Here is a 115,343-nt window from a genome sequence, read left to right on the forward strand (position 1 = left end):
CTACAATCGATGTTGTAGCGGATGTAATCAACAATGCAAGCACAATTATAAACGATTCTAAGTTCGCAACAGAACTTACACAATTTGTAGGTTCAAACGAAACTTTAACATCACTTGCTTATGATGCTGCAGGAAAAAAATTAAGCTACCAAGCTGAAAGTGGTCTAGCAACAGTAATTAATCTTGTTGATATGGTAGGAGATGCGCAAACGTTGACGTCACTTGCAGTAAATGGTACAACTGGTAATTTGGATTATAAAGATGAAAATAATTTTGTAACATCAATTAATTTGAGTGCTGCTGTAAAAGAGCCTTGGTTTAGTGCAGCAACAAAAGCGGGAGCAACTACAAATACGGAGAATATTTATACACAAGGCTGGGTAGGTATCGGGTTTGATACGCCATCTGGTAAAGCAGGTGAAAAACTGAGAATAAACGGTTCTATTACAACGGTTAATAGTACATATGCCGATTACGTTTTTGAAGATTACTTCCAAGGATACTCTGATATTAAAGCAGATTATAAATTTAAGGGATTAGCAGAAATCGAGCAGTATATTAAAACGCATAAACACCTTCCAGGTATTACACCGATCAATGAATTGGAAAGAACTTCTGAAGGATATTCATTCAATATGTCTGAATTGTCAATCCAATTACTGGAAAAAACAGAAGAGATCTACTTGCATATAATCGAGCAAAATAATGCAATTATTGCAAAAGACAAAGAAATTGCAAAAATGAACGAGCGTTTAGAAAGATTAGAAAAACTGATCGAAGAAAACACAACTTCAAGCAATTCAGCTCCTGTGAGTTCAAACTAAAACAAAGAAAAAACACCTCTTTTATGAATAGAATAACTGAGGTGTTTTATATCGTTTTTAGTATAATTTGTCACATTTAAGATTAACACTTTAAATTAAAAAGGATGACCAAATTTATTTTAAAAATAGTTACTGCAACATTATTTTTTACTATTGGTAAACTTAGTGCACAAACCACAAACATAGGAGAAATAGCAATTTTGTCAGGAACTGACTTTGCTACGGTAGCTGATTTTGATAACAAGTCTACCGGAGATTTTATTAATGATGGACAATTTACTGTTTATTCAAATTATAATAATGATGGATTAGTAACTTTTAGTCCAAAAGAAGCTTCTGGGTTAACTTATTTTAAAGGTTTGGCTGGAGCTCAGACGATTTCAGGCAGCGAGTTAAGTGAATTCAATAATGTAAGGTTTGAAAATCGAATGGTTCAGCCTGCATTTTTATTGTCAACAGAAATTAGTATTCATGGTGTTTCTGATTTTTACAAAGGAGTAGTTTCTAATAAAGATTCTGGTGGGATAGTCATTTTTGAAGCAAATGCAGTTCATAAAAATACAAATGATGATAGTTATGTTGATGGTTATGTGGACTATATTGGGAAAAATGAATTTCAATTTCCTATAGGTGATGGCGGTTATTTCAGACCATCTGCTTTCAGTCAAAATAGCATTTCCAAAGACTTCTTTAAAAGTAAGTATGTTTTCGAAAATTCAAATGAATTGCGTCCCCGTATGCAAAAAGAGGAGTCGATAACTCTGATTAATCCCAATGAATATTGGAAGGTTGAAAGCAATCAAGCTGTTATAGATTTAGCTTTAACATTAAAATGGAACACTAATACAACGCCAGACGAATTAACTAGAGAAGATTCTGGATATACACTGGCTATTGTAAACTGGGATGAAGCACAAGCAAAATGGGTGCACTATACATCTGCTGTTGATAATCAAAATGAAACCATTACAGCAGCCATAAATAAAACGGGGATTTTTACAATTGGAAAAGTAAAAACCACCATCACTACTGATGTAATTGTTTATAATGCAATATCTCCTAATGGGGACGGAAAAAATGATTATTTCAACATTGAAGGACTGGAAAATTTCCCTGATAACTCTGTACAAATCTTTAATCGTTATGGAGTAAAAGTATTCGAAACTACAAATTATGGCGCCAATGGAAATTGGTTTAGAGGTATATCCGAAGGAAGAGTTACCACAGCTAAAAATGAAGGACTGCCAACAGGAACCTATTTCTATGTCCTAAAATATAAAACCAACAATGGTGACTACAAAGACAAAGCAGGATATTTATACATCAGTAATAATTAAACAGTGCTGAATTTTAATGCTTTAATAATCTAAATGCACTCCTTATTGATAATAAGGTTGTGTCTTTATGTATTGATTTTATGATTTTAGATGGCAGTTTCAAAAGATACAGCCGCTGTAAATTTGCCCGTATTTAAATCCTTAAATCAGTATAGGATTAAATACAATGAGCAAAGTATGAATTATTTAAATATTTTTATATGATACAAAATGCTAACAAAAGCAATGCAATTGGATTTTGTTTTTTTATACTCTTTACTCTTTTGTTATCGTTTCCTGCGAAGATTACAGCGCAGGAACAGCAAATGGCACGTATAACAAGTGATTTAACATTGCAGGCTGAAAACAGTGTATTTGTACCTCTAGTTGGAGGTACGAAAGTAGTTGCTGTTAATGCTGACGAAGGTGTGAGTACAGGATTACCTATAGGCTTTGCATTCAATACTGGTCGTGAGGATCATACAACCTTTTATGCTAGTTCAAACGGTCATATTACTTTTAAGGCTGGAGTTACGAAGGCATTTACCGTTGCACCAACAGGAAACGCACTTGTTTTAGCTCCCTTAACATCAGATTTAAGCGGGGTGGGGGGAAGTTTTTCCTATCAAACAAGTGGTGTTGCACCTAATCGAGTGCTTACGGCAGAATGGAAAAGCTGGAAATGGAATTATAATAGCAGTATTAATGTAATAAGCTTCCAGGTAAAGTTGTATGAAGGAAGTAATAATATAGAATATATCTATGATCAAGGTGTTTCTCTGCCTAATAATGGTGTTGCGGCTATTGGTCTTTATTTTGGTAAAGAAGATATATATGGCGAAACTGCGGCACAGTTATGGCTCACAGATCCGGGAACAAATCCAGGCACATCAGAAACTTTTGTAAAGCCTATAACTACGCGTCCGGCAAGCGGACAGTTGTATCGTTTTATAAATACTAGCACCATTACGGGGTATTTTGGACAAACAACGATCAATACACTTGGCGGGACAAATGCAAATGACGGAATTAGAATTGATCTTTCTGGAACAGGAAACATGCAGATCAAGAGAAAAAATATGCGTCAAATATATAGTAATCCTGTTTCGACTATAATTACTGCCGGTACAACAAGACCTTTTAATGTGCCAGGAACTACAAATGGTTTAGTACTCTCTATTGGAAGAGATGTTTTTGCAGGTGGAACCTTAATACCAACTGGAATTACAGCTAATAAGTTAACTCCTATTTCTAGTACACAGCAGTCTCTTATCGAATCGTCGCCTGGGCATTTTGAGAATACAATTAAAATGAAGGCAGAAAAAAATGGAATGACTTATTTATTGGATGTAAAATATACTTATAACTTTCCTGAGCCATTTTTTGTTATTGATTACAAGGTTACTATCCCACAAGGCAACACAGATAAAGTGCAGTTAGCACACGGATGGGATACGTATTTGAACGGAGGAGATAATGGACCAGGATTTGTTAAAGGAACCGCTCCAAACTATGTAATGGGAGTATTTAAGCAAGCTTTGCCTGCGTCTTCGTATGAAGCTTTTCAATACAGAAGCGGTGTGCCATGGTCGGGTTTTCATTCTGGAGAATATGGGATGCTTAATGGGCAACTAAATAGAGGATCAAATGTTTTCATGGCTTTTGGTAATTATATTAACTCTACTTCTACTACAGATAACGGTATTGGTATTTCGATGAATTTTGGTACAGAAGCTGGTACTTTTAATAGTGAAAACGCTCTGATATTTGCCTGCGAAGCGGGAGATGATGCACCAGTACTAAGCACTGCAACTGCTAAACCATGTTTAGGAACTACATTTGATTTAAATAGTTATTTAACTTCTGAGCCTCCTTTAGGAGCAATAATACAATGGAAAAACGCATCGGGAGTATTAGTTGCAGATCCTACAAATGTAAGTACGGCAGGAAAATATACAGTAACGTTTTACTCAGAGCTTTATGGTTGTTCTTCCCCAGGTACAGATCTTACAGTTTCGTTTGATGCAGCTTGCGCCGTTTGTTATAAACCTGCCGTTACTACAGGAACAGTATTGCCTATTAAGACAATTATATCAACATTGGATAGAGTTGATACACCTCGTAACTATGCCGATGCAAGAACAGGAAGTTTAATATTAGAATCAAAAGAAAAAGGTTTAGTATTAACGAGAATAGCCTCTCCAGAAACTGCAATTACTGCTCCTGTAGAAGGAATGATTGTTTACGATACCGTAAATAAAGTTATTAAACTATACAATGGCACATCTTGGAAAGCAATGTCGCAACAAGCTTGTCCAGATTAAAAAAGATTTTGATTCTTAAGAATAATAAACAAAAGTAATTATGAAAAAAATCAAGTTTATAATCGGTGCATTTTTGATCGGACTAACCGTAAATGCACAGGCAGTTATTGGAAAAACAACTCCGCAAGGTTCAGGAATTGTTGATTTCAATGTGGGCGATAAAGCAGGTATTGTCTTGCCATGGGTAACAACATTACCAACAGGTAAAGCTTTAACCGGAGGCGTAATGTTGTTTGATGCCAACCTAAAAAAAGTCGTTTATTATAATGATACAGCTTGGGTTGATTTATCAAGAAAAACAGGAGCTGTCGATTTGTCTATACAAGCATCAGTGCCTGAGGCAGCAACAAAAGGAACTGTTGTTGGAGCAGAAAGCAGCAGCGTTGACGGAGTTCTAGTTTTAGAATCGGCAGATAAAGCTTTGATTCTGCCAAGAGTAGTTTCGCCGCATCTTAATATAGTAAAACCTATGGCAGGTACTATTTGTTATGATACCGTAAAAAAGATGGTTTGCGTCTATAATGGAACAGAATGGACATTCTGGAAATAGAAAAGAATAAAATTATATAGAATTTGTTGTGTTTTTTGTAACATAGTTTGATCTATAAATATCAGTTTAGTTAGTATAAAATCCCCTAAGATTAGGGGATTTTTTTGTTATGTAATTTTTTCAACATACAAATGAAGATCAGTAATTTAATGAAGATTAAAGAGCGATCTTCTTTTTTGTTTTATTCAAAATATACTACGATTTTATTGTATTGTAAGACAATACTTTTCTTTTGAAAAAACACAACCCTTTTATATTTTCCATCTCTTCCCCAACTAACATTTAGAACATCAAATGTTAATACAATGTTTTATAATCAGGTTGTTTTATTAATATAACCGTAACCTTGTCGACCTACCCTCGTTTCTAATTTTACAGACATATTATAAAACAAAATACTGTAGTAAATGTCATTTTTAAAAATTGGAATACTTCCCCAAAAAACAATTCAGTTTAGCGTCTGTAGAAACCATTTTTATTTGGCTGATAATGCAAAAACAAATGGTTATGTATAAAAAGTTTACTGATGAAGAACTTGTTGATTTATTGAAACAAGGAAAAGACAAAGCGTTTGATGAATTGTATTTTCGATATCGCGATTTACTGGTTCGGTTTGTTTATATCAGAATGAAATCAATTCCTATCTCAGAAGAAATCGTTCAAGAAGTTTTTACCACCATTTGGGAACGCCGCAAAACCTTATTAATTCAAAAGAAATTTGCTGCTTATATCTACACTTCAGTTCGATACATGACTTTAGATTATATAAAATCGCATACCATAACAGATCAATATATAAAAGAAGTTGCAGACAGCAGTACCGTTTTGTACAACAGCACCAATACAACCGAAGATTCGATTTATTATGACGAATTGCAGCAAGCAGTAGATAAAGCCGCAGCACTGCTTCCAAAAAAATCCAAAGAAGTTTTTATTCTAAGCCGAATAAAACACTATTCCAACAAAGAAATTGCCGACGAACTCAACGTGTCAATTGATACCGTAAAATATCATATTACGTATGCACTGAAATTCATGCGTTCCTATTTAGGAGAGTTCAACTGAAGATTTTCTAACCATTAACAAACTTAGATTTTCTTAACAGAAGCGTAACCTAAAGCGCCTACCCGAAATTTCTATTTCAAAGACATACTATTAAAGAGACAAAGACATTATAATGCCTGAAAAATTACATCAAGATATAAAACAGTTTTTAAAAGGAAAGCCTTCTGTAAAGGGAGAGGAATTATGGAATAATTGGTACGACCATCCAGAACATTTATCTGAAGAAAATGAACTTATTGTATCAGATCGTTCTAAGTTAAAAAGAGAATTAAAACAAATTAAGAAAACACCAAAAGTAATTTCACTTCAAAATAGAAACTGGGCAATTGCTGCATCATTAACCTTATTAATGAGTATATCTAGTTTTTTTTATTACACCTCAAAATCAAACGGAGAGATCAAACAATATGCTACAAAGTTGGGTGAACGTGCTAAAATAACTTTGGCAGACGGAACTCAAATATGGCTGAATGCAGGAAGTCTTTTAAAATATCCAACAGAATTTAATGGAGACACACGCGAAGTGTACTTAACAGGCGAAGCTTTTTTTGATGTAGCAAAAGACAAAGAACATCCATTTATAATTCATACCAATAAAATGGATACAAAAGTACTCGGAACCAGTTTCAACGTTCAGGCATATCCCGATCACACAACACAAGAAGTTGCAGTTTTAACTGGAAGAGTAAATGTGAAGTCGACGATTACAGATGAAAATGTTTATGTAACTCCGGGACAAAAAGTGATTTTTAAATCCAAAAGCAACAAACTGCAAGCTTTTAAAGATGTGCCCGTAAATACGATTTCGTTATGGCGAAAAAATATAATGGTTTTTGAAGAAACCCCTTTATCAGAAGTTATTGCAACCATAAATAGGAATTATAATATTCCGATAGAAGTTAAAAACAAGAACCTAAATACACTTAAGATAAACGGTTATTTCAAAGAGCTGTCAGCAAATGAAGTAATGGCATTAGTATGCAATATTATAAATGCCGAATACAAAGTAGAATCAGGAGTATATAAGATTGAGTAAAAAGAAAATGTCTGACTTATAATCAGATTTAAAAATAAACTACGTAGAAACAAAAAATCCAAAAACAACTAAAACAACAAGTCATGAATGAAAAACGAATGCGATGCGTCGTAAAGTTTCAAAGTATTAAAAAAACCGCTTGGTTAAAAGCAATCCTGCTTATTGCCTTGTTTTTTGCAAGTTTTACAGCAAATGCAGACAATAACAATACAAATAAAAGAGTAACATTAAAGGTAGAAAATGAAAGCATAAAAAATGTTTTTCAAAAAATTGAAAATCAAATCGATGTACATTTTATGTACGAATCCAATCAAATTAATGCCAATCAAAAAATTAGTTTAAAACTATCGAATGTAACTTTAGAACAAGCATTAGATAAAATTTGCAGTAATTTTTTACTTCGATATGAAATTGTAAACAATAATATCGTTATCAAGAAAACACAAAAAGTAGCCGCTGCAGATCAAAATAAAATTATTGTTTCTGGAACAGTTTTCAGCGGAGATGACAATATGCCGCTGCCAGGTGTGGGAATTAAAGATAAAAATTCAAGTGCAGCAGCAACTACAGATTTTGATGGAACTTTTAAAATGGAAATTAATGCAGCTGAATCGTTATTAGTTTTTTCATATGTTGGTTACATCAATAAAGAAGTTAAAGTAACCAAAAGCGAAACCATTACAGTAAAATTAGCGGCTGATGTAAAACAACTTCAAGAAGTAGTTGTAATGGGATATGGAAGTGTTAAAAAGAAAGAAGTCCTTGGAGCAGTAGGTTCAGTTTCGATGAAAGAAACTTCAAGCAGAACGTACAATAATGCTGCTGAATTATTACAAGGAACTGTTGCCGGTGTTACCGTTATTAATGATGGAGGTGATCCAACTGCTTCGCCAACAATTAATATTCGTGGAATTGGTTCTTTGAACGCTGAAACTCCATTAATTGTTTTAGACGGAATTATTTACAGCGGATCATTAAATACTTTAAATCCAAATGATATTGCTTCGATCAGCGTTTTAAAAGATGCCGCTTCCGCAGCGATTTATGGAGCAAGAGCATCTGGAGGTGTAATCTTAATTACTTCTAAAAAAGGAATTTCAGATCGTATTAATGTGAATGTAAATTATCAGGGCGGTTTTCAAAATGTGGCTAAAAAACTAGACGTTTTAAATGCTGCTGAATATGCAGATGCTATGAATACTGCTAGAGATAATGCTGGTTTACCAAGAATTCCTGCTTTTGATCCTGCTTTTGAACCAACTGCAAGAACAACAAAAACAAACTGGATGGATGAAATTTTCCGCACAGGAGAAATTCAAGATTTGTCACTTTCTATCAATGGAAAAACAGAAAAATCAAATTTCTTTCTTTCTGGAAGTTATAGAAAAAATGAAGGTGTTTTACTAAATACATACGGAGAACGTTATACTGTTAGAGCAAATACATCTTTTAAACTCGCAGACAATTTTACAATTGGAGAAAATTTATCGTATTCATTAACAGATGGGCAAACAGCTAATACAGCAAATGCTTATACAGGAGCTATTTTGGCAGCAGTATTTTATCCGCCAAATGCAACTATTTATAGAGAAGACGGTTCTGGGCAATTTGGAGGAGTTCCAGAAAAATATATAGGTTCTTACGGAGACGTTATAAATCCTGTAGCTTATTTAAAAAGACTAGACAACAGAAATCCTGTTTCTACCATTTTGATAAATCCGTATGCAGAATGGGAAATTGTACCCGGTTTAAAAGTTAAATCGAATTGGGGTTATACTAGAATTCAAGACAACGCAACTGATTTTTCAACAAAAATTACAGAACCGGGAAAAATCTTTGACTTTAACCGTTTGACAAAAAAATCAGCGACGACTACTGATTTATTAAGTGAACAAACTGTTTCTTATGAAAAATCATTTGGAAAACACAATCTTAAAGCTTTAGCTGGATATACCTATCAAGAAACAAAAAGAGATTTTTATACCGTTGAAGGAACAGGTTTTGACAGCGAAGATGCTTCACAACGTTATTTGTTAAACGCAAAATTAATTCAACAAACAGGAGCAGGTTTATCTGATGAAATTATTTCATCTTATGTGGGAAGGATTAATTACGACTTCAATCAAAAATACTTAATCTCAGGAATCGTTCGTCGTGACGGAACTTCAAAACTATTATCAGAAAACCGTTGGAAAGTATATCCATCAGTTTCCGCAGGATGGTTAATTTCTGAAGAAGGATTTATGAAAGGTATCAGTTCAACTGTGAGCAACTTAAAATTACGTGCAAGCTGGGGGCAAATTGGAAATTTAGGAAACCTTGGACCATACCAGTTTAGTGTGCCTTTAACGCAGACTCAAGCTTTAATAGGAGCAACTCCAACTATTAATTACGGTTATGCAGAAAGCGAATTATCAAACCCAAATTTAAGATGGGAAAGCTCAGAGCAAACCAATTTAGGTTTAGATTTTACCATGTTCAATAATACCTTATTAGGATCTGTAGATGCTTATGTAAAAACAAACAAAGACATGTTAGTTCGCGATCAGCTGCCGGGCGTTTCAGGAACTCCGTTAGGAAGAATTGTAAACTCTGGAGATGTTGAAAACAAAGGTATCGAAGCAAGTTTAACCTATCAAAAAACAAAAGGAGAATTTAAATTTGATATTACAGCAAATGCAGCATTTTTAAGTAATAAAATTGTTTCTATTAAAGACGATTTAACTTCGCTGGAACCTTTAAACTTAAGCCGAGTTCGTAGTTTGCCTTTAGCGAATATTTATCAAGTAGGAAGTCCGGTTGGTGCATTTTACGGATATGCTACAGACGGATTATTTCAAAGTAATGCCGAAGCAAAAGCGTATGTAAACTCCAACAATGTTGCTTATCAGCCAAATGCTGTTGCCGGCGATATGAAATTTAAAGATGTAAACGGCGACGGAGTAATTAATAACAGCGATAGAGTAGTGCTTGGAAGCCCGTTTCCTAAAACCACTTTCAGTTTAAATACCAACTTTAGATATAAAGGTTTCGATATGAATATCTTTTTAAGCGGAGCTGCCGGAAATAGTGTTTTCAATGCTGTAAAACATACCGGTTTAAACGGTTCTTTTCCAGGTTACAATTTATTAGCCGAATCAAAAAATGCGTGGTCACCAACTAATACAGACACCAATATACCAGTATTGTCATCGACAGACAATAACAATAACTTCGGTCGTATTTCTGATTTTTATATTGAAGATGCTTCTTTCTTAAGACTAAGAAACCTTTCTATTGGTTATACAATCAAAGAAAATTGGTTAAACGGAAAAGCTAAACTAAGATTTTTTGTTTCAGGACAAAACCTATTTACAATTACAAACTATTCAGGAATGGATCCAGAAGTTGGTCTTAGAAATTTCGGAATGGACTTAGGGAAATATCCACTTTCTCGAATTTACATGACTGGTTTAAACGCTACTTTTTAAAAAAAATAAAAATAACAAAATGAAAAATTTAAGTCTTTTATTATTAAGTTTTGTGCTGTTAGTAAGCACTTCAGCTTGCGAAAGCGAACTTGATCTTGTACCACAAGGAGCACCGTCAAGCGGAAATTTTTGGAAAACTCCGGCAGATGCAAAAGCGGGTGTAAATGCCATTTATGATTTGTATTCTAATGATAATATGTACGGTCGTGGTTTTTTCTGGCTTAACAATGCCAGTGATGATATAGGAACAAAACCAAGACAAAACGCAGAACGTATTAAAAACTTTATTGTTGATGGAGCAGAGTCTGACACAAAAGACATTTGGAGACTGCATTATGAAGTTATGAAACGTTGTAACGATGTAATTCGTAATATTCCGAATATTCCTTTGGATGAGAAAACAAAAAACGGAATGTTGGGTGAAGCTTATTTCAATCATGCCGTAATGCATTTAGAAGTGGCTTATCATTACGGAGACGATCGTGCTGGAATACCAATTCAAGACAGAGAAAATCCAACTAATGTATATGTGCCGCGTGCTAAAAACGTAGCCGAAAACTACGCTTACATTGCAGCAGATCTTATTAAAGCAGCAGATTTATTGCCTTATTTTAATGAGTTAACACCAGATAATTATGGTCGTGCACACAAAACAGCAGCTTGGGGTTATTTAGTTCGTACGTATTTGTATGCAAAAGATTGGGATAACGCCATAAAATATGCCAATATGATTGTTGCAAGCGGTAAACACAAACTGCTTGATAATTTTGAAGATGTATTTAAAATTAAAAACAACTGGTCTACAGAATACATCTGGTCAGTAACTTCAAGTTCTGAAAATACTTCTTTAGGTTCTATTTTTCCAGGCGTTTGTTTGGAAGATAAAGGATGGGGAGTTTACAATGGATGGGGAAATTTTTATCCAACAAAAGAACTGTTTGATACTTATGTTCCAACAGATAAAAGACGCAGTGCCACTATTTTACAAAAAGGAGATAAATTCACTTATTTTGGAGAAGTAGTTACTTTTAATGAAGGAAAAAATATTGTAAGTTCTAGTAACAGAACTGGTTATCAGTTCAAGAAATATATGGAGCCGTTTAGTTATCCAAAAACAACATCAGGCGGGATTGATATTCGTTATGTAAATGCAAATGGAGACAAACCTTCAACGGCACTTAACGTTCCGCTTTTAAGATATGCAGATGTGCTTTTGATGCTTGCAGAAGCCAAATTAATGAAAGGTCAAAATGCAGATACAGAAATCAACTTGATTCGTCATCGTGCAGGACTTGGAGATATCGCTGGAGCTACAATGGTCGATTTAAAAAGAGAAAGACGTTGTGAATTAGCAGGTGAATGGACAGATCGTCATTTTGATTTAGTACGTTGGGGCGATGCAAAAGAAACTTATGCTAAACCACTGCATCATTATAACGGAAGTGTAATTTATCCTGCACGTAATTTTAATCCTGCGATACACCATGTTTGGCCAATACCGCCAGATGAAATCGCAGTAAGTAAAGGAGCATTGACCCAAAATCAAGGCTGGTAAGTAGTAGTTTCATTTTGTTTAGTTTTTTTTACACTGCAGGCTTGTTGTGTAGTCTGCAGTTTGTAAAAAAGTATAATCAAATTTTAAATAGTGTAAACCAGTCTTTTCCCAAAGAGACTGTTTTGTATTTAAGTAAAGCTTGTTATTTCCACCAGATAAAAATGCACTTTCAAATTAAAACAACTTAATTTCTAATAAAGTTACCTACAGCTTTAAAAGAATAAAAACATTTTCAATGAAAAAAATATTCACCCTTTTTTGCCTTTCCTTTTTCCTCTTTGCACAAGCACAAGAGTATAGTTCATCAAACATACATTCGCATAATGATTATGCCGGTGCGCTGCCATTTTATGGAGCGTATTCTAACGAAACCGGTGTTATTGAAGCGGATGTTTTTTTAGTAAACAATGAACTTTTTGTATCGCATACTTCAAAAGAAATTGCGACGCATAACACACTTAAAAGCTTATATCTAGAACCGTTATCTTCAAAACTGAAAAGTTTAGAAGGAAAAGTTTATCAAAGCGGTAAGCCATTAATTTTAATGATCGATATAAAATCTGATGCCGATTCGACTTTAAAATTAATCGTACAGCAATTAAAGGCTTACCCTGAAATCATTTCAAATAAAAATATAAAAGTCGTAATTTCAGGAAACAGACCGCTGCCATCACAATACGCCAATTATCCAGATTTTATTTATTTTGACGGAAGATTGAATGAAAATTATACTGCCGAACAATTGGCACGTGTAGAAATGATCAGTGAAGATTTGAAGGAGTTTACGGTTTGGAATGGAAAAGGTGTTTTGACACAGGATGATTTAGAAAAAATTCAGTCAACAATTAAAAAAGTACACAGCCAAAATAAAAAAATAAGATTCTGGGGAACGCAGGACAATGTAAATACTTGGATGACTTTAATGAATTTAAAAGTTGATTTTATTGGCACAGATAATGTTTCAGAATTGACGCATTTTATCAATAATATTAAATCGACATTTTATCAAAATACGGAATTTCACCAAGCTTACGTTCCTAAAAACACTTCGGCTTTTACTAAAAAGAAACCTAAAAACGTGATTCTTTTAATTGGTGACGGAATGGGTTTGACGCAAATTTATGCGGGTTATACAGCTAACAAAGGGCAGTTAAGTCTTTTTAATATTCCAACACAAGGATTTTCTATAACCAAAGCTTCAAATAGTTATATTACAGATTCGGCTGCAGGAGCAACTGCAATGGCAACGGGACATAAAACCAATAATAGATTTATAAGTGTTGATGAAAACGGTAAACCATTAGAATTAATCACACAGCAATTAGCAGCAAGAAATTATAAAACGGCTGTTATCTCTGCAGGAAATATTACAGATGCAACGCCGGCAGCATTTTATGCACATCAGCCAGAAAGAAGTTACAGCGAACCTATTGCAAATGACTTCTTATCAAATCCTTCAGATATTTTAATTGGAGGCGGAAAAAATGAATTTAAATCTAGAAAAGACGGAAAAGATTTATCTAAAATATTGACTGAAAGAGGATATACTTTTTTAGATAAATTCAATAGTTTAGATACAATTAAAAACAGCAAATTTATAGTTTTAGACGATGCTGCAGTAGTTTCTATGAAAGACGGACGAGGAGATTTCCTGACTAAATCTTTTGCAAAAGCCACAAACACTTTATTAAAATCAAAAAATCCATTTTTTATAATGGCAGAAGGCGCACAGATCGATTACGGAGGGCACAGAAATAATGTTGAATATGTAGTTCGCGAAATGCTTGATTTTGATAAAGTAGTAGGGCAGGCAATGGAATTTGTAGATAATAATCCCGAAACATTATTAATTGTAACAGCTGATCATGAAACGGGCGGACTTTCGTTAATCGACGGAAGTATTGAGAAAGGGTATGTGCACGGAAGCTTCAGTACAAATGATCATACAGCAGTTCCAGTTCCAGTTTTTGCATACGGTGCAGGAGCACAAAATTTTATGGGTGTTTATGAAAATACCGAAATCTACAGCCGAATAATAAAAGCACTAAGTATAAAATAGCGGTTATTAACTTCGTTTAGAATAGTGTAATAAAAGACAAAACCAGTAAATCTAACTTTACTGGTTTTTGTTTTTTTAGTGATAGAGGTAAGGTCAATTTGATCTTAAAATAAATTGAATGTTATCCTGTTTTTCTTCTCCTAAAATGTTTTCCAAATTACTATTCGAACTAAATAAACCATTTCGATCGTTGAGGTTTTGAAATTGAAATTCTTTCGCCTGCATTTTGGTTTTTATTGCTTCAATATTATTTGGCGCTTTTGTTTCTAATCGTATAAAAACAGATTGTGTTTCATAGCTGTCTTTTTGAACAAATTGAAAATGTGTAATTTCATCATCAGGACCAAGTATATCACTTATAAAATCTTTTAATACTTCATTTCGCTGTGGAGATTGAATCATAAAATAATGTACTAAACCGTCATATAATAAAGAACGTTCTTTTATTTCGGCCTCTTTTTCTATACTTTTTAAACCACCGTTTATTATACAAACCACGTTTTTTCCTTTTATCTTGTCAGCATAAAAATCCAGCGCAGCAATACTTAATACACCTTCATGTTCTATATTCGTATCTTTATTATTGGCTAATTTTAAAATAGTAGAACAGATTTTCCCTTCTGGAATTTTTATTACATCTGTTAGAGTTTCTGTACAGATGTTAGAAGTCAGATCGTCTTGCTTTTTAATAGAAGCAGTGTTTAAATTGGAGTTCTTATTATCAAAAGAAAGATCGCTTTCATTTGTAATTTCAAGCGAAGGATTTTCTTGAGTTGTGACTCCAATGATTTTAGTATTAGGACTTAACATTTTAAATGCAGAGGAAATTCCTGCAGCTAAACCATCTCCTTCTAAAGGAACAAAAACGTAATCAATAGGATTTTGATATTCCTCAAGAATTTCCAGTCCCGCCGTTGCTTGACCAGCGATTACTTTTAAGTCGTCAAAAGGATGTATAAAGGCTTTGCGGTGTATCGAAGCATCTCCCAAAGCAATCGAATAAGCTTCTTCAAAATAATCACCGGTTAGAACTATTTTGATGTACTCTTTTCCAAATTTCTGAATTTGTTCCAGTTTTTGTTTAGAGGTATTTTTGGGCAGATATATTTTTCCCATTATTTTTAACAACTCACAGCAATAGGCAACCCCTTGCGCATGATTTCCGTCGCTGGCACAAACAATTCCGCGCTCTTTCTCTGTAATAGATAAAGAATTAATTTTATTATAAACTCCTCTGATTTTAAAAGTATAACCAGCTTGATGGTCTTCACGTTTTAATAAAATAACGGCATTATATTGCTTCGAGAGACTCGAGTTTTCTAATAGAGGAGTAGGAACAATTAAAGCAGCTAATTGTTTCTGAGCGAGCTGTATTTCTTTAAATAAATTCATCTTAGTGTTGTGTTGTTTTTCGACTTATTAGTTTTCCATCTCCAATAATTCTTTAGCAAATCCTTCACTGTCTTTAATCAAAGCAATTTTTGAACTTTTTACAAATTCGACAAGTTCATATTGATTTAGAAGAGTCGTTAAATTATCTATTTCATTTTCCCGTGCCGTCACTTCAAATACAGTGTGTTTTTTTTCGATCGATAAAAAAGCGGCATTGTATTTTTTAAATAAAAGATCAAGACTTTCATTGTTTATCATCCTATCTGTTGGCAGCTTGTACAATGCTGTTTGTGTAGAAAAAACTTCCTCTGCAGTATTACAGTAACATCTAAAAACATCGATGATTTTTTCTATTTGATGCACCAAGTTTTGCACGATTTCTGAGGTTGCATTAATAACAATTGTAAACCGATGCATTTTATCAATTTCACATTCTGAGATATTCAGACTCACCAAATTAATTTTCTTTCTTAAAAACATTACGGCAATTCTATTGATTAGCTCTAGTTGATTTTCGGTATAAACTGTCAAAGTATATTTCTCTTCCATTTTGTTTGTGCTGCTGCTGTATTTAGTTGAATTTTTATTTAATAATTTTTATAAAAGCATTTTAGTTGTTTCTTTTTAGCGCAAAAAAAAACCTTTCTCGTTTGACGGAGAAAGGTTCGTATTACACAATATAATCCTAACTCGTCATGAGAGACAAATAATGATAATTGCGATAATAATGATAGCTGCTAAATTTTTCATGTTTGTTTTAAATAAAAAAAACCTCCCGGTTTAGGGAAGTTTTAAAATCGTATGATGTATACTTCTTTATATAAAATCCCTTTACTAATATCAAATGATAATAATAGAATTGATAATAATAAAGATGTTAATTTGCGTGTTCATTTTTTATTTGTAAAGCGCAAATGTAGTATAAAAAAATATACGGGTTTTACTTTTTTTATTTTTTTTTAAAATTACTAAAGACTAAAAAACAGTAAACGAAACAATTATAGAACTTTCTTTTCATTGTAAAATAGGAACTTTTGCAATTTTTGTTTTAACATGATTCGTTATTTTATTTGAAACAAGAAAGAAGATGCTAAATCAATTCTGGATTACTTCCATCGAAACTCTTCTGTTTTTAATTCTATTTTCTTCAGAAGTGTTAGGAACTAATGGATCTGTTTGCCCTTTCGATCTTAAATGTATACGACTGTTTTCAATTCCTTTTCCTTGAAGATAATCTGCAACAGATTTAGCTCTTAACATTCCTATTTCTTGATTTCTTTCATCGCTTCCAATGTTACAAGTGTAGCCTGTTACTTCTAATACAGCCGTTTTATCTTTTTTCAGAATTACTGCTATCTCATCAAGATGAGGAATTACAGCAGGAGACAAATCAGTATTTCCAACGGTGGTGAAACCTACAGGCTCTTCAATTAAAATTATATTTTCGGCAGTAATTACTTCCTTCTTTTCTGGAGCAGTTTCAACTACGACAGCTTCTGTTTTTTGTTCTACTTTTGGTTCTGCTGTAGTTTGTACGGCTGTCGGAGTACTTTCAGGCGCTGCAGGTAATTGTTTTTTCGTTTTAAGTGAAAAACCTAATTTAACCTGAATTCCTGCCGCTAAATAGTTGGTTTTTTGTACTACTTTTTCATTCTTAATTACACCATTCGGTTCAATCATATTTACATCCTTAGCACTATAAGTTACCAAATTAGAATCTGATTTACTTTTGGCTAGCTCGTTTAATCCGTAATCGAAGTAAACTCCAGTATAAAGATTTAAGTTCTCTTTTAATTTGAAGCTTAAGCCGCTCTCTGCACTCAATAAAATAGAGTTTGCAAGACTTGTACGAGTACTGCCTTCCCAGTTCGCTATTTTACCAAAACCGTGTGATGGTAAATTGTCTATAACAAGATCTAAATCTGGATAATAACCTGACATCTGAATCTCAGAAGCACTAGCGTTAGTTTTTAGTTTTCCTGGGAATAAAGCTTTTGCTCCAACTCCTAAATAGAATCCTGTTTTAGCCGATATATCTGTTCGATATTGCAAAAGGATAGGCACAACAATAGAGAAAAAACTTTGGTCTTCAGCATAATTCTTTGGACTTACGCGGTATTCAAAAGCTGATCCTTGATCATCTACTTCATATGAAGTAAACGTTGTTCCTTCGTTTAAATTAAAAGAATTCTGACTGTATTGTCCTTCTATTCCTGTTGTAATACCCCAATGCTTATTTAGGTAATACGTATAGCCTAAACCTATTCCAAATCCGGTTTTAAGTTTTGCATCACCCAAAGCACTGTCGTAAAGAATTCCAGATGGACCGCCATTAATTTTAATATTAAATTCTTGTCCTTTTACAGTACAACTAAATAAGGTTAAAAACAGTATTGTTAGTTTATATTGAATTTTCATTTTCTAAGTTTTTGATTTTTAACGTACCAATAAATTAATTGTTTTATGCTGACCGTTTGCCAATGACAATACCACCACATAAATTCCTGTTGATGAAGGTGCCGTAACGACCACCTTTGGACTAACATTATTTATCGTAGTTACTAATTTTCCGGATAAGTCAAAAATATTAATACGTGAGTCTTTTAATTCTTCTGCTGAATAGTCAGATTCAATTGTTAATTCGCTTAAGCTTCGAACTGGATTAGGATACAGTTTTATAGCTTTTGAAAAAGTTTGCCCATCAATTGTTATTGGACAGAATTTGATAACATTTCCATCTTTATCTTTGGCTTGTACTGAATAAGTACCTTTTAAAGGTTTCTCACTATAATACTGACTAGTTGCTCCCGGAATAAGCACTCCGTTTTTATACCATTGAAATGATGAGTAGTTTTTAGTTGAGTTATCAAATAACAAAGTATCCTCCCAGTATTGACTTATATTTCCAGACTGATTTACTTCGATCAATTTTGTAATTTGTACAGCTGGATTGTGGTTTTGATCTCCTTCTTGAGAAACTTTGATTGATGTTGTTCCAGCACGATTAATTTTTAAAACACCACCTTGAATAGCCGCAATTGATGAATTTTCTACTACATAAAATACTGGAAGTCCGCTATCTGAAGAGGCAGTAAGTTGTACTTGGTCTGTTGTGTTGCATCCAAAATCCAATTCTTGATTCCACTCAATTACCTGATTTGCTTTAGTAATTTTAAAATCAGAAGTTTTAAAATCAATTGTATAATTCGCCCCAGCACTTAAAGTTCCAAGTGTAATAGGATAAGATCCAGCATTCTCACCAGCAGTTCTAGAAAGTAAACCTGTAATAATTGAGTTGCTATCTCCATTAACAAATCCAGTTGCTTGGTAAGTTAGTTTTGGTTCTGCGTTTCCATATACTTTTGTTTGATCTGAAACTGCCACAACTTTTAAAATATTTTTTTGAGTAGTGAAGCTAATTTCATTTCCGTAGTTTACATAGCCAAATTTGCCAATAGAGTATGCTCGTACATAATATACTTTATTTCCTAACAAGCCTTCTACAGTTTTTGTAAATGTTCCTGGATTACTGCCTAGAACAATTTTAGAATCAGTGATTTTAGGATTAGCAACAGCAGCGAATACAAGTCCTATTTCTGAAGTACATTCTCCTAGATCACCATCAATTCCATTTTGACTGGCATTTACGTTTAAAGTAACACTAGAAGCAGTAAACTCAGTTGGAATAGAAGTAATTAAACCTATTGGACTTGAAGGCTGCGTAATAGTAAAATTCTGAGTCACACTGCAATTATTACTATCTGTTATAGTACAAACATAATCACCTTTTACAAGATTTTGTGCAGTTTGACTAGTACTGTCAGAGTTACTCCATTTATAAGAATACGGCGCAATTCCTCCTGAAATTGTAACAGCTGCCTCTCCGTTATCAGCGTTATAACAAGTAACATTTTTTTGAGTACTTGTAACTTTTAATACTGCAGGTTCAGTAATTGTAAATGTATGATTTACAATGCAATTGTTGCTGTCTGTTATGGTGCAGACATAATCACCTTTTACAAGATTTTGTGCAGTTGGACTAGTACTGTCAGAGTTACTCCATTTATAAGAATACGGAGCAATTCCTCCTGAAATCGTAACAGCTGCCTCTCCGTTATCAGCATTATAACAAGTAACATTTTTTTGAGTACTTGTAACTTTTAATGCTTCAGGTTCTATAATTGTAAAATTCTGATTTACACTACAATTATTGCTGTCCGTTATGGTGCAGACATAATCGCCTTTTACAAGATTTTGTGCAGTTGGACCAGTACTGTCAGAGTTACTCCATTTATAAGAATAGGGAGCAATTCCTCCTGAAATTGTAACAGTCGCTTCTCCGTTATTACCGTTATAACAAGTAACATTCTTTTGCGTACTTGTAACTTTTAATGCTGCAGGTTCTATAATTGTAAAGTTCTGTTTTATAATGCAATTATTACTATCTGTTATGGTGCAGACATAATCGCCTTTTACTAGATTTTTTGCAGTTGGACCAGTACTGTCAGAGTTACTCCATTTATAAGAATATGGCGCAATTCCTCCTGAAATTGTAACAGCTGCCTCTCCGTTATCACCGTTATAACAAGTAACATTTTTTTGAGTACTTGTAACTTTTAATGCTGCAGGTTCTCCAATTGTAAAACTTTGTTTTGCAGTGCAATTGTTTGCATCAGTTACAGTTGCTGTATAAGTTCCCGGACTAAGCCCTGTTGCAGTTGCAGCAGTGCCGCCAGATGGTGACCATGAGTATGTATAGGTGCCAAAACCTCCTGATACAGCTACAGTTGCCGTTCCGTTTTTAGATCCATTGCAAGACGCATCGGTTTGAGCTTCAATCGAAGCAACTAATACATTTGGTTCTGTTATTAATACACTTTCTGTTGTTGAGCAATTACTAGCATCAGTAACTTTTACAGTATAATTTCCTGGACTAAGTCCTGATGCAGTTGCCGCAGTGCCGCCAGATGGTGACCATGCATAAGTATAGGTACCAGTTCCTCCAATTACAGTTGCTGTTGCAGATCCGTTAGATTGGCCATTACAACTAACATTTTTAGAATTAATAGTTATCTTAATAGGGTCAGGTTCTGTAATTGTAAATGATTGTGAGGTTTTACATGAATTACGATCTGTAATAGTTACCGTATAGGTACCAGCGGTAAGTCCTGTTGCTGTCTTAGCAGAGCCTCCAGTAGGAGCCCATTGATATGTATAAGAACCAGTACCGCCTGTAACATTTACAGAGGCAGATCCTGTAGCTGCACCGTGGCATAATAAATTAGTTTGAGATGGTGTAACTGCTAAAGCAGAAGGTTCTGTAATAGTAAAGGTTTTTATAATAGAACAACCATTTGAAGAAGTTATTGTTACACTATAATTACCTGCTGTAAGGTTGCTTGCAGTATCTCTAGAACCACCATATGGCGCCCAAATGTAAGTAAATGGACCTGGTGCCCCAGCTGGAATTACCGAAGCAGAACCTGTTTTGGCACCATTACATAAAATATTAGTTTGAGATGTAGCAGCAACTAAAGTGTTGCTTGTATTCACAAGAAAGTTTCTAGTAAGTGTGCATCCGTTACCATCTGTAATTGTGCAAGTATAGCTTCCAGCATATAAACCTGTTACAATTTGTGTAGTGGCGCCATTTGACCATGCAAAAGAATAAGGAGTTGTACCGCCAACAACATTTACAGCTGCTTGGCCGCCTGTTGAACAGGTTGCATTTATTTGACTTGTTGTAGCCGATAAAGCTGCTGGCTCCGTGATATCAAAAGTTTTTGTAATAGAACAACCGTTACCATCTGTAATTAAACAGCTGTATTTTCCAATAGCAAGTCCAGTAGCTGTAGCGGCAGTTCCACCAGTTGGAGACCATATATAAGTATATGAGTTTGGTTTTCCTCCTGAAGCTGTTACTGTTGCTGTACCAGTTGCGCCTCCATTACAAAGAACATTAGTTTGTGATGTAGTTGCATCTAAAAGGCTTGGCTGATTTATTTCTACAGTAACAGGATAAACACATGTGTTTGCATCTTGGATAAGAACAGTGTAAGTTCCTGCTGCTAATCCAGTTGCCGTTTTGCCCGATCCGCCAGTTGACAACCAAGTATAAGAATATGGTTCAGTTGCTCCTGTGGCATTTATTGTTGCAGACCCATTAGTTCCTCCGTTGCACGAAACATCTGTTTTTGTATATGTTGCTGAGAATGCTGCAGGACTACTTATCGTAACAGTTTTAACTAATGTACAACGATTACCATCTGTAATTGTACACGTATAATCTCCGGCAGGCCTGCCCGAAATAGATGATGTTGAACCGCCTAGTGGTGCCCATGAATACGAGTATCCAAGGCTTCCTCCTGATACAGTTACACTTGCTGTACCATTGCTTCCGCCAAAACAGCTTACTCCAGTTGATGCTGTAGTGGCTGAAAGGGCAGACGGCTGTGTAATGGTAATACTTTCTTTGGTTTCACCACATGTGTTTCCATCGGTAACTGTTACAGTATAAGTTCCAGCAGCTAATCCAGATGCTGTAGCAGCAGTTCCTCCCGAAGGTGACCAAGAATAGGTATAGGATCCAGTTCCATTAGTGGCAGTTGCCGTTGCTTGTCCAGTTAAATCGCCATAACATTTTACGTCAACTTTTGTAAGTGCTACATTAATATGATTAACAGTTAATGCAGCAATATTAGAAGTAGCAGCGGGGGTGCATAATCCTGTTGCTACAGCTCTATAAATATATCCATTCATTGCGGCTGTTGCTCCAGTAATAGTTAGAGTAGCTGTAGTAGCACCAGAATAAGGTGCACCATTTGAGACGTTGGTAAACCCCGAACCAGTATTTACCTGCCATTGATATGCTGTTGCATTTGATGCAGCGACTGAAAAAGTAGTATTGGCACCTGCGCAAATTGTACTCAAGCTTGGTTGTCCTGTTATTGCAGGAGCAGAATTAAGATATAATGCAGCAGTATTAGAAGTAGCATTGGGGCTGCATAATCCTGTTGCCACAGCTCTATAAATATATCCATTTATTCCGGCTGTTGCGCCAGTAATAGTTAGAGTAGCTGTAGTAGCACCAGAATAAGGTGCGCCATTTGAGACGTTGGTAAACCCCGATCCATCATCTACCTGCCATTGATATGCTGTTGCATTTGATGCAGCGACTGAAAAAGTAGTATTGGCTCCTGTGCAAATTGTACTCAAGCTTGGTTGTGCCGTTATTGCAGGAGCAGAATTAACATGTAATGCAGCAGTATTAGAAGTAGCATTGGGGGTGCATAATCCTGTTGCCACAGCTCTATAAATATATCCATTCATTCCGGCTGTTGCGCCAATAATAGTTAGAGTAGCTGTAGTAGCACCAGAATAAGGTCCGCCATTTGAGATGTTGTTAAATCCAGCTCCTTGATCTACCTGCCATTGATATGCTGTTGCATTTGATGCAGCGACTGAAAAAGTAGTATTGGCTCCTGTGCAAATTGTACTCAAGCTTGGTTGTGCCGTTATTGCAGGAGCAGAATTAACATGTAATGCAGCAGTATTAGAAGTAGCATTGAGGGTGCATAATCCTGTTGCCACAGCTCTATAAATATATCCATTCATTTCGGCTGTTGCGCCAATAATAGTTAGAGTAGCTGTAGTAGCACCAGAATAAGGTCCGCCATTTGAGATGTTGTTAAATCCAGCTCCTTGATCTACTTGCCATTGATATGCTGCTGCATTTGATGCAGAGACTGAAAAAGTAGTATTGGCTCCTGTGCAAATTGTACTCAAGTTTGGTTGTGCCGTTATTGCAGGAGCAGAATAAAAAGTTAATGGAGCAGGATTAGAAGTAGCAGCGGGGCTGCATAATCCTGTTGCCACAACTCTATAAACATATCCATTCATTGCGGCTGTTGCGCCAGTAATAGTTAGAGTAGCCGTAGTAGCACCAGAATAAGGTGCACCATTTGAGACGTTGGTAAATCCAGCTCCTTGATCTACCTGCCATTGATATGCTGTTGCATTTGATGCAGAGACTGAAAAAGTAGTATTGGCTCCTGCGCAAATTGTACTCAAGCTTGGTTGTGCTGTTATTGCAGGAGCAGAATCAACATTTAAAGCTGCTGTACTCGATGTTGCACTTGGTCCGCATGATCCCGATGCAACCACCCGATATTGATATCCGTTCATTTCAGGAATTGCACCACTTATGGTAAGTGTTTGTGTTGCAGCACCAGAATAAGGTCCACCATTTGAGACGTTGGTAAATCCAGATCCCATATTTACCTGCCATTGATAGCTATCGGCATTACTTGCTGAAGCAGAAAAAGAGGCATTAGAGCCAGCACAAATTCTACTGTTAGAAGGCTGACTTGAAAAGGTCAAACATTGTAATATAATACCACTATCTTTTACCCAGGTAAAAGCATCAAGTGCAGCATAAGTATATGCTCCTCCAGTTGTAATTTGAAGCTCATCTATTACAATATTAGAATAATTTTGACCATTTAAATTGGTCAAATCTATTAAAGTATAGCCATTTGTAGTGCCAAGTGAAGTAGCAAAACCAGTGCTTTTAGCCTGAGTAAATTTAGTTATACCATTCAATTTTCCAGTAATAATTAGACTTCCTGAGACGTTTAAATCTAAGGAGGAATTTGACAGATAAATCCAAAATTTATTTACTTTAAATAGATTTAAAGTCGTTTTAATGCTAAAAGAGGAGTTTGGCCCCCCAGTTATAGTATTGTCTATGTATCGGTTGTCGTTTGCTGTTCCATTCCAGCCTGTATTAGGAAAATTTGCTTGTACGGCAAATTGTCCACTACGAGAAATAATGTTAAAAGTAACTCCATTATCTGTAAAGCTGGTAGAGTTATGCGATTCTGTTTCAAATGTTTCTGTTGATGTTTGTGCAAAAAGCAGCTTCGTAAATAATAATAAAAAGAGTAGGAAGTAATTTTTTTTCATATTATAACGGTGTTTGGGGTTTTCATGTTTTATTATTAAAATCAGTTTGTGTTAGTGATTAAAGATTTAGTTTAAATTAAAAATCAGGTTTAGTTTTAATGATAAGCTAAATTATTGTAAATAAATTCTTAATTATCAGGTAGTTCTACGTGTTTTTATTGTGGCAGTAAATTTTTATAATCAAAAAAATAGTAAGCTGAACAGAAATAAAAAGACTTTGCAACTCCATTTATATATTCTATAATAATCAAGAACCTTTATGGTTTTTATGACTATCATAAGATCACAAAACTAGTCTTAAATAGTTTTTTAAAGAAAAATAAAGGGGGGACAAATGAGGGACATTTTTAGGTGTAAATTTCTTTATATTAATGTTTTAGCATGAAATGGGATGCAAAAATAAAGAGATAAACAAAAAATGGAGGTAAAGTTTTTATACAGCGCTTGACAAAGAGAGCCTGCTTTTTTAGTTTTATCTCTCTTTTTAGTATTTTGTAAAAGTTCTATTATAGTATTGAAATCTAATACTCATAATATGGTTTTCGGGTAAAAAAATAAAAAGAAAGGATTTATTATTGCCTCACTAGTCAAGGCTATCATTTTTCAACTCTAAATTAATTGTAAGATAAATAGAGCGGTTTCATTCTAATCAATGTTAATCAATGTCTTCTCTTGATATGATTACGTTATTTAATTAGGAAAAATTAAATTAAATTTATTTAATTTGCCTAATTATAATCAATTATTGAAGAATAAGCATTGGTTACGGAAGAAAATAATACCAGCGAACTTTTTATTAGGAAAATATTTGATCAGTACTATAGATCACTTGTTCAGTTTGCAAATCGCTTTCTGAGCATTGATGAATGCGAAGATCTGGTTCAGGATATTTTTATAGGTATATGGGAAAAAGAGAATGCATTTCAAGACGAACTGCATCTGAAGGTTTTTCTATACAAGGCCATTCGCAATAAATGTTATAATGTTATTAAGCATAATCTGGTAAAAAATAAATATGCTGAAAATACTATTAAGTCTTTAGAAGATGATGATTTGTTCTTAAAACAGATTCTTGAAGAAGATATAGTATGCCAACTGTATAAGGCAATTGAGATTTTACCTGATAGAAAAAAAGAAATTATAAAACTAAGTCTTAAGGGACTTAAAAATGCTGATATAGCAGAAGAATTAGGAATACAACTTCAAACGGTCAAAACACTAAAAAGTCAATCGTATAAAATACTAAGAGATCAATTTAAAGATTTAGAATCAATAATTTATTTTTTATTGGTTTAATGTTTTTAAAACTACTTGTGTCAAAAGTTTTTTAGGGCTTAATTAGTTTACTAAAAGGGATTTAATCTCTTAATTAAAGGATACAAATGAATCAGAATATTAAATGAAAATTATTTTTTTTAAAATTTTTGAAAAAAAAGTAATTTTTCAATACTACCTTTTGGGATATCAGTTGTTCTATAATAAATCAACAATAGGATGATAGATATTTTTCAAATTTCCAAATTACTAATCAAACGAAAGTTAAAAGTCTTAACCAATTCTGAGAAAATAGAATTGAAAGATTTTGCTAAAAAAAACTCGTTTGTAAAGGAAATTAAAATTAAAAATTTAGTAGATAAAATTGACTCTTATTCAGAAATTGATACGGAAAAAGCGTGGGAAAAATTAGAAGCTAAGTATCAAGAGAAGAATAAGAAACCTGTTTTTAGATTAAGTAAAAAACCTTTGTTTAAATACGCTGCCGCCGCTATGGTGACAAGTTTGCTGGCTGTAACTTTTTTATACAAGGACAAAATATTCAGCACTTCAACTGAAATTCCTGTAGTGGTTGTAAAGAATGATATTGAGAATATTAAACCTGGAACTGATAAAGCAACTTTAACTTTAGGTGATGGTTCGAAGATAGCATTAGAAAAAGGAACTCCAATTAAAACTCAAAATGCACACATTAACGGCGGCGAGATTATTTACAAAGACAGTAAACAAAATCCATCAAAACTGGTTTATAATTATTTAACAATCCCTAGAGGCGGTCAATTTGTTATAAAACTATCAGATGGCACAAAAGTGTGGTTAAATTCTGCTTCTCAGTTAAAATTTCCTGTAGCATTTATCGAAGGAGCATCAAGAGATGTAGAATTAGTGTATGGTGAAGCCTATTTTGAGGTGTCAAAAAGTACGGAACATAAAGGAGCTCATTTTCAGGTTTATAATAAAAATCAGAAAGTTGAGGTTGTGGGTACTGAATTTAATATAAAAGCTTATAACGACGAATCAAATGTGTATACAACGCTGGTAAACGGAAAAGTGAATGTTGAAACAGGAAACAAGAAATTAAGATTATCTCCAAATCAGCAATTAAATCTAGATCTTAAAAATAACACTTCTATCATTAAAACGGTGAATGCCTATAACGAAATATCGTGGAAAGACGGCGTGTTTAGTTTTAAAGGAAAACCACTAAAAGAAATTATGAAAGTAATATCAAGATGGTACGATGTTGATGTGGTTTTTGTAAATAAAAAGCTTGAAAACGTACAGTTTAAAGGAAGTCTTGATAAAAAACAATCGCTTGAAGAGATTTTGTCAATTATGAAATCAACTACAATTGACAGTTATGAAATTAAAGATAAAACTTTAATGATAAAATAAACGCTTGAAATAGTAGTACTGATTCTCTAAAAGAAGTTTGTTTAAATAAAGAAGAAAATAAAATTACTAACTAATTATAACCAAAATAAAAATATCGCCTATGAAGTAAAAAAAGAAGGATAGAGTTTAACCGACCAAAGTACTAACTCTATCCCCTTATCAAATTATCAATTAATTAAATTTTTTAACTAAAAAATAATGACAAATTTATGAAAATTAATTTTAAGCATCCCCATTTTTACTTTAGAAAGGGGCTATTAATGAATATTATGCGAACATTCATCTTCTTATTTTGCACAACACTTTTTGCCCTGACTCCTGAAAATGTTTTGTCACAACAATCAAAAATTGAAGTGAAAGAAAATAAAAAAATGTCTATCGATGAAGTTTTCGACTTGATTATGGAGCAAACTGATTATAAGTTCTTTTATGAAGAAGGGATTTTTAAAGGACTTCCTATGGTAACTTTAAAAAAAGGAACTATAAAAACCAATGATCTTTTAAAACAAAGTCTTGCAAATGCTGACATTGATATTGTAATAGGTAAAAATAATACCGTAATTATTAAGGAAAAGCCTAAGAATGTTACTTCAGTTTTGCAAAAAATTAAAATAACAGGAACAGTTACAGATATTGCCGGAATACCTATACCCGGGGCTAATGTTACTGAAAAAGGAACTAAGAACAGTACGCAAACTGACTTTAATGGTAAATTTGTTATCGAAGTAGCAAATAATAATGCCATATTAGAATTTAGCTATATCGGAATGGTATCGCAAGAAAAACCAGCCAGCTCAGTAATTGTAAATGTGCAATTAAAGGAAAATACCACTCAGCTTGATAATATTGTGGTAACGGCATTAGGAATAAAGAGAGAGAAAAAAGCCTTAGGTTATGCTTCGCAAGAAGTTAAAGGAACCGATTTAACAGCTGGTATTGCAAGCGGGAACTTTCTTAATGATCTTTCTGGAAAAGCTGCCGGAGTATATATTAGAAAAAATACAAATTTTGGGGGTTCTACAAATGTAATCTCAAGAGGAGTAAAAAGCCTTACAGGAAATAATCAAATGCTTATTGTAATTGATGGTATTCCTATTAACAATTCAACGGTAAATTCAAGTACAGCTTCGCAAGGAGCAAGAAATACTTATGACTATGGTAATGCAGCGATGGATATTAATCCTGATGATATCGAGTCGATAAACGTTTTAAAAGGAGCAGCGGCTGCGGCTTTGTATGGATGGCAGGCGGGTAATGGTGTTATTATGATCAGCACTAAAAAAGGTAAAGCGACTAAAGGAATGGGAATAACTATTTCAAGTGAATTTAGCGTAGGCTCTGTCGATAAAAAAACTTTTCCTGTTTACCAAAACAAATACGGGCAAGGTTATGGTCCTAGTTATGATGCGGCAGGTAATCCAAAAGGAATACCAGTAGGACCAACAGGAGCCTTTTTTACGATAGATAAAAATGGTAATCAAGTGGTAACCACAACCGATGATGCTTCTTATGGTGTGGCTTTTGATCCAAATCTTTCTGTTTATACATGGGAATCATACAGCCCATATTCTTCAAAATACGGACAGAAATCACCATGGCAAGCTGCTAAAAATGGACCTATTACCTTTTTTCAAACCGCTACAACATTCAATAATTCAATATCACTTGAAGACGCTAATGATAAAACCAACTTTATTTTAAATTACAATAATTTTAAAGAGACTGGTATTTTACCCAATAGTGAATTAAAGAAAAACAATGCAAGTATCAAGTTAAATCACAAGTTTACAGATAAATTATCTACTAGTGTTTTTGCAAATTACATGACGCAAAGTACCGTTGGTAGAAATAGTTCTGGATATACAGGAGATAACATTACAGGTTGGTTTCGTCAATGGTGGGGTACCAATGCAGATCTTAAATCGCAAAAAGAGGTTTTTGAAAATTCAGGAGGACAAAATATATCTTGGCTAATGGGAGATCCTGCTAATGGAAACACCGCTCCTAAAACGATGGATAATCCATATTTTACTCGATATAAAAATTACCAATCCGATGAGAGAAACCGTTTTATTGGTTACGGTCAATTGGATTATAAATTTACAGATTGGTTATCAGCTTCTGGAAAAGCGAGTATCGATAGTTACTCAGAGTTACGTGAAGAAAGAAAAGCTACAGGATCTATTAATGGATCATTTGGTTTAAGCAGAGCAAATGTTCCTTCAGGATATCAAAAATATGTTGGTTCGTTTTCTGAGCAAAACTATCAGTTTATCCTAACTTTTAATAAAAAAATTGGAGAAGACTTTTCTGTTAATGCTTTAGCAGGGTTAAATACTTTAAGAACAAAAACAAATTCAACTCTTGCTTCAACAGATGGAGGACTTATAATTCCAGATATTTTTGCATTATCAAATTCAGTAAACCCATCTCCGTTTCCATTAGAAACAGAAAATAATTCAGCAGTAAATAGTTCTTACGCTTCAGTTTCTTTAGGATACAAAGATTTCTTATACTTAGAAGGAACTGTTCGAAATGATGCATTTTCTACTTTACCAAAAGGCAATAATTCATTAAATACATTCTCTACTTCGGCGAGTTATGTTTTTACAAATCATATCAACGCAGATTGGTTGTCTTTCGGAAAACTGAGAGCAAGTTATGCTGAAAATCCACAAGGAAATATTGATTTGTATTCGTTAAATGATGTTTACGATAAGTTTAATCCATTTGGTTCAAATCAAATTTATTCAATACCAAACAGAAGCAGTAATCCTGATTTACGACCTGTAAAAACGGCATCTGAAGAACTTGGTCTAGAAATGCAGTTTTTCCGCAAAAGAGTTGGATTTGATGTAAGTGTTTACAAAAGTTTGAGTAATGACCAAATATTTCCTGTAGATTATTCTACTGCAACTGGTAACTCTTCTAGATATGTAAACGCAGGATCAGTTGAAAATAAAGGGATTGAAGTACAATTTAATGTGACTCCAATACAAACAAAAGATTTTAGTTGGGATGTATTTTTAAATTGGTCTAAAAACGAGAATACACTTGTATCATTAGCACCTGGAATTGAAACGCTTTCAATAGGAGGATTTCAGGGAATAGGTATAGTTGCAAAAGTAGGTCATCCTTATGGAGATATAGTGGGTAAAGACTATGTGTATGCAGCAGATGGACAAAAAGTTACAGAGAATGGTCTTTATGTAATGACAACTACAACAAACAATGTAATTGGAAATATTACTCCTGATTGGATTGGTGGACTTCGTAATAAATTTACTTACAAACAAGTTTCGTTTGGTTTCTTAATCGATGTGCAGCACGGAGGTGATCTTTACTCTCTAGATCAAGCATACGGTCAGCATACAGGTTTATATGAATCGACGGCAGGATACAACGAATTAGGAAATCCTATTAGAAATACACTTGCAAATGGAGGCGGACTTATTCTTCCTGGAGTAAATAAAGATGGCACGCCAAATACAACCAGAACGCCTCGTCCAGAAGTTGCAGGAAGTATTTACGGGTATAAAGCCAATCCAGAAAAAGCGTATATATACGATGCAAGTTATGTTAAATTAAGAGAAGTAAGCCTTAGCTATACATTCCCATCACAGTTTGTATCTAAAATGAAATTGACTGATTTAAGAGTTTCATTAATTGGATCTAATTTATGGATAATCAGCAAAAATCTTCCTGATGCAGATCCAGAGAGTGGAGTTAGTGCAGGTAATTTATCTTCAGGTTATTCTGGAGGTTCACTTCCTTCAACTAGAAACATTGGTTTTAACCTTACTTTAAAATTTTAATGATGAAAAAAATACTTTTATTACTATCTATTGTAAGCATATCTTTTTCGTGCAGCTCAGATATTACAGATATGAATACTGATCCTAAAAAGCCAAGCAGTACACAACCAGAATATTTGTTTACTGGTGCTCAAAAAGCATTAGTTGATCAGATAGTTACAACTAGTCAGGTTTTTAGATTGTTTTCACAGCAATGGGCATCAACTACAATTCCTTCAACAAGTCAATATGTTATTCCAGATATTCCAGATGCGCGTTTCACAGTATTTTACAGAGATGTGCTAAGAGACTTTTCTGCTGCAAAAACAATGATTGAAAATACACCAACTTCAGCCGCAGCAGCTGATATTGCTGTAAAGCAGAATAAATTAGCACTTATTGATGTTTTAGAAGTTTACAGCTACAGTATGCTGGTAGATACTTTTGGAAATGTGCCTTATTCTCAGGCTCTTGATATTAAGAATTTTCCTTTACCAGCCTATGATGATGCTAAAACTATTTATAAAGATCTTATAGCAAGATTAATAGAAGATGCTGCCATACTGAAAGCAAATTCGGCTAATGCTAACTTTGGAAGTGCAGATATTGTTTATGGCGGAAATGCGGCAAGTACTGCAAAATGGGCAAAATTTGCTAATTCATTAATTATTAAATTAGCCGTAAATATTTCAGATGTTGATCCTGCTTTTGCTGCGACAACAGTTCAGTCAGCTCTTGCATCTGGTCCATTGGCAAGTAATGCAGATAATACCAAATTAAATTATTTAACCACTACCGGAAATCAAAATCCATTATACAATACATTAGTAACCAGTAATAGAAACGATTTTATTCCAGCTGAACCTTTTGTTGCTGCAATGGATGCTGTAGTTCCTGGAGGTGACCCAAGAATGACAAAGTATTTTGTAAATGCAACAGCACCAGCACCTGCGCTTCCGGCAGGACGTACTTTTATAGGCGGTACTTATGGCGAGGCCAATGTTTTTTCAACCTATTCACACATAACGGCAACGTTAAACAATCCAGTATTTCCAGGTACTTTATTTGATTATTCTGAATTGCAATTTTTATTGGCAGAAGCAGCTGAGAAAAATTTAATTCCAGGAGGCTCTGCGAAAGCTAAAACATATTACGATGCGGCAATAACCGCTTCAATGTTAGATTGGGGAGTAGCGGCGAACGCTATCACAACTTACCTTGCAAGTCCTAAAGTAGCGTATACAAATAGTCAAAGTGGAGCAACTTTTAAAGAAAAAATTGGTAATCAAGCTTGGTTTGCACTTTATAACAGAGGATTTGAAGCTTGGACATCGTATAGAAGATTAGATTTTCCAATTTTAAAATCACCTAAAGCAGCTGTAAATAGAGGTATTTTGACTGTTCCTGTACGTTATCTTTATCCAAGTGCGGAGCAGACAAAAAATGAAACCAATTATATCAAAGCAGCTAGTGATATTGGTGGTGACTTGATGAACACTAAAATATTTTGGGATAAATTTTAGTCCTGATAAGATTATGTTTTCTTAGTTAATTTGATAATCGAAGATTGAATACGAATTCAAATTGAGATTCTAAAAGACAAAAAGTTTGGTTTTTGTTTAAAAAAATAACCCCATTTATTTTTTGTAATTGGGGTTATTATTTTTTGCCGTATAAAACCATTTCTAGAAAACTATCCAAAAAAAAAAAATACTAATTCAAACCCGTTGGGTGTAATTGCAAAAAAATAATTCAACATATAGAAACATAGATTTTATACCTAAAAAAGGAGACAAAAAGAAACACGTTTCTTTCGCATAGCGCAGCTATGTGTGTTTTAAAAAAAGTGAAACGCCTAATTTTCGACTATAAAATCTATGTTTCTATGTGTTAGAAGTAATTGTACCCAACAGGTTAATTCAAATAAAACAATATGAAAAACATACTTTACACAGTTCTGTTTTTTATTATAGGATTCCAAATTACTAATTCGCAACAATTAAAATCTCCTAACGGAAATTTCATTTTGGAGTTTGCATTACAAAATGACGGAACCCCAACTTACAATTTAGCATACAAAGGGAAAACAGTTGTAAAGCCAAGTAAACTAGGGATTGAACTTAAAGAAGATAAAAACATCAAAAAATCATTATTGAATGATTTTACGATAATGGATAAAAAGACTTCTTCATTTGATGAAACTTGGCAGCCAGTTTGGGGAGAAGTATCATCAATCCGAAATCAATATAATGAACTTGCGGTAACATTAATTCAAAATGAAACGAGTAGACAAATAGTTATCCGTTTTCGATTGTTTAATGATGGTTTAGGTTTTCGTTATGAATTTCCATCCCAAAAAAATCTGACCTATTTTGTTATAAAAGAAGAAAGAACACAATTTGCAATGACTGGAGATCATACCGCTTTTTGGATGCCGGGCGATTACGATACTCAAGAATATGATTATACCACTTCTAAGTTATCTGAAATCAGAGGGCTTTTTCTAAAAGCAAAAAACAGAAATTTATCTCAGCCTCCTTTTTCTTTAACCGGAGTACAAACGTCGCTGATGCTAAAAACAAACGAAGGTTTGTATATCAATTTACACGAAGCTGCATTAATTAATTATTCTTGCATGCACTTGAATTTGGATGACAAAAATATGGTATTTGAATCTTGGTTAACTCCAGATGCAAATGGTGATAAAGGATATATGCAAGCCCCTGCAAATTCGCCTTGGCGTACCATTATTGTGAGTGATGATGCCAGAGAAATTTTAGCTTCAAAAATGACTTTGAATTTAAATGAACCTTGTAAAATAGAAGATACTTCCTGGATTAAACCTATTAAATATGTTGGTGTTTGGTGGGAAATGATTACTGGGAAAAGTTCATGGAGATATACAGATGAATTACCCTCTGTACAACTGGGTATTACAGATTATTCAAAAGTAAAACCAAACGGAAGACACGCTGCAAACAATGAGAATGTTAAGAAATATATTGATTTTGCTGCAACAAATGGTTTTGATGCCGTTTTAGTCGAAGGCTGGAATGAAGGCTGGGAAGACTGGTTGGGCCGCTCGAAAGATTACGTTTTTGATTTTGTAACTCCCTATCCTAATTTTGATGTAAAAGGAATACATGAATATGCAAAATCAAAAGGAATAAAAATGATGATGCATCATGAAACATCTGGATCTGTTCGTAACTATGAGCGTCATATGGACAAAGCCTATCAATTTATGAAAGATAATGGGTACGATGCTGTAAAGAGCGGTTATGTAGGCAGTATTCTTCCAAGAGGAGAAAACCATTATAATCAATGGATTGTAAATCATTATCAATATGCTGTAGAAAAAGCGGCAGAATACAAAATCATGGTTAATGCGCATGAAGCGGTGAGACCAACAGGTATTTGCAGAACTTATCCTAATTTAATTGGAAACGAATCGGCAAGAGGAGGAGAGTGTGAGGCTTTTGGCGGATCAAAACCAAATCATGTAACAATAATACCTTTTACCCGATTAATTGGCGGACCAATGGATTATACTCCAGGAATTTTTGAAATGGATATAAGTAAAATTAATCCGCGCAATAAATCGCACGCTAACTGTACACTCTCAAATCAACTCGCATTATATGTAACTATTTACAGTCCCTTGCAAATGGCTGCTGATTTACCTGAAAATTATAATAGATTTTCTGATGCTTTTCAGTTTATTAAAGATGTCGCAGTAGATTGGAGTGAAAGCAATTATTTAGAAGCAGAACCGGGTCAATATATTACAGTTGCCCGTAAAGCCAAAGGTACCAATAACTGGTTTGTAGGGAATGTAAATGGAATTGAGCCTCGAACTTCAAATATTAGTTTTGCTTTTTTAGAAAAAGGAAAAAAATACACGGCTACTATTTATGCCGATGGAAAGGATGCGAATTACAAAACCAATCCCCAAGCTTACACTATTCGAAAAATAACAGTAACAAATAAATCAAAACTTTCTCAATTAAGTGCATCTGGCGGCGGTTATGCGATAAGCATAATTGAAGATAAAAAGTAAAAAGCAGTTTAGGATTTTAGAAGTTCTTTTAACCATTAATTAGAATTTAATCTAAAATTTAAATAGAAAGTAATTAGTAAATTACATTCAGTATACTAGGTTAACTATAAATTAAAAATCAAGAATATGAATTTGAATATAAAATTTTTGACGGTATTATTATTGGTGAATTTTGTTGTTTCTGCACAAACAAAAGGAGACGAATGGAATTTGATTGCGAATTCGAGGGAAAATTATTTTGGAGTTGCAATGGCAAATGGCAAGATCGGAATTGTTACTGATGATACACCTCTAAAAACAAAAGAAATCATCCTAAATGGCGTTTACGAGCCTAATCCTAAAAACGGAATTAGTAAAGTGGTAAGAGGAATTGAGTTTTTAAATCTGCATTTATCAATTGATAATCAAATGGTCGATGGTACTAATATCGATCATTGGAGTCAACAAGTTTCAATGAAAGAGGGAACAAGTACCACTTCGTTTCAATTTAAAGATTTAGCCCAAATTAAGTATACCATTTTGGCTAATAGAGTATTGCCTTATTCAGCAATGGCAGTTGTTGAGATTGTTCCGATGCGTGATATTGAAATTAGTGCATCAAACTATATGAATGTTCCAGAAGAGATGAAGACAGTCAAAAGCGAGTTTAGAGTGATGAAGAAAAAGAACTACGGAATACCTCTTTTTAGAACTATTGCTCAGACAAATACTGGTAAATGGATGGTTTCAGCTTCTACTACTTTTCTTTTTGATGGCAACGCAGAAGTAGTGTCACAAAATGGATCGGAAGCAGGTTTTTCAAGAAAAATACAAAAAGGAAAAAAATATCGTTTTGTAGTTGCTGGAGGGATTTGTAATTCTAAAGATATTTTAGATCCAGTAAACGAAGCAGAACGCCAAGCTATTTATGCTTTTTCAGAGGGAATAGATAATTTACTTGCAAAACATAAAAAAGCATGGGCTGATTTATGGGAGACAGGAGATATTCAAATAGAAGGAGATTTAGATGCACAGCAAAGAGTTAGGTTTGCCTTGTATAACTTATATTCTTTTATTCGCGAAGGAAGCAGACAAAGTATTTCGCCTATGGGATTATCATCTCAAGGATACAACGGACATATTTTTTGGGACACAGAACTTTGGATGTACCCATCGCTTTTAGCATTACAGCCAGAATTGGCAAAATCGTGTTTAGACTACAGATCTGATCGATTGCAGAAAGCAAAATTGAAAGCCTTTATTTATGGTTACAGAGGAGCAATGTATCCTTGGGAATCTGATGATACTGGCGAAGAAGCTACACCAACAAGTGCTTCAATGGGTATTTTTGAACAACATATTACTGCAGATGTTTCTATTGCTTTTTGGAATTATTATACCCTGACCCAAGACAAAAAATGGTTACGTGAAGAATGGAATGTAATAAAAGAAACCGCAGATTTTTGGGTTAGCAGAGTGGTCAAAAATGCAGATGATAGTTATTCGATTTTGAATGTGGTTGGAGCTGATGAATATGCTTTAAATGTTGATGATAATGCTTTTACAAATGGAGCTGCGATTGAATCATTAAAAAATACCATAAAAGCTGCTGAGATATTGAATGAGTCGATTAATCCAAAGTGGGTTGAAATTTCAAATAAACTAAAAATTCATAATGAAAATGGAATTACCCAAAATTATAAAGGATACAAAGGTCAAGCAACAAAACAAGCTGACGTGAATTTGTTAGCGTATCCATTGCATGTTGTAAATGATGAAAAACAAATTAAAGCAGATTTAGAGTACTACGCTGCAAAAGTTGATTTAAAAGATGGGCCTGCAATGACTTTTGGCGTGTTCTCCGTTCTGTATTCACGTTTAGGAGATAGAAAGAAGGCATATGAATATTTTGTAAAATCGTATTTACCTAACAGTCGTCCGCCATTCGGAGTGTTCTCAGAATCGGCTAATAGTAACAATCCATATTTTGCTACCGGAGCAGGAGCAATGCTGCAAGCTGTTATTTACGGTTTTGGAGGTGTTGAACAAACAGATAATGGATTGAAATTCAACAAAGGCTTACTTCCTGAAAAATGGAAATCTTTAAAGATAATTGGTATTGGAACTGAGAATAAAACGATCGTAATAAAATAAGTAAGACTAAGATTGGTGTCGCAATTTTCTTTGATTTAGCAGCATCGAGATTTAGTTTTGTTTTTGTTTTTTGGAAGAAGAAAGGGATAACGGATGTATTAAATTAGTACATCTATTATCCCTTTCTTAATTTAATCGAATGGCTTTCTTTTTATAAAGTTTACGATTTAGTCCTTAACTTATTGTTTTACAAGCTTCATTGTTTTAGCATTATTTCCATTGCGTATTTCTACAAGATATGTTCCCGGACTTAGATTACTTCTTAACGCTATGGCTGATGCGTAACTTGATTTTAGAGTATCTATTTTTCTTCCTAAAAGATCAAAAACATTAATAACAATGTTTTGTTTGTTGTCTCCTCCCGTGATGTTTATTTGGAATTCGGTTTTTGTTGGATTTGGCGATCCGCTTACCATAAAATCATCGATTTGCTCTTCTGCAATTTTAAAAGAAGAAGTACTTAAAGTAGAAGTGTTTTCGCATGAACCAAGAGAACAGCCATGTGCTAAATGAGCCGAAACAGCATTAGTCGAAATACAAAGGCTTTTATTATTGGTATGACATACTGTTACTTTTTTGTCGGCACAACGAATATCAGTTACTAGTATTTGTTTTGTTACAGTGACTTGGCAGGCTAGTGCATCAGTAATAGTTAAACTGTAATCGTGAATTCCTGCTGTCGAAGGATTTATTGAAATACTGTTTGTTGTTGCTCCATTACTCCATAAATAAGTAAAAGGAGCTGTTCCGTTTGAAGCTGCGGCAGTAAGTGTTAATGAAGAAGGACCATATCCTAAATAAATTGTATTAGCATTTCCACCAGGATTTACAGCATAAACATCAGAAATATTAGCTGAGAGCGCGCTGTTAATAGTTACAGTTGTTGTATTTGTACTGCTATTTCCTGCGTTATCAGTAACTGTCCATATTATATGAGATGTCCCTACGTTAAAATTTCCGCTGGCATTCAATCCGCTTCCGCTTCTTGTAGTTGCACCTGTAATTTCGTAAGTAACAGTATTAATAGTACAATTATCGGATGCTGTTGCTGATGGAATAGTATAGTTACCGTTTGACTCATAACAAAGAGCAACAGAAGCAATTGAATTTACTGTTGGAGCTTTTGTATCAATTACAGTAACGGTTTGTGTAGTTGTAGCTGTATTACCATTTTCATCGACAGCAGTCCAAACTACAGTTGTTGTACCGTGAGGAAATATGGCTGGTGCATTATTGGTAATACTTGCTACAGAACAATTATCAGTAACCATTGGCTGTGTTAATACTAATGCCGCACCACATTGATTTTCATCATTGCTCACCGTTATTGCATTAGGTACAGTGAAGATTGGCTTTTCTGTATCATTAACCGTAATCATAAAAGAGGTTGAACTACTGTTGCATCCATCGGTTGCTGTCCAAGTAACGGTCGTATTCCCTTTATTAAAAATTTTATTTGCTAATGAACCGCTGCCAGTGGCTGAAGTTGCACCAGTAAGTAAATAGTTATAAGTAATAGTATTGCAGTTGTTCAATGCTGTTATATCAAATTCATTCGCTTGAACGGTGTATGTAGATACGCCTGTATTAGTACTCGTGACAATATCGGACTTTGCAGGAATATAAAATGTCGGCTTAACCTGACCATTGAACGAAAAATCATCAATGCCAACTAAAGGATTTCCAGAAGTTTTGTTAGAGCCGTACCAGTATAAACGAAGTGTGATTGGAGTTTTAATATTCGATAAAGGACTTAAGTCATAGGTAAGCAATGTAGCAGCAGTTCCAGTAAAAGATTGAGGTGCTGTAATGTCGCTTGTAAAACCATCTGCGCTGGATCTCATAACGTATGTACTTGGATCAGCTGCATTTCCTTTTCTCGCTGTAAATTTAAGGTTAGAAAAATCAATTTTGTAACCATTATTAGGCTGCACCTTAAACTCAAAATATTGATTAAGATTAAGAGCAGTAGCAGGATCTGAAGCAGTTGTTTTATTAGTCCATCCATTTAGTAAAACACGACCGCCAATTTGACCTGCGGTATTAAGTCCGCCACTAGTACCATAATAAAAATTGGGCGTTGCATTTCCATCGCTGGCGATATTAGGATTCGTAGTATTTCCTGTAGTAATAGGCGCCGTAAAGTCAACAGGAGTACTGGTAAAAGTATTACCCCAAATTTGTATTGGTGCACTGTTATTATTAAGTTCAAAAATCTTTATATCATCATGATAAATAATACGTGTTGCTACATTGGGTGGATCAGTAGTAATAGACTGCCCAGGGCGGTATAATCCCCATTTTAAGTATCCAGAAGGGTTAGTCTCGGGAACATCCTGATTGAAAGTTCTAAAATTACTCACCTGCCAAGCCAAAGTATAATCCGTTTGACCTGGTAACCTGTAATAAACCTTATAGTATCCAGTCGCATCAGTTGTCATTTTTGCGTCAATTCTAAAATCGATCCATTGATTGATGTATGGACGAAAATCGCCTATAATAGATGGCTCAATATTATCATTGGGTATACGGAAAGTAATACTATTACGTTTCGCACTTAGATACCAAGCAGGGTTTTCGCCTCCACTTTGTTTGCCTTGAAAAATAATATCCCCGCTTTGAGCCATACCCGATGTATAAGGTTCCCAATCTTTCAGTTGCAGACTAACTTCAAAACGACGTTCATCTCCAGAGTAGTATTTGCCGTCAGCAAACATTTGAGCAGTAGCTGCTTCGCTGCGCCAATGGTTATCAGAAAAATAACCATCGTCTCCTATCGTTACACGATGAGCAATAGCATAATTGCCAGTACGACCAGGACTTACTAAGTATTCTGCGTCAGAAGCGGTGGCATGAGTTGTCGTTAAATTTGGAATACCAGAGTTTACTGTACCACTTTCGTAATCAACATTAACAAGTGTATTGGTAATAGTTGCAGGAGGCGTTGGAGGTGCAGCAGTTAAAAAATTAGAATAACTGATATCATCAATATACAATATAGGAGCCGACGATCCTGCGCCCACATTCAGTAAATTCATTCCGCTGATGTTAGTTCCCTGTGGAAGCAAACCTGTGCCAGGATCCGCATTAGTAAGCACTTTTATAGTATCAATCCATATATCATAAGTACCCGCTAGAAGGTTATGCGTTATCATGCTTGAACCACTTCCAGTTACGTAGGATGCGGTGCTGTTACTGTTGTTCATATAAAACTTCAGAACATAAACTTGGTTTTTGTTAATTGTTGTCTGAGAAAGCCCGGTTGTTGTATAATTTGGACTTGCAGCCGATGAGAGCCAATCGAGGTTAACAGTAGTTGCTGCAGGAGATAATCTCAAGGCAGCAAATGTTTGCGGTAAACTTATTCCGCTGCTATTGTTAAAATTACTGCCATTACCAAAATACAATAAGAATCTGCCATTAGTTCCTGAGCTGATATTGATTTTACATTCAAAAGCAGCAACGTTAGAAGCTGTAAAAGGAGCTAGAGCAAATTTGGCACCCGTTACAGTAGTACCGCCATTTATTTTAAGTTCGGCTCCTGTACCTCCCGCAAAATTAGAAGAGGTGAGTTCAACAGCACCTTCAGCAGCCGATGAAGCTTTTACGCTGGCATTGCCGCCGCCAGCCATTGGTGCAGGCAAATAAGTAGAACTATAAGTTGTAGATGTATATGGACCTGAGGCGGTAACCCCAAAGTTATATACCCAACTAGAATCTTGTGCTTTTGCTTCTAATAAAGAAAAGACACAAAGTAAAGCAAGTAAACTTTTTTTCATAATTAAACGGTTTTTGGTTGAGTTAGTAAATCAGCAATTTTTTATATGGAATGTATCAGCCAGTTAAAAAAAAGCTTGTGGTTTTTATAGTAGATGCGTATTAATTTTCATTTTTTTTATTTTGGCAGTGTTATGTTTTTTTTTATTTCCGAACAGTATAAATACTAACAGCATTTTTTAAAGAAGAAATAATTTTTACTAAGCCGAAGCAGTAAGTAAGGATTAGAATTTCTTTTTTCGTGAGGTAATAGTTTACAGCAATATTTAGTTTTGATGAGCACTTTTATAAAGCTAAGTTAAACTTGATGATGAAAACGGTATTTCAAATTCAGCTATAAATGTTTTGATTTTGTACAAATGTTCTTTTTTATCAAATTGCAGGAGTAGAATTTCACGGTTGTGGATATTCTTTAATGGCATTTTTTAATCAGCAGGATTTGCATTTGAAACCACAGCAGTCTGCTTTTAATTACAAAGAAAGCAGATGATAATAAAACACTTTGCTACTTATTATTTTTTGTTAAATAAAAATGGTACCGACAATAAATACAGTATAATTAATGACAAAGGAGTTGTGCTTACAGAAGAAATTATTGTGCCTAATTATATACAATATAATTGTTCAAAAGAGTATTTTGAGCTCACCAAAAAGTTCAAGGGAAAGCCAATAGAATGTTATGATAAAAAATGGTGTTAAAATTGAATGTACTAAGTAGTTAATGTAATCATTTCAATAAAAAAAGCCTGTAAACTTATTGTTTACAGGCTTTTTTATTGGGAATAATCAGATACTTAAATTTCAAAATTAGAAGAATACTTATATCCTAAAAATGAAATTTCTCTAATGATTATCTTAATTTCCCAACAAATATTACACTACCGCCAAGCGCTTCAGAAACTGCTTCAAAATCAGCAGCTCCTTTTTGTTTCAAAAGGCTGAATTTACCATCAGGAGCAGTAATATTACCATAGTATTCTACACCATCAATTGTACCTACACTATAAACTGTACCATATTTTTCAAAAGACGTAAAAGGCTCAACTTTTAATGTTTTTAAATCTACAAGCGCAAACTTTGTAGGAGCATTATACCAGTCAGCAGGTTTTGCTGGAGGAGTAAACGTATTGTCTAGATATTGCGCAAGAGCTTTATCTCCGTGAACATAAGCTACTACATTTACTGAATGTGCATTTAGAGGCGCTTTTAAATCTACAAAAAAGTTAGGGTCAAAAGTCCCGTTAGGATTTACCTTTAACATTCCACCAGCTGGAGGAGCACCTTTTACAGTACTGTAATCTAATGACAGCGATGTAGCACGCGAAGGTCTGTAGTATAAAGTACCATCATTTCCTTTAGCAAACGTATCATATCCCATTGACATACGTGTGTCCTTAACATAAGTAACCGCTTTTGATGCGATATCAAAAACTGCAATTTGAGCGTATTGTGGAAACTTATTAAAATCAGTAGGAGTTGCGGCTACTGGCAAAATGATTTTTTTTGCAGAAGTAACATAACTCATGTAAGTAGATGTTTTAACAGCTGCATCGTTGCTTAAAGGTAATGGAGTAACCGCTATCGTTTCTGTTATAGCCATAGTTGTTGGGTTGAATTTAATAATTTTTCCATCATTTAAGGCGAAAAAATAAGCTTCTGTTTCAGATACAAAAGCAGGAGGCCCAAAAGTACCGCTGACACCTGTACCTGTAAGACTTAAAGCATCTGAAGCAGAAATTTTCATATCATTACTTACATTGTATTTGGTTAAAGTTGAAGCCGTACCATTCCAAACATATGGATGTTCACCATAAGAGTAAATTGTAGCACCCGGACCAATCTCTGTCATTGTTTTATAATCAAGAGTTGAAGGAAATTTATCGTATGCTCCTAAATAGAAAACTCTTCCTCCAGGAGTATTTACACGAACTGATGCAATAACAGCAGGGTTATTGCCTTGACCTTCATCTTTTTTAGATTCATCTGAACTGCATGATGTTAATGCAAATGTCAAAGACATTAGTGCTAATGCGGCATGTTTTATAAAAAATCGATTTGTTTTCATACTTATTGGTTGTATAATTAATTAAAATTGAGTTACTAATTTGATATTAAATGATCTTCCCGGCTTTTGCACGCCAAAAAAATCATAGTTTTTTTCATTACTTAAATTTTGTATTTCAGCTGTTATGGCATATTTAAGTCCATTTAAGCTATTGTGATAAGTCGTTCCAAAATCAAAAATTTGCTGACTTGGGATAACAAACGGATTTGTTGAAGCGCTTTCCCAGCTTCTAAAAAATTCATATAGATATCTCGCATCAAGAAAAAGAGATAATTTATCTGACTTGCCAATGATGTTGTTAAAAGAATAATTTGCGCCCCCGTTAGCAAAAAAATAGGGCTGATTAGGTACTCTGTCTCCTTTATAAGCAGCAAATATCCCTTCGTTTGAGTCATTATAAAAGTGTTGGTAAGTGCTATTTGCGTGAAACGAAAGGTTCCCATTTTTAGAAGTCCAGCTGCCCGAAACTTCAATTCCTTTAGAAGTTGCCGCAAATACATTCTGATAAATATTATTGCGATCTACACTTGGAACAAATAAAATTTGATTATCTATCTTTCTTAAAAAAACATTGGTTTGAACTTGCCAGCTGCTTCTTTCATAATTTGTTTTAGACTTGAAAAAAAGTTCAAAATTAGCGTTATGACTGCGTTCAGGTTTTAAATTCATGTTGCCTTGTATAAATTGACCATCTCCAAACAATTCATCTGTCTGAGGCAGACGAGTAGCATATTCATACGTTAGTCTGGTAGAAAATTGTTCATTGAATTTAAAACGAAATCCATTTCCAAGACCAAAATAGTTTGCACTTCTGTTTTCTTTTATTACTGAATTATTAGAAGGTATTTTCTCTTCAGAATTAACTTGCTGTAAATAGTTCTTAACAAACAAAAGATTCTCTAATTTTTCATCAAATGCATTTATTTTAAAATCTGCGCCATTGATCCATGTAAACAATTCTCTTACAGCGCTGGCAGGATCATAACCATTAATAAGTCTGTCGTCTCCAGTTTGTTTCGAATAGGTTGGTGCCGAAGTAAAACTTACAGCATATTTATTATTAATTTTCCATGAAGCTTTCAGACGTGAAAAAACATCATTATTCCAAGTATAAGTATCACTTGGACCAGTAGATTCTGAAATCTCTCCACTCACATTTCCTGCAGAACCCTCAATACGCTCACCATACCAATTGTATACAAAATCAGATACATCTGTAAATTGACGTTCCCTGTAATTATATCCTGATATAATATCGAGTTTAAAATTTTCGCCAAAGTCATTGCGATAGGTAAGAACAGATCCAGCCGATTTTCGATAAGTCATAACTTCTCCGTAGGGAACTCCAACCATTAATTGATTATGCTGAATTTCTTTTGTGTAATCTGTATAAAATCCTTCGATACTCAATTCCTTTGCCCAGATTCTGTCTTTTACACCTGTTATTAACTGCACTCCAAAGCCATCGTACGCATCATGAAATCTAGGGACCGTTACTTTTTTTATCTTACCCGCATTATCAGCTACATCAACATCTACTTTATAGTCGTTTTGAGAAGTATCATAAAACCCGCTTCCTTTTATAAAAAAGCCAGTCTTCTTATTATAATTAGTAAGTATTAGTGATGTTCTATAAGTTCCAAAAGATCCCGCCTGAGCTGAAAAAGAGCCGCTGAAACCAGACTTTATTTTTGGCGTAATTAAATTGACAGCACCGCCAAGAGCATCAGCACCAAATTCAATAGGAACGACGCCTTTATAAACATCTACGCGATCAATTAAATTTACCGGAACTGTTGAAATTCCGAAAGTATAACCATGATATTCCAACGGAATGCCTTCTAAGAAAAATCGGATTTGATTTCCAGTTAGTCCATTCATCGAAAAACTTGTTCTGGACCCAAGACCGCCACTGCGTCTAACGCTGATACCTTGTGTTTGTGCGAGCACTTCTCCTAAATCTGTAGTTTTGAACTTAGCTTCCTTCATTTCTATTACAGAAATGGCTTGTGCTGTCTGCTCTTTTTTTTGCTTTTCAGATTTACCCTTTACGACTACATCATTTAATTTTTCTGCTTCTTTTGATGTTTTATCAACTTTTTCTAATGTTATAGTAATAGAATTATTTAGTGAATTCTCTAGATTAACAGTATGTTTTTTTGAGAGATACCCATCTAAAGTAATTTCAATTGTATACCTGCCATTTGCCAGATTTTCTATCTGATAAAAACCAGCAGTATTTGTTTTTGCATTTATTTCTGTACCTAAAAGCTGAATGTTAACGCCCTCTAATGGGGTTCCTTGTTCATCATTTACTTTACCAGAGATTTTGTTTTGTGCTATTAAAAACGTCGACGAGAGAATAAAGAGCAATACTATTTTGAGCTTCATGAAATTTACTTATAATTATATACTATATTTATTTAGAATAAATAAAAAGTGCAAAAATATTAAAATTATCTATTAATTGCTGAAATAGATTAAAATTTAATTAGATTGATATTTAACGGTTTGATTTTTTGTGTTTTATTTGAGATAAAACCTTCAGATAGTGGAGCAAAACAGAGAAATATGTGCTTAACAATGTTTAACTATTTGCGTAATACTTAAGAATGTTTATTTTTGTAAAGAATTAATCTAAATAAAAATAACTCCATAATATTTTTTTGAATACCTTAAAAATGAATTTAAAGCTCTCCGTTTTCGCCATTATTTTAGTTTTTCTAACCGTTAATTTAAATGCGCAATCACTTCGATTAAAAGTTGAAAATGAATCCAAAAGCGCCATTGCAAGTGCCTCAGTTTCTTCAGGTAATAAAATTATCGGAACAACAAATAAGTCAGGTGAAGTTTCAATTTTAGTTCATGAAATACAAAACAAAACAGTTTTAATTTCTGTTCCTGAATATCAGCCGCTTTCGTATATTTTTTCTAATCTGGAAGAAAAAAATGTAATTTCGATTGTTTTAAAAAGTGATAATGAACTGCAGGAAGTTGTTGTTACGGCCGGTAGAAAGCAAGAAAATATTGCTACAGTTCCTTCCTCAATAACCATCATGAGCCAAAAAGAAATACAAGTACAAAGCAGTATTAATACTAATTTATCTTCTATTTTAGGAAATGTTATTCCAGGTTTAGGCACCTCTACAAATAAGGCTACAAACTCAGGTCAAACTTTAAGAGGTCGACAAGTTTTGGTTTTAATTGATGGAATTCCGCAATCGACACCTTTGATGAACGGTGCACGTGATATACGTGTCGTTGACGCCAATGCAATTGAACGTGTTGAGGTTATTAAGGGAGCAACCTCAATTTATGGCAACGGTTCAGGAGGAGGTATCATTAATTATATTACAAAAAAAAGCCCGCTGGTTGATAGTTTTCAAGGGATAACAACAGTAGGAACCACTTTTAATCCCCTTCATAGTAAAGAAACTTTTGGCTATCGCGTTTCGCAGTTTTTTAATGGCAGGAAGAACAAGTTTAGTTATGTTATTGGAGGAGCTTTTGATTATACAGGACTTCAAAGAGATGCTGATGGAAAACCACTCGGACAAACGGATGGTTTATCAAATTCATCTCAGTCTAACGCTTTTGTAAAATTAGGATATGACATGGATGATCACACTAGTTTTAATGTAGTCTACAATTTTTTCAGCAGTACTCAAAACGCAAAATATATTAGCCAGGCCGGCGTATATGGTCAGACACCTACAATTGGTGTGAGAGGTACAGAACCGGGAGAAAATGCAGGAACCCCGTTCAATCACAATTTCATGTTTACTTTTTCGAAAAATAATTTATTTAGTAATACACAATTAGATGTGTCAGCTTATTTAAATTCTTTTCAATCCATGAACCGTTATGTTGCGTCTGGAACAGCTTGGTATGGGCCAGGGCAGACCATGATTAATTCCAATAAAATTGGAACCCGTATAAATTTGAATACACCTTTTACTATAGCTTCGATGCCGTCTGAAGTTACATATGGTATTGACGTGTTAAATGATGTTACTTTTCAGGATTTAGTAGATGGACGTGTTTATATCCCGAAAATGGACATGCTAAATATTGCTCCTTATGCACAATTAAAAGTAGACGTTTTAGAAAACTTAATTTTTAAAGGAGGATTGCGTTATGAAAATGCAACCGTGCGTGTTAAAGATTTTAATACAATAGCTTCCGGGCCAGGAAACCAAGGAAGTATTTTTGTAGAGGGAGGCGAAATTCCATATAATGCTACAATGTTCAATGCTGGTCTTCGTTTTAATAAGTATGAAATCTTTAATCCATTTGTAAGTTTTTCTCAGGCATTTGCGATAAATGAATTGGGCAGAATTTTACGAAGCGCAGAGGAAAGTACTATAGCAAATTTAGAAACTGATCCAATTATTACCAATAATTATGAAGCTGGTTTTTCTAGTAAGTTTCACAACTTTAATTTAACGGCAGCGTATTACATTAGTACTTCAAAATTAGGTGCTAATTTAATTGAAGTTGATGGTCGTTTGGTTGCACAACGTGAGCCTGAAAAGATTCGCGGATATGAAGTAACATTGGATTATAGATTTTCTGATAAATTGAATCTTGGAGGAAGTTATTCGTACGTTGAAGGTGAAGCAGAATTTGATGATGGAAGAACTGTTTACTTAAACGGATCCCGTATTGCTCCACCTAAAGCAACAGCATATATTACTTATAAGCCTACTTCTGACTGGTATTTACAATTGTCTTGGGTAAATACGGGTTGTCGAGATCGTTTTGAACCAAATACCAACGGAAGATACAGTAATAGCGAAGGACCTATTTCAACGGTGAATGTGGTTAATTTTTCAGGAAATTATTCCTTTAATAAAAATTGGTCAGTGAGCTTAGGAGTAGAAAATTTATTAAACAACAGTTATTATTCAACTTTGAGCCAATACCGTGCTGTAAATGCAGATTATGTAATGGGGAATGGTATGACAACCAGCTTAAATTTGCGTTATAAATTTTAAAATTTTTAGAAAAAACATTCTCATAAACTTTGGTTCGATTTGAAAACCATTTTGCGAAACGATATAATAAATGAATAAAACACTAAAAAAAAATATTGGTTTATTACACCTTTGGCTTGGTCTTGCATCTGGGTTAATTGTTTTTATAGTTGCCCTTACAGGAAGTATATTGGTCTTTGAAGATGAACTTGATGAGTTCGTTAATCCCGAATTTTATAAAGTAGCCAGTGTAGGCAAAGAAAAATTGGCAGTGGATGATATTATTTCTGAAGTGCAAGAAGAATTTCACCTAAAGAAAATTGATCGTGTTCATTCGTTTTATGACCCCGAAAGAACCTTAATAATTACAGCAACTGATATTGACAAGAAAAAACTAATTTTCTCTATTGATCCATATAGTGGTAAAGTTTTAGGATCTGTACCTGCTAAAAACCGTTTTTTTTCGGTTGTTCTTGATTTGCACCGTCATTTAGTTTTAGGTGATTTTGGACAAGCAGTCACTGGAATCAGTTGTCTTATTTTTGTTTTTATGCTTTTGTCTGGGCTTGTTTTGTGGTGGCCGAAGAAAATTAAAAACTTAAAGCAAAGATTAACAGTAAAATGGGACGCCTCATTTAAGAGAATAAACTGGGATTTTCATTCGACTTTTGGCTTTTATACTTTTTTTGTACTTCTAATCATTTCACTAACAGGTTTAACTTGGTCATATGAATGGTTCGAGAGCGGTGTTTATTTATTGGCTGATGGAACTACTAAAAAAGAATCGGCAAAAGTTGAAAACCCAACTAAAACTGATCCAAACACAGATAAAACGTTTTTTTATCAAAATATGTTTTCAAAAACAGATAGTATTTATAAATACAAGGGAGATACACAAATCAGAATACCATCTGATACCATAAATAGTATTATGGTCATCAAGATGAATCTTGAAGAAGAAATACCAAATATTGCAAGTATGGCTTATTTTGATAAATATACTGGTGAAATTGTAAAAACAAAACCATACGAAACATTTAGCAATGGTGATAAAATAAGACGTTTGATTTATCCAATTCATACAGGAAGTATTTATGGATATCCAACAAAAATATTAGCATTTTTAGTTTGCCTTTTTGCTGCTACACTTCCATTTACCGGTCTGTTTATATGGCTTGGCAGAAAGAAAAAGAGTAAGTAATTATTCTGTAATAAAGTTTTAAATCTAAAATCCAACAAGTATTAATCTTGTTGGATTTTGTATTTAACAGATACAGCTTTATACTCATACTGATTCTATAAGATTGTAGACCAATAAACAAAAATTGAAGACAGAATTAAGAAAGAAATCATCTTATCTTTTCTGTGCTTTTTGTTTGCTTATCCAGTAGGAACTACAATATAATTATGGTATATTTATATTAAATTGAATACGTAAAAGATTGATTATTAAATCTAGTAGTAAGATTTAATCTTTTTCGTGAAAAATAATGGTGTTACCTAGTTTCTTTTCAAGTAAATAAATCCCTTAGCTGTTATGAAAATAATAAAACACTCAGGATATAAAGTACCTTTTGATAAAGATAAATTAGAACTTTCTCTTAAAAAATCTGGGGCTAGTGCTGATCTCATAAAGGAAACTTTAGCTGAAATAGAAAGGCAGATGTATGACGGCATAACCACCAAAGAAATCTATAAATTAGCTTTTGCTATTTTAAAAAAAGCATCAAGCGGACATGCTGCGCGTTACAATATTAGACTGGCTTTGCAAATGCTTGGTCCGGCGGGCTTTTTCTTTGAAAAATTCGTTGCCAGATTATATGCTGCAGAAGGATTTAAGACGAAAATAAATTTAACACTGCAAGGAAAATGTGTATCGCATGAAGTAGACATAGCCATTATGAAGAATAACGTGATAAGCATGATTGAATGTAAATTTCACGGCAGTAAAGAAGGTTCTTCAGATGTAAAAGTGCCTATGTACATACTTTCTCGTTTTAATGACCTTAAAGCGAAAAAACATACTATTTTTTCTAATAGTGAGGCTATCGATTCCTGTATTATAGTAACTAACAATCGTTTTACTAAAGATGCGCAGGATTTTGCTAATTGCAGCGGAATTTCTCTTTTAAGCTGGGATTATCCTCAAGATAATAATCTCAAAAATAAAATAGATAAAGGAACCCTTTATCCTGTTACCTGTCTCACAACACTATCAATAGTTGAAAAAGAAAAATTACTTATTCTGGATCAGATACTTGTAAAAGATGTTATTGATGATCCTCAAAGTCTGTATAAAATAGGACTTAGTGAAAACCGAGTAAAAAATACATTGCACGAAGCGTCACAAATTTGTAAACATCATTAAAATGAAAGTAAAATTTATTGGAGGGGCAGGAACTGTAACTGGATCGAAAACCCTTTTAGAAACTAACGGATTTAGAATACTTATTGATTGTGGTCTTTTTCAAGGTCTTAAATCACTTCGAGAACTCAACTGGGATCCTTTACCCATTTTACCATCTACCATAGACTGTGTTCTTCTTACTCATGGTCACCTAGATCATTGCGGCTGGCTTCCTCGACTAATATCTCAAGGGTTTACAGGTCGAATATATTGTACCGGTCCAACCAAATCTATAGCCAAATTAGTTCTCTTAGACAGTGCTAAAATTCAAGAAGAAGAAGCCAGTAGAGCCAATCAAAAACAATATTCAAAACATACAAATCCAGAACCACTTTATACATTAGAACAAGCTCAGGCTGTTACTCCCTTTTTTGAAGTCGTAGAGCCAAATACATTAGTGCCTATTGCAAATGATATCGACGCTGTTTTTGAAAATGCAGGTCATATCATTGGTGCCTGCAGCATTAGACTAACTCTTGAGGGTAAAACGCTTGTGTTTTCAGGCGATATAGGACGAGATGATGATGTGTTAATGTTTGCGCCCACAAAGCCCGTATTGGCTGATTATTTATTTCTAGAAAGTACTTACGGAGATCGGCTTCATCCTGATGTAGATGTAAAAGAAGAGCTGGAAACATTAATCAATGCGGCTATTAAGCAAAAAGGAACTGTTATAATTCCCGGCTTTGCTGTAGAGAGAGCACAATCGGTAATGTTTTTATTGTGGCAGCTTAAAAAAGAAGGAAGAATTCCTGATGTCCCATACATATTGGATACTCCAATGGGAGCTAATGCACTGCATGTATTTCTAGAAAATTTGAAATGGCATAAACTCTCTGCCGATGACTGTCATGAAATGAGTAAAATGTTCTCCATTGTCTCCGAGTTTAAGGAGACCATGCGCATTATTGAAAACCCTCAGCCCAAAGTGGTTATTGCAGCAAGCGGCATGGTTACAGGAGGGAGAGTATTATCGTATTTTGAGCATTATATAGGTATTGAAAAAACAACTGTTATTTTTGTTGGATATCAGGCAGAAGGAACCCGCGGAAGAAAACTTCTAGAGGGAGCGGATGAAATTAAAATATATGGGAATTACTATAATGTAAAAGCCAAAATTTTTCAGATAGAAGGACTTTCTGCACATGGAGACCAAAAGGATCTTTTAAATTGGCTCTCTGCACTTGAAAACATTCCGAAATGCATCTATTTAGTACACGGCGAAAACCTTCCGGCAGATGAACTGCGAATTAAAATTCAGAATCAGTATCATTTTAAATGTAACGTTCCATTAATGGGAAATGAAATAGAAATTTAGACATTCTTTTGTTTAAGATCATAGTTTTCTGGATATTTTATTCAAATCAAAAAAATACCCGATCAACATAAAAGAATTTGATTTAAAACCAGATTTGTAAAAAACATAAAAAAGCGTTTTATTCTTACTTTTTTATATCTCTTTAAGGAATTGAATGATAATTATGTTGCAAAAATGTTGATTTGTTGATATTAAATTTATATTTGCGCAAACAAACAAAGACAAAAAATTAGCTCAGAAAAGGAAAATATTAAAATTGATGAAGCGTATTACAAAGAGCTGTTTTATTCTTTGTATCCAAGACTTGTGAGCTACAGTTATGGTTTTGTCAAAGACAATTTTCTTGCCGAGGAAGTAGTCGGAAATGTTATGTTACAGCTTTGGGAAAACCGTGTAAAATTTGAAAAGATAATCGATGTTAAGTCTTATCTCTATACCATGGTTCGAAATGGTTCATTTTTGATCTTAAAGAAAGAACAGAAAGGTATTCAATTGAATCCTGAATTATCTCACGAAACTTTAGATTTTGATTTTAATGTCTTGGAAGAAGAATTATATTCGACTTTGATTCAAGCTTTGAATTCGTTACCAGAAAAATGCAAAGAAGTTTTTGAACTTTCCTGCATAGAAGGATTGAAATATAAGGACGTTGCTGAGCAGCTTAATATTTCGATAAATACTGTTAAATCTCAGCGTGCCCGCGCGATAGAGTTATTAAAGGTTAAACTCAAGAATCACTCAGAACTTTTATTCCTTTTATTATTTTTATAAAAAAAAATAAAAAATCTTTCCACCCATTTTTGATATTTTAAACTCTTAGTTATATAACATTACTCAAAGTGTTAATAATCGATACTTAATATCAAAAAATATGTCTCAAGGAAAGGAAGAATTTGTAATCGCTGCTCTTATAAGAAAGGAACTTCTTACGGGAGAATTATCGATTGAAGAAAATGCTCTTTTGCAAGAATGGCTTTCTATACCCGAAAATCAAGAATATTATCAAAAAGTTATTAATGTAGAAACTTTAAAATCTAAGAAACGATTTTATAAAACTGTTAATACAGATTTAGCTTTCGAAAGAATTAAAGAAAAAATTGATTTTGGACAAGCCCCTGTAATTTCACTTTTTGATTACAAAAGGATATTGAAATACGCAGCAATTTTAGTTTTTTTAGCAGCAATTTCTTCTATTTTCTATTATCTGAATAATGATGCTAAAATGCAAAATCAGGAAGTAGTTGTAAAAGACATTGAACCTAAATATAACAATCCAACTCTTGTTCTTGCAGATGGAACGGTTATTTCCTTAGAACCCAAAAAAGAAAAGATCGTTTCAAAAAATGGCGTGATTTCAAATCTAAATAAGGTTTTGGTTTATGATGCTAAAGCTATTAAAGAAATGGCTTCTGATGGAGAAAATACTTTGATTGTACCTGTAGGCGGTATTTATGCTGTTATACTTTCAGACGGAACCAAAGTCTGGCTTAATTCAAAATCATCCTTAAAATATCCTGTAAAATTTACCGGAAATACTCGAGATGTAACTTTAGAAGGTGAAGCCTATTTTGAAGTGAGCAAAGATCTCCATAGCCCTTTTACAGTTAAAACCAAATCTGGAAATGTTACCGTTTTAGGAACACATTTTAATGTAAGCGCTTATCAGGAAGACAGAAAATTTGAAACTACATTGGCAGAAGGAAAAGTAAAAATTTCTCAAATAAGTAAAACCGGAAAAAATGAATCTGTTATTTTAAAACCCGGACAGCAGGCTAGTGTTCGTAACGAAACTATAAAGGTGGCAGAAGTTGATCCTTATGGTTATAGTGCATGGAAAGATGGTAAGTTTTATTTTGAAAATGAAAATTTGAAAAATATTTTAGACAAAATGGAAAGATGGTACAACTTTAATGTGAGGTTCGAACAAAAATCATTAGAGCAGATAAAATTCACAGGAATTGTTTTAAAAGACCAGTCAATCGATCAATTTTTGGATATAATTAGAAAAACATCAAATGTGAAATATAAAATAACCAAAATCAACCAAACCTATGAAGTAACCATTAGTAAGTAAAAAAAACCGGAAAATGTTTGCACCATTTCCCGGCTAGTATTTGTTCAGTCGAAAAAAAGAGTTCGAAATCAATTAACCAACCAAAACATTTAAAAGTATGAAAAAAAACCTATCCGCAAAAGATTGTGGGGTAAAATCCGCACTTTGGGATAATTTTCTTAGCATCATGAGGAAATCCATAATATTATCAATATTTCTTTTTAATATAGTTGCTTTTGCTTCTGCACAAAAGGTAACTATAAACGCAAGAAACAAGTCTATAGCATCTGTTTTAAAAACAATTACCAAAAAAACCAATATAGAATTTTTCTATAGTGATGACGTTTTTGATTCACATAGAATGGTGAATATAACAGTAAATAACGCTGAGGTAATGGCAGTTATAAAAGAATTGATTGGTGATAATTACAAAGCAGAATTTGTAAATAACAAATTGATTGTTATTGCATTAAATCATAAAGCAGCTGCGTCATCTGCTAATGGAGGCACTCCGGTTATCAATCAAAGAAAAATCTCAGGAATAGTTACAGATAATATGGGGCTGCCAATAATTGGAGTAACCATTTTAGTAAACGATAATAAGCTGGGAACGGTGACTGATTTTGAAGGAAAATATCAAATAATGGCAAATGAAGGCGATGTGGTGAGCTTTAGTTTTTTAGGTTTTGCTGCAAAAAAAATAAAAATTAAAGATCAGGTAATACTCAACGTTACTCTTGAACCAACTGCAAATGAATTAAATGAGCTCGTTTTAGTAGGATATGGAAAAATGACCCGTGATAAAATTACAGGAGCTGTAACAAAACTAGATACAAAGGTATTGCAGAACACTCAAAATGTATCATTTGCCGATGCATTGATCGGTGTAGTTCCGGGTCTGTTTGTTCAGGAAAGTTTTTCTTCTCCAGATTCACCACCAACTATGCTGTTGCGTGGTGTAGGTTCTATAAGCGCCAGTACAGAGCCGTTGATTGTGGTAGACGGAGTGCAGATGCCAAGATCTGGTTTAGATGCATTTATGCTAAATGCAGCCGATATACAGGATATTAGTATTCTGAAAGATGCCGCTGCGACTTCTATTTATGGATCTAAAGGAACAAACGGAGTTCTTATTGTCACTACAAAAAGAGGTACTAGAAATACAAAACTAAAGGTGGCTTTCAATAGTCGTTTAGGAGTTAAATATGCAGATCAGTCTTTTACTAATGACTTAATGAATGCGTCTCAAAAGTTGGATTTTGAAGAGTCATTGGGCTTCTATAAAACGACCCCTGCCTTACTTCAAAAAAGAAGAGCTTCTGGTCAGGATGTAAATTGGGCAGATTTATTATTAACTAATGAGATCAATCGTGAAAATGATATTTCTTTTTCAGGCGGGTCAGACAAGGCTAATTATTATACTTCGCTTACCTACAACAATGTTAATAATATTTTTGGAGGTGAATATAAGAGGTATACAGTATCAATGCGTGTAGACTATGATTTGAGCAGAAAATTAAAAGTGGGATTTTCAGGAAATTTTGGAAACGTAAATGAAGAGGACAAACGTATAGTGGGATCACCGTTTTCAAATGCATTTCTTTTAAATCCTTGGCTTGCAATTAAAGATGATGCTGGAAATTCATTGCGATTATTGGATGTTGGTAATTCTACTGCAGTTCCTTACAACCCAATATTTGTGCGAGATAATACAAATGTGAATAATAACCGCAAAAATATTGGCGGAAGCGCAAATCTTACCTATATACCAGTAAAATGGTTAACCTTAAATGGTATTTTGGGAGCTAATTTCAATACCTCTAAAAACAATAGTTATGAAAATGTAATTGTCAATGGAGGTGCGCTTACTTACAATACAGGTGACAGCAACAATTACACAGGAACATTGACAGCCACTTTAGCGCATACATTTCAAAAACATGCATTTGATATGGTTATGGGGTATGAAGTTAACGAGAGTGAGACCAACAGTTTTTCTGTGACAGCAAAGGATTTTAGTTCTGACGCTGTACAGACAGTAAGCGCTGCGAAAACCGTTGGTGCGATCACAGAGCGAAAATCTCAAGCAGGTTCACTTTCTTATTTTTCCAGACTAAATTATACCTTCAATAATAGTTACAACCTTTCACTTTCATTCAGAAGAGATGGTTCTTCTCGTTTTGGAAACAATAATAAATATGCCAATTTCTGGTCTGTAGGGTCTTCATGGGATATGCATAAAGATTTACTTAATAAAAATAAAACAGTAAGTTCCTTAAAATTGAGAGCTAGTGTTGGAACTTCAGGAAATGACTTTATTGGTGATTTTGCTTCTCAATCATTGTATGGCTACAGAAGTCAGATTACTTATGCAGGAAGTACAGCTCCATACCTGACCAGAGGTGAAAATGAAGATTTGACATGGGAGAAAAACTTTAATGTGAACGGTGGTATCGATTATGGCTTCTTTAATAATAGAATTACAGGAACAGTTGATTATTATGTAAGAACTACAAAAGACCTGTTGAACAATAAGCCAATACCGCTTACTTCAGGTTTCGCAGAACTTGTTTCTAATATTGGAGACTTTAGAAATGAAGGTATAGAAATCAGTCTGCACACTGTAAATATCAAAAATCAGAGTTTTACATGGACAACTGATTTTAATTTTGCAAACAACAAAGGAACAGTTTTATCCTTATCAGACGATAAAGACATTTTATCAAACTCAGGATCTACAGTTTTTAAAGCTGGAAGCGCAATAAGATCTTTTTATATTGTGGATTGGGCAGGAGTAAATCCAGTAACCGGCTTTAATCAATATAGAGCAGCAGATGGAAAATTGGTAGATTTTAATACTAACAGAACCAATTCTAATACTGCCGAAATTAACAACCTGAGACAAGTTACTAATAAAACTTCTATTCCTAAGTATTATGGAGGTTTAACGAACACTTTTAAGTATAAAAATATAGATATGTCCTTCTTGATTTCATATGCCGCAGGACATTATGTATTAAATGAAGGAGTGCATAATTTATACAATAATCCAGCATTCAATCAGCACGTTAATGTGGCTAATGCATGGAAAAATCCAGGTGATCAGTCTGATTTAGCGATAAGACAAGTGTACTTAGTAAGACCAACAGCATCAATGGTATCAGATTATAAAGCATCATCTCAATTTCTTGAAAATGCCAGTTATATAAAATTGAAAAACATTATGATTGGATATTCTATAGACAAAGAAGTTGCAAAAAAAATAGGAGTAGAGCGTCTTAGATTTTTTCTTCAAGGACAAAATCTTTTCACTAAATCAGCTGTTCATTATATTGATCCTGAATATGCTACTGCAGCGGGAGGAATTGGACTTTCTTCTTCTATTGTTAGAGGATACTCATTTGGAATGAATGTTAATTTTTAAGAAAGCGAAAGGTCTAAATGCACATTTTCGCAATAAGGCATATAAGACAATAGAAAAATCAAATTCTACAGGACAGATAAAATAAACACAATAGAATAGATGAAAACAAATATAAAATTATTATTTGCCACAGTGATGGTTACTTTTTTAAGTGCTTGTACCGATGATATTATAAATAAAGAACCCTTAGATGAACTATCGCCTGAAACTCTTTTTCAGACAGATGGAGGTTTTAGAAGTGCCTTAGATGGCGTTTACGGCGTGATGAAACAGGATTTTTTCGGTTATTCTCATGGAATCTACAGTATTCCAGAAGCCATCAGCGATGATGTGGTAGGTTCGTCCAATTCAAAGGACTATTCCTTTGATGGCAGTTTAGAAAACATTTATCCGCTCGCTTATACCAGCACGACAGGAAATATCGAAGGATTTTGGAAAATTTCTTATCAGGCTATCAATAATGTAAATACCATTATCAGACAAGCCAGAAAAAGTACACTTGCTAATAAAAATGCATTTTTAGGAGAAGCATTAGGTATCAGAGCGCTTTTGTATTATAATTTATACCGCTTTTATGCTCCGGCTTATAACACTAATAAAACAGGATTGGCAGTACCGTACCGATTTGAAAATGATGCACTTTTAGATATTAAACCCCGCAGCACATCAGCCGAAGTTATAAATTACATTCTAGCCGATTTGAATGAGGCCGCGCCTCTGGCAGCCAATACGGTTAACTCTTATAGAATATCAAAAACAGCTATATATGCATTGATGGCACGAGTTTCTCACGAAACAGGCGATTACAAAAATGCTATCGTATATGCTAATTTAGCCCTGACAGATACGAGATACAAATTAGATACCACACTTGCGGCGCTGCAAAAAGAATGGGATAAAGATGATTCTGGCGAGATTATGTTTAGAATTCGATTTGAAAATAACGAAACACAGTATACTGCAGGAATCTTTGCTATTCCAGTAATGTCAAGTTATCCTTATTTAGTATCAAATGATTTGATAAGTCTTTACGATCAGAATAAAGATTTCCGATTCTCAGTATATTTTAAAACTCATCCTACAGTCAAAGGAAGCTTTTTCCCAAAGAAACAGGCAGGAACGAGAACAACAAACGCCGCAACATTTGATCCCGGAAACATCGATCTTAAATTAATAAGAGTACCAGAAATGTATCTCATATTGGCAGAATCGAATTTAAAAGAAAATAACAGTGCAGCAGCGTTGGTGAATCTCAATAAACTTAGAAACGCAAGAGGTTTAGGTGACTTTTTAGGAGCAGATCTGAATAAAGAAATCCTAAACGAACGCAGAAGAGAGCTGGCATTTGAAGGATTTAGATTTACAGAACTAAAGAGACTTGGCTTAGGTTTTACCAGAGCTGTCGGCGGTGGTTTAGCACCTAAAGCAGATCGATTTGCTTTACCAATTCCGCAAACAGAAATTGATCGTTCAGGAATTCCACAAAACCCTGGATACTAAAAGACATATCGAGCCCACATTTCTGTTAAAATAAGTGGGCTCATAATGTCATTTTCAAAAATATAAATACTTTAAAAAATGAATAAAAAACAACTTCTTATCTGTTGGTTTTTAGTCTGTACAATACTTATGGGGTATTCGCAAACTAAAGGAAACCTAAAAATTACTATTCTTAAAAACGGATTTATTTTTGATAATAAATTTGACAGCAAGAAAGGGAGTATCGTAATGGAAGGCGATAAGATCAAAGACATTTTGTACACCGATGATCTTACTAAATATCCAGAAGCAACTCTAATTGATATTACTGGAAAATATGTGATGCCCGGACTAATTGATTCACATGTTCATCTAGCCACAGCACCCGATCCGGACAGGGCAAAAAACGATAAATATATGCAGGATCAGCTTTCTAAAATGATCTATGCCGGAATTACCTCTGTAAGAGACATGACTGGAAATGCAATTATTCTTGCAGACTATAAACGTGCCAGCACCCTTAATCAACTGCCGGCGCCGTCTATTTTTTATGCAGCTCAGTTTGGAGGATCAGCCTATTTCGATTTAGTGAGAAAGCACAATAAGGATAAAAACGATACACCTTGGGAACAAACTATTACGGAGAAAACAGATATTAAAATTGCTGTTGCAGAAGCGAAAGGAGCAGGAGTTACTGGAATTAAAATATATTCTGACTTGACTTCGGATCTTGTTAGAAAAATTGTAAAAGAGGCAAAACTTCAGGGATTGCAAAGCTGGAGCCATGCTGCAGTTTTTCCTGCCACACCCACAGATATTGCCAATGCAAAAGTAAACAGCATGTCACATGCGTTTGATATTCCGTATGACTCTGCTGTTAAAGAAATGAATCGTTTAAAAAGACCCGTTATTGATAATAAAAAACTGGATAATCTTTTATTGCTGATGAAAGCGAACAACGTTATTTTGGATGCTACCAATTATATTGGAAACAATAATAAGCTTTATGCTGGTGTAACAGTTACTAAAAGAGCTCATGAACTTGGAGTTAAGGTATCTACTGGAACAGATTGGCCTTATTTATTTGAAAAAGATCATGTTGTTCCATTATTCAAAGAAATAAAGATTCTGACAAACGACTGTGGTTTTACCAACAAGGATGCTCTAATAAGCGCCACAATAATAGGTGCAGAAAGTATTGGGGTAGACGATAGAGGTGTCATAGCTATAGGGAAACGAGCAGATCTTTTTATTACAAATTCAGATCCTGTAAAGCAGATTGAAAATATACAAGATGGTTTTATGACCATTAAATCAGGGATTATTTACACTGAAAAAAAATAAATAGTTCTAAAACTTATTAACGAAATAAATCATAAAATATAATGAAAAAATGGTATTGTTTAGGGATCATAGCCCTTGTTTTTAATCTACATACTTTTGCGCAAAAAGCGACAAATGATTATGTACGTCTTTTTGGAAAAATAACAGAGAAAAACTCAGATTCTTTGATTGTGTTCAAGGGCAGAACTAAAATAAAAAGAATCAATGTTAACAAAGATGGTTCTTTTGCAGATACATTGAAGGTAAAGGAAGGTTTTTACGGAATGTTTGACGGTAGAGAACAAGGCTTTTTTTACTTCAAAAATGGTTATAATATGAAAATTACTTTTGATACCAAACAATGGGATGAAACAATGGATTTTAAAGGAAAAGGAGAAATACCAAATAAATATCTATTCAGAAAAGCCTTGTATTCTGAAAAAGCAACCGCAGATAAATCTATATTTAAATTAGGTAATGATGAGTTTACCAAAAAAATAGATGAAATTGTTGCTGGTTATCAAAAAATACTCAAAGAAACCAAAGGGTTAGACGCATCTTTTATTGCTCTTGAAGAAAAGGATTTTGAAGATTTTAAAAAAAGCAGTGTAGACAGATATAATAAAACAACTGGATTAAAAAAACATCAGGATAAAATTCTGCCTAAAGGAATGGCTTCTCCAAAATTCGTCAATTTTGAAAACTTCAATGGAGGTACAACATCCTTAGACGATCTGAAAGGGAAATTTGTTTATATTGATTTATGGGCTACTTGGTGCGGGCCATGTAAAAAAGAAATCCCTTTTCTTAAGGTTTTGGAAAAAGAATTTCACGATCAAAATATAAACTTTGTTAGTATTTCTGTCGACCGTGTAAAAGATCGTGAAAAATGGAAAAAAATGGTAACAGATCTTCAATTGACCGGTGTGCAGTTATTTGCTAATGGTGATACTTCTTTTGAGAAAGCTTATGAAGTAAGTGGTATTCCGAGATTTATTTTACTTGATCCACAAGGTAATATCGTTGATCCAAATGCGCTAAGACCATCTGACGAAGGAATAAGAAAATGGTTTAAAGAAGTAGGAGTTAAATAATTTACATAAGAAAGGGATTAGCATTTTGCTGTCCCTTTTCATTTTTAAAGGCATTAATGCGGCTTACCCAAATATTTGGTAGAGTCTTACCAATGAAAAAGTTATGCGAATTACCAGAACAACAATTCTTTTAGATTAGAATTTTAATCGTTATTTTTGACCCTCGAAAAAAACAAATTAGAGATTGGATGTTCTGAATAAATCGTGTGCTGCGGTTTATTTTATTGACTTAACGATTTATTGATAATATTCAATACGAACATAATATCCATCTCAAAACCAAACACTACCATCATGTCCACCGAAAAAATACAGCTTAATACAATAGAAGAAGCAATTGAAGATATTCGTCAAGGAAAAATAATCATTGTAGTTGACGATGAAGATCGTGAAAACGAAGGTGATTTTTTAGCGGCTGCAGAAAAAGCAACACCTGAAATGATCAACTTTATGGCTACACATGGACGTGGTTTAATATGTGTGCCTTTAGCAGAAAGTCGTTGTAATGAGCTTGGATTACACAAGATGGTAACCAACAATACGGATCCGTTGGAAACAGCCTTTACTGTTTCAGTAGATTTTAAAGGAAGTGATGTAAGCACAGGAATATCTGCTTCTGACAGAGCCAAAACGGTACTTTCATTAGTGAGTCAGGATACAAAGCCTCATGATCTGGCACGTCCAGGGCATATATTTCCATTAATTGCCAAACAAGGTGGTGTTTTAAGAAGAACAGGACATACTGAGGCTGCGATTGATTTTGCCCGCTTGGCCGGATTTAAATCTGCTGGAGTGATTGTCGAAGTTATGAATGACGATGGCACTATGGCAAGATTACCGCAATTGGCAGAAGTTGCTAAAAAATTTAATTTGAAACTCGTTTCCATCGAAGCGCTTGTTGCCTATAGAATGCAGCACGACAGCCTCATTGTGAAGAAAGAAGATTTTGATATTGAAACCCGTTTTGGAACGTTTAGACTTAGGGCTTATCAGCAAACAACTAACAAACAAATTCACATTGCACTTACCAAAGGAACTTGGAATACTGGAGAACCAATTCTAACGCGAATCAATTCTACAACAATAAATAATGATATATTGGGTACGCTTACCAATGATGCTGACAAAAAACTGGACAGCATGTTTCAATTGATCAATCAGGAAGGCAAAGGAGCTGTTTTGTTTATCAATCAGGAAGCTCCGCCAACAGACTTTATAAACCGTTTGTTAGAATTGAAAGTTTTACAGGCTGAAGGCGAATTCAAAGCACCACAAATAAAGATGGATACCAAAGATTTTGGTATTGGTGCACAGATATTGCATGATATTGATATTTCCAAAATTAGATTATTATCTAATTCAGAGCAAACCAAACGTGTCGGTATGATTGGATACGGATTAGAAATTAAAGAGTACGTTAAATACTAATTTTTTGTATTTATAATAATTTACGAAAACTACTTAAAGAAATCCTTCGAATATATTTCGAAGGATTTTTTGTTTTGGATCATATATACCTTAAATACAAACAAAAAAAAGAAAAGGCTGTCTCACGATGAAGTGAAATAACCTTTTTTTATTTGAACACCTATCAGATCCTGTGTTTCAAATATTCATTTTTTTAAAGCTTGTTTTAGTTTTAAGGTTTATTTTTCTTCTTTTATTTTCTTTTTTACCTGTTTTAGTAATTTCTTTTTTCTTTTCATCTGAGTATTCATTTTTTGAAAATCTATTATTTAGATCTACTAAATCTTTTTCCCATTATTTTTTTTCAAGAGCAGAAATTGTTTAATACGGCTATAGAGCTGTTTTAAAAAGAAAAATATATCATAATTGATGAAGAGTAAAGCGCAAGGTTTTGAAACAAAATTCAAATAAGGTCATTTGTAATTCGAAATAAAAAGAATAAAACGAAGAAAAGTATACTCTTTTTTTGATCGTATTTTCTTCTTTTTTTGTTTTGGATGTGAAAAATAAAATTATAAGTACTAATAATTATGTTATGTTTAAAATGAGGCTGTTGATAGGGTGTTGATTTGACTTTTTTTAACTTTTTTCGTTAAATCTCATTTTTATTCGTACTATTTTAAAATCAATATCTTCTATTTTTATTCTTTTTTTATTCTTTTAATTTTTTTTTCTTTCTATTTTTTTCGTTTTGTCATTTTTTTTATAGTTATTTATATTTTATTATTGATTTTTTTTAATTATTATTTGAAATCATGAATGCTGAATAGTAAGAAGTTTTTTAACTAACCAAAAAAATATATACATGGAAAAAAGATAAAAGTAGAGGCTATTTAAAATTGTAAATAGTCTAAAACTGCCCTGATTTTTTACTCCGATTTCTTTTGGAATATAATTTTAAAGCACGGAGCTAACCGATATGTTGAAGTAAAAAAAATCTGGCTAAATCAAAATTGAAAGAAAATGTCTTTTATACAGTCATTGTTTGGGAACGAAAACTTGCATCGAAACGGACTAAATGTTTTAAAAGCTCAGGAAATTGTTACCGTATTATGCTGTGTAATGTAAAATTATTAATCTAAAAATAAACTATTGAAAAATTAAAAAAGCAATTCAATTTCACTAAATGTGAAAATACAAAATTTTATAACAACCAAATAACCAATAAAATAATGAAACTAAAATATTATATATTTTTTCTCGGACTATTATTATGTATGCCAATTTATGGACAGCAACAAAAAGAAATAAGTGGAAAAATTACCGATGGTCTCGGATTACCTGTGCCAGGAGTAAATATTGTTGAAAAAGGAACCACAAATGGAGTTCAAAGTGATTTTGATGGTAAATTTTCATTAAAGGTAAAAAGTGATAAAGCAGTATTAGTTGTTACTTATGTAGGTTTTAAAACAAAAGAAGTTTTGTTAAATGGCCAAACTAATATTTCGATTAAATTAGAAGAAGACTCTAATAAACTAGATGAAGTAGTTGTTGTGGGGTATGGTTCTGTCAAGAAAAAAGACCTAACAGGAGCAGTAGTTTCTGTTGGTGCAGATAAATTGGAAGGCAGGTCAAATGTTAATGCACTTCAATCACTTGGAGGACAAGCATCTGGTGTTCAAATTATACAGTCTCAAGGTGCTCCGGGTCTTGCTCCTACCGTAAAAATACGTGGAGCTTCGTCTATAAATGCAGGAACGACTCCTCTTTATGTTATAGATGGTATTCCGCTGGAAGATAATACAACCACTTCTACGGATTCAGGAATTAGCGGAGGAAGTAATTTGAGTTTTAATAGAAATCCATTGAATTCTATTAACCCTAACGATATTGAGTCGATTGATATTTTGAAAGACGCATCGTCTGCAGCTATTTATGGCTCCAGAGGAGCAAATGGTGTTGTTATCATTACGACCAAGCAAGGAAAAGCTGGTAAAACCAAAATTGATGCAATTTTTGAGAGTGGTGTTTCAAAAGTCAACCGTAAAGTTGACATGATGAATGCGCAAGAATTTATTGCCTACAATACAGCTGCTAGAAACAATACATGGGCGACAACCGTTGCTGCGAATCCATCAGCTACAAGAGGAATTGGTGTAACTGTTCCTGTAGAATTCTCTGATCCAGCTTGGATTGCCCGTATCGGAAATGGAACTGACTGGCAGGATGTTGCATTGAGAACTGCCACTAACATGAATTTTCAGTTGTCGGCTTCTGGTGGAACCGAGAAGACGCAATTTATGACATCATTAGGGTATATAAGTTCAGAAGGTGTTGTGGACAGTAACACTTATCAAAGAATTAATGTTAGATCAAACCTTAAGCATAAGTTTAATGATAAACTTCGTATGGGAATAAACATTGGACTTAGTCAGGTAAACGAAGCACCATACGGTACAGGTGGAAAAAGTGATGTAGTGGGTCTTGCTCTGCAAAGTGATCCATTTTTCCCTCTTTACGTTGAAACAGGAAGTCTTGGTTTTAAGGATCCGGCCTCGATTTGGAATACATTTTCTAAATATGGTTTCCAGCTTTGGCATCCTTATTCCTTAACAAGAGAGGCAATTGCCAAAAAAAGAACGAATGTATCCATACTTACTTCTTTCCTTGAATGGGATATTATTAAAGATTTGACTTTTAAAACTTCTGTGAGTTCTAATATTGAGAATACAGTTCATAATTTCTATTGGAATGCAGGTCAAAACTGGGGATATTCAGGATGGGTACCAGCGCAGGCTGATTTCAAAACGCTGCAATCTAATAATTGGATTTCAGAAAGTACACTGAATTACAATAAGAAATTTAATGAAAATCACAATCTGAATGTATTGGCTGGGTTTTCTGCTCAAGAACAGCGTACCGATTTAAGCAGTATGACAGCTGGTAGTTTTCCAAATGATTTAGTGCATACTTTGAATGCTGGTGTAGTGAATGCCGGTAACACTTTTGTAGAAGAATGGTCATTACTTTCTTATTTAGCTCGTGCCAATTATTCGTATAAAGGTAAATATTTGGCAACTGCTGCAATTCGTGCCGATGGCTCTTCTCGTTTTGGAGCCAATAACAAGTGGGGGTATTTCCCATCAGGATCTCTGGCATGGCGTATATCTGAAGAATCTTTTCTAAAAGAATCTTCTTGGTTGACTAATTTGAAAGTTAGATTAAGTTATGGAGAAACGGGTAACAATTCGATTCCAAATTATGGATCAATAGGATTATTAGGTTACAGTCCATATGTAAGTTCTGGTACGGTAAACCAAGGTATTTATACCTCAAATTTTGCTGATAAAAATTTGAAATGGGAAAAAACGGGACAAACCAACTTTGGGGTTGATTTCAGTGTTTTTAATGGACGCGTGAAATTTACGGGTGATATTTATTATTCAAAAACTAAGGATTTATTGCTTAATGTGCCTATTCCAATTATTTCTGGGTTTTCTTCTACTTTGACGAATATTGGAGAGCTGGAAAATAGAGGATTTGAGGTAAGTCTAAGCACTATTAATTTTGATAGAAAATTCAAATGGAGTACTGATTTTAACATTTTTGCCAATCGAAATAAAGTGTTAAAACTAGGTGCAAATGATGCTCCAATAGATATTAATGTGAGCAGTATGACGTCACGTACAGCAGTTGGACAGCCGGTAGGGATGTACTATGGTTATATTATTGACGGTGTAATTATGTCACAAGCAGAGTTGAACAGCAAAGCATATCCTGTATGGCCGGGCAGTGAAGCGGGTGATCCAAGAGTAAGAGATGTTAACAACGATGGTAAAATCAATTCTGATGACCGAACTTATTTGGGTAACTATCAGCCTAATTTTCAATGGGGTATGACTAATAATTTTTCTTACGCAGGATTTGAGCTTTCTGTTTTGCTTCGCGGTTCACAGGGAGGAGAAATCCTTAATCATACTGCTAGATATTTGAAATCAGGTGTAGGTGGAGGTAACCGTAACATGTATTCTGTTGTAAACAATTACTGGAAATCGGATGCTGATCCAGGAAACGGAATAATTCCGAAACCTCGTATGTCGCCAAACACTGTTCAGGATTTTGGTTCAAGTTATTGGGTTGAAGACGGATCATTTGTTCGTATCCAAAATATACGTTTAGGCTATAATTTGCCAAAAGATTTAGTTCAAAAACTAAAGATAAGTAATATAAAATTATATATAAATATGGAAAACGTTCATGTGTTTTCGGATTATTTAGGATATGATCCAGAAGGCAGTACTTATCAATCTGGTGCAATGGTTGGTTTCGATTATGGAGCGTATCCAAATCCTTTTACTGCTACTATGGGACTAAATGTTAGTTTTTAAAAATCGATAAAAATCATTTAAAACGTAAGAAAAATGAAAAAAATAATATCAATGCTTTTTTGCAGCTTATTCGTAATAGGATGCAGTTCAGATTTTTTAGATAAAACCCCTGTTTCAAATGCTAACGAAGAGAATTTCTATAAATCTCAGAAAGATATTGAAACAGCCTTATGGTCTGCTTATAATTCGCTGTATCTTCTGAATGGTCCTGAAAGTCTGCCATCATTCTATGGTGAGTTAATGTCTGATAACGCGTATAGTGATAATGCTGCTGGAAGAATACAAGACTATGAAAGTTTCGAATTGCACACAATGACAATCGATAATGAGTTAGTGTTTAATTTCTGGAATAACTATTATAAATCAATCTATATCGTAAATAATATTATTACCAGCGCCGAAAAACTTGATTTTGCCAATCGAGATGCCTTAATTGGAGAAGCAAAGTTTTTACGTTCCTTATATTATTTTGACATGGTTCGTGCTTGGGGTGATGTGCCATTGGTTACAACTCCAATTAGTATTGATCAAGCTTATGCACAAGCGCGCACGCCAAAGGATCAAATTTATGATCAAATTATTAAAGATCTTGATTTTGCAGCGGCTAAATTACCTGTAAAAACAAGTCAGCGTTTTGTAGGAGCTGCTAGTCAGGAAGCTGCAAATACTTTGTTAGGTAAGGTTTATCTAACTGTTGGAAATAAAGCAAAAGCAGCAGAAACTTTATTGAAAGTGTATGGTAAATTTAGTTTGGTGCCTTACGCAGATTTATGGGACTTAACCAAGAAAAATGGTGCATCGTCTATTTTTGAGATTCAATATAAAGGAGGCGTAGCTAATCCGTACAGTTCATATTGGGCCATGTTCACACCGGTTGACAATCGTGTGATTACCGCTTGGGGAGGAGGATTTAATCAAATAACCAATGATTTATGGAATGCCTATGAAACAAATGACCCAAGGAGAGATATTTCAATTCAAAATGGATATAAAACACCTAACGGTTCAACTGTTAATGTGAAATTTTCAATTAAGTGGAAAGATGCAAAAGCTCCAGTTAATGGTTTAAGAGAAGCTTCGGATAATAACTTTATCATTCTTCGTTATGCGGATGTTCTTCTAATGTTAACAGAAGCAACTGCAGATCCAAAATACATGAACGAAGTTCGTACCCGTGTTGGGCTGCCAGCTTATGGAACGGCAGGTTATCCGACTAAGTACAATACGGTAGCTCTTGCTTTAGAACATGAAGCTCAGGTAGAATTTGCATGCGAATTCCATCGTTGGTTTGATTTAATAAGAACAGGAAGAGCTATTCCGGTAATTAAAGGCAGCAGTAAAAATATCACGCTTACCGAAGCAAAATTATTATTGCCTATTCCGTTTTTAGTAATTAATCAAAATCCAGGTGTTATTACTCAAAATGAGGCTTATAAATAAAATGATCGTTTAAGATTAATGCTCGTTTGATAAAATTGTGGACTATTTCAAGACACCGGTAGGCCATGAGTTTAAAAAGTTGCATTAGGGTTATAATTAGTTTGATAGAAATGAGTCCTATATAAAGGACTCATTTTGTTTAGATGGAATGTTTTTTTAATTTTAAAATTTTAAAAGTAACTTGATTTTAGATAAACTGCTCAGATAAAAAAGTTCTTATAAAGGATACGAGATAATGCTAACTAATTAAAATAAAATAAGTAATCATAATGAATATATCAAATTCACAATTTACAAGATACGAAGAGAATAATAATGTGTGGTTGTCTCAAAAGAGCGGCGAGGAATTTAATTTTAATGATTATGGCATAGTTCCTACTGTTCTTGGAAGTGAAGCAGAGGTAGGTCAGGCAATGTTAAAGGAACTTTACGATACTGCAGCCTCAAAAGAGGGTGATATCAATATTGCTCTTCTTGGTGGTAGAGGGGCTCAGGAGTTGCACCGTTTGCTTGGAGACTTAGCCAAATCGACAGAGCAAGACCTTTTACTTGCAAGACTGAATGTGTTTACTCAGGATGCGCTTGCTCCATTGAGTATGAATAATGGTTTAAGTTTTGTTAGAGATTTTGAGCGTATTTTAGGTGATGCCTTTTTTAAAAAGATCAAAAGTTTTACACCAATTCAAACAGATACAGAAGATTTAGAGTCCGCACTTGTACAGTATTTGACTAAATTGGAAGAATTAGGAGGTTTGGATATATTTTTTATAGGTCATGGTCCTGAAGAAAACCATGCATCACATTTGGCTTACATTAAACCTTTTTCTGGAGCAAGAAGTGAGCACATTGCAGGGATAATTCCAATATCTAATAGCATTTTGGAGCATCACATTAGTAAGTTTAAAGCAGGTGGAAGCCTTATAAATGAAAATGATGAAAAAGAATGTCGATCTGCAAAATATATTCTCACTTTAGGTCCAGCAGCCATATTACAAGCCAAGAAGGTCGTTCAGTCTGTAGTAGATGCTGATTCTGCCCCTGCTAAAGTTCAGACTTACGCAAACGTAATTAATACACAGTTGAGTTCAGATACAGATCAATTATTACAACAATTAAATGCAAATCCAGGGTTATGGATAAGATTACACCCAAATACTAAATCTTTTGTGCTGCCTAATTTAGGTCTTTAATAATTGATTTAATGATAAATTAAAAAGCTTCAGATATTACTGAAGCTTTTTTAGCTTATAGCAGATTTTGATTTTAAACTATTTCCTTATTTATTTTTTCCTTCCAGCCCAAATATCCATTTGCAGGCAGCTCATTATTCGAATCACTTAAAACCTGTTCTGTTTGGCTTTTAACAAGAGCAGCGAGTTGTTCAATATTTTTGTAAACACCACTTTTCAGTCCAGATAAATAAGCGGCTCCTAGAGCAGAAACATCAGAGTTTTGTTGCTTGTTCAACGGAATCCCTAATAAATCAGCTAAAAAATGAACAACAAATTTATTCTGAGTCATGCCTCCGTTTACAGAAATAGATTTTAATGGCGCTTTCATATCTTTTGTCATCGCTTCAATTACATCTTTGATTTGATATGGAATGCTTTCCAAAGCTGCTCTCACGATATGATTTTTAGTCGTTCCAAAAGTCATTCCTTCAATGGATGCTTTTCGGTTCATTTGCCAGTGAGGCGCACCTAATCCACTAAAAGCAGGAATTAAATAAACACCAGAGTTGTCGTTAATTTCCATTGCCATAGAGGCTGTTTCAGCAGGATTTGAAAATAATTGCAATTCATTTTTCAGCCATTCTATGGTAGAACCACAGGAAACAATAGCGCCTTCAAGCGCATAATCTATTCGGTCTTCGGTACTCCAGCAAATGGTTGTGAGCATTCCAAAATTTGATAAAACGGCTTCGCTGCCAATATTCATCATAATAGAACTTCCTGTTCCCATTGTGACTTTTGCAGTACCTTTTTCGAAACAGCCTTCTCCGAAAGCAGCAGCATGAGAATCGCCGATTAAAGCTGTAATCGGAATAGAAATAGGAGTGTTATTGTCGAAAATCTGACTCAAATCCATTGCTCCAAAATCATGTGATGAAGGGCAGACCTGAGGCAGGTTTAAGTTGTTTAATCCCCATTTTTCAAGAATTTCAGCATCCCATTTTAGAGTATGAATATTGAAAAATAATGTTCTGGAAGCATTTGTATAATCGGTTTTGAAATGAGTTCCATTGCTCAATTTATACAAAAGCCAGCAATCTACTGTTCCAAAATATACTTCGCCTTGTATTACTTTTTCTTTTAATACAGCATCATTTTGTAACAGCCAAAGCAATTTAGTACCCGAAAAATATGGGTCTAAGAGCAGACCTGTTTTTTGTTTCATTGTATCATTTTGTCCCTTTTCAATTAAATCAGTACAAATATCAATAGAACGTTTACAGGCCCAAACTACTGCTGGAGCCAATGCTTTTCCGTTTTTATCCCAAAGAACAAATGTTTCTCTTTGATTGCTGATACCGCAAGATACTATATCTGTCAGCTGAAGTCCCTGATCAGTAAAATTATTCAAGCAAAGCCGAACAGAATCAAGAACATTTTGGTAAATATCTTCTGGATTTTGTTCAACAAAACCATTGTCAAAATAAGTTGTTTTTAGGTCTACACTGCCTTTAGCAACAGCTAATCCTAATTCGTCAAAAAGTATGGTTTTGGTACTACTCGTACCTTGGTCAATAGCTAGAATATATTTTTTCATTATCTTTTGCAGTAAAAATTGATTTTTGACAATTTGAGAGTGATAAGGCTTTTTGGAGTGAAATAAAGATATTATCTAAGCCAATCCCAACGTTTAGCCCAATCTAAAAGCACATCGGTTCTCCATTTTAAAACCGTTTTACCGCCTTGCCAAATATCATCATAAAGTTCAGGATTTGTTCGATCCGTGAACCAATTCTTACCTAAATTATAGTCTGTTGCATTAGGTTTGCCTGGCCAAAGATTGCTTACTAAAAAAGTGCCGCTCTGGGTTTCAAATCCAGGAATGTCCGAAGTAACTTTATAGCTTAATTTTTCAGTGCGTTTTGGGCAATATCTAACTACATAATTCCCATTACCTATATAATATCCTTCCCATTTTTGTTCGCCAATTTCTGCCTGTACAGTCATTGTGATGCAAGCTGAATCTTTTGGGATATTAACAATAGGTCCTTTAAAATGAAATTCCATTATAGAAAATACGGGTACAGTATCTTTCACTGTCGTATTTCTATCAAATACAATTCTAGGGCTGTGCGCTATCCTTACATAACTGCCGCCCCAGCTTTCTTTCATTGGATTATTTGGATCTCCGTCCATCATATAGAGCAATGATGGCGTGTCACCCATTTTAAGCCTGCCTTCATAACGGTTATTTTTATAGTCTTTACCTAAAAATCCCGCCTCGTTAATATAGTTCTTATAGTAATTTTTTTCGTTTAAATTCTCGGCGACATTATCTGAGAAAAATCCATAGTATGATGAATTAGATTCTATAAACCAAAGATTTGGAAAATTAGCTGCTATGTAAGTATAACTATCTGCACTCCATTTTTTATTAGGGCCGCCTATCCAAAACACTTTTATATTTTTCTGGATTTCGGGTTTATCATGTAATGCCTGTGCCAAATCTTCAAGACCACCCCAAATCAGAATCCAAAGAGGTCTTTTATCTTTTTTTAAAGCACACTTGATAATCCAGTCCGATCCTTCTGTTGAAGTTGCAAAGCCTTTAAAAGGAAAACGACCACGTTTTCCTTGTTTAGTTACTGAACGCAAATATTCTGGAGTTGCTAATCCTTGAATGTGGTTTTGTAGTTTTGGAAGATCTTTTTCATATAGATCAATGGTTCTAATAATTTCTTCTTTACTGCCCTCGCCATATGAAGGTGAAGAAATAAGTCCCTCAATATCAAATTTTTCATTATACATTAAGAGATGAATCATCGATTGGTTATCATCTGGGTCTGTACCTCCAATATCAGTACTTACAATAATTCTGGGCTTAACAGGTACTGGCTGTTGTGCTAGAAGTACGGTAGAAATGGTGCAAAATAGAATCGTGAAAATCAGCTTGTTCATGTTTTTTAAATTAAGAATTTATTTATGACAAATGCCATCTTGAAAGTTAACAGTAATAACAAGAGTTATTATGAGGTATTATCTGTTTTTTTGATTCATTTTATCAATGATTACCGCTAATAAAATAACAAATCCTTTTACGACCTGCTGCCAAAAAGGTGATACATCCAATAAAACCAGTCCATTATTTAAAACCCCAATAATTACTGCGCCAATTACAGTTCCGGCAACAGTACCAATACCTCCTGAAAGTGAAGTTCCTCCAATAACTACTGCCGCGATTGAATCTAATTCATAACTCATACCGGCATTGGGTTGCGCTGAGTTTAGTCTTGAAGTAACTAAAACACCGCCTACAGCAGCCATCATTCCTGCGATTCCATAAACGGCCAATTTGATTTTATTGATGTTAATTCCGGATAAGAAAGCCGCTTTTTCATTTCCACCAATGGCATATATATATCGTCCAAAGGTTGTTTTCTTAGTTAAAAAAATAACGATTAGAACCATAAATATTGAAATCCAAACTGGTACCGGAATTCCCAGAATCCAGCCCGAACCTATAAATTCAAATTCAGAACCTAAATTAGAAATAGGAATTCCTTCAGTGTAAAGCATTGTAAAACCACGCGCAATAGTAAGCATGGCCAACGTTGCTACAAAAGGAGGAATGGAGAATTTAGTAATGACCCAGCCATTAAAAAGTCCTAAAGCCATTCCGATAAGAATCGATACTAAAATTGCTCCTAAGACGGAAAAACCCACAAATAAATCCATAGACTCAAAAGGGATTCCGTTCTTTAATAAACCGGCGCATACTGCTGCGGTGAAACCTAATACAGAACCTACTGAAAGATCTATTCCAGCCATCAAAACCACTAAGGTCATTCCGACAGAAATACAAACATTGACAGAGATTTGTCTTAGTACATTCCAAAGATTAGCGCTGGTCATAAACTTATCAGACAATAAGCTGATAAAAAGACACAGCAAAAACAATGCAATCAGGGATTGCGATTTCTTAATAATAGGGTGGTTTAGAGAGATAGTCATAGTTGTGGTTATTCTGGTAAAGCTGATTTTAATAATTTATCTTCATTAGCTTCATTGGCCAGAAAGGAGGCTTTAATTTTCCCTTCAGCCATTACTAAAATTCGATCCGAAAGGGCTAGTATTTCGGGAATTTCGGAAGAAACTAAAATGATACTCATTTGGTTAGTTGCGAGTTCTTTTATTAGATTATAAATTTCATTTTTGGCATTTATATCTATTCCGCGTGTTGGTTCATCCATCATTAAAATTTGAGGATTGGTCGCGAGCCATTTTGCCAGAACTACTTTTTGTTGATTTCCACCACTTAAATTTTGGCAGAGCTGCGTTTCAGATGGTGTTTTGATACGCAATTTTTCAATATAATCCTTTGAGGATTGTTTATCTTTCGAAGGATTCAAAATTCTGAAGGTAGGTAAGCTGGTCAGACTTATATTGGATGAGATATCCATTCCTAAAATTAATCCTTCTGTTTTACGATCTTCAGTCACAAAAGCTAATCCATTTTCAATGGCTTCTTTTGGTTTTTTGTGAAATGTATTTTTTTGGTCAATTTCTAAACTATAGTTACTATTTGCAGGATGCATACCAAATAGAGTTTCTAATAGTTCGGTTCTACCGGCTCCCATTAAACCGAATATGCCCAGGATTTCGCCTTTTTTTAATTCGAAAGAAATATCGTGAAGGAGTTTTCTTTTCTTATTGTTGGGATTAATAAGGTTGAGGTTATCAACTTTTAAAATGGTGTTTTCAAATTGAGTTTGGGTGTTTTTTCTTTCGATAAGTACGTCGCGACCTACCATTTTTCGAATTAAATCCTGTTCGGTAGCATTTTTCATTTCTCCCTCATCAATGCTGTTGCCATCACGTAAAACCGTATAGTTTTCAGCAATTTTGAACAATTCATCCATTTTATGAGAAATGTAGACAATAGTTTTGCCTTCTTTTTTTAACTCATAAATAATGCGATGCAGGTTGTCTATTTCTTTATCGCTTAAAGCAGAAGTTGGTTCGTCCATCAAAATAACATCAGCATTACAAAGCAGTGCTTTTGCAATTTCGATTAGTTGTTGTTCTCCTACTTTAAGTTGTTGAACCAATGTTTTAGGAGAAACATTCAATTGAATTTTTTCGAAAATGCGTTTGGCTTCCACTTCCATTTTTGCAGCATCTAAAAGCCCAAGAGGAGTTAAGATTTCTCTTCCAAGAAATAGATTTTCTGTTACGCTAAGTTCAGGAATCAAATTTAATTCCTGATGAATAATTGCTATGCCTGCATTTTGTGCTTCTTTTATATTCGAAAATGAAACTGTTTGTCCATTTAGCTGAATTTCGCCGTCGTATTGCGTGTAAACACCTGTCAGAATTTTTAACAAGGTTGATTTTCCTGCGCCATTTTCTCCCAATATGGCATTGACTTTTCCAGGATAAAATTTGAAATTTACCTGATTAAGTGCTTTTACGCCTGGGAATTCTTTTGATATGTTTATTGCTTCTAACAATTTACTGAAGTTTAATTTGTGATGGAATAATTAAAAGGTCAGTAAAAAGAGTTTGTTTTTTACTCAATTTAATGGCTCCCGAGAATGAAATGCTATCACCAATTTTCACCTTTTTAATTTCTTTTGGCACAACCTCATTACGAACAATATCATTTAAGCTTTCTGAAACTGTGTTAAATTGAGCATTGGTTTTAAAATCAGTTAGTTTAACTAAGCCGGAAGCATCTCTTAAAGCATTTCCGAAAATGTATTTGGTGTCGATAAAAATGATGCCATTTTTTTCGTCAGCAATGGTGTAAATACCATCTTTTATATCGAGAATTTTGCCAGTGCTTTTAATCATAAAATAAGCTGAATTTCCTATTCCAAGACGGTTTCCATAATTTTTAAAAGCAGCTTGCTGATCGGATTTTACTGAAGCGATTAACGTAGTTAAATCTATAGTTTTTTTACTTTTCAAAATGCCTTTATAGTAAATGGAATCGGCATAAGCTTTAAAGTCAAAAGATTCTTTTTGTGCTTTTTTAACATCGCTCAGTTTTTTAAAATAAACCGAATTATATCCTAAAATGGCTATTATAAGGAAGGCTAAAATATAAACATACTTTTTTTTCATCTTTAATAGTCTTTTATGTTTGCTGCGTTTATTAATTCCACTTCTACGGGAACTCTTTGAGGAAAAACTCTTCTCCCTTTAAAATATTCATCTGCATATTGGGCAGCTGTTTGAGCCATTACTTTGGGAAATTGCATACCGGTGGCTACAATTTTCTTTTCTCTGATTTTTTCAATTACATCTCCAGCACCATCAAATCCAAAAATTTTGACTTTATATTCCTTTCCTGCTGCTTGCAAGGCTTGAAAAGCGCCCATTGCCATGGCATCATTGCCGCAAAAAACAGCATCAATATCAGGATTTGCCTGCATAATGGTTTCTAAGACCTCCATAGCTTTAGTTCGGTCGAAATTACCGCTTTGTTGTGCCACCATTTTTAGATTAGGAAACTTATCCACAACTGAATGGAATCCTTTTGATCTAGCCCACGTATTATTGTCACCTACAAGCCCAATGATCTCTACATAATTTCCTTTTTCCTTTAATTCTTTTACAAATTCAATTCCGATAGAAACACAACCTGAGTAGTTGTCTGAAAGAATTTGACTTGTTGCCGCATCATCCACGTTTACTTCTCTATCCATACAAAAAACAGGGATTCCTGCAGTTTTTGCTTTTAAGATACTGGAAATTGAACCGTCAGAGTCTGTTGGATTTAGAAGAATGGCATCATAACCAGAAGAAATTAGGTTTTCAAAATTATCCGATTCGATGGCAGGATTATTTTGCGAATCAAATATCTTCGCTTCATAACCTAGTTTTCTGGCATTTTCAGCTGCAGATTCTGCCAGCATTACAAACCACGGATTATTTAATGTTGAAACCACAACTGCAATTTTTGGCTTTTCAGCCTTCTCCTTGGAAGTACATCCGAAGATTAAAACCAAGGTTAGCAGCACTAAGGTAAAGTGTTTTGTCTTCATGGTTTTAGTAGGTTTAAAGCGGTGTTTTTTAACCCATCTGCTGATATACCATAATGGTTGAAAATTTCTATTTGAGAACCAGAAACTGTGTGATCATCCGGCAATCCTATAATTTTGAATTTGTTTACGCAGCCATTTTGAAATAATAAAGAAGCAACTGCTTCTCCTAAGCCTCCATTAATAGAATGTTCCTCCACAGTAATAATGGGTTTATTGTTTGAGGCAGTACTCAATAATAATTCAGTATCTAATGGTTTAATAGTATGTAAACTGATTATTTTGCTGGAAATATTATGGTCTTTTTCCAATAGTTTAGCAGCTTCAAGACAAGGAAGCACAGCTTCGCCGGTAGCAATAAAAGTGAGATCCTTTCCTTCCTGAATGATACGTCCTTTTCCAATTTTGAAATCGGTTACATTCGAGTTAAGGTTAGCAGGCATTGTTTTTTTACCAAAACGCAGGTAAATAGGACTCTGCATTTCGGCTGCTTGTTTGATGGCTTCAGCGGTTTCAAAATTGTCTGCAGGTGCCACAATAGTAAGGTTATTGATGGCTCTGAGTGCTGCGAAATCATGTAAACTATGATGTGTAGTTCCTAAAGCGCCATAACTTACGCCGGCACTAATACCGATTAATTTCACGGCATTATCAGAATATGCTACATCATTTTTAATTTGTTCCAATGCACGGGCTGTAAGAAAACAGGCAGGAGAAACGGCAAAAGCTTTTTTGCCCATGCTGGCTAAACCGGTGGCAACACCTACAAGATTTTGTTCGGCAATGCCTACTTCCACAATTTGTTCAGGATATTTTTGTCCAAAGGGTACTAATTTTCCTGAGCCACGAGAATCGCTCGTCACAACCATAATATCTTTGTCTGTTGCTGCTAACGATTGAAGAACTTCAGAAAAGACTTCGAGGTTAGCGGCATCAATTGTTTTTATTTCTACCATTATTTTAAAACAGTTTCAAGTTCTTGTAATTGTTTGTCTAGCTCTTCTATAGCCAATTCGTATTGCTCTTTTGAAGGCACGCCATGGTGCCATTTCAATACGTTTTCCATGTAGCTAATTCCTTTTCCTTTGGTTGTATGCGCTATGATAAAGCTTGGTTTACCGTTTTTCAAGGGTAAATTATTGAGTACTTCTGAAAGTTCTTCTAAATTATGTCCATCTACATGGGTTACAGCCCAGCCAAAAGCTTCCATTTTTTGATCTATAGGCTCGAGTCCCATAACATCGGCGTTTGGGGCAGTAATTTGCAGTTTATTGTAATCTAAAATAGCACAGAGATTATCTAATTTATAGTGAGCAGCAAACATCATGGCTTCCCAGTTAGAGCCTTCTGCCATTTCACCGTCACCTAAAATAGTGAAAACCTTTACATCTGAATTGTCTCTTTTCGCAGCTAAAGCAGCTCCTGCACAAATAGGTAAACCATGACCTAATCCTCCTGTATTTTGTTCGATGCCAGGAATAGCTTTGGTAGGATGTCCTATATAAGGAGATTTGTATTGGCAAAGTGTCAATAAATCTTCTTCAGGAAAAAAACCTTTGTCTGCAAGTACTACATATAAAGCTTCAACACAGTGCCCTTTACTTTGAATAAATATATCTCTGGTCCTAGAATTAAAATTCTCAGGAGAAACGTTCATTACATTATTGTATAAAACATTGAGTATGTCTAAAATAGACAAACTTCCTCCCGTATGACCAGCTTTGGCATTATAGATGTATTTGAGTATTTTTTTTCTACCCTCAATTGATTTTCTTTTTAATTCGTCAATGTGCATCTTATATTAATTTATCGTTTGTAAAACTTTGCAAATCCATGTGATGAATTCCATTTAGTGTCTGTAAATTTCCCAACCCATGTAATTGCCTAAAGCTTCTTCTAAGATGGCAGCTGTTTTTGAAGCATTCATTACGACATGATGTTCAAATCCGTTTTTACAAATGTATTGCATTAGTCCTTGCAGGTCAGGTATTTGAGCAACAGCTCTGTTTCCAAAAGTGTTTAGTGCATCGTCTGTAAGTTCGCCTTCACCAATGTATACTTTAATAATACCTTTTGGATCGTCAGTACTAATTCTTCCATAAGTTAGAGGCATTGCAGGTGTTCTTCCGTCTAAAGCGCCATAAGTGTTTTCGACTCCAACAGTAGTTCCAAGAATAGGAGCGGTGCTTAACTGAATGTCCGGCAGGAATGATTTAGCCCAGTTTCCACAGTGAAATAAAACACATTTTTCAGGATCATCAGCGTAGTTATTGTTCCAGTCTACCAATGCACTTGGTGATCCTGATGCTAATTGCATGGCATACATACTTAAAGTTCCTGTAACATCCACCTCACAAGCACTCGGAAGCATGTTTTCACTCATAATACTCATACTTGTACATACATTGCAGCCATAGTTTTGTTGCAATGAAGTCCAGCATTGGATGGCAGTTGCATCCAGAGCATATTCTTCCATGAAATCTTTTAATACCACATCTAATTTGGCAATTTGAAGCATAGCTTCGTTTGGTGTTTTGCCTTGAGCGACATAAGCGTTAATCGATTCTAAATGTTTTTTTACCGATGCATCCTCAGCGGTTAGTTTATTTGCTTTTCCCAGAATTTCAGATAAATCTACTGTGGTTATGGTAATGCCGTTTCTTTGTAATATTTTTTCAGAATAACGAACGGTATTAAAGGCTCCCGGTCTTGCTCCGATAGCGCCAATTCTTACATTTCGCATTCCTTTTACCACTCTGCAGACAGCAGTAAAATCTAGTAAGTCTTTCTGGAAAACAGGGTCAGAAGGACTCATTACATGCTGACTTGTCAAAGAGTATTTTATTCCATATTGATATAAATTATTGCAAACTGAGATTTTACCGCACCAGGAATCACGTCTGTTTACCACATTCATTTTCGTCAATTCATCCGGGTACGCCTGAATAAGAACAGGAACATTAAGATTGGCTAATTTTAAAGTATCGGCAACACCTTTTTCATCCCCAAAATTTGGTAGTAAAACAAGCACACCCATAATTTCGTCTTGGTGTCTTTTGAATAATTCGGCACATTTTTGCGCTTCCTTATACGTTTCTACTCCGCCTAATTTGGTGTCGGTACTGTCTAGTAAAATAGGTTTGATATTTAATTTTGCTAAAATTTCAATAATTTCAAATCTGGCCTTTTCTACTAAACTGTCTGGAAAAAAATCTCTATTTCCAATAATTACTCCTAATGTTGATGTTGTCATTCTTTGGGTTTGTTTTTTTATGCTATTATTACTTCAATTTCATTGTCTCTAAATACTTGTTTGTGTTTTTCCTCGATGTTATCATCAGTTATTATGTAGTCAATTAAGGATAATGCTCCCAAACTGGCTAATGCGCTTTTCCCCACTTTTGTACTATCAGCGACTAGATATGTTACTTCTGCAGCCTCAATCATTGCTTTTTTTACAACCAGGTCACTAATACTTGGATAGGTAAGTCCTGCTTTTAATGAAATTCCTGCCGTGGCTAAAAATAACTTCTGAACATGTAATCCTTTAAAAAAGTCTGCTGCTTTTTGTCCTGTAAGTGATAATGTAGGCGGTTTGAATTCGCCTCCCGTCATAATCACTTCGATATCCGGGTCAGCACCTAATAATAAAGCGATGTTTAATGCATTTGTAATTACAGTTAATCGTTTGTGACCTTTTAGTTTTTTTGCGATCTCTGTTGTTGTTGAACCTGAATCTAGAATGATAGTATCACCATTTTCTATGAATTCCAGACATTTCTGCGCAATAGCCGACTTCTGTTCCAAATTTTCCTGACGTTGCAGTGAAAAACTTCTAACCTGATCTTCTACATTTTTAATGCTTGCTCCACCATGTTCTTTAAGAATCAATCCTTCGCTTTCTAATTTTTCAAGATCTTGACGTACTGTTACTTCTGTGACTTTGAATAAGCGAGCTAAATCGTTCACTTTTGCAAAACCATCTTCTTTTAACAGGTCTAGTATTTTTTCTCTTCTTTGATTTGCTAACATGTTATTTGTTTTTAATATGTGAATAACAAATATAAACAATTGCAAAACAAATTAAAGTAGATGCAAAACAAATATAAAGCAAATGTAAAACAAAATAAAAGAAAAACAAAACAAAATAAAAGAAAGAAAAAGAAAATTCAGGTTTTTACTTTTTTTAACTAACAAAGTGTTGTGAGTTAGTTGTTTGTGTCTATAATTGTGTTGTTGGTTTCTTTTTTAGAGTGGAAAAATAATGTAAATAGTATTATTTAGTTGTTTGTGTTGGATGTTGCTAATTTCTTTGTTTGTTATAATTTATTGTATTCAGAAGAAGAAAACTGTAAGTTTTAAACTGAAAAGATTATAATAAAGTTTGTGAATTTGAATTCTTTGAGTCTTTGTTTTGTTAGCTGTCTATCTTCCTGTAGTTTCTTGTATTGCTTCATGAGATAGTAATTATTACTATTTGTAAATATTTCTTTGATGGGTTATACTTTTAGTTTATGATCAATTTCGTTTTCAATAAGCTGGTGTTGTTAACATTAAAATTACATAACAATAATCCTCTGTTAAGAATTTCTTAAAATCTAAAAATTTACTATAAGTAAATTTATATCCATTTTTGCAATGAAATATTTACTAATATTAATAATTTAACTGAAATGGAAAAAAATAGGTTTTTGATTTATGTAGTTTTTTTATTGGTTTCGCTGACAGCAGCAGGGCAAAAAGGAGCTATAAAAGGTAAAGTGTTTGATGGTGCTTTTCCGCTTCCGGGCGCGATTGTACAGTTGAATGGGACTCAAAAAAATGCTTCAACAGATTTTGAAGGAAGTTACAATATTACCGGAATTGAAGCCGGAGATTATGAAATCGTGGTTACTTATTTAGGCTACGAAAAAATCAGCCAGAAAATTACAATCGGCGCTGGAAAAGTAATGGTTGTTCCAAATATTTTACTAAAAACGTCCTCTAATAATCTGGATGAGGTAGTGGTGAAAGATAATTCAAAAAGACTAAGTGAAGCTAAAGCATTAAACATTCAAAAAAATGCAATCAATTTGGTGAATGTTATAGCTGCGGATGGAATCGGAAAACTTCCGGATCGTAATGCAGCCGAAGCAGTACAACGTGTTCCGGGTGTATCTATTGAGCGTGATCAGGGTGAAGGTCGTTATGTGGCTGTGCGAGGATTACCTGCTGAATGGAGTTCTACTACAATGAATGGAAACCGAATTCCAACTGCAGCCGATGAAGGGGCAAGCAGAGCTACGGCATTTGATTTTTTTCCGACGGAAATGATTGGTTATGTTGAGGTTTCTAAGGCTTTAACACCAGACATAGATGCTGATGCATTAGGCGGAAGTGTGAATTTTATAACAAAAACAGCGCCTTCTAAATTTACTGTAGATGCTAGTGTTGGTATGGGATACAATGCAAAATCGGATAAAGGAATTTATAGCGGGTCTGTTTTGGTTGGAGACAAGTCCAAGAATGGGAAATTTGGTTATATTTTGAATTTTTCACAATGGAACAGAAATTGGGCTTCTGATAATTTTGAAGCAAGAAGATCTGGAGATGAAGGTGTTTACCGCTTAGAATTAAGAGATTATACAGGTGAAAGACATACAACAGGTTTTAATGGCGGATTTGAATTTAATCCAAACGAAAGAAATAAGTTTTTCGTAAAACTGAATTACGGGAAACTTCTTGATGAAGAAACACACTTTAAACGTCGTATACGTTTTGATAAATTCAATGCAGCAACAAATACAGGAAGAGTAGAGCTTCAGAATATCTACAACGAATTGAACTTTGATTTCTATGGTGGTGAAGTTGGAGGAAAACATATTGGGAATAAAGGTGTTTTTGATTGGAGCGTAGCACATTACAGCACGGAGTTTTATTACGGAAATGTTCCTGATGCTCAAAACAACAGTTATTATTCTGTGTTTTTTAAACAAGATGGAGTAGGTTTAAATCCTGCCTATCTTCAAGATAGAGGAAACGGTCCAAGAGCGTATTGGGATTCTGATGGAGGATACATGAATACAGATAATATGTTTGGTTATTTGTCAAATCCTAATTTTCAGGACAGTCCTAATTTGATGAAGTTTAGTACGCTGGAGCTTTATAAAGTGGCTGTAAAAGAAAGAGATAATATTGTGGCATCGGCGAATTATGAATTTGATGCGAATGAAAATCTTAACTTAAAATTTGGTGCTAAATTTAGAGATAAAGACAGAATTGCCACTTTTGCAGATGAGTTTTACAATTGGAGCGGAGCGGCGGCTGTGCCAACTTTGGCAAGTTATGGACAGTATAATATTATGCAGCCAAAAGGAACAGAATATCTGAAAGAGCTTCATACTAATATTGGAAATAGTTTTGGACCAGTACTTTCTCCAACGGGAATGAATCAGTTTTACAATGATAATTTCACTAACGGTAATTTGAAATTGTCTGAAAGCGATTCTGAAATTCTTGCCAACGGCGGCGGATTAGGGCGTAACTTCAATGTTGATGAAACGCATACTTCTGTATATGGAATGGCGACGTATAAAATAAATAGTAAACTGATTTTTTTAGGAGGTTTGAGAGCAACTAACACCAATACAAAAGTTAGCGGTTATCAATATGATGTAACGCCTGAAAATCCGGATGGATTACTTTCTAAAGTTACAAAAACAAAAAACTATCTATCGCTTTTGCCAATGCTTCACTTGAAATATTCTCCTGAGGAAAATACAAACCTAAGACTGGCAGCAACGAGAACTTTTACAAGACCTGATTTTGGTTATCTGGCGCCGGGAGGTACTTATTTGGCCGCTGATAATGAATATGACGGAGGAAATCCAGATGTGAATCCTACATATTCTTATAATTTTGATTTGATGGGAGAACATTATTTTGGAAAATTGGATGTTGTTTCTGCCGGAGTGTTTTACAAAACGATTACCGATCCTATTTTTATGGATACCAAACAAGGTGATATCAACGGACATACCGGAGTTGAAATCTCACAACCTATGAATGGTGATAATGCATGGCTTTTTGGTGCTGAAATTAGTGGTAACAAAAAATTTGACTTTCTTCCAGGATTCTTGAATGGTTTTGGTGTGCAAGCCAACTATACTTTTACTAAGTCGCAAATGACAATACCAGGTCGCGCAGGAAAAACCAGTTTGCCTAGACAAGGCGATCATTTGGCAAATGCGCAATTGTATTATGAAAAAGGAAGAATAAATGTTAGAGCAGCTTATAACTTTAAATCAAAATATATTACCGAACATGGTACAAGTGGTTTGGATAGAGATGATGTTTATTACGGCGCTTATTCTGCATTAGATGCTACATTTTCATTCAAATTAACCAAGCATTTTACAATTTTTGCTGAAGCAAACAATCTTCTTAATGATAAATTGGAATATTATTATGGAGACGACAGCCGACCAAAACAAGTAGAGCTTTACGGAATCAGAGGGCAAATGGGAATAAAATGGAGCCTGTAGAATAAAATTTTGTTTGATGTTTTTTTATTGGAAGAGTCGGTTTTATGCCGGCTTTTCCTTTTTTTATGAGATTGGTTGTTTTGTTATAATGAAATTTTTATTCGATTTTGAAATGTAAAATTTTACTATTTGTAATTTTTTAATTGTTTGATGTTTTTATTTGTAAACTTTAAAATAACACTCTATAGAAAATTTATCTTTGATTCAAATGTTAATTAAAAGAAAAACAGATTTTTAAATGTGTAATGTTTTGATTTTGTTAGTGTTGATGTTTTTTTTTTTTTGTTCTTTTGTTGCCTATTTTTTATAGATAAAATTTTACTATTTGTAAAAATAATTAATAATATGTTTACTTTTGCTTAATATTAGTCTTTGTTTTGAATGCTACTTTTGTACTTGTAAAAACAGATTAATTATGCTTAAGAAGGTAAATAAGTTTACAAATGGTAAAAAAACATCGACGATGTTAATTATTATAGCGGTCTTTTTGTGTTACACAGGGATGTATGCCATACGAAAGTCGTTTTTAGCAGGTCAATACGTAGATCTTTCCTTAGGTTTTGGACTAAATGCAAAGATAACTTTAGTTATAAGTCAGGTTTTGGGTTATATGGTTTCAAAATTCATCGGTATTAAGGTGATTTCTGAAATGAAGAAAGAAAAAAGAGCGATTTGGCTGGTGTGTTTTATAACTTTCAGTTTGGCAATGTTGGGATTATTTGCAATCGTACCGCCTAAGTTAAAAGTATTGGCTTTATTCTTTAATGGATTGCCTTTAGGAATGGTTTTCGGAATTGTATTCTCTTACATTGAAGGCAGAAAAAACACCGAGTTATTGGCAGCAGCACTTAGCGCCACTTTTATATTTTCGACCGGACTTGTAAAAACAGCCGGTTTGCTTTTGATGCGTGATTTTAATGTAAGCGAATACAATATGCCTTTTTTGACAGGATTGCTTTTTTTTCCGCTTTTTCTGCTTTCTGTTATCGTTCTTAATTATTCGAAAGCGCCAAGTGAAAGCGATATAAAAGAACGTTCCGAAAGACAGCCAATGTATAAAAAAGAAAGAAAAGATTTTTTAAGAAAAAATTGGATTGGTTATTTTGGTTTAGTTGCTATTTATGTGTTGCTAACCATTGTAAGAGATTTTAGAGATAATTTTATAGTTGAGTTTTGGGCGGATCAAGGTTATTCGGGTACACCAAAAATTATCACACTAACAGAAATTCCTGTTGCAATAACCGTTTTATTAATTGCTGCCGCAGGAACATTGGTGCGTAAAAATAAGCTGGCTTATAACATCGGGATGAGTCTTACGATATTGGGTTCTGCAATGGTTTTGATTTCGACGGTTTTGTTTAATAATCATTTAATGTCTCCGGTTTACTGGATGGTTATTAGTGGTATTGGGGTTTATTTGCCATATATCTTATTCCATTGTCTAATTTTTGAGCGACTAGTGGCTTTGTTAAGTTTTAAAGGAAATGTAGGTTTTCTGTTTTATATAGCCGATGCTTTTGGTTATTTAGGAAGTGTTATGGTGCTTGTCTTAAAAGAAATTACAGGTTTTAATAAAAGCTGGACTCAGTTTTTTGTATCGTTGAATATTACGTCGGCAATAATGATTGGAATGATTACACTTTTTTCAATGTGGTATTTCAATCGACGTTTTTTACAAAGAAAACAAAAATCAGCAGCAATGCTTTGTTCTTAATTTTTATAATTAATTAAAAAATGAATACTAAATACGATTTAATTGTTATTGGTGGCGGAGTTTTGGGTACTTTTCATGCTTACCACGCCTTACAAAAAGGTTTAAAAGTTGCCATAATAGAAAAAGACAAACTGCCGGTAAGTGCTACAGTTCGCAATTTTGGTCAGGTAGTGCCGTCCGGAATGGATACAAAGTGGCAGAATTATGGACGAGAAAGTCTTAGGATTTATAATGATATTCAAAGCCAGTTTGATATTTCGATTCGAAAAAACGGATCTGTATATTTAGCTTCAAATGACGAAGAAGTGCAGCTTATTGAAGAATTAAGCATCATAAATAAAAACAATGGGTATGAATCGCTATTGTTAACCAAAGAGCAATGTCTTGAAAAATATCCAGGCTTGCGAAAAGATTATGTAAAGACGGGACTTTTCTTTCCTGAAGAAGTTACAGTTGAGCCAAGAATAATGATAAACCGTTTATTGGAGTTTCTTATAAAAAATAAAGATTTAGCTTATTTTGGAAATACAAAAGTAGTGCGTTGTGATTCACTTTCAGATGAAGTTGAAGTTGTAACCGCTAACGGAGAAATTCATAAAACGTCAAAAGTAATATTGTGCTGTGGTTCAGAGTTCAAAACATTGTATCCTGATATATTTGCAAAAAGCGATCTTGAAGTGACCAAATTACAAATGCTTCAGACAAAACCGCAAGCGGACTATCAATTAAACGGTTCGATATTAACCGGACTTTCTATTCGTCGTTATGAAGCTTTTTATGAGTGTCCTTCTTTCGACGGAATTAAAGCAAAAGAAGCATCAGATAGTTTTGAGAAAGAGTGGGGTGTTCATATTCTGTTTAAACAAGCAACTGATGGATCGGTTATTATTGGAGATTCGCATGAATATGCTGATGCAGCCAATATCGACGACCTCGGATTTGATTTGCGAATGGACGTAGATGAATTTATGATTGCTGAAGCTAAAAAAATATTCAACCTGCCAACTTACGAAATACAAAACCGTTGGTATGGTATGTATTGTCAGTGTAAAGAGAATGATATTTTTGAACATACTATAGAAAATAACATTCATATAGTAACGGGAATTGGAGGAAAAGGCATGACAGGAAGTGCAGGATTTTCTAAAGAAAACATTAAAAACATATTTAATTTAAAATAGATGATAGATATTAAACTAGTAGTTTTTGATATGGCAGGAACTACCGTAAATGAGAATAATCTTGTATATAAAACCGTTCAAAAAGTGATTAATCAGGAAGGGTTTTCGGTTTCACTTGATGAAGTATTGCTTTATGGTGCCGGTAAGGAAAAGCATACGGCTATAACAGATGTTTTAACTGCTTGTACTACAAATGTTGATGTTAAAACGATTGCAGATAAAGCTTTTAATAATTTTAAAGTGGCTTTGGAAACGGCTTATGATGAAGCTCAGATTTCTACTTTTAACGGAATGGAAGCCTTTTTTGATTCTTTAAGAAAACATGATATCAAAATTGCGCTGAACACAGGATATGATTCTAAAACGGCGAATAAATTATTGGAAAAATTAAATTGGAAAGTGGGTAATCAGGTAGATGCTTTGATTACATCTGATGATGTTGTAAACGGAAGGCCAAATCCGGATATGATTCAAATGGCAATGGCTAAGTTTGGGATCACGAATCCTGCTCAGGTTTTAAAAGCAGGTGATTCGGAAATTGATATTATGGAGGGGAAAAACTCCGGATGCGCAATAACAGTTGGTGTTCTTAGCGGAGCGCAGAATAAAGAACAGCTAGAAATAGCTAACCCCGATTATATTTTGAATGATGTGACTGAGCTTGAAGGCATTTTATTTCAATAAGAAGTTACGGCTCAGTAAACCCGTCTGTAAAGGGCGGGTTTATTCATTTTTAGCTAGAAAGAAATAAAGTACCAGCATTTTTGAAGGTATATTTCCTTTGTTTACTGGAACGTGTGGAATTCTTCCGTCAAAGAATATAGAATCTCCTTCTTTAAGTAAAACTTCTTCTTCGCCAATAATATACCAGCATTCGCCACTTAAAATATACTTAAATTCATAAGCATCTGTTTCTACTTTTCCCCGTTGCGAGCCCGGTTGTACTTCTAGTAAAACTGCTTCAAAAGCTACGGAAGATAATTGTTTACCGAAAATAGACAAGTATGAGAATCCCTTTGCTTCATCTTCTTTTTCAATTGTAGCATTGTCTTCTTTTCTTGAAATTATAAAATTGCTTTTATCTGATTTTGGAAGACCGTTAAAAAAATCCGATACCTCAATTCCGAGTGCTTGTATAATGTGCAAAAGAACAGGAAGCGATGGTATAGTTCTACCATTTTCAATTCGTGAAATAAGGCCGTTACTTACATCTGCATTTGTGGCAACTGTATTAATAGTAAGGTTGTTTTTTTTACGAATTTCTTTAATTCTTTTTCCTAAGCCAATAAGATAATCTTCCATAAAATTTGTTATAAGCAATATAATCGTAAAAGTCTTAAAATAACTTTACAATTCAAAATGATTATTGAGTTAGGTTTGTAGTAAAAAGGGATTAGTAAATCGTGGAGAATTAGTTGTCAAAGAAGTAAATAATAAGTATTCTAGCTATTTTTTTTTATAATATGTAACTTTATGTTGCAGTTTTGAAAAATCTAAATACGTTGGGTCTTTTTATAGTCTTCCGTCTATTTTATTTTTATCACGATTTTGCCACAGAGATTTTGTTTGGTTTTAAGAAAATTGAAAAACAGTGTAAAAGAATAAAATCTACGAATCTTAGTATTTGAAGATCTTGCAGTCTTAAATAAATTTGAAGTTTATGTATAAAAAAAAAAGTCCTAATTTTCATTAGGACTTTTTTAGTGGGGAGAGCAGGATTCGAACCTGCGAAGTTCACACAGCAGATTTACAGTCTGCCCTCGTTGGCCGCTTGAGTATCTCCCCGAAGCTTTGTATTGTTGTGCTTTGTTGTTCTAAGCGGTTGCAAATATAGGAACGTTTTCTACATCTACAAACAAAAATCGAAGTTAATTTTAAGTTATTTTTAAATTATTTTTTAATTGATTGGAATTGAATAAAATAAAAAATTTCTAAAATGTATTTTTTTTGAAATATTTTTAAAAGTAAGAATAATTGCACGACTGTTTTATGGTTTTTGCTTTCAGTTTGATCTTTAATAAAGCTGTCAGCCCTTGCTTTTGTGGATGTATTAATTAGAATTAAGGAAAGAATATTTGTTTAGTATTGTACTTTATAGTTGGTTTAATCTAAATTTTTATTGATAGGTAAAATTTAAGTCATCAGTATATCACTCTTTCTTTGACTGAATTTTAATCTCAGCTTGATGAAATTCCAATTTTAAATTGGCTATGGTATAAAATAAAAAAAATCTCCACTAGGGAGATTTTTTTTATTCTATTTTAAGAATGGTATTATTTAGCTAAAAGCTCTAATACTTTTGCTCTCAATTCTGAACCTCTTAAGTCTTGAGCAACTACTTTTCCTGAAGCATCAAGAATAAAAGTAGCTGGAATTGATTCAACATTATATTGTTTTGCAATTGGTTCATCCCAAAATTTTAGGTTTGAAACGTGTGTCCAAGTTAAACCATCTTTTGCGATAGCCTCTGTCCACTTGCTTTTGTCTTTGTCTAATGAAACTCCAACAATGTTTAATCCTTTTGAATGCAGCTCTTTGTAAATTGCTACAACATTAGGGTTTTCTTGTCGGCAAGGCCCGCACCATGAAGCCCAAAAATCAACGATAGTTACTTTGCCTAAACTTTCTTTAAGCGAAACTACTTTTCCTTCTGGATTTGGTGCAGAAAAGTCTGCTCTTCATTTAGCGTTACCAACTGCTGGAGCTGTAGCACCAACCGCAGGCATTTTCGCTTGACCTAATTTTGTTTTAACTTCTTTACCAGGAGTAGTATTTTTTAATGACTCATCTAAAGCATTAAATAAACTTTCTGTTTTTTTAATGTCAGCACTTGGGTCAGCAGCCATACCTTGAACAATTAAAACAGAGATAAAAGATTTTGGATGACCTTCAGCATAAGCTAAATATTTCTTTTTGCTGTTTTCTTGTACTTCTGTTTGAATAGTCATGTATTGTTTCATCAAGCCATTGATCGTTGCTGTATCTTGAGCTTGTTGAGCTTGTTGCATTTTTTGAGTATTCTTTTTCTGAAAATCAATTAAGCTTTTTTGAGTTTTGTTTAAATCTTCTTGAAATTTCACATACTCGTCATTGCTGTAAGTTCCAGAAATTTTTGATTTGTGGATACTGTCTTTATCAATTGCAATGTTGATTTCTCCTGTTTCTAAGATAAAAGGAATTGGTCCGTTTGCACCTTGAAGAATTAATGTATGGAAAGCTGGTTCAGTAACTTTTCCTTTTATTTCAAATTTTCCGTTTTCAACTTTTACTGTATCAAGAGCTAAAGGCATTCTTGTAGCTGGGTCTAGACCTTGAAGGATAATGGTTTTTCCGTTTTCAATTCCAGTTGCGGTACCAGTAATTAAGTATTCTCCGTCTTTAACTTTACTGCATGAAATGATAGCCGCAGAAGCTGTAAGTAAAAAAAGTATTTTTTTCATTATAAAAAATTAATTAGTTAATTGATTTGTGCAACAAAAGTATCTAAAATTATAAAACATACAGAATTTTGTAACCTAAAATTTTGTTATAGTTTTTTAGGGGTTAATTTGCCTGTAATCAATGTGTTTGGTGCTTTGATTTGATTTAAAACTCTAGTTTTGGTTTTATTCTGAGGCGCGATTTTGATTTTTTCTAATTTTTAAGCATAAAAAAAGCACCCTGTAAAAGAGTGCTTTTTAGAATATTTTTTAAGAAATCTATTCTTGATTTGTTTTCTTTCTCCAAGTAAAAGAGTTCAAAATGTGTCTTTTTGCAAATCTTCCAGGAGAATCTGCGTTTACCATTTTTACATAAGTAGCTTTAGGAACACTAATGTATTCGTAAACACTTCCGTTAGAAAAATCGATAATTAAACGACCTTCAACAAATTTATAATCAGTAATTGATGAAGTTGCGATAGTTTCAGTATATTCTGGTAAATTTAGTTTAATCGTTTCAGGATTAATACTTACCAAGAAATGGTACGCTTCAATGATAGCTTTACTTTTTTCTTCTGCCGCTTTCAAACCAGCATCATCGCCTTGAAATTTATCAGGATGAGCTTCTTTCATCGCATTACGATAAATGGTTTTCAAATCTTTTAATTCAGCAGTTTTGTCTACGTTTAGTAACTTGCGGTATTCAACTATTTTTTTCATAAATAAAAGGTAACTTCTTGTCTATTAGTTCGAAATGAGTGTTTTTACTTCAAAACGACAAATTTTTTGCAAAGGTACACTTTTTTTTAACTTTTCAGTTTTCATCTAAAAAATATTCCAGAAAGTTATCTGTAAAATGTAAAGAATCATAGAAAGTAATACTGATTTTAACCGCAAAGTTCGCAAAGCTTTGTGTAAAATATAGCTTTGCGAACTTTGCGGTTAAATTTTTCTGAATCTCAAAATAAAACTTACTTGTTTTCTGGTTTATGATTTGCTTTATCAAAATTCCTAGATTTCTTCGGGTATTTATCATAGCTGATATCACTTGGATTTTCGATTATAGATTTTATTGTAATCCAATCACCAACATTGAAATTTGAATGTGCTATTTTATAATCTAAAAGATACTCACCACAGAAATAATTATTGTTTTCATCTTTTTCGATAATACCTGTATAAATTCCTTTTTGAGGCATTCTTTCTTGCGAATCTTTAGACATGATTTTTTTGTTTTAAATTTATGAGGCAAAGTTAATCAATTTATGTTTGTTTTAGGGAGTTCGAGACAATCTGAGTATATTTGCACATGCAGAAAAACTTTAAACCACATCCAAATTCTTTTAAAAATACCTTTTGTGTTTTTCATGAAGTACTTCCAAATGAAATTGAAGGTTTAAAAAAACAGTTCGAAAGCAAAGCAGGAAGTTCTTACTATTATACAGAAGAAGGGATGTACCGCGTTTCGAATCATTGGGGAAGACTGGCAAACAGCAAGTGGCGTTTGGTAGCTCGTGAACCAGAGACGGAATCAAAAACAAAAATTGGATTTGCCGCTTGGAGCGATTTTTATCCTGATAATACTGAGGAAAAACTATATTATTTAGAAGCAGATTTTGATAAAAACCTTGCCAATTATCAGCATAAGAATAACCCAAAGTATGATAAAAAAGCAATTTTAAGAACAAGTTTTGAAACTGCTAAAAGATTAAAACAAATTAGAAACTTACAGCAATTAACTTCGTGGGCAAAGTATTTTGATTATGACGATCTAGCCGATTTACGAAAGCAGATTATTGATGAATTGATCTATACGGAGAAAACATTAGAAGAAATTAAAAGAGAAATATAATGGGACGGAATAACGAAAAGAATATTAAAACTCATAATGACAAGTTGCATAAAGCTCAAGCAAAGAAAAAGCAGGCAGAAATCGCCCGTAAAGAAAAGCTGAAAGAAATTGTGAAAAAATTCAACGAAGATAAAAAAGAAGAAAAGTAAATATAGTTTCAAGTTGTTGGAGCGAAAACCTGGAACTTGAAAACTTAAATAAAAAGATATGAATTCAAAATTTGAAACCCTAAAAGCAAACGTTCAAGAAATTATTGATTTGATTGCTGCAAAAAACGACAGAGAAGCTAATAATAAATTGCTTGAAGTAAGTGATGAATTAGACGAAATGTTAGATCATGCCGAAGAAGATGAAGAACTTAGAGAAATCAGCAGATATCAAGTTTTATTGAATCAGCTTCATGTGAAAATTAACGGTGAAGAACAAGTTGATGGAGAATAAAAAATGTTTCTGTGATACAGGACTGCCTTTTGATGAATGCTGCGGATTATATTTGAGTGGCAGTCAAAAAGCGCCTTCAGCATTAGCTTTAATGCGTTCCAGATATTCGGCATACGCGACTCATAATGCCGATTATTTAATGGAAACAACTTATATTTCGAAAAGAAAATATTATTCGAAACCTGAAATTTTAAGATGGGCTAAAGAAAATACATGGCTGCAGTTATCTATTAATGAATTTACAGAAACGACAGTTGTGTTTAATGTTTATTTTCTTAATTCTGAAAACCAATCAGACATACATTATGAATTTTCAACTTTTAAATTCGAAAATGGCGCTTGGTATTATTTGGAAGGAAAGTTTGAATAATTATTATGTCTAACACTGTTAGTTGGGAGTTTTGGTTGAATACTTTAACTAAAAATTAATAAACGTTTCGTTTTTCATAATTCTAAAAAACCTTAATTTTAGAATTATGAAAAACGAGTTTAAAAAAGGTTTTTATTTTAAGTCATACGAAGCTCCATTTCAGTCTCCGTTTGAGAAACTTTTTGGTATTTTCAAAGAGTTAATTACCCATACTTCTGGTGATTTTGATGAAGCTATAGATTGGCTTCGGGAATTGGATAAGGAATATAAGCTTACCGATGAAAACTACACTATCGATGATTTTATCGAAGATTTAAAAAAGAAAGGTTACATAAAAGACGAAATAAAAGGAGATGGTACAAATGGTTTTGGTATCACTGCTAAAACAGAACGTGCAATTCGCCAGCAGGCTTTGGATCAGATTTTCGGAAATTTAAAACGTTCAGGAAACGGAAATCATAAAACGAAATACGCAGGAAACGGTGATGAACACACGGGAGAATTTCGTGAGTTTAATTTTGGCGACAGTTTAGAACGTATTTCATTGACAGAAAGCCTTAGAAACGCTCAAATCAATAATGGAGTTGAAAGTTTTATGCTTACCGAAAATGATTTGGTTGTTGAGGAAGCACAGTACAAAGCGCAAATGAGTACTGTTTTGATGATTGATATCAGTCACAGTATGATTTTGTACGGCGAAGACCGAATTACTCCAGCAAAGAAAGTTGCAATGGCTTTGGCTGAATTAATAACGACACGTTACCCCAAAGACACACTTGATATTTTAGTTTTTGGAAATGATGCTTGGACAATTCCAATTAAAGATTTACCGTATTTGCAAGTTGGACCTTATCATACCAATACCGTTGCCGGATTGCAATTGGCGATGGATATTTTGCGTCGAAAACGAAATACCAACAAGCAGATTTTTATGATTACAGATGGGAAACCAAGCTGTGTGCGTGAGCGCGACGGTTCGTATTATATGAACAGTAACGGACTTGATGAATATATTGTCGATAAATGTTATACACAAGCTCAGCAAGCCAGAAAATTACATATTCCGATAACCACTTTTATGATTGCAAATGACCCTTATTTACAGCGATTTGTAAATCATTTTACCGAAGCCAATCAAGGAAAAGCATTTTATACTGGACTAAAAGGTTTAGGGGAAATGATTTTTGAAGATTATGAAACGAATAGGAAGAAAAGGATTAAATAAAGTTGCTAAGGTTCTAAGATGCTAAGATACTGAGGTTTCATTGCGCCTGAATATACGTTGTGTTTATATTGTAGAGATGCACCGCAGTGCGTCTAACACAACAATTGTCAGGCTGAGCGAAGTCGAAGCGCCGCTTCAATTGGGTTTGAGAAAAATTAAAGACAACGTAATCGTAGAAACGCACTGCAGTGCGTCTACACACAGTAATGACGCAATATTTGTCATTAAAAATAAATAACAATTTATATTTCAATAAAATGGAAATAACAACTATAAAAACATTAGGTCAATTAAAAGCCTCAGGATATAAAAGTAGTAGTATTAAGGATGAATTAAGAAATAATCTACGAGAGAAGATTAAATCAGGAAAACCCGTTTTTGAAGGCGTTCATGGCTTTGAAAATACCGTAATTCCAGAATTAGAACGTGCCATTCTTTCTCGACATAATATTAATTTGTTGGGACTTCGCGGACAGGCAAAAACTCGCTTGGCGCGTAAAATGGTCGAATTATTAGACGAATATATTCCGTATGTTTCGGGTTCAGAAATCAATGATGATCCATTAAATCCGATTTCACGTTTTGCTAAAGATTTGATTACTGAGAAAGGCGATGAAACTCCAATTTCGTGGATGCATAGAAATGATCGTTTCTTTGAAAAATTAGCAACGCCAGATGTTACCGTTGCAGATTTAATTGGAGATGTTGATCCAATAAAAGCGGCAAATTTAAAATTGTCTTACGCAGATGATCGTGTAATTCATTTCGGAATGATTCCAAGAGCAAATCGCTGTATTTTTGTAATTAATGAACTTCCAGATCTGCAAGCCCGAATTCAGGTTGCTTTGTTTAATATTCTGCAAGAAGGCGATATTCAAATCCGCGGATTTAAATTGAGAATGCCGCTTGATATGCAGTTTATATTTACTGCAAATCCAGAAGATTATACCAACAGAGGAAGTATTGTAACGCCTCTTAAAGATAGGATAGGTTCGCAGATTTTAACACATTATCCTGAAAGTGTCGCTATTGCAAGAACCATTACAGAACAAGAAGCAAAGCTAGACGAAAATCAAAGCGACATCGTTTATGTGCCAAGTTTAGCTAGAGACATTTTAGAACAAATTAGTTTTGAAGCTCGAGAAAGCGAATATATCGATAATAAAAGCGGTGTAAGTGCCAGAATGAGTATAACGGCTTTTGAGAATTTAATTAGTACAGCAGAACGCCGTGCTTTAAAATCTGGAGCAGATAAAACCATTTTGCGTTTATCTGATTTTATGGGAGTAATTCCGTCGATTACAGGAAAAGTCGAATTAGTTTATGAAGGAGAGCAGGAGGGAGCTGCTGTCGTTGCGCAGTATTTGATTGGTTCAGCAATTAGAACATTGTTTTCAGAGTATTTTCCAAAAATTGAAAAATTAGAAAAACCAGGCGAAAAAACACCTTATTCAGATTTGATCGAGTGGTTTTTTACCGAAAGCGGTTTCGAATTATTAGACGATGCCTCAGATGCTGAATATAAAGGTATTTTGGATGAAATTACGCCATTAGATATTTTATTAAAAAAATATCAGCCTCAATTAAACAAACAAGATATGCATTTCATGAAAGAGTTTGTTTTGTGGGCATTGGTAGAATATAAAAAATTGAGTAAAGATCGTTTTGCGCAAGGTCATCAATTTAAAGATATGTACGGAAGTTATATTAGTAAATTGTAGTCCATTAAGTTTTTTTTTAAACACATAGAAACATAGATTAATTTCTGGAAAAAGGCATTTCACTTGTTTAAAAGACACATAGGCTGCTATGTTAAAGAAATGTGTTTCTTTTTTGTATTCCTTTCTTACGTATAATAAAGTCTATGTTTCTATGTGTTTAACTGTATTCAGCAAATTAAATACTGATTTTACAATCTGACCCGATAGTTATTTTTAATTGTCGGGTTTTATTTTGTATATTATATTGATATATCAATTATATTTGTATCAAATAAGTAAGTTATGAAAATTGAAAATCCAACAGGAACAGCTCTTTATTCTATAGAAAAGGCAATTAAAGAATATCGAAAACTGGCACAAAAAAACATTGCCAAAGTGGTAAAAGATATTACAGTCGATCAATGCTTGGTACTTATAATACTTCAACAAAACGAGAGTATTTCTCAAAACGAATTGGCAAATCTTGTTTTTAAAGACAGTGCTTCTATTACACGAATGATCGAATTAATGGTAAAAAACGACTATCTAACCCGAACAATTCACGCAGAAGATAGAAGAAAGTTCAATCTGGTAATTACTGAAAAAGGTTTGAAAACCATCGAATTAATAGAACCTGTTATTCAATCCAACAGAGAAACAGCTTTGCATGGTTTATCAGTAAAAGAAATAACATTATTGGACCAAACGCTGCATAAAATAATAAGTAATTGTAAAAAATGATTGGAATGAAATCAAAATTAATCTTAGTAATGTTGTCGGTATTTGCTATTGGGTATTCGCAAAACGAATTGAGCAGCAAACTAGAAAAGTATGTGGATGCGCAATTTGCTGTTAATGATTTTAGCGGTACCGTTTTAGTTTCTAAAAATGATACAATATTATTGAAAAAAGCCTATGGTTTTGCTGATTACGAATGGAAGGTAAAAAACACAGTAGATTCAAAGTTTAGTTTAGCATCCGTTTCAAAACAGTTTACGGCAGCAGCAATTTTGCAATTAGCGGAAAGCAAAAAACTTTCATTAGAAGATCCTATAAAACAATATTTTGCTGATTTTCCAAAAGGAGAAAAAATAACGATAAAAATGCTGCTGGCTCATAATTCAGGTTTGCAAATGGATTTTGATGAACTGTATTTATCAAAGACAGATTTAGATAAAGATTCCGTTTATCAGTATATCATCAAAAAGCCATTTTTGTTTGAACCTGGCACAAGTACAGCTTACAGCAATATAGGATATTATTTACTAGCAAGAATTATAGAGAAAGCATCAGGGCAGACTTATGCGGCTTTTTTAAAACAGCAATTGTTTGACAAAGCCAAAATGTATAATTCAGGTATTACAACCAATACTGCAATAGTAGATAAAATGGCTAAATCATATTATCTCGAAAATGACAAACTAGTTAAAAATCCTTATATCAATTGGAATTTTAATATAGGTCACGATGGTGTTTATTCGACTGTTGAGGATTTGTATTTGTGGAATAAAGCCTTGTTTGACAGCGAGATTATTTTGTCGAAAGAATCAAAGAAAAAAATGTTTACTTCATACAACGATCAAGATTTTGGTTTTGGGTTTTTGGTTAACCCATTCTACAATCAAAATCATCAGTTAATTGCGCATGACGGCGGCTTTTTTGGAGCCATGACATCATTCAATAAATTTACAAATGATAATATATTAATTACGGTTTTATCTAATAACCAGTCAAAATCTTATTATATCGCATATGGTCTTGCCGGAATCTGCTTTGGAAAAGAAGTTGAACTTCCGTACAAACACATTCAAACCACAGTAGATGCAAAAATCTATGATCAGTACGTGGGAGAGTATGAAAATATTAAAATTTTAAAGAAAGATAATAAGCTGTATTATATAGATCAAGATATTGAGTTACTGCCAGAATCTCAAACCAAATTTTTTCGCTCAGATAATAGCAATACTACAGTTGAATTTATAAAAGACAAAAAAGGAAAAGTTACGCAGCTGGAAATTAAAAAGGCAGGAATAAAAGAGGTAAAAGTTAAAAGTAAGAAAGTATAAATTGTATTTTTGATTCTCTGATAAAGTATAAAATGGAGAAAAGATATATTTTAAAGCTGGATAACGAAATTATAGGATATACAAAATTTGAACATGCAGATGTCTCAATGGGAGTAATTCATGGAAAAGTTATGTTGGAAGGAATCTTTTCTCCTTATGCGTTTTTTAGAGATCATTGTGTAAAATTTAATGTTCAGATAAACTCAGATTTTCAAAAGGAAAAGTTTATTTCGACGCAAATAATTCCGCAATTAGAAATCTTTTTTGAAAATGGAGACCAATTAAAGGGGTGGGGTGGTGCGATAGCAGGAATGGAACCGGATGATTTTGAGATTGACTTTTATGGAATTACTTCAGAAATGATGCAAACTGAATTTAATCATCATTTTGCGAAATATTACGGAGATGAATAAAGATGCAGGATAGATAAGTACTATTTTTGCATTCAAAATTTAATTCTATGCTGTTTTTAATTCTAAGTATACTTTGCAGTGTTACTGTTGGTGTAATCTTTAAAATTACCCGTAAATACAATGCTAATCCCATTCAAATTATTGCGTTCAATTATATAGCAGCATTAGTACTTTGTTATTTTACTTTTAGTCCAGATCTTACTATAGTTCATAAAGATGCTCCGTGGAATATTTATGCGGCAATTGGTATTTTGCTGCCTATTGTTTTTCTTTTTCTGATATTTTCAATAAAACATATGGGAATTGTAAAAACTGATGCTGCACAACGATTGTCATTATTTATTCCCATACTTGCAGCATGGTTAATTTTTAAAGAAGAGTTTAATTCTTATAAAGTAATTGGTCTTATTATTGGGTTCATTGCGCTTTTGTTCATTTTAAGAAAGCAGATGCAAAACGAGCAGAACAAGTGGATTTTTCCTGTCGCTGTTTTTATTGGTTTTGGAGTAATTGATATACTTTTTAAACAAATAGCGCTTTATACCACTTTGCCTTATACAACATCACTATTCATTGTTTTTAGTATTGCTTTAGCAGTCTCTTTGTTAATAGTGCTTTACGACGTTATTTTTAAAAAGAATGGGTTCAATGCTAAAAATGTCCTTTTCGGAGCTTTAGTAGGGATTTTTAACTTCGGAAATATTCTATTTTATTTAAAAGCACATAAGGCATTTGCCGAAAATCCATCAACGGTTTTTGCAGGAATGAATATGGGCGTAATTGTATTAGGAAGTCTTGTTGGGCTTTTCTTCTTCAAAGAAAAACTATCTAAGATTAATATAATTGGGCTTCTTTTAGCGTTAATTTCTATTGTTTTCATTGTTAGATCACAATTTTAGTACATTTTTTTATCCTTTTAAATCTTTAGTTTTCAGTTGGTTTTGAGCCGAATTAAAAGTTTTTTAAAATAAACTCTACTAATTCTATAGAATTTATAAAATATATTTTATAGATTTGCATTAACAATGAAAAACTCTAGTCTAAATATCATTCCGTTTATGTGCAGCTTGACGATGTGCTGCATGATGAACAATGCAATGAAATGGCGTTAATAGAAAGTACTTGTTAGTTATTTTTTTTTTTAGCCTTTCATGCACCATGAAAGGCTTTTTTTAGAATTAGTAAAAAGCAAACAAAATGAGATCAAATAGAAATATCAATATTATGATGCCATATTGCTCGACAAAAATTCCGTGTTGTACGTGCATCAACTGCTGATTTTACTCAGAAAAAAACAATTTAGTAAACCCAAATTAAGTAAATCATAAAAATTAAAAGTAAATATTATGAGTACAGAAATTATAAAACAGAATCCCTTTCAATCTATGATTGATCGTTTTAATATAGCTGCAGATATTCTAAAGTTAGAGGAGTCAATCAGGCAAAAGCTGCAGCGTCCTGAAAAACAAATTGTAGTAAATTTTTCGATAACATTAGACAACGGAACCGAGCAGAATTTTGAAGGTTACCGCGTAATACATAACACAGCTTTGGGACCGTCTAAAGGTGGTATTCGCTATGATAATGCGGTAAATCTTGATGAAGTAAAAGCTTTAGCCGCTTGGATGACTTGGAAATCTGCTGTAACTGGAATTCCTTTTGGAGGAGCAAAAGGAGGCATTATTTGCGATCCAAGAACGCTTTCTAAAACAGAGTTAGAACGTATTACGAGAGCTTATACAAAAGCATTATCGGATATTTTTGGCCCGCAAAAAGATGTTCCAGCACCAGATATGGGAACAGGTCCAGATGAAATGGGCTGGCTAATGGATGAATTTTCATTAGTTCACGGCAAAACAATTCATGCCGTTGTAACAGGAAAACATCTGCATTCTGGAGGTTCATTAGGCAGAGTAGAAGCAACCGGAAGAGGAGTGAGCATTATTAGTTTACTGGCACTTCAAAAACTAAAAATTAGACCAGCAAAGGCAACAGTTGCAATTCAAGGCTTTGGAAATGTAGGATTACATTCTGCTTTATTTTTATATGAAAAAGGACTAAAAATTGTTGCAGTAAGTGATGTCTCAGAAGCATTTTATAATCCGCAGGGAATTAATATTCCAGAGCTTATTTTGTATTACAATTTAAATAATAAAACAATAAAAGGTTATCCAAATTCCGTTGCCATTAAACATGAGGATTTACTGCTTTTAGATGTTGATGTATTGATTCCTGCTGCCAAAGAAGATGTAATCACTCAGAAAAACGCACATGACATTCGTGCAAAAATTATAATTGAAGCCGCAAACGGACCAGTTTCTTCAGATGCTGATAAGATTTTGCATGAAAATAATGTTTTGGTAGTTCCAGATATTTTGGCAAATGCCGGCGGTGTAACCGTTTCTTATTTTGAGTGGCTTCAAAATTCCTTGTTAGAATCGTGGAGAATTCACCAAATAAACAAACGTTTAGAAGATATTTTAGAAAAAGGATTTGAAACGGTGTTTAGAATTGCAGCAAAGCATAATGTAACGCCTAGAATTGCGGCTTATATTATTGCTTTGAAAAAAGTAGCCGAAACACAATCTGTAAAAGAAGTGGCAGCCGACGCGCCAAAATTCAAACAGAACTAATTTTATTTTAAACAATACTAAGATTATTTTCATCGATAGAAAGCCATTGAAGGTTTTTTATCGGTGAAAATATCTTTTTTAATTTCATATCAATTCATATAATCTTTAAAAATGAAAAACATTAATTTTCTAGCATTTGCAATGCCGGCTTTTTTTCTTTTTTTATTTCTAGAATACAAGCTGGCACAACGAAAAAAAAGACCTGAAATTTTTAATTATGAAAGTTCTGTTTCTAATATAAGCATTGGTATTGCAGAGCGATTGATTAATTTGTTTATTGCCGGCAGTTTTTATCAACTGTATTATTTGATTTATGATGAGTACCGCATATTTGATATTCCGAGTGGTGTATTAGTTTGGATTGCCTTAATTCTCGCCACAGATTTTGTTTGGTATTGGTATCATAGATTAGGTCATGAAGTCAATTTTTTCTGGGCGGCACATATTGTACATCATCATAGCGAAGAGTTTAATTTTACGGCGGCGGCTAGAATTACAACATTTCAGGCAATAGTTAGAACAGGATTTTGGTGTTTACTGCCTTTTATTGGTTTTCATCCCTCTATGGTAATCACAATGCTTATTGTACACGGAGCTTATTCGTTTTTTACGCATACACAGCTTATAGGAAAAATTAAATGGCTCGAATATGTTTTTGTTACGCCATCTGTTCATGGGGTTCATCATGCTTCTGACGAGAAATATTTAGATAAAAATTACGGTGATATGTTTACGTTTTGGGATCGTCTTTTTGGTACTTTTCAAGAGGAAGAAGAAAAACCAAAATACGGTTTAACACATCCTTTAAAAAGTTATAGTTTTCTGTGGCAGCATTTTCACTATTACTTTGAAATTTTTGAATTATGGAAGCGTTCACAAGGTTTTAAAGCAAAATGGAATGCTATTTTTGGAAGTCCTGCACATATGGATCAAGATATTCGTCCAACATTAGAAAAGCGTTTTTTACAAGATAAAAGCAATCCAAATCAAAGGCTTCGTTTTCGGAATTACCTTTATATTCAATTAGGAATCTGCACTTTATTACTAACGGTTTTTACCTATTATTTTGATCGTTTAAATGCACTAGATAAAGGCTTTGTTCTGGCGTTAATACTTATAACATTAATTAACTGCGGTGCACTTTTAGAACAGCGAAAATGGATTTATTATCTGGAATACGTTCGTATTTTAATGATAACAACTTACTTCTTATACGAAGAAAATCTAACGATATTTTTCTTTGTTCCCTTGGCAATTATGATTTTTGCAGAGCAATTGTTTTCACTTAGTAAATTGTATCAAAATATTATTTTACAATTAGAAACTGCTGAGTAAAAAGAACAAATAGTCAACGAGAATTCATTATAACTGTGATGTGTTTTTTTATCGAGATTAACGGACTTGATATTTTTAAAACCTGTGCGGCATTATTTAATTAAGTTAATTTTTAGATCATTAGTATTTATTCCAATCAATAAATAATTTAGTTGCATCTATCTTGAATTGAATTTGAGCAATGAACCCGATACCTTCTAAAAGATATCGGGTTTGTTATTTTGTTTTAATTCTAAAATTTGGAATTTAATAATCTAATGTTTGTACAGTTTAACGTGATTACCAAAAGAGTATGTGGCAGCAATGGTTGGACCATTATAGCCCCATTTAAAGAAGCCGTTTAGTCTTTCTTTTTCAGCATCAATTCTAATATTTAAGCCTGTATATCCAGCAGTTAAGCTAAAATTTTTATAAACGTTATACAATACGGAAAGATTGTAACTCAAAATACGGCCATCAATATCATTTATTTTTATAGCAAAGTAATTAAAGTTAGCATATAGACCTACTTTTTTGCCCAATACAAATTCTCCCCAAAGTCCAATATCTGGCAGTGGCGCAGTCACTCCAAAATCATCATTATAGGAAAGCTGCTGTGTTTGTCCGTTCAAACTCAGACCTACATCTACTAACATTACATGCGCACCTATTAAAGCACCTATTTCATATTTTGGTTTTGATATAAAAGCGTAACCGTAATATACTCTAATAATCTGATTGTCTAGAAATGCGGAAACTCTTGCATCTACAGGATAGGTATGATCACCAAATTCTATCTCTTTTTGAAGGACTTTTGTTGATCTTCTATTCAAATAAAAATATTCAGAACCTAGTCTTGATCTTCTTGAAATGCGCCATTCAAAAGCCGCAGTAAATGATTCACTGCTTTTATTAAAACCGAGATCCTTTTCAAAATCAATCATATTTCCAAAATTACCATTATTAGTTCCCACTTCGACTTGTGTATTGTTTACAGGGAAAAACGCACCAGCTGTAAATTTAAAACGTCTTGCATGCCAAGGCAAATCGTCAGCGTAATCTTGCAGGTCGTCGAAGTTGTTTTGTACGGTGGTTAAAGTGTCTTTTGTTGATGCATCTGCTACAATTTGTGCATTAGATGAAAGATACGAGAACGGAATTATCAAAAAATAAAATAATCTTTTCATGAGGTTTATCTTTAAATTTATTGATGAATTTTTAACAATTAAAGTTAACAAAAAAAATCATTCATTTTAATTTTAGGGGCTTATTATTTGATTATCAGTAGTATAATTTGAGAGTTTTGTTAAAAGCAGTCAGCGTGAGGGATAGCAGCAGTCCTGTCGAAGCAGCGCGAATAGCCCGACGTCATATAGAAAAAGCCCCAATGAACGCAAGGTAAATTGGGGCTTTTTTTATATGGGGGCACGCCCATAACTTCAAAATTTTGAAACTGTTTTTACTCTTAAACTCTATGATAATCTGCCCGCCAGTGTACAATGGCCTTTTTGATAGAATCGCCCGAGAGGTTATTTTTAAGAGCATCATCGATTAAAGTGAGAACTTCGTCGTTTGGAGCAAAACGAAGTGCAAATATTTGGTCATCGGTAAACTTATGCTCGATTTCTTCAAACCTTTTTCCAGTGAGTGTAAAATAGCGATAGCGAAGTTCTAAACGTATAATTCGGTTTTGCAAAGTAAGTGCGTAATGCTGGCGCAGCATATAAGCAAGAAAAATAGGGAGCCCAAAAAGAATACTTATAAATGACCAAATAAGCGTATCTGCTGAGGTAAAAGCAAAGTACAAACTGCTTAGAAAAAACAGAACTGCAAGCGGATAAAATACAAAATGATGTGCGGTATAAAATCGTATATGATTGTAGTAGGTTTGAATTTTCATAATGTAGAATGTTTATATGAAAGTAAAAAAAATAAAGCTACTCTAAAAGAATAGAATAGCTTTTTTTCTCAAAAATAAACTAACATAACCAATGTTTCCTTTATCGTAAAAACTTTTTACAGTTTTACTTAGTAATATATTTATAAGTCTTATTAAGTGTCAAATTGTCAATATATTGACTTTGATTTATAATAGTAAAATTAGGTTATATGCAGCCATTGTTTGTTATATCTTGAGTTTCAAATGTTATATGATTTCAATATGAAAAATTATAAAGTGGCTATGATCTTCCATTCTTCAAGCTTTGACTGCATTGATTTACTTGCATTTGCAGGACTTGTTGAGGGCAGTGTTATAAGTTGATAAGTATTGTGAAGCGTAACATATTTCTTGAAAAACTGTGCCGCTTTTTGACCGTTAAACAGTATGGTTTTTATATTAGGATGTTGTTTTAGAAAGGTTTCAAAATCATTCGCGATTTCATTATTTATAGCGCTGTCTAGACTTCCAACTCGGTCGCAATACTGCAATACATCCCACAAAGCGATTTTATTCTGAAGTAAAAAAGCCTTTTTTATTTCGTAATCATTGCTGAAATCTTCATTGAAAATGGTAAACAAAAATTTCCAGAAATTATTTTGATTATGTCCGTAGTACTGATTGAGTTCTAAAGATTTTGTTCCAGGCATTGTACCTAAAATTAGTATCGTCGAATTCACTGAGCTGATGGGAGCGAAGGAAAAGCTTTTCATTTTATAAAATTAATAAAATAAGGTTCTAAGGAGCTAAGATTCTAAGAAAAAAAAGCTAAGAACCTTCCTCAACGTCCAAATCGATAATACTCTAAATCAGTATTTTTTTTGTTATTGATTGAGTCTAAAATAGAATTCATTCCCATCACGCTGAAAGTAATTCCATTTCCTCCGAAACCTAAAATATAATGCTCGTTTTTTTTCGAATTTGGTTTCCCAAAATACGGCAGGCCATCTTTGGTTTCTCCAAAAGTTCCTGCCCAGGAATAATCTAATTTAAAGTCAGAATTCGGGAACCTTTTTTGAAATTGTTTTAGCAAAAACAGCTCTTTTTTAGAAAGTAGATTATCTCTTCTTTTAGGATCTTTAAATTCTTCGTCGCCTCCGCCCATAATAATTCGGTTGTCTGAAGTAGCGCGATAATAAAAGTACGGATTTGCTGTATCCCACAGTATGGCATTTTTTAAGCAAAGCGGAATCTCCTCGATAGATTCAGACGCAATCGCATAAGTACTTTTTAAGTCGACTATTTTCTCATTTAAAGTTTCGGTACTTTCGTAACCTGTACAATGAATAACGTGATCTGCTGTAATAGTATATTTATTTTCTGTTTGAGCAATACATCTTCCTTTTTGATTACTAATACTGACGATATTGGTTCGATCAAAAATCTGCATGCCATTCTGCTCACAGTAATAAAGTAAGTCACCAGCTAATTTAAAAGGATCAATAACTGCAGCCGTTTTCGATTCTAATGCAGCAAGAGCATTTAGTCCTATTTTTTCTAGATCCTGCTTGTTGAGCCAGCTCACATCAAAACCAAATTGCTTGCGAACTTTAAATTCGTTTTTTAAAAACGGAATATCTTTTTTGAATGAGGTAAAATAAATACTCTTTTTAAACTCAAAACCACAGTCACTTTTAATAGTATCAATTATTGTTCGAAGATCAAAAATCGCTTTTTTTCCATTGTTGTAACTGTCTACAGCACATTTTTCGCCTCTAAGTTTTATTAATTCATGCAAAGGCACATCAACTTCATATTGAAGTAAAGCGGTACTTGCAGCCGTACTTCCGTTGCAAACATCACGACGATCTGCAAGGACTATTTTTTTTCCCTCAGAAATTAATTTATATGCCATTAAAGCTCCAGTTATTCCGCTTCCAATAATAAGAATCTCAGTGTTGATATCAGAATTGATAGAAGGATAACTAATATTCATGGCATTTTTTAAAGGCCAGAAAGTTTCTGTAGAGCGTAATTTCATTTTTTAGATTTATTGTTTTACAGTTTGAATCGAGTTTTTTTAAGACTCTTTCTTAGCATTTTCTTCTTTTTGTTTTTCCTGTTTTTCTTCTTTAGTTTTCGCTGCTTTCTCTTGTTTTTCTTCTTTCTTTTTCTCCTTTTCCTTCTCTTTTTTCTTGAAGTAACCTCTAAACAAGAAATTGCTTTTTGCCGCCTCCATATTGTCACTAAAACCTTTTGTTCCCGTTTCTAGATTAGAGAGCGTATTCGAAACACTGTTTGCCATTTTATCGTCACGTACTAATCTTGCCAAAGCTCCATTTCCATTATTCATGCTGTGACTAAAAATGGCTAGCTCTTCAGAAATAACGCCTACATTATCAACACTTTTTTTAACACTTTTCATAATGTCGTTCATTTCGATACCGTCAATAGAAGCTATTGCACCATTGTCTTCAATAATTTTTTGTGATTTGGTGCCGGGAGAAATAGTCAGCACTTTGTCGCCCATTAATCCATCAGAACCAATACCGGCACGAGCATCTGTTTTTATAAATTCTCGTACTTCATCTTTTATAACCATTGACACTACAACTGAGGAATCATTAATTAGTCTGATTTCTTCAACAGTACCAATGTTAATACCCGAAAAGCGTACGTTGTTTCCAACTTCTAAACCGCTGACCGTTTTAAACTTTGAGGTAAGGTGAAATGTTGAACCAAATAGGTTTTTTTGTTTTCCAATAAAATAGATTGCGGTTATAAAAAGTAACAAACCAATTGTTACAAACATTCCTAATTTCCAAGTATATCCAGATTGTTTCTCCATGATTTCTAAAGTTTTTTTATTTAAAAAACGAACGAACCCATTTGTCTTCGTCTTTTTCTAATTCGTCATAGGTTCCTTCGGCATGAATTACTCCATCTTTCAGCACTATAATTCGATCTGCCGTCATTTTTGCACAAGCCATATCGTGCGTAATTATTATAGCCGATGTTTTTTGTTTCTTTTTAATTTCAAGAATCAGTTCGCTGATTTCTCTCGAAGTAATTGTATCTAATCCAGTTGTAGGTTCGTCGTACAATATGATTTCAGGTTTTAAAATCAATGTTCTAGCTAAACCAATTCTTTTTCTCATTCCGCCAGAAAGTTCAGATGGCATTTTATCTACAGCATCACTTAAGCCTACATTTTCCAGAGCTTCCATAACTTCATTTTCAATCTCTTCTGAAGATAAATCTCTTCTATGTTTGCTCAACGTAAAAACGAGATTTTCCCGCACCGACATTGAATCATACAATGCACCGCTTTGAAAGAGAAAACCAATTCGCGCTCTTATTTTGTTAAGGTCATTTTTTTTGAGTTCCAGTATATTTTCATCAAAAACAGTTATTTCGCCTTTGTCCGGAGCGATCAATCCAACGATACATTTTATAGTTACCGATTTTCCTGAACCAGAACGCCCTAAAATCACCAAATCTTCACCTTTATGTAAGTTCAGATTGATGCCTTTTAAGACTTCGTTATCTTCGCCAAAAGTTTTATGTAAATCCTTTATAGCGATTATTACATCTTGCTTTTTAGTTTTTGATCGTGGTTCTATATTTTCTTTTTCTTTAATCATCTTAAAAAAATAAATCAGTTATCTGTACTGCGAGCATATCGATAATAAATATGGTTAACGAGGCTGTTACAACTGCAGAGTTTGCAGCTTTTCCCACGCTTTCGGTTCCATTTGCGGCATTAAATCCTTTAAAACATCCAATCATTCCAATAAAAAAACCAAAGAAGAAAGTTTTAATTGTGGCAGGAATCAGATCTAAAAATTCAAGAGACTGTATAATCTGTGTTAAGTATCTATAAAAATTGACATCGCCATGAATGTTTATTCCAACATAACCGCCAATTATTCCAACAGCATCAGCAAAAAATACTAATACAGGCACCATTAAAGTACAAGCTAGAATTCTAGTTACGACCAAATAGTTGTACGGATTTATTGCCGAAACTTCCATAGCGTCAATTTGTTCTGTAACTTTCATAGAACCTAATTCAGCGCCAATTCCAGACGAAATTTTTCCTGCGCAAATCAAAGCAGTAATAACAGGTGCAATTTCTCTAATTAAGGAAAGTGCGACCATTCCTGGAAGCCAGCTTTCGGCTCCAAATTTTACTAACGTAGGACGAGATTGCAAAGTGAGTACTAAACCCATAATAAAACCTGTAATCGCTACCAAAGGCAATGATTTATAGCCAATAACATAACATTGTTTCAAGAACTCTTTTGTCTCATAAGGAGGAATTAAAACCTCTTTAAAAAACTTCTTTGCAAACAAAGCTGCCTCTCCAATTTCTGTAAATGTATTTTTTAAGCTCAGAATCAAAATGTTTTATTTTAAAGTTGCTTTGGTATTTGAAATCAATATTTTAACAGTTTTTTCTCCTTTTCTAATTATTTACGAAAGTTACCCTGATAGTTGTTAAAATTATTTACACAACTCTTCTGGAAGTTTATATAATTTTCATTGTGAGTAGATTAAACTAAAATCTGGTTGAATGTGATATAACAAAAAATCCCTTTCATTAAGAAAGGGATTTTAAGGGTTTAATTGAAATTTGGTCAGTGTTTCTAAGAGTTTATGGCAAATCCAGTTCGAGATTTTAGCAGCGGAATTACTTTAGATTGCGATTGTGCAAAATTTTCCATTAATAATCTTGCTGTTAAATAGCATATCGTAGATTCGGCACCTTGATTTAAGTTTACATTTTCTTTTTCGAGTCCGTCATAACCTCCGCCGCTTACGGGATTATACATAATTTGATTTAAATGATTTTTACCTAAAAACCAGTTAAAAGCAGTTTTCATTTTATGTTTATATTCGGGAGTTTTAAACGTATTGTAAAATGCATTTAAAGTTTGAATGGTGTACGAAACATCAATAGGCTGTTCTCCAAATTGTTCTGGTTTTGTGTCTTTTTGATACCAGTTTTGATTTGAGATTGGTTTGAAACTGCCCTCTATAAATGTTTTCGAAATTAAAAAGTCTAATGAATCTAAAGCCGCTTTTTTGTAAACAGGTTTATTAGTAATTAAATAAGCATACAGCATCGATTCTGGCAGAATACCATTTGCATAAGTTAAGTAATTCTCAAACCACTGCCAATCTTCGGTGGCTGTGCTTTCATAATTAGCAAGTAGTTTTGCATTCAATTTATTGATAATCGCTGCCATATATAAATTTGGAGTTGCGGCATAATATAAATACAAACCTTTTGTAGCAAAACCAATTGAGCGCGGCGACTGAATAGTTTCGGCCCATTTTAAAGAATTCAATAAGCATTTTGATGCCTTTCTTGAAATTGCTTCTGGAAGAATAGCAGCAATAGAAATTACTGTTCCTAAAGCCCAAATAGCTCTTGCATTTGAATCTTCTAAATTAACTTCGGCATTTTGCTCGATATGCTCGCGGTAATCCTGATCGACATAATTAATGAAATTTCCTTTTGGTTTTTGACATCTTTCTATGAAATCCAAATAAATTAAAATGTACGGAAGATCGTCTTTATCCTGCGTTAGTTTATAATGCATGCAAAAGGCAATCAATGCGCGAGCATTATCATCTAAAGTATAACCAGATTCTAGATCTGGAATAGAAATTTTGCTGAACTGAATGATACCAAGATCTGTTGTTAATCTTTTAATGTGACGTAATTGTATTTTAGGATAGCTGTACTTAATTTCGGCTGGATTTTTAATCAGTTTTTTATACGTGTTAATGTGAATTATTGCAGTGTTTTCCCAAGAAGAAGCTCTTGTTTTTCTAAAAGCATTAACTCCCATTTCGTGTCTTAGATTTTCATCCGAAATTAATTTAAGCGTCGATTCTGCAAACTGATCTACATTACCAATATCGACTAAAATACCGCAATCTGAAGTTAAAACTTCTTTTGTATGCGGAATTTTTGAAGCTACCATTGGGCAGGCACAGCTCATTGCGTATGAAAAAGTGCCACTTACTGCTTGGTTTGGATCTTTTGAAGTGAACAAATAAATATCAGTAGCTTTTAAATAATCTAAAAGCTCATCAGTATCTAAATACTTATTGATAAAACGAACATTATCTTTTAAATTCAAATCTTCAACAAGTGCTTCAAGTTTATTTCGGTATGCATCAACACCATCTTTTATTAAATTTGGATGCGTTTTTCCAATTATAAGGTAAAGTACATTTGGCTCTTTTTTAATGATTTTTGCCAAAGCCTGTAAACCAGTTTCAATATTTTTTCCTTCGCCAAGTAATCCAAAAGTAGATAATACTAATCTGTCTTGAATATCATATTTTGCTTTAGCTTGATAAGGAGTTTCATAAATTACAATATGAGTGCCGTGCGGTACAGTTGTTATCATGTCTTCGGAAATATCATATTCTCTAATCAGAATTTCTTTAGACTGATTTGTCATTACAAAAACGGACTTACTGTAGCTTAAAAGTAATTTTACAAAAGTTCTTAATTCGTTATTCGGATTTGGAATAACACTATGGAAAGTAAAGGTTACGGGTTTTTTTATTGTATTTAAAAAATCTAATAAATGGTCTCCGTATTGACCGCCGAATAAACCAAATTCATGTTGAATATGAACTAGTTTTATTTTTTCATCTTTATTGATTTCACTGGCAGCTTTAGCATAATCATCTCTATTTTTTGTGTTTAAGGTAAAAGCCTGTGTTGAGTTTGTCTTGGGTTTATCGACCAATTCGCAAATTTCGCAGGTAATCGATTTGCCAAAAACATCAGTAATGCCTTTAATGGTATCTTGAGTATAAGTAGCGATTCCGCATTGCGTGGGAGGAAAAGTCGAGAGAAAAACTATTTTTGATTTATTTGATATCGTCTTCATGGGAGTTCTGTTTAAATTCAATTAATAAGTCAGTTAGGATTAATGAATCCATTGTAATTTTAGTAGCGGCAATATTTTAGGAGTTGTCAAAAACAATTCTCCTAATCCAGAAAATAACATAGTCTGGCTACGTATTTTCAACGCAGCAATCTAGAGGTTTAGTAATTGGTGTTTAGTTTCGAAATTAATTCCGAAAGAGCATTTTGCTCAAATAATGCAATGCAGGCTTATTAGACTTAGTTTTTGTTTTTGTTGGCGTTTGATGAATCAAGCGTTAGTCAACAGAAATGGTAATAAAGAAAAAAGACGAACAGTTTAATAATTAGAGATTAGTTTTAAGCTAATTAGAGGTTTGAGTGTTCTTCAAACAATCTATATAAAATTATTAATCAAGTCTATATTTTTCTTTACAGAATACAATTGAACTGGTGAAAGTAAATTGTGTATCAAATAGAAGTTTCTTGTTGTTTTTTTTGAATCAACAGAACATTTTATTTTAGTTTTAATAAAAGTATGATTCTTTTTTGAAATGAAAAGCTAAAATTTTGATAATTCTTTTTTGAATGTAAGTTTTTGATAGTCAGTTTTCTAGTTTTTAATTTTAGAATAGAAAAACTAGCGATAGGTGTAGTGCTTTTTCGTTATAAATGCTATCGGAATACCAATACAAAATATCAAAATTAATATGGAAAGCAATAAAGGAAAGTCAAACTGTTTTGATGGAAGTTTAGGAAATGTAATTGGAAGCACAATAAGATTCATCACAATCCAAACGAATATGCCATACAAAATACCAGAAACCACGAAGTTTTTTTGTAGAAAAGGAAAATAAGGATAGATTTTAAAGAAAAAGAAGGCAAAAGAAAAGGCAATAAAATAATGAAGAAGTAAGCCGTATAATGCCATTTGAGATCCGCCAACATAAGCTTCCTGTTTAAAAATACCACTGGCAATTGATTGTAGAATTTTTACAGCCGTTGTTTTGTGCAGTACTACAGCATAAATTAAAATTGCAGCCAGAATATCTAAAGTTCCTGCCAATAAGCCCGAAGATAAAACAGTTCTTGATTGTGATTTCATAGCATAAATTTTATATGAGTTAAATTTTCTTTATTGATTTTAAAATTTTGTTTAATTGATTTGTGTGACGCTTTGTATGAACGAGTACAAAATTAATCCACTATTAAATCGTGAATTTGTCAAAACCTGGAACTTGAAAATCAAGACAAGTTAAAGTTAAATCATATTTTTCAGCTGAATCTAATAAATCGAATTCAATTTTATGAAGTTTTTCAGTCAGCGCTTTTTTATTGTATTCTTTTTTTTCGGGCTGTAAAAATATAGGAGCATCCATTTTTATGTCGAAGTTTAAAAAAGAGCTTCAAGATCCTTTACTTTTTCTTCGGGATTTCGAGTTGTTTTCTCCGTTTTTCCCGCAAAAAGTTCAGGATAACCAGAGCCAGCCAATACAATATGCTGTACGGTTTGTCCTGCTGTCCAACTCCCTTCGTATGGAGTTATATTTATCTCGTTTTCAGAGAATGACGAAAATATTTCGTTTAGATCATGAAAAGTTTGTACTATATTTTGTTTAACTGCTGCTTTCATATTTTTAATCTTTAAGTGATTATTATACTGATGTTATCCACCAAGTATTCCCGAACGGATCTGTTACACCGCACGTTCTCCCATAATCCTGATTACTTAAACCCATTAATGAAGCGGCACCATTTTCTAAAGCCTTTTTATAAGTTTCATCAGCATTAGGAACATAAACAAACAAATTTGCAGTTTGTTTGGGCCAGTCAGCAACTTCATCGGTAATCATTATGGTACTTCCGTTTAAGGTAATTTCGGCATGCATAATGGTTCCGTCTTCGCGTAGTGCTTTAGTATGCGTCTCTGAAGCGCCAAAAACGGTTTTTGTAAAATCAATAAATTTTGATGCGCCCGGTAAAATTAAATAGGGCATTATGGTTTGATGTTCTGCCGGAATATTCATTTTGCGGTATTTTAAAATTTTGGATTTTAAAATTACAAATTTTTATTGTATTATTTTGTAATTCAGTTGATTATGGTTTTAAAGGAGCACTTCGCAATGAAAACCAAATGAATTTACGAGCTCTATTATTTTGTGGTTTAAAATTTTAGAATCGTTAATTCGCAGAATTTTATCGCAATCTTCAAGATCAAAATTGATAGCGCTGTTAGGAAAATGCTCAAGAAGCTTTCCCACAATCATTACTGATTGCTCAACTTCTTGAACATTTGTTTTGAAAACTTCTATCATCATTTGCAGATTTTATAAAGCGATATTTTTATAATGCTCAATTTTGTGATAATAGATATAAGAAACAGCTAAAATCACTAAAAAGATTAATGGAAAGAAACCTTGAAAGCCAATTCCATCAACCGCAAAATGGCTGATTGAAGCGAATATAAAATCGAAACCAAATCCGGCATAAGCCCATTCTTTTACATTTTTAGGAACTGACGGAATCACTAAAGCCAAAACACCCAAAATTTTGAAAATCACTAATGCACTTCCAAAATACTCTGGATAACCTAAATGTCTGATTCCTTCTTTAGCCAGTTCAGTCTGAGAAGTTAATGCCGGCATAACGCCTTCGAATAGAAAAATAATAATTGTCGTAACCCAAAAAATAATTTTTGCTTTTTTCATGTGGTATTTTTTAAATAGTTATTAGTTAATGTATTACAAATGTAATGATCTTATATTTCTGATAAAATACACATTTACGACTATTTTAGGGGCATTTACGACAAGTTTCGTTAGTTAGTTGTTAAGTTGTTAGTTGTTGCTTGGCTTTACCATACAGTTTATCATCCCGAGGAACGAGGGATCTCCACAAGAAACTCCGCAATCAGAATCGACAATCTTTATGGAGCTCCTAATGAAGATCCCTCGTTCCTCGGGATGACAAGATTGTGTTGACTGCTTCATTATGCTCAGCATGACACATACTACAAAAGAATTAGTATTAGAAAACCTTTGTCAAAGTTTCAAATTTTGACAAAGGTCTAACGCTATGATTTGGAATTTAAAATTTACGCCAGTTGGTAATTCGTAATCAAAAATAAATCCTCAAAACCCAATCTTGTATAAATGCCTTTTCCTAAAGCTGAAGCTTGTAATTGTGCATATTCACAATCAGCATCAATTGCTTTGTTGATAGCAAATTTCATGATTTCTTCGGCAAAACCTTTTTTGCGCATTTCTGGAATAACGCCTACACCATGAATTCCCATTGTTTTTTCGGTTTGAAAAAGGGTAAGCGTTCCAATTGGTTTTTCTTCAAAATGAACTAGATAAAATGCTGCATTTTCGTAATTATGAACCAATGTTTCTTTACTGATAACATAACTAAAAGACAGCGGATAAATATCAGACCAGGTTTTGGCATCATCTTCATTTAAAACTCTTTTAAAAGTTAGATTGTTTTGAATAGGGAGTTTTTCGCTCAGTTTCAAAGCCATAGCCATCAATTGAATTCGAACAGAAAATCCGTTTTTTTCAAAGATTTCATTTGAATTACTTCCGAAAATATCCCAATATGGAATAACTAATTTGGGATTTTTCCTCATTGTTTCCATAATCTGTGGAAGATTTTCTTCGCTTATATCTTCTCGAAACCATAATCGGTTTGGCCAGCCAGAGTTTTCTATTTGAATAAATTCAAAAGGATCGTTTTTATGATAGGAAATAAGAGGAGTGGCAACAGTTCTCCAAAGCGCTGTCAGGTTGTCAATATTGTCTTTGATGAGGGTTGTATTTTTCATTTTGAATATCAAATTTAAATCTGAAACAAAGATAAAATTAGCTTTTCAAGAAAACCTTTACATATGTTGATTTACAAATCTTTTTCCAAACTTTTTCTAATTCGGCTTAGCTGAGTTGGAGTAATTCCTAAATGCGATGCGATATGCAATAGCGGAACTCGTTCTGCAATACTTGGATGTTTCTTCAGAAATAGGAGAGTAGCTTTCGAAAGCTAGCTTTAGATTGTTGAGGTATATTTCTTTATTGAAAGACATAGTTAATCATTTTGCCACAAAGACGCTAAGAGATAAAGTTTACTGCCACGAATTTC

General features: G+C 33.7%; 81 protein-coding genes, 1 tRNA gene and 2 pseudogenes. 46 read left to right on the top strand and 38 right to left on the bottom strand.

The genetic code is table 11. The annotated features are described in order from the left end of the window. The 9 genes and pseudogenes from ACHRV0_RS20415 to ACHRV0_RS20455 all read left to right on the top strand — a co-directional run. A pseudogene (locus ACHRV0_RS20415) lies at positions 1 to 824 on the top strand (hypothetical protein); the annotation flags it as partial. 104 nt (positions 825 to 928) lie between these two features. Next, a complete protein-coding gene (locus ACHRV0_RS20420; protein WP_395442264.1) occupies positions 929 to 2,161 on the top strand; it encodes a gliding motility-associated C-terminal domain-containing protein in 1,233 nt (410 codons plus the stop codon). A 200-nt stretch (positions 2,162 to 2,361) separates the two neighbouring features. Then, positions 2,362 to 4,464 carry a hypothetical protein gene (locus ACHRV0_RS20425; RefSeq protein ID WP_395442265.1) on the top strand — a complete coding sequence of 701 codons (2,103 nt, stop codon included), beginning with the start codon at positions 2,362 to 2,364 and terminating at the stop codon, positions 4,462 to 4,464. A gap of 40 nt (positions 4,465 to 4,504) precedes the next feature. Further along, on the top strand, positions 4,505 to 5,014 hold the full coding sequence (locus ACHRV0_RS20430) for a hypothetical protein (protein WP_395442266.1): 510 nt from the start codon (positions 4,505 to 4,507) through the stop codon (positions 5,012 to 5,014). 507 nt (positions 5,015 to 5,521) lie between these two features. Next, positions 5,522 to 6,079 carry an RNA polymerase sigma-70 factor gene (locus ACHRV0_RS20435; protein WP_089054418.1) on the top strand — a complete coding sequence of 186 codons (558 nt, stop codon included), beginning with the start codon at positions 5,522 to 5,524 and terminating at the stop codon, positions 6,077 to 6,079. A 112-nt stretch (positions 6,080 to 6,191) separates the two neighbouring features. Continuing rightward, positions 6,192 to 7,115 (top strand): FecR family protein, encoded by a 924-nt coding sequence (locus tag ACHRV0_RS20440; protein WP_395442268.1) that lies wholly within the window; start codon positions 6,192 to 6,194, stop codon positions 7,113 to 7,115. A gap of 83 nt (positions 7,116 to 7,198) precedes the next feature. Next, positions 7,199 to 10,585 (top strand): SusC/RagA family TonB-linked outer membrane protein, encoded by a 3,387-nt coding sequence (locus tag ACHRV0_RS20445; protein ID WP_395442269.1) that lies wholly within the window; start codon positions 7,199 to 7,201, stop codon positions 10,583 to 10,585. Between the two features lie 19 nt (positions 10,586 to 10,604). Next, positions 10,605 to 12,140, top strand: coding sequence for a RagB/SusD family nutrient uptake outer membrane protein (locus ACHRV0_RS20450; RefSeq protein WP_395442270.1), 1,536 nt, complete (start codon positions 10,605 to 10,607; stop codon positions 12,138 to 12,140). A 235-nt stretch (positions 12,141 to 12,375) separates the two neighbouring features. Continuing rightward, positions 12,376 to 14,199: an alkaline phosphatase gene (locus ACHRV0_RS20455; protein ID WP_395442271.1), complete on the top strand. Its 1,824-nt coding sequence runs from the start codon at positions 12,376 to 12,378 to the stop codon at positions 14,197 to 14,199. A 93-nt stretch (positions 14,200 to 14,292) separates the two neighbouring features. Here the strand turns inward: ACHRV0_RS20455 and ilvA are convergent, their stop codons facing one another. From ilvA to ACHRV0_RS20475, 4 genes are all read right to left on the bottom strand, one after another. Beyond that, positions 14,293 to 15,591, bottom strand: a complete 1,299-nt coding sequence (gene ilvA / locus ACHRV0_RS20460; RefSeq protein WP_395442272.1) for a threonine ammonia-lyase IlvA — start codon at positions 15,589 to 15,591, stop codon at positions 14,293 to 14,295. 27 nt (positions 15,592 to 15,618) lie between these two features. Continuing rightward, positions 15,619 to 16,140, bottom strand: coding sequence for an acetolactate synthase small subunit (gene ilvN / locus ACHRV0_RS20465; protein ID WP_395442273.1), 522 nt, complete (start codon positions 16,138 to 16,140; stop codon positions 15,619 to 15,621). Between the two features lie 546 nt (positions 16,141 to 16,686). Next, complete coding sequence (locus tag ACHRV0_RS20470; protein ID WP_395442274.1) at positions 16,687 to 18,009, bottom strand: OmpA family protein; 1,323 nt, start codon at positions 18,007 to 18,009, stop codon at positions 16,687 to 16,689. A gap of 18 nt (positions 18,010 to 18,027) precedes the next feature. Further along, positions 18,028 to 24,555 (bottom strand): MBG domain-containing protein, encoded by a 6,528-nt coding sequence (locus ACHRV0_RS20475; protein ID WP_395442275.1) that lies wholly within the window; start codon positions 24,553 to 24,555, stop codon positions 18,028 to 18,030. 759 nt (positions 24,556 to 25,314) lie between these two features. Here ACHRV0_RS20475 and ACHRV0_RS20480 point away from each other — a divergent pair. From ACHRV0_RS20480 to ACHRV0_RS20505, 6 genes are all read left to right on the top strand, one after another. Continuing rightward, positions 25,315 to 25,851, top strand: a complete 537-nt coding sequence (locus ACHRV0_RS20480; protein ID WP_395442276.1) for a sigma-70 family RNA polymerase sigma factor — start codon at positions 25,315 to 25,317, stop codon at positions 25,849 to 25,851. A gap of 198 nt (positions 25,852 to 26,049) precedes the next feature. Beyond that, entirely contained in the window at positions 26,050 to 27,225 is a 1,176-nt protein-coding gene (locus ACHRV0_RS20485) for a FecR family protein (protein WP_395442277.1), read from the top strand. Between the two features lie 260 nt (positions 27,226 to 27,485). Beyond that, the gene (locus ACHRV0_RS20490) at positions 27,486 to 31,040 is read left to right on the top strand and encodes a SusC/RagA family TonB-linked outer membrane protein (RefSeq protein ID WP_395442278.1); all 3,555 of its coding nucleotides are present in this window, start codon (positions 27,486 to 27,488) and stop codon (positions 31,038 to 31,040) included. 2 nt (positions 31,041 to 31,042) lie between these two features. Continuing rightward, positions 31,043 to 32,542 carry a SusD/RagB family nutrient-binding outer membrane lipoprotein gene (locus ACHRV0_RS20495; RefSeq protein ID WP_395442279.1) on the top strand — a complete coding sequence of 500 codons (1,500 nt, stop codon included), beginning with the start codon at positions 31,043 to 31,045 and terminating at the stop codon, positions 32,540 to 32,542. A 410-nt stretch (positions 32,543 to 32,952) separates the two neighbouring features. Next, positions 32,953 to 35,079 (top strand): glycoside hydrolase family 97 protein, encoded by a 2,127-nt coding sequence (locus ACHRV0_RS20500; RefSeq protein ID WP_395442280.1) that lies wholly within the window; start codon positions 32,953 to 32,955, stop codon positions 35,077 to 35,079. 126 nt (positions 35,080 to 35,205) lie between these two features. Further along, positions 35,206 to 37,212, top strand: a complete 2,007-nt coding sequence (locus ACHRV0_RS20505; RefSeq protein WP_395442282.1) for a glycosyl hydrolase family 95 catalytic domain-containing protein — start codon at positions 35,206 to 35,208, stop codon at positions 37,210 to 37,212. Between the two features lie 179 nt (positions 37,213 to 37,391). Here ACHRV0_RS20505 and ACHRV0_RS20510 read toward each other — a convergent pair whose 3' ends face one another. Further along, the gene (locus ACHRV0_RS20510; protein ID WP_395442283.1) at positions 37,392 to 40,991 is read right to left on the bottom strand and encodes a heparin lyase I family protein; all 3,600 of its coding nucleotides are present in this window, start codon (positions 40,989 to 40,991) and stop codon (positions 37,392 to 37,394) included. Between the two features lie 484 nt (positions 40,992 to 41,475). On the opposite strand from ACHRV0_RS20510, the gene ACHRV0_RS20515 reads away from it, so the two are divergent. Beyond that, positions 41,476 to 41,688: a hypothetical protein gene (locus ACHRV0_RS20515; protein ID WP_395442284.1), complete on the top strand. Its 213-nt coding sequence runs from the start codon at positions 41,476 to 41,478 to the stop codon at positions 41,686 to 41,688. Between the two features lie 151 nt (positions 41,689 to 41,839). On the opposite strand, the gene ACHRV0_RS20520 is transcribed toward ACHRV0_RS20515, so the two are convergent. Both ACHRV0_RS20520 and ACHRV0_RS20525 read right to left on the bottom strand, forming a co-directional pair. Beyond that, positions 41,840 to 43,054 carry a hypothetical protein gene (locus ACHRV0_RS20520; protein WP_395442285.1) on the bottom strand — a complete coding sequence of 405 codons (1,215 nt, stop codon included), beginning with the start codon at positions 43,052 to 43,054 and terminating at the stop codon, positions 41,840 to 41,842. 21 nt (positions 43,055 to 43,075) lie between these two features. Further along, positions 43,076 to 45,445 (bottom strand): TonB-dependent receptor domain-containing protein, encoded by a 2,370-nt coding sequence (locus ACHRV0_RS20525; protein WP_395442286.1) that lies wholly within the window; start codon positions 45,443 to 45,445, stop codon positions 43,076 to 43,078. Positions 45,446 to 45,735: 290 nt separating this feature from the next. Between ACHRV0_RS20525 and ACHRV0_RS20530 the strand changes: the two genes are divergently transcribed. The 14 genes from ACHRV0_RS20530 (at position 45,736) to ACHRV0_RS20595 (ending at position 69,553) form a co-directional block, all read left to right on the top strand. Next, complete coding sequence (locus ACHRV0_RS20530; RefSeq protein ID WP_395442287.1) at positions 45,736 to 48,051, top strand: TonB-dependent receptor; 2,316 nt, start codon at positions 45,736 to 45,738, stop codon at positions 48,049 to 48,051. A gap of 70 nt (positions 48,052 to 48,121) precedes the next feature. Continuing rightward, positions 48,122 to 49,231, top strand: a complete 1,110-nt coding sequence (locus tag ACHRV0_RS20535; protein ID WP_395442288.1) for a PepSY-associated TM helix domain-containing protein — start codon at positions 48,122 to 48,124, stop codon at positions 49,229 to 49,231. A 336-nt stretch (positions 49,232 to 49,567) separates the two neighbouring features. Next, complete coding sequence (locus ACHRV0_RS20540) at positions 49,568 to 50,398, top strand: ATP cone domain-containing protein (RefSeq protein WP_395442289.1); 831 nt, start codon at positions 49,568 to 49,570, stop codon at positions 50,396 to 50,398. A 1-nt stretch (position 50,399) separates the two neighbouring features. After that, positions 50,400 to 51,755, top strand: coding sequence for an MBL fold metallo-hydrolase (locus ACHRV0_RS20545; RefSeq protein WP_395442290.1), 1,356 nt, complete (start codon positions 50,400 to 50,402; stop codon positions 51,753 to 51,755). 279 nt (positions 51,756 to 52,034) lie between these two features. After that, positions 52,035 to 52,526: a sigma-70 family RNA polymerase sigma factor gene (locus tag ACHRV0_RS20550; protein WP_395442397.1), complete on the top strand. Its 492-nt coding sequence runs from the start codon at positions 52,035 to 52,037 to the stop codon at positions 52,524 to 52,526. Between the two features lie 100 nt (positions 52,527 to 52,626). Further along, complete coding sequence (locus ACHRV0_RS20555) at positions 52,627 to 53,829, top strand: FecR family protein (RefSeq protein ID WP_395442291.1); 1,203 nt, start codon at positions 52,627 to 52,629, stop codon at positions 53,827 to 53,829. A 97-nt stretch (positions 53,830 to 53,926) separates the two neighbouring features. After that, a complete protein-coding gene (locus ACHRV0_RS20560; RefSeq protein ID WP_395442292.1) occupies positions 53,927 to 57,232 on the top strand; it encodes a SusC/RagA family TonB-linked outer membrane protein in 3,306 nt (1,101 codons plus the stop codon). Between the two features lie 99 nt (positions 57,233 to 57,331). Continuing rightward, positions 57,332 to 58,732, top strand: a complete 1,401-nt coding sequence (locus tag ACHRV0_RS20565; protein ID WP_395442293.1) for a RagB/SusD family nutrient uptake outer membrane protein — start codon at positions 57,332 to 57,334, stop codon at positions 58,730 to 58,732. A 78-nt stretch (positions 58,733 to 58,810) separates the two neighbouring features. After that, positions 58,811 to 60,055, top strand: coding sequence for an amidohydrolase family protein (locus ACHRV0_RS20570; protein WP_395442294.1), 1,245 nt, complete (start codon positions 58,811 to 58,813; stop codon positions 60,053 to 60,055). A gap of 41 nt (positions 60,056 to 60,096) precedes the next feature. Next, positions 60,097 to 61,128: a TlpA family protein disulfide reductase gene (locus ACHRV0_RS20575; RefSeq protein WP_395442296.1), complete on the top strand. Its 1,032-nt coding sequence runs from the start codon at positions 60,097 to 60,099 to the stop codon at positions 61,126 to 61,128. Positions 61,129 to 61,422: 294 nt separating this feature from the next. Continuing rightward, complete coding sequence (gene ribB / locus ACHRV0_RS20580; protein ID WP_164975062.1) at positions 61,423 to 62,556, top strand: 3,4-dihydroxy-2-butanone-4-phosphate synthase; 1,134 nt, start codon at positions 61,423 to 61,425, stop codon at positions 62,554 to 62,556. 1,211 nt (positions 62,557 to 63,767) lie between these two features. Then, positions 63,768 to 66,923 (top strand): SusC/RagA family TonB-linked outer membrane protein, encoded by a 3,156-nt coding sequence (locus ACHRV0_RS20585; protein WP_395442297.1) that lies wholly within the window; start codon positions 63,768 to 63,770, stop codon positions 66,921 to 66,923. A 33-nt stretch (positions 66,924 to 66,956) separates the two neighbouring features. After that, a complete protein-coding gene (locus ACHRV0_RS20590) occupies positions 66,957 to 68,363 on the top strand; it encodes a RagB/SusD family nutrient uptake outer membrane protein (protein WP_395442298.1) in 1,407 nt (468 codons plus the stop codon). Between the two features lie 269 nt (positions 68,364 to 68,632). After that, the gene (locus ACHRV0_RS20595; RefSeq protein WP_395442299.1) at positions 68,633 to 69,553 is read left to right on the top strand and encodes a hypothetical protein; all 921 of its coding nucleotides are present in this window, start codon (positions 68,633 to 68,635) and stop codon (positions 69,551 to 69,553) included. Positions 69,554 to 69,626: 73 nt separating this feature from the next. Here ACHRV0_RS20595 and ACHRV0_RS20600 read toward each other — a convergent pair whose 3' ends face one another. The 10 genes from ACHRV0_RS20600 to ACHRV0_RS20645 form a co-directional block, all read right to left on the bottom strand. After that, complete coding sequence (locus tag ACHRV0_RS20600) at positions 69,627 to 71,132, bottom strand: FGGY family carbohydrate kinase (RefSeq protein ID WP_395442301.1); 1,506 nt, start codon at positions 71,130 to 71,132, stop codon at positions 69,627 to 69,629. 71 nt (positions 71,133 to 71,203) lie between these two features. Further along, positions 71,204 to 72,493: a nucleoside hydrolase-like domain-containing protein gene (locus ACHRV0_RS20605; RefSeq protein WP_395442302.1), complete on the bottom strand. Its 1,290-nt coding sequence runs from the start codon at positions 72,491 to 72,493 to the stop codon at positions 71,204 to 71,206. Positions 72,494 to 72,571: 78 nt separating this feature from the next. Beyond that, a complete protein-coding gene (locus ACHRV0_RS20610) occupies positions 72,572 to 73,546 on the bottom strand; it encodes an ABC transporter permease (RefSeq protein ID WP_395442303.1) in 975 nt (324 codons plus the stop codon). Between the two features lie 8 nt (positions 73,547 to 73,554). After that, on the bottom strand, positions 73,555 to 75,045 hold the full coding sequence (locus ACHRV0_RS20615) for a sugar ABC transporter ATP-binding protein (protein WP_395442304.1): 1,491 nt from the start codon (positions 75,043 to 75,045) through the stop codon (positions 73,555 to 73,557). A gap of 1 nt (position 75,046) precedes the next feature. Further along, positions 75,047 to 75,661 carry a DUF2291 domain-containing protein gene (locus ACHRV0_RS20620; protein WP_395442305.1) on the bottom strand — a complete coding sequence of 205 codons (615 nt, stop codon included), beginning with the start codon at positions 75,659 to 75,661 and terminating at the stop codon, positions 75,047 to 75,049. 2 nt (positions 75,662 to 75,663) lie between these two features. Beyond that, positions 75,664 to 76,584 (bottom strand): D-ribose ABC transporter substrate-binding protein, encoded by a 921-nt coding sequence (locus tag ACHRV0_RS20625; protein ID WP_129025247.1) that lies wholly within the window; start codon positions 76,582 to 76,584, stop codon positions 75,664 to 75,666. Then, positions 76,581 to 77,537, bottom strand: a complete 957-nt coding sequence (locus ACHRV0_RS20630; RefSeq protein ID WP_395442306.1) for a transketolase family protein — start codon at positions 77,535 to 77,537, stop codon at positions 76,581 to 76,583. The genes ACHRV0_RS20625 and ACHRV0_RS20630 overlap by 4 nt, the downstream gene beginning before the upstream one ends. After that, positions 77,537 to 78,376 carry a transketolase gene (locus ACHRV0_RS20635; RefSeq protein WP_395442307.1) on the bottom strand — a complete coding sequence of 280 codons (840 nt, stop codon included), beginning with the start codon at positions 78,374 to 78,376 and terminating at the stop codon, positions 77,537 to 77,539. Before ACHRV0_RS20635 ends, ACHRV0_RS20630 begins: the two co-directional genes overlap by 1 nt. 54 nt (positions 78,377 to 78,430) lie before the next feature. Beyond that, entirely contained in the window at positions 78,431 to 79,834 is a 1,404-nt protein-coding gene (locus ACHRV0_RS20640; RefSeq protein WP_395442308.1) for an L-fucose/L-arabinose isomerase family protein, read from the bottom strand. 17 nt (positions 79,835 to 79,851) lie between these two features. Next, positions 79,852 to 80,613, bottom strand: coding sequence for a DeoR/GlpR family DNA-binding transcription regulator (locus ACHRV0_RS20645; protein WP_089056068.1), 762 nt, complete (start codon positions 80,611 to 80,613; stop codon positions 79,852 to 79,854). 641 nt (positions 80,614 to 81,254) lie between these two features. Here ACHRV0_RS20645 and ACHRV0_RS20650 point away from each other — a divergent pair. The 4 genes from ACHRV0_RS20650 (at position 81,255) to ACHRV0_RS20665 (ending at position 87,683) form a co-directional block, all read left to right on the top strand. Further along, entirely contained in the window at positions 81,255 to 84,104 is a 2,850-nt protein-coding gene (locus ACHRV0_RS20650; protein WP_395442309.1) for a TonB-dependent receptor, read from the top strand. A 415-nt stretch (positions 84,105 to 84,519) separates the two neighbouring features. Further along, a complete protein-coding gene (locus ACHRV0_RS20655) occupies positions 84,520 to 85,818 on the top strand; it encodes a DUF5690 family protein (protein WP_395442310.1) in 1,299 nt (432 codons plus the stop codon). Positions 85,819 to 85,838: 20 nt separating this feature from the next. Further along, entirely contained in the window at positions 85,839 to 86,999 is a 1,161-nt protein-coding gene (locus tag ACHRV0_RS20660; protein ID WP_395442311.1) for a TIGR03364 family FAD-dependent oxidoreductase, read from the top strand. Further along, positions 87,000 to 87,683: a phosphonatase-like hydrolase gene (locus tag ACHRV0_RS20665; protein ID WP_395442312.1), complete on the top strand. Its 684-nt coding sequence runs from the start codon at positions 87,000 to 87,002 to the stop codon at positions 87,681 to 87,683. 39 nt (positions 87,684 to 87,722) lie between these two features. Here the strand turns inward: ACHRV0_RS20665 and ACHRV0_RS20670 are convergent, their stop codons facing one another. The 6 genes and pseudogenes from ACHRV0_RS20670 to ACHRV0_RS20695 form a co-directional block, all read right to left on the bottom strand. Beyond that, the gene (locus ACHRV0_RS20670) at positions 87,723 to 88,301 is read right to left on the bottom strand and encodes a helix-turn-helix domain-containing protein (RefSeq protein ID WP_395442314.1); all 579 of its coding nucleotides are present in this window, start codon (positions 88,299 to 88,301) and stop codon (positions 87,723 to 87,725) included. 402 nt (positions 88,302 to 88,703) lie between these two features. Next, positions 88,704 to 88,784: transfer RNA gene (locus ACHRV0_RS20675), tRNA-Tyr, on the bottom strand. 488 nt (positions 88,785 to 89,272) lie between these two features. Beyond that, positions 89,273 to 89,659: pseudogene (locus ACHRV0_RS20680) on the bottom strand (peroxiredoxin family protein); the annotation flags it as partial. Between the two features lie 18 nt (positions 89,660 to 89,677). Further along, complete coding sequence (locus ACHRV0_RS20685) at positions 89,678 to 90,439, bottom strand: DUF4369 domain-containing protein (RefSeq protein WP_089059890.1); 762 nt, start codon at positions 90,437 to 90,439, stop codon at positions 89,678 to 89,680. A 258-nt stretch (positions 90,440 to 90,697) separates the two neighbouring features. Continuing rightward, entirely contained in the window at positions 90,698 to 91,138 is a 441-nt protein-coding gene (locus ACHRV0_RS20690) for a KTSC domain-containing protein (RefSeq protein ID WP_089054020.1), read from the bottom strand. Positions 91,139 to 91,389: 251 nt separating this feature from the next. Continuing rightward, positions 91,390 to 91,641, bottom strand: a complete 252-nt coding sequence (locus tag ACHRV0_RS20695) for a hypothetical protein (RefSeq protein ID WP_395442315.1) — start codon at positions 91,639 to 91,641, stop codon at positions 91,390 to 91,392. Positions 91,642 to 91,727: 86 nt separating this feature from the next. Between ACHRV0_RS20695 and ACHRV0_RS20700 the strand changes: the two genes are divergently transcribed. The 12 genes from ACHRV0_RS20700 (at position 91,728) to ACHRV0_RS20755 (ending at position 102,453) form a co-directional block, all read left to right on the top strand. Continuing rightward, on the top strand, positions 91,728 to 92,270 hold the full coding sequence (locus ACHRV0_RS20700) for a hypothetical protein (RefSeq protein WP_395442316.1): 543 nt from the start codon (positions 91,728 to 91,730) through the stop codon (positions 92,268 to 92,270). Further along, the gene (locus ACHRV0_RS20705) at positions 92,270 to 92,419 is read left to right on the top strand and encodes a hypothetical protein (protein ID WP_164975013.1); all 150 of its coding nucleotides are present in this window, start codon (positions 92,270 to 92,272) and stop codon (positions 92,417 to 92,419) included. The genes ACHRV0_RS20700 and ACHRV0_RS20705 overlap by 1 nt, the downstream gene beginning before the upstream one ends. A 58-nt stretch (positions 92,420 to 92,477) precedes the next feature. Further along, entirely contained in the window at positions 92,478 to 92,711 is a 234-nt protein-coding gene (locus ACHRV0_RS20710; protein WP_395442317.1) for a hypothetical protein, read from the top strand. Then, positions 92,701 to 93,081 carry a YchJ family protein gene (locus ACHRV0_RS20715; RefSeq protein ID WP_395442319.1) on the top strand — a complete coding sequence of 127 codons (381 nt, stop codon included), beginning with the start codon at positions 92,701 to 92,703 and terminating at the stop codon, positions 93,079 to 93,081. Before ACHRV0_RS20710 ends, ACHRV0_RS20715 begins: the two co-directional genes overlap by 11 nt. Before the next feature lie 106 nt (positions 93,082 to 93,187). Further along, positions 93,188 to 94,306, top strand: coding sequence for a VWA domain-containing protein (locus ACHRV0_RS20720; protein WP_395442320.1), 1,119 nt, complete (start codon positions 93,188 to 93,190; stop codon positions 94,304 to 94,306). A gap of 257 nt (positions 94,307 to 94,563) precedes the next feature. Continuing rightward, on the top strand, positions 94,564 to 96,027 hold the full coding sequence (locus ACHRV0_RS20725; protein WP_395442321.1) for an AAA family ATPase: 1,464 nt from the start codon (positions 94,564 to 94,566) through the stop codon (positions 96,025 to 96,027). Between the two features lie 282 nt (positions 96,028 to 96,309). Beyond that, positions 96,310 to 96,747, top strand: a complete 438-nt coding sequence (locus ACHRV0_RS20730; protein WP_129023652.1) for a MarR family winged helix-turn-helix transcriptional regulator — start codon at positions 96,310 to 96,312, stop codon at positions 96,745 to 96,747. Positions 96,748 to 96,752: 5 nt separating this feature from the next. Next, positions 96,753 to 98,072, top strand: a complete 1,320-nt coding sequence (locus ACHRV0_RS20735; RefSeq protein WP_395442323.1) for a serine hydrolase — start codon at positions 96,753 to 96,755, stop codon at positions 98,070 to 98,072. 32 nt (positions 98,073 to 98,104) lie between these two features. Further along, positions 98,105 to 98,485, top strand: a complete 381-nt coding sequence (locus ACHRV0_RS20740) for a hypothetical protein (RefSeq protein WP_395442324.1) — start codon at positions 98,105 to 98,107, stop codon at positions 98,483 to 98,485. Between the two features lie 47 nt (positions 98,486 to 98,532). Next, positions 98,533 to 99,384 carry an EamA family transporter gene (locus ACHRV0_RS20745; RefSeq protein WP_395442326.1) on the top strand — a complete coding sequence of 284 codons (852 nt, stop codon included), beginning with the start codon at positions 98,533 to 98,535 and terminating at the stop codon, positions 99,382 to 99,384. Positions 99,385 to 99,831: 447 nt separating this feature from the next. Beyond that, the gene (locus ACHRV0_RS20750; RefSeq protein WP_395442328.1) at positions 99,832 to 101,118 is read left to right on the top strand and encodes a Glu/Leu/Phe/Val dehydrogenase; all 1,287 of its coding nucleotides are present in this window, start codon (positions 99,832 to 99,834) and stop codon (positions 101,116 to 101,118) included. Between the two features lie 111 nt (positions 101,119 to 101,229). Continuing rightward, positions 101,230 to 102,453, top strand: coding sequence for a sterol desaturase family protein (locus ACHRV0_RS20755; RefSeq protein ID WP_395442330.1), 1,224 nt, complete (start codon positions 101,230 to 101,232; stop codon positions 102,451 to 102,453). A gap of 254 nt (positions 102,454 to 102,707) precedes the next feature. On the opposite strand, the gene ACHRV0_RS20760 is transcribed toward ACHRV0_RS20755, so the two are convergent. From ACHRV0_RS20760 to ACHRV0_RS20830, 15 genes are all read right to left on the bottom strand, one after another. After that, positions 102,708 to 103,619, bottom strand: a complete 912-nt coding sequence (locus ACHRV0_RS20760; RefSeq protein ID WP_395442332.1) for a hypothetical protein — start codon at positions 103,617 to 103,619, stop codon at positions 102,708 to 102,710. Positions 103,620 to 103,897: 278 nt separating this feature from the next. Beyond that, positions 103,898 to 104,332: a DUF6526 family protein gene (locus tag ACHRV0_RS20765; RefSeq protein WP_395442334.1), complete on the bottom strand. Its 435-nt coding sequence runs from the start codon at positions 104,330 to 104,332 to the stop codon at positions 103,898 to 103,900. Positions 104,333 to 104,601: 269 nt separating this feature from the next. Continuing rightward, positions 104,602 to 105,084, bottom strand: coding sequence for a DNA-deoxyinosine glycosylase (locus ACHRV0_RS20770; RefSeq protein WP_395442335.1), 483 nt, complete (start codon positions 105,082 to 105,084; stop codon positions 104,602 to 104,604). 68 nt (positions 105,085 to 105,152) lie between these two features. Next, positions 105,153 to 106,352: an NAD(P)/FAD-dependent oxidoreductase gene (locus ACHRV0_RS20775; RefSeq protein ID WP_395442337.1), complete on the bottom strand. Its 1,200-nt coding sequence runs from the start codon at positions 106,350 to 106,352 to the stop codon at positions 105,153 to 105,155. 39 nt (positions 106,353 to 106,391) lie between these two features. Next, positions 106,392 to 107,159 carry an MlaD family protein gene (locus ACHRV0_RS20780; protein ID WP_395442339.1) on the bottom strand — a complete coding sequence of 256 codons (768 nt, stop codon included), beginning with the start codon at positions 107,157 to 107,159 and terminating at the stop codon, positions 106,392 to 106,394. Positions 107,160 to 107,175: 16 nt separating this feature from the next. Beyond that, a complete protein-coding gene (locus tag ACHRV0_RS20785) occupies positions 107,176 to 107,955 on the bottom strand; it encodes an ABC transporter ATP-binding protein (protein ID WP_395442340.1) in 780 nt (259 codons plus the stop codon). 1 nt (position 107,956) lies between these two features. Next, positions 107,957 to 108,715 (bottom strand): MlaE family ABC transporter permease, encoded by a 759-nt coding sequence (locus tag ACHRV0_RS20790; protein WP_395442342.1) that lies wholly within the window; start codon positions 108,713 to 108,715, stop codon positions 107,957 to 107,959. Positions 108,716 to 108,960: 245 nt separating this feature from the next. Then, the gene (locus ACHRV0_RS20795) at positions 108,961 to 111,231 is read right to left on the bottom strand and encodes a glycosyltransferase (protein ID WP_395442343.1); all 2,271 of its coding nucleotides are present in this window, start codon (positions 111,229 to 111,231) and stop codon (positions 108,961 to 108,963) included. A gap of 615 nt (positions 111,232 to 111,846) precedes the next feature. Further along, entirely contained in the window at positions 111,847 to 112,311 is a 465-nt protein-coding gene (locus tag ACHRV0_RS20800) for a DUF1440 domain-containing protein (RefSeq protein ID WP_395442344.1), read from the bottom strand. A gap of 103 nt (positions 112,312 to 112,414) precedes the next feature. Then, positions 112,415 to 112,585: a hypothetical protein gene (locus tag ACHRV0_RS20805; RefSeq protein WP_395442346.1), complete on the bottom strand. Its 171-nt coding sequence runs from the start codon at positions 112,583 to 112,585 to the stop codon at positions 112,415 to 112,417. A gap of 14 nt (positions 112,586 to 112,599) precedes the next feature. Continuing rightward, entirely contained in the window at positions 112,600 to 112,839 is a 240-nt protein-coding gene (locus ACHRV0_RS20810) for a DinB family protein (RefSeq protein ID WP_395442348.1), read from the bottom strand. 22 nt (positions 112,840 to 112,861) lie between these two features. Beyond that, a complete protein-coding gene (locus tag ACHRV0_RS20815; RefSeq protein ID WP_395442350.1) occupies positions 112,862 to 113,233 on the bottom strand; it encodes a VOC family protein in 372 nt (123 codons plus the stop codon). Positions 113,234 to 113,311: 78 nt separating this feature from the next. Continuing rightward, complete coding sequence (locus ACHRV0_RS20820) at positions 113,312 to 113,524, bottom strand: hypothetical protein (protein ID WP_241686512.1); 213 nt, start codon at positions 113,522 to 113,524, stop codon at positions 113,312 to 113,314. Between the two features lie 9 nt (positions 113,525 to 113,533). After that, on the bottom strand, positions 113,534 to 113,914 hold the full coding sequence (locus ACHRV0_RS20825; RefSeq protein ID WP_395442351.1) for a DoxX family protein: 381 nt from the start codon (positions 113,912 to 113,914) through the stop codon (positions 113,534 to 113,536). Between the two features lie 386 nt (positions 113,915 to 114,300). Then, on the bottom strand, positions 114,301 to 115,032 hold the full coding sequence (locus tag ACHRV0_RS20830; RefSeq protein ID WP_395442353.1) for a GNAT family N-acetyltransferase: 732 nt from the start codon (positions 115,030 to 115,032) through the stop codon (positions 114,301 to 114,303). Between the last annotated feature and the right edge of the window lie 311 nt (positions 115,033 to 115,343).

The organism is Flavobacterium sp. FlaQc-30 (assembly GCF_044005885.1).
GTDB lineage: Bacteria > Bacteroidota > Bacteroidia > Flavobacteriales > Flavobacteriaceae > Flavobacterium.

Excerpts from the sequence above, each read along its gene's own strand:
- ACHRV0_RS20420 (WP_395442264.1), top strand. The coding sequence starts at position 929 with ATGACCAAATTTATTTTAAAAATAGTTACTGCAACATTATTTTTTACT.
- ACHRV0_RS20425 (WP_395442265.1), top strand. The coding sequence starts at position 2,362 with ATGATACAAAATGCTAACAAAAGCAATGCAATTGGATTTTGTTTTTTT.
- ACHRV0_RS20430 (WP_395442266.1), top strand. The coding sequence starts at position 4,505 with ATGAAAAAAATCAAGTTTATAATCGGTGCATTTTTGATCGGACTAACC.
- ACHRV0_RS20435 (WP_089054418.1), top strand. The coding sequence starts at position 5,522 with ATGTATAAAAAGTTTACTGATGAAGAACTTGTTGATTTATTGAAACAA.
- ACHRV0_RS20440 (WP_395442268.1), top strand. The coding sequence starts at position 6,192 with ATGCCTGAAAAATTACATCAAGATATAAAACAGTTTTTAAAAGGAAAG.
- ACHRV0_RS20445 (WP_395442269.1), top strand. The coding sequence starts at position 7,199 with ATGAATGAAAAACGAATGCGATGCGTCGTAAAGTTTCAAAGTATTAAA.
- ACHRV0_RS20450 (WP_395442270.1), top strand. The coding sequence starts at position 10,605 with ATGAAAAATTTAAGTCTTTTATTATTAAGTTTTGTGCTGTTAGTAAGC.
- ACHRV0_RS20455 (WP_395442271.1), top strand. The coding sequence starts at position 12,376 with ATGAAAAAAATATTCACCCTTTTTTGCCTTTCCTTTTTCCTCTTTGCA.
- ilvA (WP_395442272.1), bottom strand. The coding sequence starts at position 15,591 with ATGAATTTATTTAAAGAAATACAGCTCGCTCAGAAACAATTAGCTGCT.
- ilvN (WP_395442273.1), bottom strand. The coding sequence starts at position 16,140 with ATGGAAGAGAAATATACTTTGACAGTTTATACCGAAAATCAACTAGAG.
- ACHRV0_RS20470 (WP_395442274.1), bottom strand. The coding sequence starts at position 18,009 with ATGAAAATTCAATATAAACTAACAATACTGTTTTTAACCTTATTTAGT.
- ACHRV0_RS20475 (WP_395442275.1), bottom strand. The coding sequence starts at position 24,555 with ATGAAAAAAAATTACTTCCTACTCTTTTTATTATTATTTACGAAGCTG.
- ACHRV0_RS20485 (WP_395442277.1), top strand. The coding sequence starts at position 26,050 with ATGATAGATATTTTTCAAATTTCCAAATTACTAATCAAACGAAAGTTA.
- ACHRV0_RS20490 (WP_395442278.1), top strand. The coding sequence starts at position 27,486 with ATGAATATTATGCGAACATTCATCTTCTTATTTTGCACAACACTTTTT.
- ACHRV0_RS20495 (WP_395442279.1), top strand. The coding sequence starts at position 31,043 with ATGAAAAAAATACTTTTATTACTATCTATTGTAAGCATATCTTTTTCG.
- ACHRV0_RS20500 (WP_395442280.1), top strand. The coding sequence starts at position 32,953 with ATGAAAAACATACTTTACACAGTTCTGTTTTTTATTATAGGATTCCAA.
- ACHRV0_RS20505 (WP_395442282.1), top strand. The coding sequence starts at position 35,206 with ATGAATTTGAATATAAAATTTTTGACGGTATTATTATTGGTGAATTTT.
- ACHRV0_RS20510 (WP_395442283.1), bottom strand. The coding sequence starts at position 40,991 with ATGAAAAAAAGTTTACTTGCTTTACTTTGTGTCTTTTCTTTATTAGAA.
- ACHRV0_RS20515 (WP_395442284.1), top strand. The coding sequence starts at position 41,476 with ATGATAATAAAACACTTTGCTACTTATTATTTTTTGTTAAATAAAAAT.
- ACHRV0_RS20520 (WP_395442285.1), bottom strand. The coding sequence starts at position 43,054 with ATGAAAACAAATCGATTTTTTATAAAACATGCCGCATTAGCACTAATG.
- ACHRV0_RS20525 (WP_395442286.1), bottom strand. The coding sequence starts at position 45,445 with ATGAAGCTCAAAATAGTATTGCTCTTTATTCTCTCGTCGACGTTTTTA.
- ACHRV0_RS20530 (WP_395442287.1), top strand. The coding sequence starts at position 45,736 with ATGAATTTAAAGCTCTCCGTTTTCGCCATTATTTTAGTTTTTCTAACC.
- ACHRV0_RS20535 (WP_395442288.1), top strand. The coding sequence starts at position 48,122 with ATGAATAAAACACTAAAAAAAAATATTGGTTTATTACACCTTTGGCTT.
- ACHRV0_RS20540 (WP_395442289.1), top strand. The coding sequence starts at position 49,568 with ATGAAAATAATAAAACACTCAGGATATAAAGTACCTTTTGATAAAGAT.
- ACHRV0_RS20545 (WP_395442290.1), top strand. The coding sequence starts at position 50,400 with ATGAAAGTAAAATTTATTGGAGGGGCAGGAACTGTAACTGGATCGAAA.
- ACHRV0_RS20555 (WP_395442291.1), top strand. The coding sequence starts at position 52,627 with ATGTCTCAAGGAAAGGAAGAATTTGTAATCGCTGCTCTTATAAGAAAG.
- ACHRV0_RS20560 (WP_395442292.1), top strand. The coding sequence starts at position 53,927 with ATGAAAAAAAACCTATCCGCAAAAGATTGTGGGGTAAAATCCGCACTT.
- ACHRV0_RS20565 (WP_395442293.1), top strand. The coding sequence starts at position 57,332 with ATGAAAACAAATATAAAATTATTATTTGCCACAGTGATGGTTACTTTT.
- ACHRV0_RS20570 (WP_395442294.1), top strand. The coding sequence starts at position 58,811 with ATGAATAAAAAACAACTTCTTATCTGTTGGTTTTTAGTCTGTACAATA.
- ACHRV0_RS20575 (WP_395442296.1), top strand. The coding sequence starts at position 60,097 with ATGAAAAAATGGTATTGTTTAGGGATCATAGCCCTTGTTTTTAATCTA.
- ribB (WP_164975062.1), top strand. The coding sequence starts at position 61,423 with ATGTCCACCGAAAAAATACAGCTTAATACAATAGAAGAAGCAATTGAA.
- ACHRV0_RS20585 (WP_395442297.1), top strand. The coding sequence starts at position 63,768 with ATGAAACTAAAATATTATATATTTTTTCTCGGACTATTATTATGTATG.
- ACHRV0_RS20590 (WP_395442298.1), top strand. The coding sequence starts at position 66,957 with ATGAAAAAAATAATATCAATGCTTTTTTGCAGCTTATTCGTAATAGGA.
- ACHRV0_RS20595 (WP_395442299.1), top strand. The coding sequence starts at position 68,633 with ATGAATATATCAAATTCACAATTTACAAGATACGAAGAGAATAATAAT.
- ACHRV0_RS20600 (WP_395442301.1), bottom strand. The coding sequence starts at position 71,132 with ATGAAAAAATATATTCTAGCTATTGACCAAGGTACGAGTAGTACCAAA.
- ACHRV0_RS20605 (WP_395442302.1), bottom strand. The coding sequence starts at position 72,493 with ATGAACAAGCTGATTTTCACGATTCTATTTTGCACCATTTCTACCGTA.
- ACHRV0_RS20610 (WP_395442303.1), bottom strand. The coding sequence starts at position 73,546 with ATGACTATCTCTCTAAACCACCCTATTATTAAGAAATCGCAATCCCTG.
- ACHRV0_RS20620 (WP_395442305.1), bottom strand. The coding sequence starts at position 75,661 with ATGAAAAAAAAGTATGTTTATATTTTAGCCTTCCTTATAATAGCCATT.
- ACHRV0_RS20625 (WP_129025247.1), bottom strand. The coding sequence starts at position 76,584 with ATGAAGACAAAACACTTTACCTTAGTGCTGCTAACCTTGGTTTTAATC.
- ACHRV0_RS20630 (WP_395442306.1), bottom strand. The coding sequence starts at position 77,537 with ATGGTAGAAATAAAAACAATTGATGCCGCTAACCTCGAAGTCTTTTCT.
- ACHRV0_RS20635 (WP_395442307.1), bottom strand. The coding sequence starts at position 78,376 with ATGCACATTGACGAATTAAAAAGAAAATCAATTGAGGGTAGAAAAAAA.
- ACHRV0_RS20640 (WP_395442308.1), bottom strand. The coding sequence starts at position 79,834 with ATGACAACATCAACATTAGGAGTAATTATTGGAAATAGAGATTTTTTT.
- ACHRV0_RS20645 (WP_089056068.1), bottom strand. The coding sequence starts at position 80,613 with ATGTTAGCAAATCAAAGAAGAGAAAAAATACTAGACCTGTTAAAAGAA.
- ACHRV0_RS20650 (WP_395442309.1), top strand. The coding sequence starts at position 81,255 with ATGGAAAAAAATAGGTTTTTGATTTATGTAGTTTTTTTATTGGTTTCG.
- ACHRV0_RS20655 (WP_395442310.1), top strand. The coding sequence starts at position 84,520 with ATGCTTAAGAAGGTAAATAAGTTTACAAATGGTAAAAAAACATCGACG.
- ACHRV0_RS20660 (WP_395442311.1), top strand. The coding sequence starts at position 85,839 with ATGAATACTAAATACGATTTAATTGTTATTGGTGGCGGAGTTTTGGGT.
- ACHRV0_RS20665 (WP_395442312.1), top strand. The coding sequence starts at position 87,000 with ATGATAGATATTAAACTAGTAGTTTTTGATATGGCAGGAACTACCGTA.
- ACHRV0_RS20670 (WP_395442314.1), bottom strand. The coding sequence starts at position 88,301 with ATGGAAGATTATCTTATTGGCTTAGGAAAAAGAATTAAAGAAATTCGT.
- ACHRV0_RS20685 (WP_089059890.1), bottom strand. The coding sequence starts at position 90,439 with ATGAAAAAAATACTTTTTTTACTTACAGCTTCTGCGGCTATCATTTCA.
- ACHRV0_RS20690 (WP_089054020.1), bottom strand. The coding sequence starts at position 91,138 with ATGAAAAAAATAGTTGAATACCGCAAGTTACTAAACGTAGACAAAACT.
- ACHRV0_RS20695 (WP_395442315.1), bottom strand. The coding sequence starts at position 91,641 with ATGTCTAAAGATTCGCAAGAAAGAATGCCTCAAAAAGGAATTTATACA.
- ACHRV0_RS20700 (WP_395442316.1), top strand. The coding sequence starts at position 91,728 with ATGCAGAAAAACTTTAAACCACATCCAAATTCTTTTAAAAATACCTTT.
- ACHRV0_RS20705 (WP_164975013.1), top strand. The coding sequence starts at position 92,270 with ATGGGACGGAATAACGAAAAGAATATTAAAACTCATAATGACAAGTTG.
- ACHRV0_RS20710 (WP_395442317.1), top strand. The coding sequence starts at position 92,478 with ATGAATTCAAAATTTGAAACCCTAAAAGCAAACGTTCAAGAAATTATT.
- ACHRV0_RS20715 (WP_395442319.1), top strand. The coding sequence starts at position 92,701 with ATGGAGAATAAAAAATGTTTCTGTGATACAGGACTGCCTTTTGATGAA.
- ACHRV0_RS20720 (WP_395442320.1), top strand. The coding sequence starts at position 93,188 with ATGAAAAACGAGTTTAAAAAAGGTTTTTATTTTAAGTCATACGAAGCT.
- ACHRV0_RS20725 (WP_395442321.1), top strand. The coding sequence starts at position 94,564 with ATGGAAATAACAACTATAAAAACATTAGGTCAATTAAAAGCCTCAGGA.
- ACHRV0_RS20730 (WP_129023652.1), top strand. The coding sequence starts at position 96,310 with ATGAAAATTGAAAATCCAACAGGAACAGCTCTTTATTCTATAGAAAAG.
- ACHRV0_RS20735 (WP_395442323.1), top strand. The coding sequence starts at position 96,753 with ATGAAATCAAAATTAATCTTAGTAATGTTGTCGGTATTTGCTATTGGG.
- ACHRV0_RS20740 (WP_395442324.1), top strand. The coding sequence starts at position 98,105 with ATGGAGAAAAGATATATTTTAAAGCTGGATAACGAAATTATAGGATAT.
- ACHRV0_RS20745 (WP_395442326.1), top strand. The coding sequence starts at position 98,533 with ATGCTGTTTTTAATTCTAAGTATACTTTGCAGTGTTACTGTTGGTGTA.
- ACHRV0_RS20750 (WP_395442328.1), top strand. The coding sequence starts at position 99,832 with ATGAGTACAGAAATTATAAAACAGAATCCCTTTCAATCTATGATTGAT.
- ACHRV0_RS20755 (WP_395442330.1), top strand. The coding sequence starts at position 101,230 with ATGAAAAACATTAATTTTCTAGCATTTGCAATGCCGGCTTTTTTTCTT.
- ACHRV0_RS20760 (WP_395442332.1), bottom strand. The coding sequence starts at position 103,619 with ATGAAAAGATTATTTTATTTTTTGATAATTCCGTTCTCGTATCTTTCA.
- ACHRV0_RS20765 (WP_395442334.1), bottom strand. The coding sequence starts at position 104,332 with ATGAAAATTCAAACCTACTACAATCATATACGATTTTATACCGCACAT.
- ACHRV0_RS20770 (WP_395442335.1), bottom strand. The coding sequence starts at position 105,084 with ATGAAAAGCTTTTCCTTCGCTCCCATCAGCTCAGTGAATTCGACGATA.
- ACHRV0_RS20775 (WP_395442337.1), bottom strand. The coding sequence starts at position 106,352 with ATGAAATTACGCTCTACAGAAACTTTCTGGCCTTTAAAAAATGCCATG.
- ACHRV0_RS20780 (WP_395442339.1), bottom strand. The coding sequence starts at position 107,159 with ATGGAGAAACAATCTGGATATACTTGGAAATTAGGAATGTTTGTAACA.
- ACHRV0_RS20785 (WP_395442340.1), bottom strand. The coding sequence starts at position 107,955 with ATGATTAAAGAAAAAGAAAATATAGAACCACGATCAAAAACTAAAAAG.
- ACHRV0_RS20795 (WP_395442343.1), bottom strand. The coding sequence starts at position 111,231 with ATGAAGACGATATCAAATAAATCAAAAATAGTTTTTCTCTCGACTTTT.
- ACHRV0_RS20800 (WP_395442344.1), bottom strand. The coding sequence starts at position 112,311 with ATGAAATCACAATCAAGAACTGTTTTATCTTCGGGCTTATTGGCAGGA.
- ACHRV0_RS20805 (WP_395442346.1), bottom strand. The coding sequence starts at position 112,585 with ATGGATGCTCCTATATTTTTACAGCCCGAAAAAAAAGAATACAATAAA.
- ACHRV0_RS20810 (WP_395442348.1), bottom strand. The coding sequence starts at position 112,839 with ATGAAAGCAGCAGTTAAACAAAATATAGTACAAACTTTTCATGATCTA.
- ACHRV0_RS20815 (WP_395442350.1), bottom strand. The coding sequence starts at position 113,233 with ATGAATATTCCGGCAGAACATCAAACCATAATGCCCTATTTAATTTTA.
- ACHRV0_RS20820 (WP_241686512.1), bottom strand. The coding sequence starts at position 113,524 with ATGATGATAGAAGTTTTCAAAACAAATGTTCAAGAAGTTGAGCAATCA.
- ACHRV0_RS20825 (WP_395442351.1), bottom strand. The coding sequence starts at position 113,914 with ATGAAAAAAGCAAAAATTATTTTTTGGGTTACGACAATTATTATTTTT.
- ACHRV0_RS20830 (WP_395442353.1), bottom strand. The coding sequence starts at position 115,032 with ATGAAAAATACAACCCTCATCAAAGACAATATTGACAACCTGACAGCG.